97 protein-coding genes, 4 pseudogenes and 1 riboswitch (1 of these 102 running past the window's edge) are annotated in these 115,343 nt (G+C 71.1%); of the genes and pseudogenes, 66 read left to right on the forward strand and 35 right to left on the reverse strand.

The features are described 5' to 3' along the window. A partial coding sequence (locus ADK64_RS26790) for a maltotransferase domain-containing protein (protein ID WP_159046337.1) occupies window positions 1-641 on the reverse strand: 641 nt, incomplete at its 3' end. Window positions 642-969: 328 nt separating this feature from the next. Here ADK64_RS26790 and glgP point away from each other — a divergent pair. Further along, complete coding sequence (glgP, locus tag ADK64_RS26795; protein WP_053662850.1) at window positions 970-3,588, forward strand: alpha-glucan family phosphorylase; 2,619 nt, start codon at window positions 970-972, stop codon at window positions 3,586-3,588. Between the two features lie 313 nt (window positions 3,589-3,901). Here the strand turns inward: glgP and ADK64_RS26800 are convergent, their stop codons facing one another. Then, a complete protein-coding gene (locus ADK64_RS26800; RefSeq protein WP_053662853.1) occupies window positions 3,902-4,312 on the reverse strand; it encodes an ATP-binding protein in 411 nt (136 codons plus the stop codon). 204 nt (window positions 4,313-4,516) lie between these two features. Here ADK64_RS26800 and ADK64_RS26805 point away from each other — a divergent pair, with 204 nt between their 5' ends. Both ADK64_RS26805 and ADK64_RS26810 read left to right on the forward strand, forming a co-directional pair. After that, window positions 4,517-5,368 carry a helix-turn-helix domain-containing protein gene (locus tag ADK64_RS26805; protein WP_053662854.1) on the forward strand — a complete coding sequence of 284 codons (852 nt, stop codon included), beginning with the start codon at window positions 4,517-4,519 and terminating at the stop codon, window positions 5,366-5,368. Window positions 5,369-5,376: 8 nt separating this feature from the next. After that, window positions 5,377-5,571, forward strand: a complete 195-nt coding sequence (locus ADK64_RS26810) for a DUF397 domain-containing protein (RefSeq protein WP_053663040.1) — start codon at window positions 5,377-5,379, stop codon at window positions 5,569-5,571. A 132-nt stretch (window positions 5,572-5,703) separates the two neighbouring features. On the opposite strand, the gene ADK64_RS26815 is transcribed toward ADK64_RS26810, so the two are convergent. The 7 genes from ADK64_RS26815 to ADK64_RS26845 all read right to left on the reverse strand — a co-directional run bounded on the left by ADK64_RS26815 (window position 5,704) and on the right by ADK64_RS26845 (window position 16,492). Then, window positions 5,704-5,916 carry a bacteriocin immunity protein gene (locus tag ADK64_RS26815; protein ID WP_053662856.1) on the reverse strand — a complete coding sequence of 71 codons (213 nt, stop codon included), beginning with the start codon at window positions 5,914-5,916 and terminating at the stop codon, window positions 5,704-5,706. A 30-nt stretch (window positions 5,917-5,946) separates the two neighbouring features. Beyond that, window positions 5,947-10,686, reverse strand: coding sequence for a putative T7SS-secreted protein (locus ADK64_RS26820; RefSeq protein WP_078992849.1), 4,740 nt, complete (start codon window positions 10,684-10,686; stop codon window positions 5,947-5,949). Then, window positions 10,686-11,330 carry a hypothetical protein gene (locus tag ADK64_RS26825; RefSeq protein WP_053662858.1) on the reverse strand — a complete coding sequence of 215 codons (645 nt, stop codon included), beginning with the start codon at window positions 11,328-11,330 and terminating at the stop codon, window positions 10,686-10,688. The genes ADK64_RS26820 and ADK64_RS26825 overlap by 1 nt, the downstream gene beginning before the upstream one ends. Then, the gene (locus tag ADK64_RS26830; protein ID WP_053663042.1) at window positions 11,327-11,854 is read right to left on the reverse strand and encodes a hypothetical protein; all 528 of its coding nucleotides are present in this window, start codon (window positions 11,852-11,854) and stop codon (window positions 11,327-11,329) included. Before ADK64_RS26830 ends, ADK64_RS26825 begins: the two co-directional genes overlap by 4 nt. Before the next feature lie 95 nt (window positions 11,855-11,949). Then, window positions 11,950-12,471: a DUF1990 domain-containing protein gene (locus ADK64_RS26835; RefSeq protein WP_053662860.1), complete on the reverse strand. Its 522-nt coding sequence runs from the start codon at window positions 12,469-12,471 to the stop codon at window positions 11,950-11,952. A 71-nt stretch (window positions 12,472-12,542) separates the two neighbouring features. Continuing rightward, on the reverse strand, window positions 12,543-14,186 hold the full coding sequence (locus tag ADK64_RS26840; protein WP_053662862.1) for a M4 family metallopeptidase: 1,644 nt from the start codon (window positions 14,184-14,186) through the stop codon (window positions 12,543-12,545). A gap of 251 nt (window positions 14,187-14,437) precedes the next feature. Next, window positions 14,438-16,492 carry a M4 family metallopeptidase gene (locus tag ADK64_RS26845; RefSeq protein WP_053662864.1) on the reverse strand — a complete coding sequence of 685 codons (2,055 nt, stop codon included), beginning with the start codon at window positions 16,490-16,492 and terminating at the stop codon, window positions 14,438-14,440. Between the two features lie 316 nt (window positions 16,493-16,808). On the opposite strand from ADK64_RS26845, the gene ADK64_RS26850 reads away from it, so the two are divergent. Beyond that, window positions 16,809-17,408, forward strand: a complete 600-nt coding sequence (locus tag ADK64_RS26850; RefSeq protein WP_053662865.1) for a hypothetical protein — start codon at window positions 16,809-16,811, stop codon at window positions 17,406-17,408. Window positions 17,409-17,568: 160 nt separating this feature from the next. On the opposite strand, the gene ADK64_RS26855 is transcribed toward ADK64_RS26850, so the two are convergent. From ADK64_RS26855 to ADK64_RS26870, 4 genes are all read right to left on the reverse strand, one after another. After that, window positions 17,569-19,338, reverse strand: a complete 1,770-nt coding sequence (locus ADK64_RS26855) for an ABC transporter ATP-binding protein (protein WP_053662868.1) — start codon at window positions 19,336-19,338, stop codon at window positions 17,569-17,571. After that, a complete protein-coding gene (locus ADK64_RS26860) occupies window positions 19,335-21,077 on the reverse strand; it encodes an ABC transporter transmembrane domain-containing protein (RefSeq protein WP_053662871.1) in 1,743 nt (580 codons plus the stop codon). The genes ADK64_RS26855 and ADK64_RS26860 overlap by 4 nt, the downstream gene beginning before the upstream one ends. Before the next feature lie 105 nt (window positions 21,078-21,182). After that, on the reverse strand, window positions 21,183-23,045 hold the full coding sequence (locus tag ADK64_RS26865) for an ABC transporter ATP-binding protein (protein WP_053662873.1): 1,863 nt from the start codon (window positions 23,043-23,045) through the stop codon (window positions 21,183-21,185). Next, window positions 23,042-24,859, reverse strand: a complete 1,818-nt coding sequence (locus tag ADK64_RS26870; protein WP_053663044.1) for an ABC transporter ATP-binding protein — start codon at window positions 24,857-24,859, stop codon at window positions 23,042-23,044. Before ADK64_RS26870 ends, ADK64_RS26865 begins: the two co-directional genes overlap by 4 nt. Before the next feature lie 172 nt (window positions 24,860-25,031). Between ADK64_RS26870 and ADK64_RS26875 the strand changes: the two genes are divergently transcribed. From ADK64_RS26875 to ADK64_RS26890, 4 genes are all read left to right on the forward strand, one after another. Then, window positions 25,032-25,952, forward strand: a complete 921-nt coding sequence (locus ADK64_RS26875) for an ABC transporter ATP-binding protein (RefSeq protein WP_053662875.1) — start codon at window positions 25,032-25,034, stop codon at window positions 25,950-25,952. After that, on the forward strand, window positions 25,949-26,683 hold the full coding sequence (locus tag ADK64_RS26880) for an ABC transporter permease (protein WP_053662877.1): 735 nt from the start codon (window positions 25,949-25,951) through the stop codon (window positions 26,681-26,683). The genes ADK64_RS26875 and ADK64_RS26880 overlap by 4 nt, the downstream gene beginning before the upstream one ends. A gap of 62 nt (window positions 26,684-26,745) precedes the next feature. Next, a complete protein-coding gene (locus ADK64_RS26885; protein ID WP_053662880.1) occupies window positions 26,746-27,996 on the forward strand; it encodes a sensor histidine kinase in 1,251 nt (416 codons plus the stop codon). Then, complete coding sequence (locus ADK64_RS26890; protein ID WP_053662882.1) at window positions 27,986-28,630, forward strand: response regulator; 645 nt, start codon at window positions 27,986-27,988, stop codon at window positions 28,628-28,630. The genes ADK64_RS26885 and ADK64_RS26890 overlap by 11 nt, the downstream gene beginning before the upstream one ends. Before the next feature lie 15 nt (window positions 28,631-28,645). On the opposite strand, the gene ADK64_RS26895 is transcribed toward ADK64_RS26890, so the two are convergent. The 5 genes and pseudogenes from ADK64_RS26895 to glgX all read right to left on the reverse strand — a co-directional run bounded on the left by ADK64_RS26895 (window position 28,646) and on the right by glgX (window position 34,205). Continuing rightward, window positions 28,646-29,887, reverse strand: coding sequence for a glycosyltransferase family 39 protein (locus ADK64_RS26895; RefSeq protein WP_053662884.1), 1,242 nt, complete (start codon window positions 29,885-29,887; stop codon window positions 28,646-28,648). Window positions 29,888-29,916: 29 nt separating this feature from the next. After that, a pseudogene (locus ADK64_RS26900) lies at window positions 29,917-30,732 on the reverse strand (dolichyl-phosphate beta-glucosyltransferase); the annotation flags it as partial. A gap of 42 nt (window positions 30,733-30,774) precedes the next feature. After that, complete coding sequence (locus tag ADK64_RS26905) at window positions 30,775-31,305, reverse strand: hypothetical protein (protein ID WP_053662886.1); 531 nt, start codon at window positions 31,303-31,305, stop codon at window positions 30,775-30,777. A 10-nt stretch (window positions 31,306-31,315) separates the two neighbouring features. Then, entirely contained in the window at window positions 31,316-31,837 is a 522-nt protein-coding gene (locus ADK64_RS26910; protein ID WP_234384710.1) for a SigE family RNA polymerase sigma factor, read from the reverse strand. A 106-nt stretch (window positions 31,838-31,943) separates the two neighbouring features. Then, complete coding sequence (glgX, locus tag ADK64_RS26915; protein ID WP_063789953.1) at window positions 31,944-34,205, reverse strand: glycogen debranching protein GlgX; 2,262 nt, start codon at window positions 34,203-34,205, stop codon at window positions 31,944-31,946. Window positions 34,206-34,428: 223 nt separating this feature from the next. On the opposite strand from glgX, the gene ADK64_RS26920 reads away from it, so the two are divergent. The 6 genes from ADK64_RS26920 to ADK64_RS26945 all read left to right on the forward strand — a co-directional run bounded on the left by ADK64_RS26920 (window position 34,429) and on the right by ADK64_RS26945 (window position 40,783). Then, window positions 34,429-35,652 (forward strand): L,D-transpeptidase, encoded by a 1,224-nt coding sequence (locus ADK64_RS26920; RefSeq protein WP_078992851.1) that lies wholly within the window; start codon window positions 34,429-34,431, stop codon window positions 35,650-35,652. Window positions 35,653-35,814: 162 nt separating this feature from the next. After that, window positions 35,815-37,047: a L,D-transpeptidase gene (locus tag ADK64_RS26925; RefSeq protein ID WP_199829716.1), complete on the forward strand. Its 1,233-nt coding sequence runs from the start codon at window positions 35,815-35,817 to the stop codon at window positions 37,045-37,047. 80 nt (window positions 37,048-37,127) lie between these two features. Then, window positions 37,128-37,895 (forward strand): enoyl-CoA hydratase/isomerase family protein, encoded by a 768-nt coding sequence (locus ADK64_RS26930; RefSeq protein ID WP_053662892.1) that lies wholly within the window; start codon window positions 37,128-37,130, stop codon window positions 37,893-37,895. 299 nt (window positions 37,896-38,194) lie between these two features. Next, the gene (locus tag ADK64_RS26935) at window positions 38,195-38,698 is read left to right on the forward strand and encodes an ATP-binding protein (protein ID WP_053662894.1); all 504 of its coding nucleotides are present in this window, start codon (window positions 38,195-38,197) and stop codon (window positions 38,696-38,698) included. Between the two features lie 85 nt (window positions 38,699-38,783). After that, window positions 38,784-39,596 (forward strand): polysaccharide deacetylase family protein, encoded by an 813-nt coding sequence (locus ADK64_RS26940; RefSeq protein WP_053662896.1) that lies wholly within the window; start codon window positions 38,784-38,786, stop codon window positions 39,594-39,596. Further along, window positions 39,596-40,783: a beta-propeller fold lactonase family protein gene (locus ADK64_RS26945; RefSeq protein ID WP_053662898.1), complete on the forward strand. Its 1,188-nt coding sequence runs from the start codon at window positions 39,596-39,598 to the stop codon at window positions 40,781-40,783. Before ADK64_RS26940 ends, ADK64_RS26945 begins: the two co-directional genes overlap by 1 nt. A 15-nt stretch (window positions 40,784-40,798) precedes the next feature. Here the strand turns inward: ADK64_RS26945 and ADK64_RS26950 are convergent, their stop codons facing one another. Then, a complete protein-coding gene (locus ADK64_RS26950) occupies window positions 40,799-41,425 on the reverse strand; it encodes a GNAT family N-acetyltransferase (protein WP_053662900.1) in 627 nt (208 codons plus the stop codon). Window positions 41,426-41,473: 48 nt separating this feature from the next. Here ADK64_RS26950 and ADK64_RS26955 point away from each other — a divergent pair, with 48 nt between their 5' ends. The 3 genes from ADK64_RS26955 (at window position 41,474) to ADK64_RS26965 (ending at window position 43,588) form a co-directional block, all read left to right on the forward strand. Further along, window positions 41,474-42,385 carry a MerR family transcriptional regulator gene (locus tag ADK64_RS26955; protein ID WP_053662902.1) on the forward strand — a complete coding sequence of 304 codons (912 nt, stop codon included), beginning with the start codon at window positions 41,474-41,476 and terminating at the stop codon, window positions 42,383-42,385. A gap of 59 nt (window positions 42,386-42,444) precedes the next feature. Then, window positions 42,445-42,657 carry an EF-hand domain-containing protein gene (locus ADK64_RS26960; RefSeq protein WP_053662904.1) on the forward strand — a complete coding sequence of 71 codons (213 nt, stop codon included), beginning with the start codon at window positions 42,445-42,447 and terminating at the stop codon, window positions 42,655-42,657. A 268-nt stretch (window positions 42,658-42,925) separates the two neighbouring features. Next, the gene (locus ADK64_RS26965) at window positions 42,926-43,588 is read left to right on the forward strand and encodes an NADPH-dependent F420 reductase (protein WP_053662906.1); all 663 of its coding nucleotides are present in this window, start codon (window positions 42,926-42,928) and stop codon (window positions 43,586-43,588) included. Between the two features lie 11 nt (window positions 43,589-43,599). Here ADK64_RS26965 and ADK64_RS26970 read toward each other — a convergent pair whose 3' ends face one another. Together ADK64_RS26970 and ADK64_RS26975 are read right to left on the reverse strand one after the other, a co-directional pair. Then, window positions 43,600-44,154 (reverse strand): glycoside hydrolase family 25 protein, encoded by a 555-nt coding sequence (locus ADK64_RS26970; RefSeq protein ID WP_053662908.1) that lies wholly within the window; start codon window positions 44,152-44,154, stop codon window positions 43,600-43,602. A 94-nt stretch (window positions 44,155-44,248) separates the two neighbouring features. Further along, on the reverse strand, window positions 44,249-45,286 hold the full coding sequence (locus ADK64_RS26975; RefSeq protein WP_053662910.1) for a phosphatidylinositol-specific phospholipase C domain-containing protein: 1,038 nt from the start codon (window positions 45,284-45,286) through the stop codon (window positions 44,249-44,251). 460 nt (window positions 45,287-45,746) lie between these two features. On the opposite strand from ADK64_RS26975, the gene ADK64_RS26980 reads away from it, so the two are divergent. Continuing rightward, window positions 45,747-47,516 (forward strand): hypothetical protein, encoded by a 1,770-nt coding sequence (locus tag ADK64_RS26980; RefSeq protein WP_053662912.1) that lies wholly within the window; start codon window positions 45,747-45,749, stop codon window positions 47,514-47,516. A gap of 29 nt (window positions 47,517-47,545) precedes the next feature. After that, entirely contained in the window at window positions 47,546-49,519 is a 1,974-nt protein-coding gene (locus ADK64_RS26985; protein ID WP_234384711.1) for a phosphocholine-specific phospholipase C, read from the forward strand. 57 nt (window positions 49,520-49,576) lie between these two features. Here the strand turns inward: ADK64_RS26985 and ADK64_RS26990 are convergent, their stop codons facing one another. The 4 genes from ADK64_RS26990 to gcvT all read right to left on the reverse strand — a co-directional run bounded on the left by ADK64_RS26990 (window position 49,577) and on the right by gcvT (window position 53,959). Continuing rightward, window positions 49,577-50,944 carry an L-serine ammonia-lyase gene (locus ADK64_RS26990; protein ID WP_053662914.1) on the reverse strand — a complete coding sequence of 456 codons (1,368 nt, stop codon included), beginning with the start codon at window positions 50,942-50,944 and terminating at the stop codon, window positions 49,577-49,579. Between the two features lie 102 nt (window positions 50,945-51,046). Next, on the reverse strand, window positions 51,047-52,312 hold the full coding sequence (gene glyA / locus ADK64_RS26995) for a serine hydroxymethyltransferase (RefSeq protein ID WP_053662916.1): 1,266 nt from the start codon (window positions 52,310-52,312) through the stop codon (window positions 51,047-51,049). 4 nt (window positions 52,313-52,316) lie between these two features. After that, entirely contained in the window at window positions 52,317-52,703 is a 387-nt protein-coding gene (gcvH, locus tag ADK64_RS27000) for a glycine cleavage system protein GcvH (RefSeq protein WP_053662918.1), read from the reverse strand. Window positions 52,704-52,840: 137 nt separating this feature from the next. After that, window positions 52,841-53,959 (reverse strand): glycine cleavage system aminomethyltransferase GcvT, encoded by a 1,119-nt coding sequence (gcvT, locus tag ADK64_RS27005; RefSeq protein WP_053662920.1) that lies wholly within the window; start codon window positions 53,957-53,959, stop codon window positions 52,841-52,843. Window positions 53,960-54,115: 156 nt separating this feature from the next. Then, window positions 54,116-54,213, reverse strand: a riboswitch (glycine riboswitch). Between the two features lie 178 nt (window positions 54,214-54,391). Between gcvT and ADK64_RS27010 the strand changes: the two genes are divergently transcribed. The 3 genes from ADK64_RS27010 (at window position 54,392) to ADK64_RS27020 (ending at window position 56,846) form a co-directional block, all read left to right on the forward strand. Continuing rightward, window positions 54,392-55,084 carry an AAA family ATPase gene (locus ADK64_RS27010; protein ID WP_053662922.1) on the forward strand — a complete coding sequence of 231 codons (693 nt, stop codon included), beginning with the start codon at window positions 54,392-54,394 and terminating at the stop codon, window positions 55,082-55,084. Between the two features lie 42 nt (window positions 55,085-55,126). After that, window positions 55,127-55,918: an enhanced serine sensitivity protein SseB gene (locus ADK64_RS27015; protein WP_053662924.1), complete on the forward strand. Its 792-nt coding sequence runs from the start codon at window positions 55,127-55,129 to the stop codon at window positions 55,916-55,918. A 160-nt stretch (window positions 55,919-56,078) separates the two neighbouring features. Next, window positions 56,079-56,846, forward strand: coding sequence for an enhanced serine sensitivity protein SseB C-terminal domain-containing protein (locus tag ADK64_RS27020; protein WP_053662926.1), 768 nt, complete (start codon window positions 56,079-56,081; stop codon window positions 56,844-56,846). A gap of 49 nt (window positions 56,847-56,895) precedes the next feature. Here the strand turns inward: ADK64_RS27020 and ADK64_RS49115 are convergent. Further along, a pseudogene (locus tag ADK64_RS49115) lies at window positions 56,896-57,528 on the reverse strand (AfsR/SARP family transcriptional regulator); the annotation flags it as partial. A gap of 154 nt (window positions 57,529-57,682) precedes the next feature. On the opposite strand from ADK64_RS49115, the gene ADK64_RS27025 reads away from it, so the two are divergent. From ADK64_RS27025 to ADK64_RS27050, 6 genes are all read left to right on the forward strand, one after another. Further along, window positions 57,683-58,681, forward strand: coding sequence for an ABC transporter permease (locus tag ADK64_RS27025; RefSeq protein ID WP_053662927.1), 999 nt, complete (start codon window positions 57,683-57,685; stop codon window positions 58,679-58,681). Between the two features lie 34 nt (window positions 58,682-58,715). Then, entirely contained in the window at window positions 58,716-60,485 is a 1,770-nt protein-coding gene (locus ADK64_RS27030) for an ABC transporter substrate-binding protein (protein WP_053662929.1), read from the forward strand. Between the two features lie 71 nt (window positions 60,486-60,556). Further along, on the forward strand, window positions 60,557-61,564 hold the full coding sequence (locus tag ADK64_RS27035) for an ABC transporter permease (RefSeq protein WP_053662931.1): 1,008 nt from the start codon (window positions 60,557-60,559) through the stop codon (window positions 61,562-61,564). Next, complete coding sequence (locus tag ADK64_RS27040; RefSeq protein WP_053662933.1) at window positions 61,561-62,655, forward strand: ABC transporter ATP-binding protein; 1,095 nt, start codon at window positions 61,561-61,563, stop codon at window positions 62,653-62,655. Before ADK64_RS27035 ends, ADK64_RS27040 begins: the two co-directional genes overlap by 4 nt. Continuing rightward, entirely contained in the window at window positions 62,652-64,094 is a 1,443-nt protein-coding gene (locus tag ADK64_RS27045) for an ABC transporter ATP-binding protein (protein WP_053662935.1), read from the forward strand. The genes ADK64_RS27040 and ADK64_RS27045 overlap by 4 nt, the downstream gene beginning before the upstream one ends. Before the next feature lie 160 nt (window positions 64,095-64,254). Then, entirely contained in the window at window positions 64,255-64,911 is a 657-nt protein-coding gene (locus tag ADK64_RS27050) for a trimeric intracellular cation channel family protein (RefSeq protein ID WP_053662937.1), read from the forward strand. Here ADK64_RS27050 and ADK64_RS27055 read toward each other — a convergent pair. Beyond that, window positions 64,820-66,070, reverse strand: coding sequence for an alpha/beta hydrolase (locus ADK64_RS27055; RefSeq protein ID WP_053662939.1), 1,251 nt, complete (start codon window positions 66,068-66,070; stop codon window positions 64,820-64,822). The two genes, ADK64_RS27050 and ADK64_RS27055, sit on opposite strands and share 92 nt — an antisense overlap. A gap of 171 nt (window positions 66,071-66,241) precedes the next feature. Here ADK64_RS27055 and ADK64_RS27060 point away from each other — a divergent pair, with 171 nt between their 5' ends. Both ADK64_RS27060 and ADK64_RS27065 read left to right on the forward strand, forming a co-directional pair. Beyond that, window positions 66,242-67,102 carry a thioesterase family protein gene (locus ADK64_RS27060; RefSeq protein ID WP_053662940.1) on the forward strand — a complete coding sequence of 287 codons (861 nt, stop codon included), beginning with the start codon at window positions 66,242-66,244 and terminating at the stop codon, window positions 67,100-67,102. A gap of 123 nt (window positions 67,103-67,225) precedes the next feature. Continuing rightward, entirely contained in the window at window positions 67,226-67,582 is a 357-nt protein-coding gene (locus tag ADK64_RS27065) for a hypothetical protein (RefSeq protein WP_053662942.1), read from the forward strand. A gap of 224 nt (window positions 67,583-67,806) precedes the next feature. Here the strand turns inward: ADK64_RS27065 and ADK64_RS27070 are convergent. Further along, window positions 67,807-68,280, reverse strand: a pseudogene (locus ADK64_RS27070) (TetR family transcriptional regulator); the annotation flags it as partial. A gap of 159 nt (window positions 68,281-68,439) precedes the next feature. Here ADK64_RS27070 and ADK64_RS27075 point away from each other — a divergent pair. From ADK64_RS27075 to mnmA, 4 genes are all read left to right on the forward strand, one after another. After that, window positions 68,440-68,634: a hypothetical protein gene (locus ADK64_RS27075; protein WP_053662944.1), complete on the forward strand. Its 195-nt coding sequence runs from the start codon at window positions 68,440-68,442 to the stop codon at window positions 68,632-68,634. 5 nt (window positions 68,635-68,639) lie between these two features. Continuing rightward, window positions 68,640-68,918, forward strand: coding sequence for a hypothetical protein (locus tag ADK64_RS27080; RefSeq protein ID WP_053662946.1), 279 nt, complete (start codon window positions 68,640-68,642; stop codon window positions 68,916-68,918). Between the two features lie 156 nt (window positions 68,919-69,074). Beyond that, window positions 69,075-70,244: a cysteine desulfurase family protein gene (locus ADK64_RS27085; RefSeq protein ID WP_053662948.1), complete on the forward strand. Its 1,170-nt coding sequence runs from the start codon at window positions 69,075-69,077 to the stop codon at window positions 70,242-70,244. Window positions 70,245-70,585: 341 nt separating this feature from the next. Further along, complete coding sequence (gene mnmA / locus ADK64_RS27090; RefSeq protein ID WP_053662950.1) at window positions 70,586-71,710, forward strand: tRNA 2-thiouridine(34) synthase MnmA; 1,125 nt, start codon at window positions 70,586-70,588, stop codon at window positions 71,708-71,710. Between the two features lie 30 nt (window positions 71,711-71,740). Here mnmA and ADK64_RS27095 read toward each other — a convergent pair whose 3' ends face one another. Both ADK64_RS27095 and ADK64_RS27100 read right to left on the reverse strand, forming a co-directional pair. Then, complete coding sequence (locus ADK64_RS27095) at window positions 71,741-72,523, reverse strand: alpha/beta fold hydrolase (RefSeq protein WP_053662952.1); 783 nt, start codon at window positions 72,521-72,523, stop codon at window positions 71,741-71,743. 63 nt (window positions 72,524-72,586) lie between these two features. Beyond that, the gene (locus tag ADK64_RS27100; protein WP_053662955.1) at window positions 72,587-72,946 is read right to left on the reverse strand and encodes a DUF427 domain-containing protein; all 360 of its coding nucleotides are present in this window, start codon (window positions 72,944-72,946) and stop codon (window positions 72,587-72,589) included. A 51-nt stretch (window positions 72,947-72,997) separates the two neighbouring features. Here ADK64_RS27100 and ADK64_RS27105 point away from each other — a divergent pair, with 51 nt between their 5' ends. The 6 genes from ADK64_RS27105 (at window position 72,998) to ADK64_RS27130 (ending at window position 80,392) form a co-directional block, all read left to right on the forward strand. Continuing rightward, window positions 72,998-73,537 (forward strand): TIGR00730 family Rossman fold protein, encoded by a 540-nt coding sequence (locus ADK64_RS27105; protein ID WP_053662956.1) that lies wholly within the window; start codon window positions 72,998-73,000, stop codon window positions 73,535-73,537. 7 nt (window positions 73,538-73,544) lie between these two features. Beyond that, on the forward strand, window positions 73,545-74,243 hold the full coding sequence (locus tag ADK64_RS27110; RefSeq protein ID WP_053662958.1) for an SDR family oxidoreductase: 699 nt from the start codon (window positions 73,545-73,547) through the stop codon (window positions 74,241-74,243). Next, complete coding sequence (locus tag ADK64_RS27115; protein WP_053662960.1) at window positions 74,240-74,629, forward strand: hypothetical protein; 390 nt, start codon at window positions 74,240-74,242, stop codon at window positions 74,627-74,629. Before ADK64_RS27110 ends, ADK64_RS27115 begins: the two co-directional genes overlap by 4 nt. Before the next feature lie 38 nt (window positions 74,630-74,667). Beyond that, entirely contained in the window at window positions 74,668-75,675 is a 1,008-nt protein-coding gene (locus ADK64_RS27120) for a methionine synthase (RefSeq protein WP_078992853.1), read from the forward strand. Between the two features lie 15 nt (window positions 75,676-75,690). Further along, the gene (gene ligA / locus ADK64_RS27125) at window positions 75,691-77,889 is read left to right on the forward strand and encodes an NAD-dependent DNA ligase LigA (protein WP_053662964.1); all 2,199 of its coding nucleotides are present in this window, start codon (window positions 75,691-75,693) and stop codon (window positions 77,887-77,889) included. A 259-nt stretch (window positions 77,890-78,148) separates the two neighbouring features. Beyond that, window positions 78,149-80,392: a putative bifunctional diguanylate cyclase/phosphodiesterase gene (locus tag ADK64_RS27130; RefSeq protein ID WP_053662966.1), complete on the forward strand. Its 2,244-nt coding sequence runs from the start codon at window positions 78,149-78,151 to the stop codon at window positions 80,390-80,392. A gap of 30 nt (window positions 80,393-80,422) precedes the next feature. Here the strand turns inward: ADK64_RS27130 and ADK64_RS43465 are convergent. Continuing rightward, window positions 80,423-80,992, reverse strand: a pseudogene (locus ADK64_RS43465) (TetR/AcrR family transcriptional regulator); the annotation flags it as partial. 112 nt (window positions 80,993-81,104) lie between these two features. On the opposite strand from ADK64_RS43465, the gene ADK64_RS27135 reads away from it, so the two are divergent. The 13 genes from ADK64_RS27135 (at window position 81,105) to ADK64_RS27195 (ending at window position 93,452) form a co-directional block, all read left to right on the forward strand. After that, window positions 81,105-81,476, forward strand: a complete 372-nt coding sequence (locus tag ADK64_RS27135; RefSeq protein ID WP_053662968.1) for a DUF4267 domain-containing protein — start codon at window positions 81,105-81,107, stop codon at window positions 81,474-81,476. A 43-nt stretch (window positions 81,477-81,519) separates the two neighbouring features. After that, on the forward strand, window positions 81,520-82,011 hold the full coding sequence (locus ADK64_RS27140) for a cupin domain-containing protein (protein WP_053662970.1): 492 nt from the start codon (window positions 81,520-81,522) through the stop codon (window positions 82,009-82,011). Window positions 82,012-82,093: 82 nt separating this feature from the next. Next, window positions 82,094-82,390, forward strand: coding sequence for an Asp-tRNA(Asn)/Glu-tRNA(Gln) amidotransferase subunit GatC (gene gatC, locus ADK64_RS27145; RefSeq protein WP_018531282.1), 297 nt, complete (start codon window positions 82,094-82,096; stop codon window positions 82,388-82,390). A gap of 5 nt (window positions 82,391-82,395) precedes the next feature. Further along, window positions 82,396-83,895, forward strand: a complete 1,500-nt coding sequence (gatA, locus tag ADK64_RS27150; RefSeq protein ID WP_053662972.1) for an Asp-tRNA(Asn)/Glu-tRNA(Gln) amidotransferase subunit GatA — start codon at window positions 82,396-82,398, stop codon at window positions 83,893-83,895. Further along, window positions 83,892-84,131: a hypothetical protein gene (locus ADK64_RS27155; protein WP_053662973.1), complete on the forward strand. Its 240-nt coding sequence runs from the start codon at window positions 83,892-83,894 to the stop codon at window positions 84,129-84,131. The genes gatA and ADK64_RS27155 overlap by 4 nt, the downstream gene beginning before the upstream one ends. 16 nt (window positions 84,132-84,147) lie before the next feature. Then, window positions 84,148-85,662 carry an Asp-tRNA(Asn)/Glu-tRNA(Gln) amidotransferase subunit GatB gene (gene gatB / locus ADK64_RS27160; protein ID WP_053662975.1) on the forward strand — a complete coding sequence of 505 codons (1,515 nt, stop codon included), beginning with the start codon at window positions 84,148-84,150 and terminating at the stop codon, window positions 85,660-85,662. Between the two features lie 95 nt (window positions 85,663-85,757). Beyond that, window positions 85,758-86,111 (forward strand): hypothetical protein, encoded by a 354-nt coding sequence (locus ADK64_RS27165; RefSeq protein WP_053662977.1) that lies wholly within the window; start codon window positions 85,758-85,760, stop codon window positions 86,109-86,111. A 203-nt stretch (window positions 86,112-86,314) separates the two neighbouring features. Continuing rightward, window positions 86,315-88,543 carry an MMPL family transporter gene (locus tag ADK64_RS27170; protein ID WP_053662979.1) on the forward strand — a complete coding sequence of 743 codons (2,229 nt, stop codon included), beginning with the start codon at window positions 86,315-86,317 and terminating at the stop codon, window positions 88,541-88,543. After that, the gene (locus tag ADK64_RS27175; RefSeq protein ID WP_053662981.1) at window positions 88,521-89,096 is read left to right on the forward strand and encodes a GNAT family N-acetyltransferase; all 576 of its coding nucleotides are present in this window, start codon (window positions 88,521-88,523) and stop codon (window positions 89,094-89,096) included. The genes ADK64_RS27170 and ADK64_RS27175 overlap by 23 nt, the downstream gene beginning before the upstream one ends. Window positions 89,097-89,131: 35 nt before the next feature. Continuing rightward, complete coding sequence (locus ADK64_RS27180; RefSeq protein WP_053662983.1) at window positions 89,132-89,698, forward strand: hypothetical protein; 567 nt, start codon at window positions 89,132-89,134, stop codon at window positions 89,696-89,698. A gap of 198 nt (window positions 89,699-89,896) precedes the next feature. Next, complete coding sequence (locus ADK64_RS27185; protein WP_053662985.1) at window positions 89,897-90,088, forward strand: hypothetical protein; 192 nt, start codon at window positions 89,897-89,899, stop codon at window positions 90,086-90,088. A gap of 92 nt (window positions 90,089-90,180) precedes the next feature. Continuing rightward, window positions 90,181-93,219, forward strand: coding sequence for a helix-turn-helix transcriptional regulator (locus ADK64_RS27190; RefSeq protein WP_107093097.1), 3,039 nt, complete (start codon window positions 90,181-90,183; stop codon window positions 93,217-93,219). Window positions 93,220-93,254: 35 nt separating this feature from the next. Beyond that, complete coding sequence (locus tag ADK64_RS27195; RefSeq protein WP_053662987.1) at window positions 93,255-93,452, forward strand: DUF6191 domain-containing protein; 198 nt, start codon at window positions 93,255-93,257, stop codon at window positions 93,450-93,452. A 45-nt stretch (window positions 93,453-93,497) separates the two neighbouring features. Here ADK64_RS27195 and ADK64_RS27200 read toward each other — a convergent pair whose 3' ends face one another. Together ADK64_RS27200 and ADK64_RS27205 are read right to left on the reverse strand one after the other, a co-directional pair. Next, the gene (locus ADK64_RS27200) at window positions 93,498-94,652 is read right to left on the reverse strand and encodes a PQQ-dependent sugar dehydrogenase (RefSeq protein ID WP_053663055.1); all 1,155 of its coding nucleotides are present in this window, start codon (window positions 94,650-94,652) and stop codon (window positions 93,498-93,500) included. Window positions 94,653-94,779: 127 nt separating this feature from the next. Beyond that, window positions 94,780-95,778, reverse strand: coding sequence for an aldo/keto reductase (locus ADK64_RS27205; protein WP_053662989.1), 999 nt, complete (start codon window positions 95,776-95,778; stop codon window positions 94,780-94,782). A gap of 75 nt (window positions 95,779-95,853) precedes the next feature. Here ADK64_RS27205 and ADK64_RS27210 point away from each other — a divergent pair, with 75 nt between their 5' ends. From ADK64_RS27210 to serA, 6 genes are all read left to right on the forward strand, one after another. Then, window positions 95,854-96,795: a 2-hydroxyacid dehydrogenase gene (locus tag ADK64_RS27210; protein WP_107093098.1), complete on the forward strand. Its 942-nt coding sequence runs from the start codon at window positions 95,854-95,856 to the stop codon at window positions 96,793-96,795. A 386-nt stretch (window positions 96,796-97,181) separates the two neighbouring features. Continuing rightward, window positions 97,182-100,208, forward strand: coding sequence for a putative bifunctional diguanylate cyclase/phosphodiesterase (locus ADK64_RS27215; protein ID WP_234384712.1), 3,027 nt, complete (start codon window positions 97,182-97,184; stop codon window positions 100,206-100,208). A 350-nt stretch (window positions 100,209-100,558) separates the two neighbouring features. Next, on the forward strand, window positions 100,559-102,406 hold the full coding sequence (locus tag ADK64_RS27220; protein ID WP_199829717.1) for an acetolactate synthase large subunit: 1,848 nt from the start codon (window positions 100,559-100,561) through the stop codon (window positions 102,404-102,406). Between the two features lie 21 nt (window positions 102,407-102,427). Then, complete coding sequence (gene ilvN, locus ADK64_RS27225) at window positions 102,428-102,952, forward strand: acetolactate synthase small subunit (RefSeq protein ID WP_053662995.1); 525 nt, start codon at window positions 102,428-102,430, stop codon at window positions 102,950-102,952. A 131-nt stretch (window positions 102,953-103,083) separates the two neighbouring features. After that, on the forward strand, window positions 103,084-104,082 hold the full coding sequence (ilvC, locus tag ADK64_RS27230) for a ketol-acid reductoisomerase (RefSeq protein WP_053662997.1): 999 nt from the start codon (window positions 103,084-103,086) through the stop codon (window positions 104,080-104,082). Window positions 104,083-104,326: 244 nt separating this feature from the next. Beyond that, the gene (gene serA / locus ADK64_RS27235) at window positions 104,327-105,916 is read left to right on the forward strand and encodes a phosphoglycerate dehydrogenase (protein ID WP_053662999.1); all 1,590 of its coding nucleotides are present in this window, start codon (window positions 104,327-104,329) and stop codon (window positions 105,914-105,916) included. 77 nt (window positions 105,917-105,993) lie between these two features. On the opposite strand, the gene ADK64_RS27240 is transcribed toward serA, so the two are convergent. Then, complete coding sequence (locus tag ADK64_RS27240) at window positions 105,994-107,523, reverse strand: MFS transporter (RefSeq protein WP_053663001.1); 1,530 nt, start codon at window positions 107,521-107,523, stop codon at window positions 105,994-105,996. Between the two features lie 98 nt (window positions 107,524-107,621). Here ADK64_RS27240 and ADK64_RS27245 point away from each other — a divergent pair, with 98 nt between their 5' ends. Next, complete coding sequence (locus ADK64_RS27245) at window positions 107,622-108,200, forward strand: TetR/AcrR family transcriptional regulator (protein WP_053663003.1); 579 nt, start codon at window positions 107,622-107,624, stop codon at window positions 108,198-108,200. 265 nt (window positions 108,201-108,465) lie between these two features. Here ADK64_RS27245 and ADK64_RS27250 read toward each other — a convergent pair whose 3' ends face one another. Further along, window positions 108,466-109,770 (reverse strand): PucR family transcriptional regulator, encoded by a 1,305-nt coding sequence (locus ADK64_RS27250; protein WP_107093099.1) that lies wholly within the window; start codon window positions 109,768-109,770, stop codon window positions 108,466-108,468. Window positions 109,771-109,934: 164 nt separating this feature from the next. Here ADK64_RS27250 and ADK64_RS27255 point away from each other — a divergent pair, with 164 nt between their 5' ends. The 6 genes from ADK64_RS27255 to ADK64_RS27275 form a co-directional block, all read left to right on the forward strand. Next, window positions 109,935-110,861: a proline dehydrogenase family protein gene (locus tag ADK64_RS27255; protein WP_053663007.1), complete on the forward strand. Its 927-nt coding sequence runs from the start codon at window positions 109,935-109,937 to the stop codon at window positions 110,859-110,861. Between the two features lie 38 nt (window positions 110,862-110,899). Next, a complete protein-coding gene (pruA, locus tag ADK64_RS27260) occupies window positions 110,900-112,531 on the forward strand; it encodes an L-glutamate gamma-semialdehyde dehydrogenase (RefSeq protein ID WP_053663009.1) in 1,632 nt (543 codons plus the stop codon). A gap of 103 nt (window positions 112,532-112,634) precedes the next feature. Next, entirely contained in the window at window positions 112,635-113,174 is a 540-nt protein-coding gene (locus tag ADK64_RS27265) for a GNAT family N-acetyltransferase (protein ID WP_053663011.1), read from the forward strand. Window positions 113,175-113,459: 285 nt separating this feature from the next. Next, window positions 113,460-113,591 (forward strand): hypothetical protein, encoded by a 132-nt coding sequence (locus tag ADK64_RS48470; protein ID WP_107093100.1) that lies wholly within the window; start codon window positions 113,460-113,462, stop codon window positions 113,589-113,591. 70 nt (window positions 113,592-113,661) lie between these two features. Then, window positions 113,662-114,705, forward strand: a complete 1,044-nt coding sequence (locus ADK64_RS27270; protein WP_053663012.1) for a 3-isopropylmalate dehydrogenase — start codon at window positions 113,662-113,664, stop codon at window positions 114,703-114,705. Window positions 114,706-114,953: 248 nt separating this feature from the next. Beyond that, window positions 114,954-115,343: the start of a branched-chain amino acid aminotransferase gene (locus ADK64_RS27275; RefSeq protein ID WP_053663014.1), read on the forward strand. 699 nt of this gene lie beyond the right edge of the window; only the first 390 of its 1,089 coding nucleotides appear in the window; the start codon lies at window positions 114,954-114,956; its stop codon lies beyond the right edge, outside the window.

The raw sequence follows: 115,343 nt of genomic DNA on the forward strand, positions 1-115,343 counted from the left end.
CGGGCCACAAGCGCACCCACCTCGGCGGACAGGGCGGGCTCGAGGCGCTCGTGCACCGACAGGGAGTCGTCACCGAGGGCCCGCGCGGCGGCCAGGACGGCCGGGCGACGCGCCTTGGGGACCCCGTCGGCGGCACGCTCGTACAGCCGGGCGCCCTCCTCCAGGACCAGCTCGGTGTCGATGCCGGCCGGGATCTTGATGCGTGCGTGGCGGTGCCAGGTGGCCAGCGGATCGGACCAGGCCTCCACGGTGTACGTCCAGCGGCCGGGCGCGCCCGCGGTGACCGTGGCGCCCCAGCGGTCGGTGCCCGGGGCGAGTTCCCGCATCGGCGTCCACGGGCCTCGGCGGCCCTTCGGGCCACGCAGGACCACGTTCGCCGCGACGGCGTCGTGTCCCTCCCGGAAGACGGTGGCCGACACCTCGAACGACTCACCGGTCACCGCCTTGGCCGGCCTGCGCCCGTGCTGGACCACGGGGCGCACGTCGAGGACGGGGATTCGGCCGAAAGTGGTGGCCGGCCGAGGTGACGAACGCTTCCCGGCCTCGCCGGGCTTTACGGATTTCTTGCCCGTTGCCTTCTTGCCTGCTTCCGGGGTCCTGCTGTTTGTCGGGGGTGCTGACGAGTGGTGCGTGGCGGGCATGACCGCTCCTGTCCGCGTCAACGTGGGTGTGGGCGGATGGATGTGGGGAGGTGGGTCCTGCGAGGTGCTGGGGTGCGCCTGTGGAGTGTGTACCGCAGGAGCCTTCCCACCGTGTTCGGGTGGGCAATCCGGCACTTTGTTAACTACTCACGCGTATGTCCACCCACAAGACCGGTTGCCTTTCCGGATGCCCCGTGGCCGCCGTTCCATGCCCCGACACCCCGCCGGGACACGTCCCCACCGACCCCCCGGTAACCACTACCGTCGACAGTGACGACGAGACGTACAGCGCCGTACGTCTCACCCCGTAACGCGTCCGAGGTGGAATGTGAAGGCGATCCGTCGGTTCACCGTCCGTCCCGTTCTCCCCGAACCCCTCCGGCCGCTGAGCGACCTGGCGCGCAATCTGCGCTGGTCCTGGCATGCGGAAACGCGCGATCTGTTCCAGTCCGTCGACCCCGAGCGGTGGGCCGCCGCCGAGGGGGACCCGGTACGGCTGCTGGGCAGTGTGCGGCCGGCGCGGCTGGCCCAGCTGGCGGGGGACCGGCGGTTCCTGCGCCGGCTGACCGCCGTGGCCGACGACCTCGACGACTATCTGACCGGGGAGCGCTGGTACCAGGCACAGGCGGACGGGCTGCCCGCCGCCGTCGCCTACTTCTCCCCGGAGTTCGGCATCACGGCCGCGCTGCCCCAGTACTCCGGCGGCCTCGGCATCCTCGCCGGCGACCACCTCAAGGCCGCCAGCGACCTGGGCGTACCCCTGATCGGTGTCGGTCTCCTCTACCGGCACGGATACTTCCGGCAGACCCTGTCCCGCGACGGCTGGCAGCAGGAGCACTACCCGGTGCTCGACCCCAACGAGCTGCCCCTCACCCGGCTGAAGGAGCCCGACGGCACCCCCGCGCAGGTCTCGCTCGCCCTGCCCGGCGGCAAGGCGCTGCTCGCGCGGATCTGGCTGGCCCAGGTGGGCCGGGTGCCGCTGCTGCTGCTCGACTCGGACGTGGAGGAGAACGACCTCGGCGAGCGCGGGGTGACCGACCGGCTCTACGGCGGCGGCGGGGAGCACCGGCTGCTCCAGGAGATGCTGCTCGGAATAGGGGGTGTGCGGGCGGTGCGGACGTACTGCCGGCTCACCGGGCAACCGGAGCCGGAGGTGTTCCACACCAACGAGGGGCACGCGGGCTTCCTCGGCCTGGAGCGGATCGCCGAACTGTCCGCGGGCGGACTGGACTTCGACTCGGCACTGGAGTCCGTACGCGGCGGCACGGTCTTCACCACCCACACCCCCGTCCCGGCCGGCATCGACCGTTTCGACCGGGAGCTGGTCGGCCGCCACTTCGGGCCCGATGCCGAACTGCCCGGCATCGACGTCCAGCGGATCCTCGCCCTCGGCATGGAGACCTACCCGGGCGGTGAGGCCAACCTGTTCAACATGGCCGTGATGGGGCTCAGGCTGGCCCAGCGGGCCAACGGGGTGTCACTGCTGCACGGACAGGTCAGCCGGGAGATGTTCGCGGGGCTGTGGCCGGGATTCGACGCCGAGGAGGTGCCGATCACCTCCGTCACCAACGGGGTGCACGCGCCGACCTGGATGGCGCCCGAGGTGCTGCGGCTCGGGGCCCGGGAGGTCGGGGCCCAGCGGGCCGAGGACGCGCTGACCGTCGGCGGCTCCGAACGCTGGGACTCGGTCGCGGAGATCCCGGACGAGGAGGTCTGGGAGCTGCGCCGCACCCTGCGCGAACAGCTGGTGCTGGAGGTACGGGACCGGCTGCGCGCCTCCTGGCGTCAACGGGGGGCCGGAAACGCCGAGTTGGGCTGGATCGAGGGGGTGCTCGACCCGGACGTACTGACGATCGGCTTCGCCCGCCGGGTCCCGTCGTACAAACGCCTGACCCTGATGCTGCGCGACCGCGACCGTCTGATGGAGCTGCTCCTGCATCCCGAGCGCCCGGTGCAGATCGTCGTCGCGGGCAAGGCGCATCCGGCGGACGACGGCGGCAAGCGGCTCGTCCAGGAACTGGTCCGCTTCGCCGACGACCCGAGGGTCCGCCACCGGATCGTCTTCCTCCCCGACTACGGCATGGCGATGGCGCAGAAGCTCTACCCGGGCTGTGACATCTGGCTGAACAATCCGCTCAGGCCCCTGGAGGCCTGCGGCACGAGCGGAATGAAGGCGGCCCTCAACGGCTGTCTGAACCTCTCCGTCCTGGACGGCTGGTGGGACGAGTGGTTCCAGCCGGACTTCGGCTGGGCCATCCCGACGGCGGACGGCGCGGGCACGGACCCGGACCGGCGCGACGACATCGAGGCGGCGGCGTTGTACGACCTCCTCGAACAGCGGATCACCCCCCGCTTCTACGAACGCGGACGCGCCGGACTGCCCGACCGCTGGATCCAGATGGTCCGCCAGACCCTCACCCTGCTGGGCCCGAAGGTGCTGGCCGGGCGCATGGTCCGGGAGTACGTCGACCGGCTCTACGCCCCCGCCGCGCAGGCGCACCGCGCACTGACCCCGGACACCGCGCGCGTACTGGCCGAGTGGAAGACGCGGGTGCGGGCGGCCTGGCCCGGGGTGAGCGTCGACCACGTCGAGACGACCGCGACGACGGCCACGGCGGAACTGGGCACGACCGTGAGCCTGCGGGTGCGGGTCGCTCTGGGCGAGCTGAGTCCGGACGACGTGGAGGTCCAGGCGGTGTCGGGGCGGGTGGACGCGGAGGACCACATCACGGACGCGACGGTCGTTCCACTGAAGCCGACGGGAGCCCCGGACCTGGAGGGCCGGCTGCTGTACGAGGGCCCGCTCTCCCTGGACCGCACGGGCCCCTACGGCTACACGGTCCGCATCCTCCCGGCGCACCGGTTGCTCGCCTCGACCGCGGAGATGGGGCTGGTGGCGGTGCCGGTGGGGGATGTGGGGGAGGGGGTGGGGGTGTTGTTGCGGTAGGGGCCCTTTGTGGGGCGGCGGGGACCGGACGACTGCGCCTGCTGCTGTCTCTACGGCAGCAGCGGGCGCAGTCCCGAGCAGTCGTTCCCACCGGCCGGGTCCGGGGTGTACGGCCAGTAGACGGTCGCCAGCAGCACCAGCGCGAGCGGGACGGCCGGCACGGCGGACACCGCCGCGATTGCAGTTCCGGTACGAGTCGGAGCTGACGGCGAGGTGCGCGACGAGCAGAGCGGCGGTGACGGCCGTCAGCAGCGGGACGAGCGGCGCGCGTCGCGGCTGGGATGTGTGGGTGGGAGCGGTCGTGATCAACAAGCTAGGCCGGGGGAAATTGGCACCACACGAACTTGCCCCGATTTCCGAACCGGGTCGAGGGCTGCCAGCCCCAGTACTCCGCGCATGCGCTGACCAGGCCTAGCCCTCGCCCCTCCTCCGCCTCACCCACCCCGTCCATCGGCTGTGGCGGTTCCGGTGGCTCCGGGTCCGTGTCCCAGGCTCCGATCCAGACCATCCCCTCCGCCGACCGGCGAACTCTGAGGGCGGCGGGGCCCTTCGTATGGCGTACTGCGTTGGAGACCAACTCCGCGGCGAGGAGTTCGGCGGTGTCAACGAGCCCGATCAGCCCGTGCATGGTCAGGATCAGGCGCAGAGTGCGGCGGCAGATGGTGACGGCTCTGAGGTCATTGGGGATGCAGAGGGTGTAGTCCCAGGACTCGGATTCGGGCATGCGACAACTCCGTTCGGTAACCGGGGATTTCACGCATGGTGGCCTTGCCGCGGCCGTCGTGGCAGGGCGGAGCGGTGCACTTCCATTGCGTGTGCGTTACGTCACCGACGGTAGGGCGCAATGTTGGCCCCATGCAAGTGGCTGCCGTAATCTTGCCCTCGAACGAGGTGCTGTCCCAGGGCAGTTGTGCTCAAGGAGGAAGCCATGCCGCGCAGGCAACGGGCCACTGCACGTCAGGAGCGTCTGGGGATTGAGCTGCGCAAGCTCCGTGAGGCTTCAGGCCTCAGGGGGCGTGAGGCCGCGGCACTGCTCGGGACCGACGCCGCACGGGTGAGTCAGATCGAGAGCGGGCTGGCGGGCGTGAGTGAGGCGCGCGTGCGGCAGCTTGCGGCTCACTACTCCTGCACGGACGATGAGTTGATCACCGCGCTGGTAGCCATGGCGGCCGACCGGACGCGCGGCTGGTGGGAGGAGTATCTGGGCCTGCTGCCGACTTCGTTCCTGGATCTGGCCGAGTTGGAGTATCACGCTACGTACCGACTCGATGTGGAGTTCTTGCACGTGCCGGGTCTCTTCCAGACGGAGGACTACGCCCGGGCCATCTTCTCGTACCGCGTTCCCGAACTGCCCCCGGACGACCTGGAGCTGCGCGTTCGGCACCGGTTGCAGCGCAGGGTGATCATTGAGGGGTCCCCGCTCACCCCGTATGAGGCTGTGATCCACGAAGCTGCACTGCGCATCATGGTCGGCAGCCGCGGCACGGCGCGGGCTCAGCTCACCCGCATCCTCGAACTGGCCGAAGCCGACCACATCACCGTACGTGTCATCCCCTTCGATCTGGAGGGCTTCGCCGGAGCCACGAACGCGATGATGTACGTGGGTGGTGCCGTACCCAAGCTGGACACAGCCGTCCGTGACGCGCCCCAGGGCGCGGGCTTCATCGATTCCGAGGCCCAACTCGGCGCCTTTCGTACGCTCTTCCGTAAAGTGGAGGCTGTGTCACTCGCCCCTGAGCGGTCGCGTGACTTCATCCACAGGCTGGCGAAGGAGCTGTGAGGCGCGCCGTGACCACCCTCGACAACTGGCAGAAGTCGTCCTACTCGGGCAGTGGTGACGGCAACAACTGCATCGAGATCGCCCACCGGGGCAATTGCATAGCTGTCCGCGACTCCAAGGCCCCGGCCTGGGTAACTCTCACCTTCCCTGTCGGCGCCTTTGCCCCTTTCGTCTCGGCCCTGAAGACCTCCTCCATGCGCTGAGTGGCTGCGTGTGAACCTCGCCGGCAAGACTCTCGGTCACAACTCCGACTACACAGACCCGGGTGCCCCGAGTCCCACCCAGTCATCTTCGAGGCATAAATGCCATGCTTGGGGCGGGAAATTCGGTACCGTCTAGAGGTCGATTGGGCGGTAGGCAAGTGCCTGGTTCACTACTTCTTCCGCTGTCAATGGAGGGTCGGAGAAGTAGATCAGGTCCGAAACTCGCGGATGGAGAACACTCGCCCTCAGCTCTTCCAGGAGGCGATCCTCCTCTTCTTCCGGCAGTCTGGCATCGATGAGCTGCTGAACGATATGAACGAGTTCCTCGCGCTCCTTCTGCGGCATGACTTTCGATCCTCCAGTTCGAAGCTACTGTCACTTTCCGAAATGATAACTGCCATCCAGTATCTCTTTATGGTAGCGCGGTGTGACAACAATGATGTTATCTAGGTCGTAAACCCCTCCGCCACGCTGGATGGGCTGAACATGGTGAAGCTCGTATCTTCCCCTGCCGCCTGTCCACTGTCCTGTTACCGTAAACGGCGCCTTACCTTCCGACATGGCGGTTTGGCCTGACGGGGAGAACTGCCTGGCCAATTCTGGATTCTTCGAAACCTCTTCCCAGAAAGCTGAACGGAATTCGTTGAAGTTATTGAACTGCCTTCCTTTCAGTGATCTAGCTACCTGTCCGGGAATTCTTCCCACGTTTCCTTCGGACCCCTTCAGCCATGCACCGTCGACATCTCGCAGTGAGTGTCCTCCAGTCGCGGATCCTGGAGATTTTCTAAGCTCTTCGGCGCTCTTCCGGGCCCCAAAGCATGGTGTCAGACCCAGCGGGTCGATCCACGCATGGGGATTGTCCACGTACGCAGAAGGATTGGGTGCGGGGGTCAGGCCCATGGGGTCCGGGGTGACGTACCGCGCGGCTTCGGGGTCGTAATGGCGGAAGTAGTTGTAGTGGAGGCTGGTTTCCGGGTCGTAGTACTGGCCTGGGAAGCGTAGAGGTGTGTAGGTCGTGCTGTTTACTGTCCACGCCGTGGTTCCCCACAGGGTGCTTCGGGTACGCCAGGCGATGTCGCCCTGTTCGTCGATGAGTTCGTTCGGGGTGCCGACGAGGTCGGTGACGATGGCGAAGAAGCGGGAGTCGATGTCCTGCTGCGGGGCGTCGGCCTCCGTGATGCGCTCCGTCTGGGCGAGGGGGCGTAGTCCCTGGTGGTCCCAGGTGAGGGTGACCGGGTTGGGGAGGCCGGAGGAAGTTGTTGTCTGTTCGCAGAGCGTGGTGCCGTCCCAAGTGAAATCCACCCTTTCCAGCACCGTTTCAGCGTTATCCGCCAGGCGGAGTTTGGCCGTGCGGCGGCCCAGCGGGTCGTAGGTGTAGCGCCAGCGGGTGCCGTCCGGGGTGGTCACCGAGGTGAGGTGGTCCTCGGCGTCCCACTCGTAGCGCCAGGTATCAGGCTTCCTCGACAGGCGGGTCTTCTGGCGGAGGGTGATGCGGCCGAGCGCGTCGTGTTCGTAGCGGACGTTGCCCGCTCGGGTGATGCGGGTGCCCGCATAGGTACGCGAGCCCGTTGCCTCGGCACCAGGATGCGTCGCCGGCCAGTCGGCCTGTGTCTGGTTGCCCGCCTCGTCGTAGGCGTACCGCTCCGTCCAGCCGGCCGCGTGGACCGCCGTCACCCGGCCCGTCGCGTCCAGGTCGAAGCGGCGGGTGCCGGACAGGTGGTCCTCGATGCCGATCACGTTGCCGTCGGCCCGGTACGAGTACGCCCGGTGCTGGACCCTTCGGCCCTCGGCGCCGGTCACCGACTGGGTCGTCAGGCGCCCCAGTGGGTCGAAGGTGTGCTCCAGCAGCACCGACTCACCGACCTGCCGGGTCAGTTCACGGCCCGCCTCGTCGTACGTGAAGTCGATGGGCCGGCCCGATGCCACCATGCCCGTACGGCGGCCTGCCGCGTCGTACGACCAGGTCGAGACGGCGCCTGTCGGTGTGGTGCGGCCCGTGCGGCGGCCCAGCGCGTCGTAGGTGTACTTCAGCGTACGGCCGTCGACCGTCTCCGAGTGCAGGCGGCCGTGGCGGTCGCGCAGCAGTGTCAGTGCGGTGCCGTCGGGGCCGACCGCTTGGGCCAGTTGGTCCGTGAAGTCGTAGGCGTACGTCGTGACCTGTCCCGCCGCGTTCTTGCGGAGCACCTGGCCCAGTTCGTTCCGCTCGAAGGACACGACCTGGCCGAGTGTGTTCCGCCGCGACACCAGGCGTCCTGCCGCGTCATACGCGTACGTCAGCGTTCGGTCGTCGAAGTCCGTCTCCGACTTGAGGCGTCCTGCCGGGTCGTACTCGTACTCCCATGTCAGGCCCTGTGGGTTCGTGACCCTCGTCAGGCGCAGTTCCGTGTCGTGGGCGAATTCGTAGCGGACGCCGTCCGGGCCCGTACGGGCGGTCAGCAGGTCGAAGTCGGTGTACTCGAAACGGGAGATGCCGCCGAGGGCGTCGGTGTGGCTCGTGCAGTTGCCCTCGCCGTCGTATGTCCACGACTCGGTCGTACCGTCGGGAGACGTCAGACGGGTCAAGTGGCCTTCGATCGTCCACGCCAGCAGTGTCGTGGCGCCGGTCGCGTCCGTGATCGCGGTGGGGTGGCCCAAAGCGTCCCGTTGGTATCGGGTCACCGCCCCCAGCGGGCCCGCCACCTCTGTCGGCAGGCCCGCGCGGTCACAGACCACTGTCGTCGTGGTTCCCAGTGGATCGGTCACGGACGCCAGGTGGCCGGCCTCGTTGTACGTGAACCGGGTCGTCTGGCCCGCCGGATCCATCACCGACGTGCGGTTGCCCCGTTCGTCGTACGTCTGGCGGATCACCGTGCCGTCCGGGTTCACCACCTTCACCGGCAGACCCAGGGCGTTGTACTCCGCCCTCGACTCGCGGCCGTCCGGGCGGATGACGCGGGTGGGATTGCCCGCCTCGTCGTACTCGCACGCCGTCGTGTGCCCCAGGGGGTCCGTCGCGGAGAGAAGGCGGTTGTAGCGGTCGCGGACGTATCGTGTGGTCGCGCCCACGGCGTCCGTCTCGGCGGTCACCTGGCAGCGGCTGTTGATCAGGTAACGGGTGGTGTGGCCTTGTGAGTCGGTGACGGTCGTGGTGTGTTCGCCGGTGGCGGGGTCCGTCGGCCCGTAGGCGAAGGCTGAACGCAGGTGGCCGGCGGCGCCGGACTGACGGATGCAGCGGTCCCGGTCGTCGTAGGCGTAGGTGAAGTGGCGGTCGTTGGTGTCCGTCCAGGATGTGATGCGGCCTTGGTCGTCGTAGCTGAAGGCGGTGGGACGGCCAGAGGAGTTGAAGACCTCGGTGAGGTGCCCGTCGGTGTAGCCGTAGCGGATCAGCTCCTGGTCGGCGCCGTCGGCTGCCGCGCCCGACAGGTGCAATGCGGTGATTCGGCTGTCGGCGGTCGACAACAGCAGACGGTAGCCGCCGCTGTGCGAGAGGGCACAAGGCGTGCCCTCGGTGTCGTACTCGAAGGTGATCCAGTTGCCGTTGCGGTCATCTACTTGTTCCAGTACTGCCAGCTCTGCGTCCCGGTCCGCGAAGTGCCGTACTTGGCCGGATTCCGGGTCTGCCAGGGTGTAGCCGTCGTCCACCCGGTCCAGCGGCCAGCGCGGACCGTGGGTGGGCAGAGTCGGCACGCCCGGGGCCGGGTGTGGGTAGGCGAGCGTCAGGCCGTCCTCGCCGACGAAGACGACGCCCTCTTGGTCGATCTCCAGGCGTTGGTCGAGGGTGGAGGACCAGGTCGGACCGAACCAGCCACCGTGCCGATACGACGACTCGAACTGGCGCTTGACGGTCAAGGGCAGCAGGCCCGGAAGAGAGACGTCGGTCTGCGACAGCACCATCCGGCCGGTCGCGACGTCGACGGGATCCTTCTCACAGACCTTCTCGGGCGGCCGGCGTGAGACGTCCTGCGCGCCGTGCTCCACAGCGTCCCGTGCGGTCTTGCGCAGCCCCTGCTCAGCGAACCCCTCCGCCGCGTCCCGCGCCAGCCCGAGTTCCATTCCGGCGCCGTCGCCGACGGGGAGCTGGGAGATGACGCGGCCTTCGAACTCGGCGGGGTCCTTGCGGAACTGGGTCCACATGTCCTTCAGGGCCCGGTCGGGGTGCATGTCCGCGGAGACGAGACCGGACAGCGTCATGCTGAGGCCCTGGAGGTACTCGGCCGGATGCGTGACGTTGTACGGGTCGGTGGGGTCCAGGCTGCGGACGAAGCCGACCAGGCCGGCCGCACCCTTGACCAGGCCGCCGCCGAAGTGGACGGCTTCGGTGGTGTCGGCCAGCAGGAGGTCGCCGAAGTCGTTCTTCAGGCGTTGCAGTGGCGGGGGCTCGGCGGGTGCGTGGGCGAGGGCCGCCTTGACCTTGCCCTGGGCTTCGGCGGCGGCGGTGTTGCGCTGCTTGCGGGCCGCGGCGAGTTTGTGGACCGCCGCGGTGATGTCGGCCTTGCCGGGGTCGTGGAACGGGCCGGGCCTGGGGCCCGGGTCCTGACCGGCTTTCACCTTGGCGTTGTAGGCGTCGGCTTTCTTGTTGTAGGCGTCGGTGCCGTCCTTGGACGCCTTCACGCCCTTGCCGTAGAGGGCGATGGCCTCCTTGGCCTGGCCCTGGGCCCACTGGACGGTGCCGGCGTACGACTCCAGGGCGGTCTGCGCCGCGTGGCAGGCCTCGGCCGCCTGTGCCCACTTGGCGGGGTGGACGCCGAACTTCTTGCGGAAGGCGTCGCCGCCCTCGCCCTGCCAGCCGGAGGAGTCGACCTTCCTCAGCCCCTGGCCGACCTTGTCGAAGGCGTCGTGGAAGTCCCGCAGGTGCTTGGCGCTCTCGCGGATGCTGTGGGGGTCGCCGTGGAGGAGGTCCTTGGCCTCGTCGCTCTGGCCGAGTTGTTTCTCGCCCGGGGTGGCGCCCAGGTCGGAGGCGAGTCCGTCGCCCCAGTCCTCGACCGCGTTCGCCCAGTCGTGCAGTCCGACGTGGTCCAGGCCCCTGCCGACCTCGTCGGTGACGTAGTCGACGCCCTCGCCGACCTTCTTCTTGCCTTGGTCGTAGAGATGTTCGGCACCGCCCACGACCGCGTTGGTGATCTTGCCCCACCCCATCAGCTCCCACCGCCCTGCGGCCCGCCGTCCTGGGCACGAGCTTGCGGAGAGACAGGGAAGACTGTGTCGACGTACGTCTTCCAGTCGGCGTCCGAGACACCGGCGGGCCGGATGCCCAGGTTCTTGGCGGCCGGGGAGTTCATGAAGTCGTGCCCGTTGGCCATCCAGGCCTGCCTGCTGTTGTCCCACGCCTTGTCGAAGGACTTCTCGCTGTAGTCGGGGTGGGTGTAGGAGTCCACGGTGCTGTCGGCCCACTGGCCCCAGCTCATCTTCTCCACGTCCTCCTCGGAGGCGTGCGGGTTGCCCACCAGCGAGTTCGCACCGACCCTCAACGCGCCGCCGACGTACTGGTCGGTCTCGTAGTAGGTGCCGGCCGCAAGCCCCGTGTCGTGAGCGAAGTCGTTGCCCTCGATGACCAGCGCCCGCACGCCCCACTCCCAGCGGTCGCAGAACGACTGGAACTCGCCGGTCAGCCCCTCGTGCCCCAACTCCAGCCCGGACAGGGCGATCTCGTTGAACCCACGCCCGGCGCCGGCTTCGCCGATCATGCCGATGTCCTTCAACTCCGCCAGGGCATCGGTCAGGCCCTTGGCGATCAACGCCAGACCTTCCGTTTTCAGGTCCTTGCCGCGAGCGTCGGTCACCGCACGTCCCCCGTCGCTGTCGCCCGTGTCCCGACGTCCACCGCCACCGCGTCCGGCACGATCCCGCGCACCGGCGGGAACAGCGCGCCCTCACCCTCGGTGCCCACATCCAGCGCCACCCCGCACGGCACCCCCACCGCCGGCACTGCGACGTCCAGCAGTCGCGCCCCGAGCCACCGCTGGTAGGCCCACTCCCGTTCGCTCCCGCCGCGTGCGAGCGCGAAGTGGGCCAGGGCGTGTTCGTGGGAGAAGGCGTAGATCCAGCGGACCCCGCCGACATCGCCCGTCAGCGGTGCCGCGTCCGCATCCGTCGGCACGAGCACCGCGCTACGCCGGAACAGGCCCAGCAGCACGGCGAACTCACGATGCCTGCGCTCAGCCTCGTCGAGGCAGGGGGCAACCGGAGCCGGCTCGAACCCCTGATGGTCGTCTCTGGCCACGTCCACGTAGTCGTAAAGCCGTGACCTGCGTATATGCCCTGCCGATTCGGAGGCGCCCCCATGCTCAGACATGCTTCGGATCATCACACCGCACCCTCGGCGAGGACAAAGCGATACGCGCTCCGTTGAACAGATTGGCGGGATTCCCACCCCGCCGCACACGAGCCGCGCTCGTCAGCTCACTCCTCCGACAACCCCGCGCACAGCCTCTTCAGCACCGCCCCGCACCGCCGGGCGTACGCGTGCTGCAAGCCCCGGGCCGCCGGGCCGCCCGCCTTCGCGTACCACTTGGCGCCCTTGCTGAAGGCGGCCACCGTCAGCCAGACCGTGCCGTCGCCCGTGCGGTCGACCAGGAAGGCCTCCTCGCCGCATTCGGGGTGGCCTTCGAGGGTGCCGTAGGCCCAGCCGGTGCGGCGGGGTTCGTCGGTGGTCCAGATGATGCGGCAGGGGGCCTTCAGCAGGCCGGCCAGGGTGACCGTGACGTCCACGCCGGGGGCGGCGCGGTCGGCCGTGGCGTCGATGCCGACGCCCATCGCGCGGTGCATCTCCCAGGTCAGGACCGCATCGGCGGCCCGGTGGAAGAGTTTTTGGCCCTCGCCGAGGCGGGTGCGTACGAAGAGGGGGTGGAAGCCGGGCGGGCAGTACGTCAGGTCGTCGCGGGTCGCGCCGACGGGCTCGTAGGTGAAGGGCGCCGAGGACATGGGTCACAAGGGTAGGGCGGTACCCGGGATGCCTTCCGCCCGGGTACCGCCCGTTGTCGAAGCCCTTGCGGTCAGCTGACGTTGACCGCCGACCAGGCCGCGGCGACCGCGTTGTACTCGGTGCTGCCGGAGCCGTACAGGTCCTTGGCCGCGCTGAGGGTGCCGGTGCGGGCGGACTTGTAGTTGGTCGTCGACGTGAAGTACGTCGTCAGCGCCTTGTACCAGATCTGCAGCGCCTTGTCCCGGCCGATGCCGGTGACCTTGGAGCCGTTGGACGTCGGCGAGTCGTAGCTCACGCCGTTGATCGTCTTCGCGCCGCTGCCCTCCGAGAGGAGGTAGAAGAAGTGGTTCGCGACGCCGGACGAGTAGTGGACGTCCAGGTTGCCGACGGAGGAGGACCAGTTGTCCGCCGAGCTGCCGTCCTTGCTGGGCTTGTCCATGTAGCGCAGCGGGGTGCCGTCGCCGTTGATGTTGATCTTCTCGCCGATGAGGTAGTCACCCTTGTCGGACGAGTTGTTGGCGAAGAACTCCACGCCGGTGCCCATGATGTCGCTGGTGGCCTCGTTCAGGCCGCCGGACTCACCGCTGTAGTCGAGGCCCGCGGTGTTGGCGGTGACGCCGTGGCTCATCTCGTGGCCGGCCACGTCCAGCGAGGTCAGCGGGTCCTTGTTGCCCTCGCCGTCGCCGTAGGTCATGCAGAAGCAGCTGTCGTCCCAGAAGGCGTTGACGTAGCTGCTGCCGTAGTGGACGCGGGAGTAGGCGCCGACACCGTCGTTCTTGATGCCGCTGCGGCCGAAGGTGGTCTTGTAGAAGTCCCAGGTCTCCTGGGCGCCGTAGGCGGCGTCGGCGGCGGCCGTCTGGTCGCTGGACGAGGTGGAGGCGGTGCCGGTGCCGAAGGTGTTGGTCGAGTTGGAGACCAGGGTGCCCTTGCCGGACGTCTTGCGGGCCAGGTTGTAGGTCTTGTGACCGCCACGCGTGGCGTCGGTCAGGTTGTACGACGAGCCCGACTGGGTGGTGCTGAGGCTGACGGTGCCCGAGTACAGCGTCTTGCCGGTGCCGGTCGCGTTCTCGATGCCCTGGTAGGAGAAGAGCTTCTTGCCGGTCGCGGCGTCGGTGATGACGTGCAGCTGGTTCGGGGTGCCGTCGTCCTGGAGGCCGCCGACGATCGTCTCGTAGGCGAGGACGGGCTTGCCGGAGCCGGCCCAGATCACCTTGCGCGCGCCGTCCGAGGTGGACTTGGCGGAGCCGAGGGTCTTGGCGGCGGACACCGCCTGCTTCTCGGCCTTGGCGGCGGTGATCTGCGGCGTGAGCGAGGCCACCTTGATGGTCGCGTCGGTCGCCTTGGTGACGCCCTCGGTCCTGCCCGACCCGGCGGTGTGGACGACCAGGTCGCCGCCGAGCACCGGCAGGCCCGCGTAGGTGCGCTCGTAGCGGGTGTGGACGGTGCCGTCGACGTCCTTGACGACGTCCTTGACTATCAGCTTCTCCTTGGCGCCGAGGCCTATGTGCTGCGCGGTGGAGGCCGCGTCGGCCTGGGCCTGCTGGATCAGGGAGATGTGGGCGGCGGCGGAGAGCGCGGCCGGGGCGGCGGCGAGGGGCTTGGGGGCCTGCGCCGAGGCGGTGGTGGTCAGACCGGTGGAAAGCAGGGCTCCGGCGGCGACAGCGGTGGCGATGGCCAGAGTGGTGCGCTTGTGACGCGCGTAGAGGGGGCTCACTCAAAGCTCCTTCATATGGGGAGTCCGGGCGGCGTGGGGTTACCGGCCCGGCTGTGTGGGGTTGTGAAGTTGCTGTGCTGCTGCGGCGGGTGGAGAGAGAGTGACATCAAGGGCGCGTACATGTCATGACCCTGAAGTGATGTTGGCTGAAAATCGACAGAAGGAGAAACATTGCGGGGGTGTGAACCCGGGCCGCCCGAGGATGTCGGACCCTCGGACGGCCCTGTGGTGCCCGGTCCGCGACGTGCGGTTTACGGGAAGGTCAGCTTCCAGTCGTTGAGCGTGCCGGTGTCCTGACTGGCCTGATCCTGCACCCTCAATTTCCAGGTCCCGTTGGACTGTTCGGCGGCCGCGTTGACGGTGTAGGTCGCCTTGACGTTGTCCGCCGAGTCGGAGGAGCTGAAGTTCTTCAGCCGATAGGCCTTGCCGGACGGGCCGAGGAGGTCGATCACCAGGTCACCGCGCCAGGTGTGCGTGATGTCGACGCTCACCTGAAGGTTGCCGGGCGCGTTCCCGCTGCGGTCGGAGACGGTGATGGCCGAGGTGATGGCGGGCCCGTTGTCCGGGATCGCCATCTGGGTGTTGTTGTCGTACGTCGAGCCGGTGCCGCCTCCGCCGCCGGAACGCGAACCGACGTTGACGGCCGCCCAGGCGTTCTGCACCGCCGCGTACTCGGCGCTGGAGGTGCCGTACAGCTCGCCCGCCGCCGCGAGGGTGCCGGTGCGGGCGTCCGCGTAGTTCGTGGTGGAGGTGAACTTGGTGGTCAGCGCCTTGTACCAGATCTGCAGCGCCTTGTCCCGGCCGATGCCGGTGACCGGGAGCCCGTCCGAGGTCGGCGAGTCGTAGCTGACGCCGTTGATGACCTTGGCTCCGCTGCCCTCGCTCAGCAGGTAGAAGAAGTGGTTGGCGATGCCCGAGGAGTAGTGCACGTCGAGGTTGCCGACGCCCGAGTACCAGGAGTCGGCGGAGCTGCCGTCCTTGCTGGGCTTGTCCATGTAGCGCAGCGGGGTGCCGTCGCCGTTGATGTTGATCTTCTCGCCGATGAGGTAGTCACCGGGGTCGGAGCTGTTGTTGGCGTAGAACTCCACGCCGGTGCCCATGATGTCGCTGGTGGCCTCGTTCAGGCCGCCGGACTCGTCGCTGTAGTCCAGGCCCGCGGTGTTGGACGTGACGCCGTGGCTCATCTCGTGCCCGGCGACGTCGAGGGCGGTCAGCGGGTCCTGGTTGTTGGAGCCGTCGCCGTAGGTCATGCAGAAGCAGCTGTCGTCCCAGAAGGCGTTCACGTACGAGTTGCCGTAGTGGACGCGCGAGTAGGCGCCGACACCGTCGTTGCGGATACCGCTGCGGCCGAAGGTGTTCTTGTAGAAGTCCCAGGTCTCCTGCGCCCCGTAGTGCGCGTCGGCGCCCGCGGTGGCGGCGTTGGAGGTGGTGCCGTTGCCCCAGGTGTCGTTGCTCTGCGAGAACAGGGTGCCGGTGCCCGAGCTGCCGTGGTTCAGGTTGTACGTCTTGTGGCCGCCGCGCGCCCCGTCGGTCAGCGTGTACGTCGAGCCCGACTGGGTCGTGGTCAGGGTGACCTGCCCGCTGTACTGGGTGTTGCCGATGCCCGTCTCGATGCCCTGGTACTCGTAGAGCTTCTTGCCGGTGGCGGCGTCGGTGATGACGTGCAGCTGGTTCGGGGTGCCGTCGTCCTGGAGGCCGCCGACGATCGTCTCGTACGCCAGCACGGGCTTGCCGGTCGCCGCCCAGATGACCTTGCGGATGCCGCTCGCGGCCGACTTGCTGCCACCGCGGGCCTTCGCCCGCTGCACGGCCTGCTTCTCGGCCGCGGCCTTCGACACCTTCGGGGTGAGACCGGCGACCTTCACCGTGGCGCCGGTGGCCCGGATGACGTCCATGGTCTTGCCGGACTTGGTGTCCACGACCAGGTCACCGCCGAGCACCGGCAGTCCGGCGTACGTCCGCTCGTAACGGGTGTGGAGCGTTCCGTCGGCGTCCTTGACGACGTCCTTGACGACCAGCTTCTCCTGGCTGCCGAGGCCGATCGACCGCGCCGTGGCGGCCGTCGTGGCGTCGGCGCCGCGGATCAGCTCGGCGCGCTGCGAGGGCGTGAGCTTCATCGCCACGTGCGCCGGGTTCATCTTGCCGGCCTGCGGCTTCGCCGCCGGTGCGGCGCTGGCTGCGCCCGACTGGACGGCCGCGGCGATCAGCGCGGCGACCCCGGCGAGGGCGACGGTGGCGGTGCGGAGGTGCGCGGTGCGGTGCTGCGGGCTGTGGGAGGTGCGTCCGCGAGAGGGGATGCGTCTCAACACTGACTCCTTCTGCGTGGCCGCGGGTCGTGCGGCCAGGGGAGACCGGACGGTGGGTTGAGCCGTCCGGGCAGAACAGGACGGTGCGCGGAACCACGTGCGAGCCGCTCACGAAAAGACACGTGCAGTTGTGGGGTTGCTGTGAGTCGGCTTGGGAAGAGTGGCAGGGGATCGGCACACCTGTCAGGACCGCGTCACAAACTTGGCCTGAAAGCGGTCCGTTGACCGGATGTTCATGTTCGGTATGCGAACCGTTCGGGGAGGGGCGGGCGCTGGGCGGGGTGGCCCGGAACGGCGTGGCGTGAACGGGGGGCGTATGGGCGGATCAGGCACGTTGGGGCGCGGGCTGCGCGTCGGCATCCTGGTGGCGGGCCTGCCGGCGTTGCCCTGGGCCGCCCTCTGTCCGCCGGTCGCCGTGGTCGAGTCGGTCAAGGGGACCGGCACCGCGATGGCCGTGACCGATCTGCGGTTCTTGGGGTTCCTCGTCGGCGGCGGTGCGCACGTCGGTGTCCTGACGGGGCTGGTGCTCGCGGGCGGGCTGTCCCTCGCGGCCCGAGTGTTCACCGGGACCGGGCCACTCGCGGTGGCGGGGGCGCTGCTGGCCGGACTGGTCTTCCCGGCCGACATCGTGGCCGTCGGCGCGGCCACGGACGGGGGTCCCGGGGAGATCGCGGCGACCTTCCTGCTGTGGCCCGTGATGGCGGTGGTTGCAGGCGCACACAGCGCCGACACCGTGGGCCGCACTCGCAAACGCCGCTGGCTGTGGCCCCCGACACCGGCCCTGGCACTCCGCCGCGGCCGGGACCGGGCCGGCCTTCGGGGGACTGTCGGTGACGAGGGCGCGGGTTTGGACGAGGGCGCCGTGTCCGACGAGGGCGCGGGTTTGGACCAAGGCGCCGTGTCCGACCAGGGCTAGGGTTTCGACCAGGGTGCCGTGTCCGGCTGGTTCGCCGTTCTCGACCAGGGCGCCGCTCCTTGCCCGCCTCGGTCCCGAACGCCCGCGCCGCCGCGTCCCCGAGCGGCCCCGACCGCCAACACCTTCGCCACCGCACACCTGTGCAGCCGGCCCCGTCCGTTCACGCCCCCTCGGCCGCGTCCCCGTGCCACGTCCGCCAAAGTGCCGCATACGCTCCGTCGGCCGTCACCAGTTCCTCGTGTGTCCCCAGTTCGGTCAGGTGGCCGTCCTCCATGACCGCCACCCGGTCGGCGTCGTGGGCCGTGTGGAGGCGGTGGGCGATGGCGATGACCGTGCGGCCCTCCAGGACGGCGGCGAGGGCGCGTTCGGTGTGGCGGGCCGTGGTGGGGTCCAGCAGGGCCGTCGCCTCGTCCAGGATGAGCGTGTGCGGGTCGGCCAACACCACCCGGGCCAGGGCGAGTTGCTGGGCCTGGGAGCCGTCGGTGGGGTGTCCGCCCGTGCCCAGGCGGGTGTCCAGGGCCGCCGGCAGGTCACGGACCCAGTCGTCGGCGCCCACCGCGGTGAGCGCCGTCCACAAGTCGCCGTCCGTGGCCTCCGGTTCGGCGATCAGGAGATTGTCGCGGACCGTGCCGAGGAACACATGGTGCTCCTGCGTGACCAGCACCACCTGGCGGCGCAGCAGCTCCGGCTCCAGTTCGGCGACCGGCACCCCGCCCACCGTCACCGCGCCGGACCCGGGCCGGTCGATGCCCGCGAGCAGCCGGCTGAGCGTCGTCTTGCCGGCGCCGGAGGGCCCCACCACCGCGAGCCGCTCTCCGGGCCGTACCGTCAGGTCCACCCCGCGCAGCACCTCGCCGCCGCGCTCATAGGCGTACCGCACCTCGCGCACGTCGATCCGGTCGTCCGCCGGGACCGGGGAGCCGGCCGCGCCGCCCCCGCGAGGCGCCTGCGCCAGCCCCTCCACGCGCGCGAACGACGCGCCGCTGTTCTGCAGTTGCTCCACGCGCATCAGGATCTGGTCCAGCGGCTCGGTGAACTGCCGCAGATACAGCGCCGCGGCCACCACCGCGCCCACCCCGACCGCGCCCCGCTCGTGCAGCCACCCGCCGAGCAGCAGCACGCCCGCCACGGGCACGGTGTACGTCACCTCGACCGCGGGGAAGAACACCGTCCGCAGGAACAGCGTGTAGAAACGCGTACGGCGGGACGTCTCCAGCGCGTCCCGGCTCGCCGCGATCCGCCGGTCCCGCAGCCGGAACGCCTCGACGGTCCGGGCACCCGCAGCCGTGGCGGCGACGATCTCCGCGATCTCGGACGTCGCCGCGCCCTCGGCGAGATAGCCGTCCCGGGCCCGTCGCAGATACCAGCGCAACGCCAGCCAGATCGGTGCAAGACCGAGCACCCCGAACGCCCCGAGCAGCGGGTCCAGCGCGAACACCGCGCCCAGCACGAACAGCGCCTGCACGGAGTTGACCAGCAGATCCGGGCCCACGTCGCGCAGCGTGGTGCCGACCGTCGCCACGTCCGCCGTGCCGCGCGCCGTCAGATCGCCGGTGCCGGCCCGCTCCACCACGGACGCGGGCAGCGCCAGCACCCGCTCGACGTACTCCTCGCGCACCCGGGCCAGCGTCCGCTCCCCGAACCGGTACCCCACGTACCGTGCCCAGCGGGCCAGCAGCACCTGCGCCAGCGAACACAGCAGGATCCACAGCGCCAGCCGGTCCACCGCGCCCACCCCGCGCCCGGCGCGCACCTCGTCGACGATGCGCCCGACCAGCCACGGTCCGACCAGCCCCGCCCCCGCCGCCAGCGCGTTCAGCAGCAGGGCGGCCGTGAACGCCCGCCCGTCGGCCCGCACCAGCCGCAGCGCGGCCCGCCGCACCCGGGCCCGGTCCGCGACCGGCAGCAGCCCCTCGCCCGTCGTCGTCACCGTACGACCCCCTCGGCGTCAGCCTCGGTATCGGCCTCGGTATCGGCCTCCGCATCGCGGGCGACGAGGGCCCGATAGCCCGGTTCCTCCGCCAGCAGCCGCCGGTGCGGGCCGCACGCCGCCACCTTGCCGCCGGCCAGGAACACGACCGTGTCCGCACGGTCCAGCACCAGCGGCGAGGTGGACGTCACCACCGTCGTACGGCCCTCCCGCGCCGCCCGCAGCCGTCCGGCGACCGTCGCCTCCGTGTGCGCGTCCAGCGCCGACGTCGGCTCCACGGCCAGCAGCACCTCGGGGTCGGCGAGCAACGCCCGCACCAGCCGCATCCGTTGCCGCTGCCCGCCCGAGAGGCTGCGGCCCTGCCCGGCGACGGCCGAGTCGGCCCCGTCCGGCAGCCCGCGCACGACATCCTCGGCGGCGGCCGCGTACAGCGCGCGGTCGAGCGCGCCCTCGCCCGCGGCGTGCGCGGCGGCCACGACCTCCCGCAACGGTCCCGCGAACAGATCGGCCTCGTTGTCCGCGACGAGCACGCGCGCGCGTACGTCCGCCAGCGGCATCGCGTCCAGCCGTACCCCGCCCCAGGTGGCGTCGGTCGGCCCGAAGCGGCCGAGCCGGTCGACCACGGCGGCCGCCTCGGCGGGCCGGGCGGCGGCCAGTGCCGTCAGCCGTCCCGGCGCGATCCGCACCCCGGACGCGGGATCGTGCAGCTCGGCAGGCTCCTCGGGTGCGGGCCGCGTGCCCTCGTCCGGCTCCGGCGCCAGCCGCAGCAGCCGTACGACCCGGCGCGCGGCCACCACGCCACGGTTCAGCTCGTAGGCCATCTCCACCATGAACGCCACCGGCCCGATCAGCACCGCGACGTAGCCGTACACGGCCACCAACTGGCCGACGCTGATCTCCCCCTGGGCCGCGAGCCGGGCGGCGAGCCAGGTGACCACGGCCAGGAACAGGGTCGGCAGGCCCACGCCGAGCGCCTGCACCCAGCTGGCCACCGCGCCCACCCGGTACCCCTGCGCGCGCAGCGCCTGCGAGTCCGTCCGGAAGCCGTCGGCGAACAACGACTTCCCGCCCAGCCCGTTGAGGACGCGCAGGCCGCCCGCGAGGTCCCCGATGCGTGCCGTCAGCACCCCCTGCCGCTCCCGGTACTCGCTCTCCGCGCCCTGCAGCCGCAGCGTCAGCGGCCCGGTGACCAGCGCCAATACCGGAAGTCCGAGCAGCACGACGGCGGCCAGCGGCGTCGAGACGGCCAGCAGCAGCCCGGCGACCACCGCGTACACCACGACCGAGCCGACGCCCGGCCCGACCGCCGTCAGCGCCTGCGCGAGGACCTGTACGTCGCCGACCCCGATGGTCACGACCTCGCCGGCCCCCGCCCGGCGCGGCAGCGCGGCCCCGAGCCGCACCACATGGCCCACGACGACCTTCACCGTGCGGAAGTTGGCGTCCATCCGCACCCGGGTCATCATGCGGTGCCGCATGATGCTCAGCCAGGCGTTCACCGCCCCGACCAGGAACATCGTCCCGGTCCACGCGGCCAGCACCCCCAGCCGCCCGGGCACCAGCCCGTCGTCCACGGCCCGCGCCATCATGTACGGCTGCGCGGCCATCAGCACCATCCACACGCTGCCCAGCACCGCCGCGGCCACCGACCGCCCCGGCTGGCGCCACACCAACCACCACAGATACCGCCACCCGCCCCGGGTGTCGGGCATACCGGGATCCTCGTAGGCGTCGATCATCCGTCCCCCGCTCCCTCGGCCCGCTGCGAAACGTCGAACGTATCGGGGGCGGGGACGCCCGCTCCATCGAATAACGGACGGACCGCCGGCGCACGAGCGGCGGGATCAGGCGAGACTGTCCCGCCACGCCCGGTGCAGGTCCGCGAAGCGGCCCGTGCCCGCGACGAGTTCGGCCGGGGGGCCGTCCTCGACGACGCGGCCGTGTTCCATCACCAGGACCCGGTCCGCGATCTCGACCGTGGACAGGCGGTGGGCGATCACCACCGCCGTGCGGCCCTTCAGTACCGTCGACATCGCCCGCTGCACGGCCCGCTCGCCCGGGATGTCCAGGGAGCTGGTCGCCTCGTCCAGGATGAGGACCGCGGGATCGGCGAGCAACGCCCGTGCGAAGGCGACCAGTTGGCGCTGCCCGGCGGAGATGCGGCCGCCGCGCTTGCGGACGTCGGTGTCGTAGCCGTCGGGCAGGGCGCTGATGAACTCGTGCGCGCCGATCGCCTTGGCCGCCCGCTCGATCTCCTCGCGGGAGGCGTCGGGCCGGCCGATGGCGATGTTGTCCGCGACCGTGCCGGAGAACAGGAACGCCTCCTGGGTCACCATGACGACTCCGCGCCGCAGTTCCGGCACGGACAGCTCGCGCAGGTCCGTCCCGTCCAGCAGCACGCGCCCCGCCGAGGGGTCGTAGAAGCGGGCGAGGAGCTTGGCGAGGGTGGACTTGCCCGCGCCCGTGGAGCCGACCACGGCGACCGTCTGCCCGGCCGGGAGGGTCAGATCGAAACGGGGCAGCACCTCGCCGCCGGTGCGGTAGGCGAAGCGGACGCCGTCGAAGACGACCTCGCGGCCCGGCGACTCGCCTTTCAACGGCGGCAGTTCGCGCGGCGCCGACGACTCGGGCACGGATGGGGCCTGCGCCAGCAGACCGGCGATCTTCTCCAGGGAGGCGGCGGCCGACTGGTAGGCGTTCAGGAACATGCCGAGCCGGTCGATCGGGTCGTAGAGCCGGCGTAGATAGAGCACGGCCGCCGCCAGCACGCCCAGCTCCAGGGAGCCGGACGCCACCCGGTAGGCGCCCCACAGCACGATCCCCGCGACCGCCGTGTTGGCCACCAGCCGGGAGCCGACCACGTAACGGGCCATCTCCAGCAGCACGTCCCCGTTCGTCCGCTCGTGCCGCCGGTTCAGCACCGCGAACTCGGCGTCGTTCACGGCCTCCCGGCGGAACGCGCGCACCGGGCGGATGCCGTTCATCGTCTCCACGAACTTCACGATCACCGCCGCGATCGCCGTGGACCGCGCCCGGTACACCCGCCCCGCCCGTCGCTGGTAGCCACGCACCAGCAGGTACAGCGGCACGAAGGAGACCACCGCGACCGTGCCCAGGCCGAGGTCCAGCCACAGCAGCAGCGCGGAGATGTAGACGAAGGACAGCACGACGGTCACCAGCTCCTGGAGCCCGTCGTTCAGCAGCTCGCGCAGCGACTCGACGTCCGTCGTGGAGCGGGATATCAGCCGGCCCGAGGTGTAGCGCTCGTGGAAGTCGATGCTCAGCGCCTGCGCGTGCCGGAAGATCCGGCCCCGCAGGTCCAGCAGCACGTCCTGGCTGACCCGGGCGGAGGTCTCGATGAACGCGAACTGCAACCCGCCGGAGAGCAGCGCGCACAGCAGATAGCCGACGGCCACCGCGATCAGCGGGCCGTGCCGGTGGTCGCGGAACGCGGGCACGGCGCTGTCGATGGCGTACGCCACCAGCAGCGGGCCCGCCTGTACGGCCGCCTGCTGGAACAGCAGGACGAGTGTGGTGAACGCGGCCCGGCCCTTCAGGGGCGCGAGCAGCGAGCGCAGCAGGGCGGCCGTGGCGCCGGGCGCGGTGGGCAGGACGTCCCGGTCGAAGGCGTCGTCCTGGCCGTCCCGCGGGGGACCGGGCAGTTCGTCGTCCTCGGCGGCGGGGGTGGAGGCGGTCGTGGTGGTCAACGGGATTCCTCCTGTTCCCCGGGGGCCGCGTCCGGCGTCAGCCCCGACATCAGATGCGCGTACTCGGCGTTGGTGCGCAGCAGTTCGTGGTGGGTGCCCACGGCGGCTATCCGGCCGTCCGAGAGCAGGGCGACCCGGTCGGCGAGCAGCACCGTGGACGGGCGGTGGGCCACGATCAGCGCGGTGGTGTCGGCGAGGACCTGGCGCAGCGCGGCCTCCACGGCCGCCTCCGTGTGCACGTCCAGGGCGGACAGCGGGTCGTCCAGCACCAGGAACTCCGGTCTGCCGACCACCGCGCGGGCCAGCGCGAGGCGCTGCCGCTGGCCGCCGGAGAGGCTGAGGCCCTGCTCGCCGACGCGGGTGTCGGTGCCGTGGGGGAGCGTGTGCGCGAAGCCGGCCTGCGCGACGGCGAGCGCCCGGTCCAGCTCCGCCGCTCCGGCGCCGTCCGCCGCCCCCATGAGCACGTTCTCGCCGACGCTCGCCGAGAAGAGGGTGGGTTCCTCGAAGGCGACGGCGACCTTGGCGCGCAGTTCCTCGCGGGGCATCTCGGCGATGTCCACGCCGTTGAGGGTGATCCGGCCGGAGGTGAGCTCGTGCAGACGCGGCACGAGCGCGGTGAGCGTCGTCTTCCCGCTGCCGGTCGCTCCGACGAGGGCCATGGACTCGCCGGGGCGTATGTGGAGGTCGATGTGGTGCAGGAGGGGCGGGGAGCCGGGGGGTGCGTCGGGGTAGCGGAACCGGACGTCCTCGAAGCGGAGTCCGGCGCCGGCACCGGTGACGGCGGACGCCTCGGCCGTACGGCTGCCCGTGGCCGACTCGGCCTCCGGCACCTCGTCCATCACCTCGAAGTACCGCTCGGTCGCCGTCGCCGCCTCCTGGCTCATCGCCAGCAGGAACCCGATCGAGTCCACCGGCCAGCGCAGCGCGAGGGCCGTACTCAGAAAGGCGACCAGCGTCCCCGCCGACAGGCCGCCGTCGGCCACCCGCACCGCGCCCAGCACCAGCGCCGCCCCGATCGCCAGCTCGGGCAGCGTCACGATGACGCCCCAGATGACGGCCAGCAGCCGCGCCTTGCGCAGTTCGGTGCCGCGCAGGCCGACCGCCAGTTCACGAAACGCCCGCGCCTGGCTGCGGTGGCGGCCGAAGCCCTTGATGACGCGGATGCCGAGCACGCTCTCCTCGACCAGCGTCGTCAGGTCGCCGACCTGGTCCTGCGACCTCCGCGCCACCGTGGCGTACCGCCGCTCGAAGACCGCGCAGGTCCACATCACGGGGATGGTGGGACCGAGGATGACCAGCCCCAGCACCCAGTCCTGCAGCAGCATGATCACCACCCCGACCAGGATGGTCACGCTGTTGACCAGCAGGAACGTCAGCGGGAAGGCGAGGAACTGGCGCAGCAGCATCAGATCGGTGGTGCCCCGGGAGAGCAGTTGGCCCGACGCCCAGCGGTCGTGGAAGGACACTGGCAGCCGTTGCAGACGCCGGTACAGCGCCGCCCGCATCCGAGCCTCCACGTGCGACAGCGGCCGGGCCACCAGCCACCGGCGCAGGCCGAACAGCAGCGCCTCGGCGATGCCCAGCAGGAGCAGATACAGGGCGCCGAGCCACACCCCGCCCGGGTCGTGGTCGGCGACCGGCCCGTCGACCATCCACTTGAGCACGAGCGGGATCACCAGCCCCGTACAGGAGGCCACGACGGCGATGAACGCGGCGGTGAACAGCCGCGCGCGCACGGGGCGTACGTACGGCCACAGTCGCAGGAGCGTGCGTACGGCGGACCGCTTCTCGGTGGTTGCACGTGTCGTGGGCATCACCGCGAGCGTACGGACCGGCACTGACATCGCCCACCGAGTTTCGGTCGGACCGTCCGTCAGGTCGTAGCGCGGCATCAGCCGATCGGGCGCCGCATCAACCGATCGGCTGATGCGGCTTCGAGCGGGCCGGCCGATGTGCCGGACCCCGCCCGCCCGGGATTCTCGAACCATGCCATCCGTCATCGAAGTCACCGATCTGCGCAAGTCGTACGGCGGCCGGGCCGCCGTCGACGGTGTCTCCTTCGCCGTCGAGGAGGGCGAGATCTTCGGGATCCTCGGCCCGAACGGCGCCGGCAAGACCACCACCGTCGAGTGCGTCGAGGGCCTGCGGGTCCCCGACGGCGGCCGGGTCCGGGTCACCGGGTACGACCCCGTCGCCGACCACGAGAAGGTCGCACGGGTGCTCGGCGCCCAGCTCCAGCAGAGCGAACTCCAGGCCAAGTTCACCGTGCGGGAGGCGCTGGAGCTGTACGCCGCGTTCTACCCGAGCCCCGCCGACTGGCGGACGCTCGCCGAACGCCTCGGTCTGACCGACCGGCTCGGCACCCGGTTCGGCAAGCTGTCCGGCGGCCAGCAGCAGCGGCTGTCCATCGCGCTGGCGCTCGTCGGCAATCCACGGGTCGTGGTGTTGGACGAGCTGACCACCGGCCTGGATCCGCGCGCCCGGCGCGACACCTGGCAGCTGATCGAGGACGTCCGCGCGAGCGGGGTCACCGTGCTGCTCGTCACCCACTTCATGGAGGAGGCGCAGCGGCTGTGCGACCGGATCGCCGTCATCGACAAGGGCCGGATCGCCGCGCTGGACACGCCCTCCGGGCTCATCCGCCGCTCGTCGGCCGCGACCGTCATCAGCTTCACCCCGTCGGCACCGCTGGACGAGCATGACCTCGCCGCGCTGCCCGCGCTCGCCTCGATCGAGTACAAGGACGGCCGGGTCACCCTCTCCGGCACCGACGAGACCGTGAACGCCGTCATCACCCTGCTTGCCCGTCACCACGTCACCGCCCACCAGCTGCGTGTCCTCGACGCCACTCTGGACGACGCGTTCCTGGACCTGACCGAGGGCTCCACCGAGGAGGACGCCGCGTGAACACCGCCGTACTGCGTACCGAGTTCCGGCTCTTCCGCCGCGAACCGGCCGCCGTTTTCTGGATCTTCCTGTTCCCCACGCTGCTGCTGGTGATCCTCGGGTCCATCCCGTCGTTCCGGGAGGCCGACAAGTCGATGGGCGGGCTGCGGCCGGTCGACGCCTACGTACCCATCGCCGTACTGATCGCCCTGATCATGTCCGGGGTGCAGGGGCTGCCGCAGGTCCTCACCGGTTACCGGGAGCGGGGCATCCTGCGCCGCATGTCCGTCACGCCGGTCCGTCCCTCGGCCCTGCTGGCGGCACAGATGGTCGTGACGGGTGCGGTCGCGCTGGCCTCGGCGGTGCTCGCGCTCGTGGTCGGCCGCGTGGCCTTCGACGTGAAGCTGCCCGGGCAGCCGGCCGGCTATCTGCTGGCCCTGCTGCTCGCGGTCGCGGCCGCGCTCGCCCTCGGCAGTGTCGTCTCGGCGTTGTCCCGGACCACGAAGATCGCGAGTGCGATCGGCTCGGCGGTGTTCTTCCCGATGATGTTCTGCGCGGGCGTGTGGCTCCCGGTGCGGTCCATGCCGCACGCGCTGGCCCGGGTGGTCGAGCTGACCCCGTTCGGCGCGGCGGCCCGAGCCCTGGACCAGGCTGCCGCAGGGAACTGGCCGTCCTGGGCGCACCTGGGCGTGCTCGCGGTGTGGACGGTGCTGCTCACGGCGGCCGCCGCGCGCTGGTTCCGTTGGGAGTGAGCGGGCACCGCGCCTCGGTGACCGGGTGGGAAGGAGCCGGAGCCGTGCCGGACACTGTGGGGATGACGGACACCGTGGAACTGCCGCGCAGGGTCGGCTTCGACTCCTGGGGGCCCTACGCGCTGCTCGCCGTGGGCGTCCTGACGGCGGCGGGCGCGGCCCACGCGGTCGGCATGACACGGGGCGAGCTCTACGCGTCCGGCCTGCTGGTGGCCGCCGCCGTGCCGCTTCAGCTGTACCTGGGGCGGGCGCGGCGGAACGTACCGGCACCGGGCGGTACGACCGCGGCGCTGTACTTCGTGCGCTGGGCCTTCGGCTTCGTCCTCACCTGGCTGAACCCGTTCTTCGCCTTCTACGCCGTCGCCGGCTACTACAGCGCCGACCGGCATCTGCCCCGCCGGCTGGTCATGCCGGGGCTCGTCCTGACCGCGATCACCATGGCCGGCAGCGAGATAGGCGGTATGCCGCCGCATGGTCTGGTCGCGTGGATGGGCTTCGTCGTGGTGTTCGGGGCCAACCTCGGCATGGTCGCCCTGTTCACCCGGTTCGGCCGGCAGGAGCAGGCCCTCACCCGGGCCCAGGCCGGAACGATCGCCGAACTGGAGCGCACCAACACGGCGTTGCAGCAGGCCCTGGACGAGAACGCGGCCCTGCACGCCCAACTCCTCGTCCAGGCCCGGGAGGCGGGGGTCGCCGACGAGCGGCGCCGGCTCGCCGCCGAGATCCACGACACCATCGCCCAGGGCCTGACCGGGATCATCGCCCAGCTCCAGGTCGTCGCGAACGCCCCCGACCTGACCACCGCCCACACCCATCTGGAGCGCGCCTGCGCCCTCGCCCGGCACAGCCTCGGCGAGGCCCGCCGCTCGGTGCACAACCTGGCGCCGGTGGCGCTCGAGGCCGCCGGTCTGCCCGAGGCGCTGAAGGAGACGGTCGCGGAATGGGGCGAACGTACCGGCGTGCGAGCCGAGTTCACGGTCACCGGCACCGCCGAGCACCTGCACGACGAGGTCTCGGCGACGCTGCTGCGCATCGCCCAGGAGGCCCTGTCCAACACCTCCCGGCACGCCCGGGCCACCCGCGTCGGGGTCACGCTCTCCTTCATGGGCGACGAGGTCACGCTGGACGTCCGCGACGACGGCACGGGCTTCGAGCCGGCCGCCGTACCGCCCCGCACCCGCACCGGCGGGTTCGGTCTGGACGGCATGCGGGCCCGCGCCGAGCGCATCGCGGGCACCTTGACGCTGGAGTCCGAGCCGGGCCACGGTACGGCGGTGTCGGCTCGCGTACCCTTGGTCGGCGATGACCGCTGAACCCTCCGTCACCCTCCTGATCGTCGACGACCACCCGGTGGTCCGCGACGGCCTGCGCGGCATGTTCGAGTCCGCGCCGGGCTTCACCGTGCTCGGGGAGGCCACGAACGGCGTCGAGGCGGTGGCCCGCGCCACGGCCCTGGACCCGGACGTGATCCTGATGGACCTGCGGATGCCGGGCGGCCCGGGCGTCGACGCGATCCGCGAACTGACCGGCCGGGGCGCCCGCGCCAAGGTGCTGGTCCTCACCACCTACGACACCGACTCCGACACCCTCCCCGCGATCGAGGCGGGCGCGACCGGCTATCTGCTGAAGGACGCCCCGCGCGACGAGCTGTTCACCGCCGTACGGGCCGCCGCCGAGGGCCGTACGGTCCTCTCCCCGGCGGTGGCCTCCCGCCTCGTCCACGCGGTCCGCGCCCCCCGCGCCCCGGCGAGCGAACCGCTCTCCGCCCGCGAACGCGAGGTCCTGACCCTGGTCGCCAGGGGCACCTCGAACCGCGAGATCGCCCGCGAGCTGTTCATCAGCGAGGCCACGGTGAAGACCCACCTCACCCACCTCTACGCCAAGCTGGGCGTCAACGACCGGGCGGCGGCGGTAGCGGTGGGGTACGACCGGGGAATCCTGGGCTGAGCCCCTCCGCCGGGATCACGGCACCCCCAGCTCGAACAGGGCGTAGCCCGCGTACGACCCGGAGGCCAGGGCGGCGATGCCGAGCAGGGTGCACTGCATGGGCAGGGTCAGCCGGCGCAGCGCGAGCGCGAGGGGCAGGAACAGGGGGAAGCAGGGCAGCAGGTAGCGGGAGACGTTCGCGAAGATCTGCTGGCTGCCCAGGACCAGTGCGAGCGTGAGCACCGTGTGCACGACCAGGATCGCCGGTGGCCGCAGCCGCAGGAGCAGGGGCAGCAGCGCGAACGCCAGCAGGACGACCCCGACGCCGATCACGTCCGCGAAGGGGTAGCCGAACAGATAGCCGCCGAAGTGGCCGACCGGTACGGACGTCAGCACGTCCAGGGTCTGCTTGCCGTAGTCGAACTCGTGCGCCCAGGCGCCCGACTGGAGCTTGAAGTAGCCGCCCAGGTCGCCCATCCGGTTGCCGACCCACAGGAGGTAGCCGAACAGGCCCAGCGGGGCGAGGGCCGCCGCCAGCAGGGGGCGGGCCACCCCGTCCTCCTGGCGGCGCAGGGACAGCAGCGCGGCCACTCCGAGCCCGGCGATCAGGGCCGCCGCCGTGGGCCGGTTGAGGCCGGCCGCGAAGGCGAGGACGCCGGCGGTGAGCCAGTGGCGGGTCATGACCGCGTAGCAGGTCCAGGCGGCCAGGGCCACGTAGAGGGAGTCGGAGTAGACGGCCCACTCCACGCCCGAGCCCGGCCACACCGCCCACAGTCCGGCGGCGGCGAGTCCGGCCCGTCGGCCTCCGATGCGCTCGGCGATCGCGTAGATGCCGAGCGCGGCGGCGAACGAGGCGACGATCGACACCAGCATGCCCGCGCCGTACGGGCCGAGGCCGGTGACCGACATGACCATCCGCATCAGGGCCGGGTACAGCGGGAAGAACGCCGCCGAGTTGCCCTCCAGCGTGATCAGACCGGTGGCGCCGGGGACCGGAACGAGCTTCGGGTCGTAGCCGTGCAGGGCGATCTGCTGGTACCACCAGCCGTCCCAGGTGGCCAGCACGTCCCAGGCGTGCGCTCCGCCGCCGAACCGGGGGTCCTTGGCGCGGTAGTCCCCGGCCGAGGACAGCAGATACATGAAGGACAGGAAGCCCGTCAGCTTCAGTGCGCCGAACAGCGCGAGCACCGGGCCCTGCCGGCGGGCGGCGGTCCGCAGCCGGGAGCCGGGCCGCGGTTCGGCGTCCGTGATGTCCGTGCGGGGCAGTGTCGTGGTCATGCGGGCACCCGTCCGGTACGGGGACGGCGGCGGGCCAGGGTGCGGCGCATCCGTGCGATGCCCCGCAGGTCGGCCAGTGCGGTGGCGAGGATGTCGACGCTGCTGTCGGGGTCGTCGACCCAGTCCACCGGGACCTCGTGGATCCTCAGCCCGGCCCGCTCGGCGAGTACCAGCAGCTCGGTGTCGAAGAACCACTCCCCGTCCCGCACCAGCGGCAGCAGCCGCTCGGCGGCCTCGCGCCGCACCGCCTTGAAACCGCACTGTGCGTCGGAGAAGCCCACGGCGAGCGTGCAGCGCAGCAGGACGTTGTAGCAGCGGGAGATGACCTCGCGCTTGGGGCCGCGCACCACCCGGGCGCCGGGCGCGAGCCGGGTGCCGATGGCCAGGTCGGAATGGCCCGAGATGAGCGGTGCGACCAGCGGCAGCAGCGCGGCGAGTCCGGTGGACAGGTCCACGTCGAGGTACGCCAGCACGGGCGCCGGGGACGCCGACCAGGCCGCCCGCAGGGCCCGGCCCCGGCCCTTCTCGGGCAGCCGCAGCGAGATCACCTCGGGCAGCTCGTCGGCGAGCCGGGCGGCGATGCCCGGGGTGGCGTCGGTGCTCGCGTTGTCGGCGACGGTGATCCGGAACGGGTACGGGAAGGTGTCCCGCAGATGCGCGTGCAGCCGCCGGACGTTCGGCTCCAGGTCCTTCTCCTCGTTGAACACCGGTACGACCACGTCCAGGACGGGCTCCTCGGCCTGCGTCGGCAGGGGGGTGTGCCGGGGCAGCGGGGCTGTGGCCGATGACCGGCCCGGTCGGATGTTTATCACGTACGTCCCTGTTTGTTCTCGGTCGGCGGGCATGCCGAAGGAAGGGGAGGAGAAGGGGAGGAGTGCGGCCGGGAGTCAGTCGGTCGAACTGATCACCGATGACAGGTAGTCGGAGGGCGTGGCCGGGGCGGTGCTCACCGGTGTCGTGGGCGGCGGGGTGGTGTCCGGGTTCCGGGACGTCGTGGCGGACGGTGGTGGCTGCTGTCCGTACGTCGCCGAACTTCCGCCCGACTGCGGTGGGTTGGAGGTGGTCGCGCTCGGATCAGGGGGCGGGGAGTCGGTCGTCACGGGCGGCGACTGCGGCTCGCTCGGGGTCGCGGAGGTGCTCGGCGGGGTGGTCGGGACGGGCGTGGGGCTCGTCGCCGGCCGGGGATGCGGTGCGCTGGGCCGGTCGTCGAGATGGCCGTGCGGCCACAGGAACAGACCGAGGCCGAGCCCCGCCACCGCCAGCACCGAACCGGCCGCCCGGCGCGCCGCGCGCACCCGGCGCCGGGCCCGTACGCCCGCGCGCAGCCGGTCCCGGTGCCCGGTGTCGAAGGGCGTCTGCTCACGGGTGTTGTGCATGAGCTGCGTCAACTGCCGCTCGAAGTGATCCCTGTGCTCCATGGGTCCTCTCTCACCCCACCGGCTCGATGACGTCGGCCAGCAGCCGGCGCAGCCGGGCCACCCCGCGCGCGGCGTGGGACCGGGCGGTGCCCACCGGGCAGCCCAGCACCTCCGCGACCTGCCGGTCGGGCAGGTCCTGGTAGTAGCGCAGGACGACCGCGGCCCGCTGCTGCGGGCTCAGCTGGGCGAGCGCCGCCTCCAGACGGGAGCGCTCGGCCACGGTCGCCGACATGTCGCCGGCCGCCGCCACCTCGGGCAGCTCCTCCACGGGCCGCTCGCCCCACCAGCGCCGGCGGGCCGAGCGGGCCGCGGCCCGTGCGAGCACCTTGCGGACGTAGGCCTCCGGTGCCTCTTCGGCGACCTTCGGCCAGACGAACCACAGCTTGACCAGGGACTCCTGCAACAGGTCCTCGGCCCGGTGCCGGTCCCCTCCGGTGAGCAGACGGGCCAGGTGGAACAGCACCGACCAGCGGGCCGCCACGAACGCGTCGTACTCACCGGCCCGAGCCTGCTCCGTCCTCTCCACCCTCACGGTCCCCGTTCTCGCCGGCTGTCTTCACAAGGAGAAAGACCCTGGAGCACCTGGAACGCTGCACCCGGCGAGCGTGATCCGCGTCACGCACAGGTCTCACACAGGCTCAGACCACCCGCAGCAGCAGCACCGCGCGACCGGGCACCGTGATCTCGGTCCCCGCCGGACACACCGTGCCCGGCGGCTCCGCCTGGTCCTCCCGGGAGGTGTCCACGACCAGCTCGTACCGCTCGGCCCACGGCGGCCCCGGCAGGGCGAAGGCCGTCGGGGCGTCGCCGGCGTGCAGCACCGCGAGGAAGCTGTCGTCCACGATCGGCGCGCCCCGCTCGTCCCGGCCCGGGATGTCCCGGCCGGAGAGGTACATGCCGAGCGTGGCCGCGGGGGCGTACCAGTCGGCCTCGGTCATCTCCGTGCCCCGCGGGGTGAACCAGGCCAGGTCGCGCAGGCCGTCCGCGGAGTGCGCGCGGCCGGAGAAGAAGGCGCGGCGGTGCAGCACCGGGTGGCGGTGGCGCAGGGCGATCAGCCGGCAGGTCAGGTCGAACAGGGGGCGCCAGTCCGGGTCGTCCAGCAGCGACCAGTCCAGCCAGCTGATCTCGTTGTCCTGGCAGTAGGCGTTGTTGTTGCCGCCCTGGGTGCGGCCCAGCTCGTCGCCGGCCACCAGCATGGGCACGCCGGTGGACAGCAGGAGGGTCGTCAGCAGATTCCGCAGCTGACGGCGGCGCAGGGCCCCCACCCGCTCGTCGTCGCTCTCGCCCTCCACCCCGCAGTTCCAGGAGCGGTTGTCGTCGGTGCCGTCACGGTTGTCCTCGCCGTTGGCCTCGTTGTGCTTGCGCTGGTACGACACCAGGTCGCGCAGGGTGAACCCGTCGTGCGCGGTGACGAAGTTGACCGAGGCGTACGGGCGCCGGCCGCCCCAGGCGTACAGGTCGCTGGAACCGGACAGGCGGTAGCCCATCTCGCGCACGTCGGGCAGCGCGTGCCGCCAGAAGTCGCGGACCGCGTCGCGATAGCGGTCGTTCCACTCGGTCCACAGCGGAGGAAAGGCACCGACCTGGTAGCCGCCCGAGCCGATGTCCCACGGCTCGGCGATCAGCTTCACCCGGCGCAGCACCGGGTCCTGGGCGATGACGGCCAGGAAGGGGGAGAGCATGTCGACGTCGTGCATCGAGCGGGCCAGCGCCGCCGCGAGGTCGAAGCGGAAGCCGTCGACGCCCATCTCGGTCACCCAGTAGCGCAGCGAGTCCGTGATCAGCCGCAGCACCTGTGGCTGGACGACGTGCAGGGTGTTGCCGCAGCCGGTGTAGTCGGCGTAGCGGCGGGCGTCGTCCTGGAGGCGGTAGTAGCCGCGGTTGTCGATGCCCTTCAGGGAGAGCGTGGGGCCCAGCTCGCCCGCCTCCGCCGTGTGGTTGTAGACGACGTCGAGGATGACCTCGATGCCGGCCGCGTGCAGCGCGCGGACCATCCGCTTGAACTCGCCGACCTGCTGGCCCGTGGTGCCCGAGGCCGCGTAGGCGGCGTGCGGGGCGAAGTAGCCGATGGAGTTGTAGCCCCAGTAGTTGCGCAGCCCCCGGCGCAGCAGGTGGTCCTCGTGCGCGAACTGGTGGACGGGGAGCAGTTCGACGGCCGTGACGCCCAGCCTGAGCAGGTGCTCGACGGCGGCCGGGTGGGCCAGCCCCGCGTAGGTGCCGCGGAGTTCCTCCGGAATGCCCGGGTGCAGCCGGGTGAAGCCGCGCACGTGCAGCTCGTAGATGACGGAGTCGGCCCACGGGGTCTTCGGCCGCCGGTCGTCCTCCCAGTCGTCGTCATCGTCGACGACGACCCCCTTCGGCACGTACGGCGCCGAGTCCCGGTCGTCGCGCACGGTGTCGGCCACGTACTGCTCCGGCCAGTCGCGGACGTGCCCGTACACCTCCGGCGGCAGCGCGCTGTAATCATTTCCCCTGGCTCCGTCCACCGCGCGCGCGTACGGGTCCAGCAGCAGCTTGGCCGGGTTCCAGCGGGCGCCGGTCCACGGGTCCCAGCGGCCGTCCACCCGGTAGCCGTAGCGCTGGCCCGGCATCACGCCCGGCACGAAGCCGTGCCAGATCTCGTGCGTCAGCTCGGTCAGCGGGACGCGGGTCTCGCGGCCGCCCTCGTCGAACAGGCACACCCGGACCGCCTCCGCCCCGGCCGCCCACAGCGCGAAGTTGGTGCCCGCGACCCCCTCCGGGCCGACCCGGAACCGGGCCCCCAGTGGGGTCGGCGCGCCCGGCCAGACCATCGGGGCCGGCGGCACGGCGTGCCGGACGCCGTTCTTCACGGCCGCCGGCTGCCCGGCCCCGGCGGTCGGCTCCCCGGCCGGTGCCCGCTGCTCCGCTGCGCTCGTCACCTGTCGGCCCCTCTTTCAGTGGCTCGGCCCGGGGGCGGCGCAGTCGGCCGCACCGGATGGCCGAGCAGGCCGGCAGGCACCCTCGGCGATCCGGTACGGCCGCGCCCCGACGGCTCCGACGCGGGCGCGGCGGCTCCCCAACGTGTCGTCCTTCCCTGTCTTCTGCCCAGTGCGTGCGTCGCACTCACGTTTCCCCCGAGCGTGCCCGGTCGTTGAGCCCCGCGTGAGGCACGTACAAGGACGCGCGCGGCGCGCGGGCGCCGCGCTGGCCGCGGTACTGACATGGGCGGCACTACTGGCGGGCTGTTCCCCGGGGGGCTCCGGACCGTTCGGGCTGGACGGGGCGTTCGGCAAGGCCCCGGCACCGCAGGACGTCATCCACGTCAGCCCCGACGACGGCGGCAAAGGCGTCCGCCCCGATCAGCCGCTGCGCATCCGGGTGCCGCACGGGCGGCTGGAGAAGGTGCGCGTCGTCAGGTCGCAGGACGCGCAGGACGCCCCGGTACCGGGACGGATCAGCGCCGACGGACGGAGCTGGCGGCCCGACGACGATCGGCTCGCGCTCGCCGCCCAGTACACCGTCGACGTGGTGGCGCGGGACTCCGACGACCGCCGCTCGGCCCGGCACACCACCTTCACCACGCTCGTCCCCGCCCAGCGGTTCATCGCCTACGTCACCCCCGAGAACCGCGCGGTCGTCGGCACCGGCATGATCGTCTCCCTCGCCTTCAGCCGGGAGATCGCCGACCGTGCCGCCGTCGAGCAGGCCGTGCGGGTCAGCGCGCGGCCGCCCGTCGAGATCCGTCCGCACTGGTTCGGCAAGGACCGTCTGGACTTCCGCCCCGAGCAGTACTGGAAACCCGGGACCCAGGTCACCGTCGACCTGAACCTGCGGGACGTCCCGGGGGCGCCCGGCGTCTACGGGTTGCAGGACAAGACCTTCGCCTTCACCGTCGGCCGCAGCCAGGTCTCCCTGGTGGACGCGGCGAAGCACACCATGGAGGTACGGCGCGACGGCCGGCTGCTCGCCACCGTGCCGATCACCTCGGGCTCCCCGGAGAACCCGACGTACAACGGCAAGATGGTGGTGATGGACATGCAGGACATCACCCGGATGAACAGCCGCACGGTCGGCTTCGGCGGCGAGTACGACATCCCCGACGTCCCGCACGCCATGAAGCTCACCAACTCCGGGACCTATCTGCACGGCAACTACTGGTCGCCGGACGCCCCCGGGCACGTCAACGTCAGTCATGGCTGCGTGGGGCTGCGGGACGTCAGGGGCGGCAGTTCGGGCACTCCCGCGGGCTGGTTCTTCGACCGCAGCCTCATCGGTGACGTCGTCGAAGTCGTCCACAGCATCGACACGACGGTCGCCCCCGACAACGGCCTCGGCGGCTGGAACATGGCCTGGGAGGAGTGGAACGCGGGCAGTGCGGTGAAGTAACCCGGTGAGGGGCCGGGGTTGGGGCGGCGGCGCCAGGCGGAAGTTGCGACGGAACGGTGACATTCGCCTGACACCCCGCTCAAAACCAGGCGGTTAATATGCGCGCACCAGTGTGGTGGGGAGCGGGCCTGACCAGGTCGGGTCCGGCGAGGGGAGTGCGACTTGAACGAGCGGCCAATATCGGGGGCGTCGGCGGCGGGGCGGCGGGGCCGTACAGGGTGGGCGCTGATAACCGGCGCCCTGGTGCTGTCCCTCGCGGCGTGCGGCGGGGGCGGCGGCAAGGGGTCCGGCGCGGGCGACGGCAAGGGCGGCAGTACCCAGCAGGGCAAGCAGCAGTCCACGGCGGCGGTCACCATATCGCCCAAGTCCGGTGCCACCGGCGTCGACACGAGCGGCGCGCTCAAGGTCGACGTCGCCAAGGGCAAGCTGACCGAGGTCACCGTCAAGGACGCCAAGGGTGCGAAGGTCGACGGCACCCTCACCGGCGGGGGCGCGTCCTGGACGCCGTCGACCCATCTGGCCGCCGCCACCCGGTACACGGTGCACGCGGTCGCGAAGGACTCCGACGGGCGTGAGTCCGCCGAGGACTCCACCTTCACCACGCTCACCCCGAAGAACACCTTCCTCGGCACCTTCACCCCCGAGGACGGCTCCACCGTCGGTGTGGGCATGCCGTTCTCGGTCAACTTCACCCGGGGCATCACGAATCCGCAGGCCGTCGAGAAGGCCATCAAGATCACGACGCAGCCCGCGGTGGACGTCGAGGGCCACTGGTTCGGCAACGACCGGCTCGACTTGCGCCCCGAGAAGTACTGGAAGGAAGGCACGAAGGTCACCGTCGACCTCGACCTCGACGGCGTCGAGGGCCGCGCCGGCGTCTACGGCAAGCAGCACAAGACCGTGAAGTTCACGATCGGCCGCAACCAGGTCTCCGTCGTGGACGCCAAGAAGCACACGATGAAGATCACCCAGGACGGCAAGGTCATCAAGACCCTCCCGGTCACCACCGGCAAGGCCGGTTACGACACCTGGAACGGCCAGATGGTCATCAGCGAGAAGCTCTCGGTGACCCGCATGAACGGCGAGACGGTCGGCTACGGCGGCGAGTACGACATCAAGGACGTCCCGCACGCCATGCGCCTGACCACTTCCGGGACCTTCATCCACGGCAACTACTGGGGCGGCGACGCCTTCGGCAACTACAACGCCAGCCACGGCTGCGTCGGCCTGCGCGACGTGCGCGGCGGCTACGACAGCTCCGTCCCGGCGGCCTGGTTCTTCAACCACTCCCTGATCGGTGACGTGGTCGTCGTCCAGCACTCGAACGACCACACGGTGGACCCGTCCAACGGGCTCAACGGCTGGAACATGTCGTGGGCGGACTGGAAGAAGTGATTTTTCACTGACGAAGGGGCCCGGTGCTGTGACGGACGGCACCGGGCCCGTTGTCGTTAGTGGCCGTTAACCTGCATCCCATGACCGTGAATCTCGAAGTCGCCGAAGGCGTCGGCACCCTGCGCCTCGACCGTCCGCCGATGAACGCGCTGGACGTCGCCACCCAGGACCGGCTGAAGGAGCTCGCCGAGGAGGTCACACGGCGCGACGACGTGCGTGCCGTGGTGATCTACGGCGGTGAGCGGGTGTTCGCGGCGGGCGCGGACATCAAGGAGATGCAGAACATGGATCACACCGCGATGATCCTGCGCTCCCGCGGCCTGCAGGACGCCTTCACGGCCGTGGCCCGCATCCCCAAGCCCGTCGTCGCGGCCGTCACCGGCTACGCCCTCGGCGGCGGCTGCGAACTGGCCCTGTGCGCCGACTTCCGCATCGCTGCCGACAACGCCAAGCTCGGCCAGCCCGAGATCCTGCTCGGCCTGATCCCGGGCGCCGGCGGCACCCAGCGCCTGCCCCGGCTGATCGGCCCCTCCAAGGCCAAGGACCTCGTCTTCACGGGCCGTCAGGTCAGGGCCGACGAGGCGCTCGCGATCGGCCTGGTGGACCGGGTCGTCCCGGCCGCCGAGGTGTACGAGCAGGCGCACGCCTGGGCCGCGAAGCTCGCCCAGGGCCCCGCGATCGCCCTGCGCGCGGCGAAGGAGTCGATCGACACCGGGCTGGAGGCCGACATCGACACCGGGCTCGCCGTCGAACGGAACTGGTTCGCGGGGCTGTTCGCGACCGAGGACCGCGAGATCGGCATGCGCAGCTTCGTGGAGGAGGGGCCCGGCAAGGCCAAGTTCCGCTGACCGTCGGCGGTGTGAACTTCCCGGCAACTCCGGTTGGTCGCCTTGTAATTGACGCGTCGTCTCATCCGGGTCCCTCGATGGGGCGGATTATGGGAGCCTTAAGGCAACCTTAAGCCTGCTCTGTCGAGGGAGCCTGACGATTGCCCGGAAGTGAGCCGTTCGCGCAGGTCAACCGGGCCGCATCGGACGTCGACGTGCCGTCGGCATATGCCGCGCGCAGGAGTGAGGGCGGGGGCGTGCGGGGGGCGTATTCCTGCGGAACGGCCCCCAACGCGGCTCAGGGCGGCCATCATGGGGGCATGGCGGGGCTGGAGGGCATCGAACAGCCGCGGGGACACAGTCGTGCGGCCGCGGCACGCTGGTCGCCCGGGGTCGAGGACGAACAGGCGCTCAAGGCGCTCGAACTGTTCGGCAACCCGACGGAGGCGGAGGTCCCGCTGCCGTCCCGCCCGGAATCCGCTGCCACCGCCCGCCGGCTCGCCCAGGTCGTCGTCCTGCGCACCTGGCGGCTGAACCCCAAGCTCACCGAGGACGCCGTCCTGCTCGTGTCGGAACTCGTCGGCAACGCCGTACGGCACACCGGCGCCCGTGTCTTCGGCCTCAGGATGCGCCGCCGCCCCGGCTGGATCCGGGTGGAGGTCCGTGACCCCTCACGGGGGCTGCCCTGTCTGATGCCGGTTCAGGAGCTGGACGTCAGCGGTCGCGGACTGTTCCTCGTGGACAAGCTCTCCGATCGCTGGGGCGTGGACCTGCTGCCGCGCGGCAAGACCACATGGTTCGAGATGCGGGTGGCCGACCGGTAGCGCAGGAGTGGAATCGGCGCTGCCGCGACCCGAAATCATCCCTCAATCGGGCTAATCGGTGGTTTTCTTACCAATCACCCCTTAAATGGTGCGGGTGACCACGACCAACCGACGCGGGGTGCTGCGCGCGGGCGCCGGACTCGTCGCCGGCGGCGCGCTCGCCGCCGGTTGCGGTGCGGGCCGGACCGACCCGACCACCACCCCGCACTCTCCGTCGTCCTCCCCGTCCGCCGCCCGCGCCGCCGGCCACTCCGCGGCCAGTGCCCGCACGGCCCCCGCTCCCCGCGCCTATCCCGGCCAACCCGCCCAGATCACCCACGGCCCGCGCACCCGCCCCCAGGTCGCCCTCACCTTCCACGGTCAGGGCGACCCCGCGATCGCCCACTCCCTGCTCGACACGGCGGAGAAGCACGGCTCCCGCCTCACGGTGCTCGCCGTCGGCACGTGGCTGGACGAACACCCCGACGTCGCCCGCCGGATCCTCGACGGCGGCCACGACCTCGGCAACCACACCCAGCGGCACGTCTCCGTCAATCAGATGGCCGAGGCGGACGCCCGCAAGGAGATCACCGACTGCGCGGACCGGCTGAAGCGGCTCACCGGATCCATCGGCACCTGGTTCCGCCCCTCCCGGTCGCCGACCGCCTCCCCGCTGGTCGCCCGGCTCGCCCGCGACGCCGGGTACCCGCATGTGCTGTCGTACGACGTCGATTCGCTCGACTACACCCGTCCGGGCGCCGCCGCCGTCACCCGCAAGGTTCTCGCCGAAGTGCGGAACGGGTCGGTGGTGAGCATGCACTTCGGGTATCCGGACACCGTCGCCGCCCTGCCCGACGTCCTCCACGAACTCGACCGCCGCGCACTGCGCGCGGTCACCACCACGGAGCTGCTGAGCTGATGCGAACCACGAAAGCCGCGCGGCTGCTGGCCGCCGGCGCCGCCCTCACCGCCCTGACGCTGCTGTCCGCGTGCAGTTCCGGCTCGCAGACGCAACGGAACGAGGCCCTCGGCAGCAAGGCCGCCGTCCAGCCGCGGGTGAACCAGCAGCGGGTGAACGTGCTGCCCGGGATGCCGCCGGTCGAGGACCCCGCCGACCTCTACTCGGCCGACCGCCCGGACCAGCTCTCGCCGGTCGTCAAGGACTTCCCGTCCCGGGTGTACGTCCCCAACACCAACTCCAACACCGTCAGCGTCATCGACCCGCAGACGTACAAGGTCATCGAGACCATCCCGGTCTCCCGCCAGCCCCAGCACGTCGTGCCGTCCTGGGACCTGAAGACCCTCTGGGTCAACAACGACCTCGGCAACAGCCTCACGCCCATCGACCCGAGGACGGGCCGGGCCGGCCGGGCGGTCGCCGTGCACGACCCGTACAACCTGTACTTCACGCCCGACGGCAAGTACGCCGTCGTCATGGCCTCCATGGACCGCCAGCTGGTCTTCCGCGACGCACACACCATGAAGGTCGTCAAGGCCTTGCCGGTCAGCTGCTACGGCGTCAACCACGCCGACTTCTCGCCCGACGGCCGTTACTTCATCGTCTCCTGCGAGTTCAGCGGCGAACTCCTCAAGGTCGACACCGCGAGGATGGAGGTCATCGACCACCGCAAGCTGCCGTTCCGCGGCGCGATGCCGCAGGACGTCAAGATCTCCCCGGACGGCAGGCTGTTCTACATCGCCGACATGGTGGCCAACGGCCTCTGGATCCTCGACGGCGACAAGTTCACCCGGCCCCGCTTCCTCGCCACCGGCAAGGGCGCCCACGGCCTCTACATCAGCCGCGACTCCCGTGAGATGTACATCTCCAACCGGGGCGAAGGCTCCATCTCCGTCTTCGACTTCGCCCGGAACAAGCTCACCAAGAAGTGGCGGCTGCCCGGCGGCGGCAGCCCCGACATGGGCGGTGTCTCGGCCGACGGCAAGGTGCTGTGGCTGTCCGGCCGCTACAACTCCGAGGTGTACGCCATCGACACCGAGACCGGCCGGCAACTGGCCCGCATCAAGGTCGGCAGCGGACCGCACGGCCTCGCCGTCTATCCCCAGCCCGGCCGCTACTCGCTCGGCCACACGGGCATCTTCCGCTGAGCCCGGCGGGCGCCGCTACAGCAGCAGCGCCTCCGCGCCCACCGCGCGGTAGCCGGCCGCCTGGAACGCCCGCACACTGCGGGCGTTCCCCGGCGATACCTGCGCCCACAGCGGCTCGCCGGCGAGGTGCCGGGCGGCCGTCACCAGCAGCCGCCCCAGGCCCCGGTGCCGTACGCGCTCGTCCACTTCGACCGACACCTCCAGCCGCCCGGCGACCCCGCGTCCCAGCACCAGCACCCCGCCCCCGGCCGACCAGGCACGCACGTCGTCGCGCCGGACCCGCGCGTACGCGACCCGGGAATGGGCGGGGTCCTCGATCTCCTTCAGCGCGAGCGGCGGCTCCCCGGACAGCGGGCCGGCCACCAGCAGCGCGTCGACGACCTCACACGCACGGCCCGTACGGTCCATGAGGGCGGTCAGGAAGCGCGGGCTCGTCGCCGCCGACAGGGGATCGAGGTCCAGGGTGCGCAGCGCGTCGTGCACCCAGGCCGGATCCTCGTCCGTGAAGACGACCGCGTGGGCCGTGAACGACAGCACGCCCGCGTCCCGGGGCGACGGCTGCGGTACGACCACCGTACGGCCGTCGGCCGGCGGGAAGACGCCCAGGGCCGCCGCATCCAGGATGTCCCGCAACGTCGCCAACGCCCGCTCCTTGAGTCTCCACCCACTGGAAGGCCCAGACTCCCAGACATGACCGACGACGGCACCGGACTCCTCACCATCGGCGAGCTGGCCCGGGCCACCGGGCTGAGCGCGCGCACCATCCGCTACTGGTCCGACGAGGGCGTGCTCGCCCCGGTGACCCGCTCCTCGGGCGGCTACCGGCTCTACGACACCGCCGGCGTCGCCCGCCTGGAGCTGATCCGCACGCTGCGCGAGCTGGGGCTCGGCCTGGACGACGTGCGCGTGGTGCTGGCCGGGGAGCGTTCGGTGGCCGAGGTGGCGGCCGCCCACGTGGCGGCACTGGACGCGCAGATCAGGGCGCTGAAGGTGACCCGGGCCGTGCTGTCGACGGTCGCCCGGCGAGGCTCGACCGCAGAGGAGACGACGCTGATGAACAAATTGGCCCGACTGTCGGCCGCGGAGCGGCAGCGGATCGTGGACGACTTCGTGGAGGAGATCTTCCACGGGCTCGACACGGCCGACCCCTGGATCCGCGAGCGCACCCGTACCATCGGCGTGCAACTGCCGGACGATCCGACCCCGGAGCAGGTCGACGCCTGGGTGGAGCTGGCGGAGCTGCTGCAGAACCCGGACTTCCGGGCCATGATGCGCAGGAGGATGGAGTTCAACGCCGCCGACCGCACCCCCGACACCCCGGCCGGATCCTCCGCGGCGTTCCTCAAGCGGTTGATCGAGTTGGCCGGCGCGGCCCGGGAGCGGGGCGTGGCGCCCGGGTCGGCCGAGGCGGACGCGGTCCTGACCGAACTGTTCGGCGCGAGCGCCGACCGCACGGCCGTGCTGCGCGGTCTCGACCTCGGCGACCAGGTCGCCCGCTACCGCGAGTTGGCGGCGCTCATCAAGGGCGAGCAGGAGCCCCCGAGGTTCCAGGAGGAGTTCGGCTGGGTGGTCGCGGCGCTGAAGGCCTGGCCGGGCCGTTAATCTGACCAGCGTCAGTACGCCAGCACGGCACGAGAAACACGAACAAAAGGGGCGGATCGGTGGCGGACATCGAGGAAGCACGCAAGCAGTTCCAGCGGATCGACGCGGACGGAGACGGATTCATCACCGCCGCAGAGTTCAAGTCCGCCCTGGCTCAGGCCGGCGACTGGAACGTCACGGAGACGGTCGCCGCGGCCATCATCAAGCAGCGGGACCTCAACGGCGACCAGGTTCTGTCGTTCGACGAGTTCTGGGCCTACCTGAGCAAGTGACCCGCCCGTAGGGGGTGCGCCGGCCGTACGGGCCGGTGCACCCCCTACGTCATGCGCCGCGCCGGATCCGCACGCTCCGGCGGCCCTCGTGCCGCTCCGGCGTCCGCGGCAGGCCGAAGCACCTGCCGACGGTGATCGCCGGGGTCTTCGTGGACCCCGGACACGATTCACCCGATCGCCGGTGGTCAGGAATAGGCCCGGTGCGGAAGGAGTTGTCGCGGACGACAGAACGCATGCACATGCATGAATCGACTCCGGAAGGCCTGTCATGAAGATCGGCATCATCGGCGCGGGCAACATCGGCGGCAACCTGACCCGCAGGCTCACCGCTCTCGGCCACGAGGTCTCCGTGGCGAACTCGCGCGGCCCCGAGACGCTCAGGGAACTGGCCGAGGAGACCGGCGCGAGCGCGGTCCGGGCCGAGGAGGCGGCCAAGGGTGCCGAGGTGGTGGTCGTCACCATCCCGCTGAAGGCGATCCCGGACCTCCCCTCCGGCCTGCTGGACGGCGTGGCCGAGGACGCGGCGGTGATCGACACCGGCAACTACTACCCGCAGCAGCGGGACGGCCGGATCGCGGCCATCGAGGACGAGGGCCTGACCGAGAGCCGCTGGACCGAGCAGCACCTCGGCCACCCGGTCGTCAAGGCCTTCAACGGCACCTACGCCCAGGACATCCTGGACCGTCCCCGCCCCGCGGGCGCCCCGGACCGCATGGCCCTCCCGGTGGCCGGCGACGACGAGGCGGCCAAGGCCAAGGTCCGCACGCTGATCGACGAACTCGGCTTCGACACGGTCGACGCGGGCGGCATCGACGACTCCTGGCGCCAGCAGCCGGACACCCCGGTCTACGGCCTCCAGGCGGGAGCGGAGGCCGTCAAGAAGGCACTCACCGAGGCCTCCCCGGAACGCCCGGAGGCTTTCCGGGGCTGACCGCCCCGTCCCTACGGCGTAGCCCAGTCCGCCAGCGAGGCCTTGCTCGAGAAGTCGGCCACGTCCTTGTCGTAGGGGTCGCTGGTGTACTGGTGGAAGCGCCACTTCGCCTTGATGCGCGGGTGGCCCGCGCTCACGTAGTCGGCGATCCACAGGCCGTCGCCCGCGTAGGACGTACCGTCGATGTTCAGCCAGAAATCGCGGTTGCAGTAGAGGATGACCCGATGAGTCGGCCGCAGGGACTTCACCTTCTTGAGGAAGGCGTCCTTCTCGGCGTTGCTCGCGTGGGTGCCGTCGCCGGTGGTCTCCCAGTCGACGGCGAGGATGTCACCCGCCCTCGACGGGGCGGCGGTCACGAAGTGCTCTGCCTGGGCGGTGAGATTGCCGGGCCACAGGAAGTGGTAGAAGCCCACGACCAGGTCGGCGTCTCGGGCGGTCTTCGCCTGGGCGGTGGCGTGGGGGTTGACGTACGAATGGCCCTCCGTCGCCTTGATGAAGGCGAAGGAGAGGCCGCTCGTGTCGTACGAGGACGACTGGTACGCGCTGACGTCGATACCGCGGAGCATGTGGGGACTCCTCGAAGTGCCGGTGGGGGAAGGCAGTTGCTGGTTGAGTGATGCCCCAAGATGGCACGCCCGATCCGTCCCGCACGCATGAACGTCAGCTTCGGCCGGCCACCGAGCCGAGGACCGACGCCGACTTCGCCGACCAGTCGGAGGTGATGATGCTCGCGTGGTCCTTGGCCAGCAGTGCCAGCCGGGCCGCGACCTCGGCGTCGGTCGGGGCGGTGGAGGAGATCGCCGGGGAGACGTTGTAGGCGTCGGTCATGATCGAGATGTAGTGGTTCGTGGAGTAGAACGACGTGTCGTAGTCGTTGTTCACGTAGGTGGCCGCGTCGCCGTCGAAGAACACGAACCAGGGGCGGATCGAGGTGTCGGAGGTCCAGCGGCTCGCCCGCGGGTCGCCGCCCGCCGCGCCCAGCACCGCGGGGAAGGCCTCGGCCCGCGCGATGTTCCCGGCCGCGTACAGGTCGCGCAGATGGTCGCCGTACTCCTGGTCCGTCCAGTAGTGGTCGAACGGGTTGTTCATCTCCACGGTGCCGGGGATCACCTCGAAGAGGAACTTGCCCTTGAGGGAGTCGCGGCCCGGCCAGGCGTTCGCCTTCGCCGCCGCGTCCAGCGTGGAGTACGACGAACCCAGCAGGTCGGACGGCTTGTAGACGCTGCTGCCGAGCTTCTGGCCGATCAGCGTGTCGAACTCGTCCGGGCCGAGGCCGACGTCGTTGTTGAAGCCGACCTTCATCTCTATCTTGAAGACGATCGGCGCGTGGTCGGGGTGGAGCTGGTTCCAGGCCGCGATGTTGTCCAGGCAGCTGCCGAAGTCCTGGTCGCGGTCCTTGCTGTACAGCTCGCCCGGGGTCTTCGCGTCCTCGCAGTTGTTGTCGTCGCCGAGCGGGTTGCTGTGGCTGACCCGCCAGCGCCTGCTCAGGCTGTCCGCGTAGATGTCGATCTCCAGCAGCGAGGCACCCGAGTCCAGCGCCTGGGCGAAGTACGTGTACTTGGACTTGTCGTACGCGTTGTGCGTCCCGATCGCCGTCGTCTCCGAGAACTTCGCCGACGCCGCGTGCGCGTTGCCCGGCACCACCACCAGCAGTGCGGCCGCCCCCACGAGTGCCGCCAGTCGTCTGATCGCCCGCATGTCCGAACTCCCTTTCGTCGCAGTCGAGTTGGCGGCAGCGTAGGGGGAAGCGGTTACTGAGGGGTAGCTCGTGGCGGAACATCAGCCGTCCCACGCCGTCTACTTGTGTCCGCCACACCCCTCTGCTGTGCACAGTGCGGTTGTCGGCGGCCGAGGCGTGCACGGTGTCGTGCCCCTGGGACGACGATCTGGCCGACCGGGCCCCAGATGCTCTCGGGGTGGCGTAACGGAAGCTGGCAATCGAGAGAAAGTGCAGGTCACATGTGTTTCTTCGGTCTGGCGTCGGTCTTTCGGCCCGTGCGGGAAGCTTTGAGATTTCCCTCTGTGCCCCGGGCGGCGGCAATCTCGTGTTCACGGGGGCGTTGCCGAAGGACGGCTTCCTGAGGGCGAAGTTATATAGACAACTTTGCTCACCTGGGTGCCGTCACGGCGGTGCCCGGGGCGGAGAGGACCCAACACCGTGTCATCCCTCTCGCAGGCCGCCGGCTCCGGGAGCACCATCGCTCTCGGCTCCACGACGCCCCCGCAGCGCGGCGACAGACTGGCCTTCACCTGGACGACCGACGCCCCCGACCCCAAGAACTGGCTCGGCGTCTACCCCGCCGACCGACTGCCCGCCACCGGCAGCAGCTCGCTGGTGTGGACGTACGTGCCCGGCACGTCCGGGCAGAACACCCTGGACACCTCCGGTCTGAGCGGCGGCCCGTACGTCGCGTATCTGCTGGCCAAGGACGGCTACGGCGTCCTCGCCAAGACCGGGCCGTTCAGCTTCGCGGACGGCACCCCCGTCGGCGACTCGGTCGAGCTGGAGACCCCCGCCCCGCACGAGGGCGACAAGCTCTCCTTCCACTGGACGACGGACACACCCGACGCCAAGAACTGGATCGGTGTGTACGACGGCGACCGGCAGCCGGGGCACGGCTCCTCGCTCGCCTGGCAGTACACCCCCGGCGTCACCGGCGACGTCACCATCGACACCTCGGGCCTGAGCGGCGGCCCGTACACCGCCTACCTGCTGGCCAAGGACGGCTACGGCATCCTGGCCAGGACGGTCCCGTTCAGCTTCCTGGTCCGTCCGGTGATCCCGCGTCCGCACGCGGTCGTGGACGCGCTCACCACCGAACCGCAGACCGCGGGCGAGGACTTCGCCGTCCGGCTCGGCGGTCTGTGGATCCGGCCCGAGGGCAACGCCGCGGGCAGCGCGACCTTCCGGCGGGTCGGGGGCGACCGCTGGCTGTCGGTGGCCCCCGACGGCACGGTCAGCGGCAAGGCCCCGCTCTTCGCGCCCCGCAGGCCCGGCCGGCTGGTGGCCGCCGTCACCGACAGCGCCGTGGGCAGCGACACCGTCACCGTCCAGGTGCCCGTGCGTGCCTCCCGGGACCGGCTGCGGCTGAAGGTCGCCACGCTCAACCTCTGGGACGCCGGCAGCCACGTCGGCGGATTCCTGGAGAAGCAGCTGCGGCTGGTGTGCACCCAGGGCCTGGACGCCGTCGCGCTCCAGGAATGCGGTGACAAGGGGGCCGAGAACCTCGCCGCAGCGCTGGGCTGGCACGTCCACCAGGCCGGCGGTCTCGGCATCGTGAGCCGCTATCCGCTCACCGACGTCACCGCCCCGACCTCGGCACTCCCGGCCGCGGCGGCGACGCTGCAGCTGCCCGGCGCCCGCACCGTACGCCTGTGGACGGCCCAGCTGGACGAGGCCGACTACGGGCCGTACGCGCTGGCGGCGGGGCGGACACCCGCGCAGGTCGAGACGGCGGAGCGGGGCACGGTCCGCTACCGGCAGGCGCAGGCGCTGCTGGCCGCCCTGCGGCCGGACCTCGACTCCCGCACCCCCGTCGTGCTGGGTGCCGGACTCGCCTCGCCCTCCCACCACGACTGGACGAGCCGGACGGCGTCCGCGCACGGAGGGGCGGGCCGGGTCCGCTGGCCCGTGACGGAGGCGCTGGAGAAGGGGGGCCTCGTCGACGCCTTCCGCGACGTCCACCCCAGCCCGGTCAAGGAGCCCGGCAACACCTGGTCCCCCGTCAGAGCGCAGCGCGAGGGCGGCGACGGGGCGGAACCGCAGGACCGGATCGACCAGATCCAGTTCGCCGGGCGGCTCAAGGTCCAGGAGGCACACAGCCTCTTCACCGGCTGGCCCCGCCCGGTGCCGGACACCACCGACAACGGCTGGCCCTCCGACCACGCCGCCGCCGTCGTCACCTTCTCCCTGCCCGCCCGCGGCTGACCCCCGACGAACCGAAGGACCTCTCTCCCATGACCCCCCTGCCCGAGATCAGCCGCCGCTCCTTCATCGGCACCGCCGCGGCCGGAGCCGCCCTCGCCGCCGGCATACCCGGCACCGCGGAGGCCGCGGGCGCCCGGCACGGCAGCATCGCCGACGTCAAGCACGTCGTCATCCTGATGCAGGAGAACCGCAGCTTCGACCACTACTTCGGCACCCTGAACGGCGTCCGCGGCTTCGACGACCGCCAGGCGACGGTCCTCTCGAACGGCGACTCGGTGTTCCGCCAGCCGGACCGCGGCCGCGAGGAGGGCTACCTCCTGCCCTTCCGCATGGACACCACCAAGTACAACGCGCAGAACGCGGCCGGCCTCCCGCACGACTGGGACACCGGTCACACGGCTGTCAACGGCGGCGCCATGGACAAGTGGGTGCAGGCCAAGGGCGAGCACACCATGGGCTACTTCACCCGCGACGACATCCCCTACCAGTACGCCCTCGCCGACGCCTTCACCCTGTGCGACGGCTACCACTGCTCCCTGAACGGCCCCACCGACCCCAACCGCCTCTACCTGTGGACCGGCACCGCCGGCCCCGGCGTCGACGGCACGACCGGCCCCTGGACCGACAACACGCCGGTCACGAACAACCCGGTGGCCGACTGGACGACGTACGCCGAGCGCCTGGAGAAGGCCGGCATCACCTGGCGCGTCTACCACAACCCCGACGGCTCGGACGACCGCAACGGCGACTACGACGACAACGCGCTGTCGTACTTCAAGCAGTTCCACGAGTTCCCCAAGGACGACCCGCGGTACGTCAACGCGATGACCAAGTGGGACCTCACGGCCTTCGACCAGCACTGCAAGGACGGCACTTTGCCCACCGTCTCCTGGCTGGTGGCGCCGTACCTGTTCTGCGAGCACCCCAACGCCAGCCCCGACTACGGCGCCCACTGGGTCGACACCGCGCTGCAGTCGCTGTTCTCCAACCCCGACGTGTGGAAGCACACCGTCTTCCTGCTCATGTACGACGAGAACGACGGCTACTTCGACCACGTCATCCCGCCGTACCCGGAGCCGGGCACCAAGGACGAGTTCGCGAACGGCAAGCCCATCGGCCTGGGCAGCCGGGTGCCGCTGTGGGTCGTGTCGCCGTGGTCGCGCGGCGGCTGGGTCAACTCCCAGGTCTTCGACCACACCTCGGTACTGCGCTTCCTGGAGCGCGTCACCGGCGTGCAGGAGCCCAACATCTCCGACTGGCGGCGCACCGTCTGCGGCGACCTCACCAGCTGCTTCGACTTCGCCCAGCCCGACTACAGCATCCCCCGGCTGCCCGACACGGTCGCCCTGATGGCCAAGGCCGACGCCGGCGACAAGCTGCCTGCGGTCCCGGTCCCGGACCAGCAGTCCATGCCCGAGCAGGAGAAGGGCGCCCGCCCGCACCGCGCCCTGCCGTACCGCCCGTGGGCCGACGTGCGGGTCGACCGGGCCACCGGCAAGGTCACCTGCACCCTCACCAACGGCGGCAGCGCCGGCTACCACTTCACCGTGCTGCCGAACCTCGCCCTGCCCTTCACCGGCACCCCGTTCACGGTCCCGGCACACTCGTCCCGCGCCTACGTCTGGGACGCCGCCGCCACCGACGGCCGCTACGACTTCTCCGTGTACGGCGCCGACGGCTTCGTCCGCCGCTTCTCCGGCACGGTCGTCCGCGCCGGGCAGGACGATGTGGCGGTGCCGTCGGTCGAGGCCACCCTCCGGTCCCCGGGACGCCCCGAGCACGCCACGGTGGAACTGGAGCTGCGCAACGCCGGCGGCACGCAGACGGCGTTCACCATCACGCCGAACGACTTCGCCGGCGAGGAGCGGACCGTGTGGCTCGGCCCCGGCGACCACACCCGCCTGACCTGGGACACCGACGAGGGCCGCTACGACTTCACGGTCACCGCGGGCACCGGCACCCGGTTCGCCCAGCGCTACGCGGGAACCGTGCACACGGGCTGAGACAGCGCCGGGCGGGATCGGGCGGTCGTCTTCGCCCGGGCCCGCCCGTGGCTGCCGTCAGCACTCGATGATGTTCACCGCCAGCCCGCCGCGGGCCGTCTCCTTGTACTTCACGCTCATGTCCGCGCCCGTGTCCTTCATGGTCTTGATGACCTTGTCCAGGGACACCTTGTGGGAGCCGTCGCCGCGCATCGCCATCTTGGCCGCCGTGACCGCCTTCACCGCGGCCATGCCGTTGCGTTCGATGCAGGGGATCTGGACCAGGCCGCCGACGGGGTCGCAGGTGAGGCCGAGGTTGTGTTCCATGCCGATCTCGGCGGCGTTCTCGACCTGCTCCGGGGAGCCGCCGAGGACCTCCGCCAGCGCGCCCGCGGCCATGGAGCAGGCGGAGCCGACCTCGCCCTGGCAGCCGACCTCGGCGCCGGAGATGGAGGCGTTCTCCTTGAAGAGCATGCCGATCGCGCCGGCGGCGAGAAGGAACCTCACCACGCCGTCCTCGTCCGCGCCGGGCACGAAGTTGATGTAGTAGTGCAGGACCGCAGGGATGATGCCGGCCGCGCCGTTGGTCGGGGCCGTCACCACGCGGCCCCCGGCCGCGTTCTCCTCGTTCACGGCCATCGCGTAGAGCGTGATCCACTCCATGGCGTGGGCCAGCGGGTCGCCCTCGGCGCGCAGCTGGCGGGCCGAGACGGCCGCGCGGCGGCGGACCTTCAGACCGCCGGGGAGGATGCCCTCGCGGGACATGCCGCGCTGCACGCACGCGCCCATCACCCGCCAGATCTCCAGCAGGCCCGCGCGGATCTCCTCCTCCGTGCGCCAGGCCCGCTCGTTCTCCAGCATCAGGGAGGAGATCGACAGACCGGTCTCCTTGGTGAGGCGCAGCAGCTCGTCGCCCGTGCGGAAGGGGTACTTCAGGACCGTGTCGTCGAGCACGATGCGGTCCGCGCCGACCGCGTCCTCGTCCACGACGAAGCCGCCGCCGACCGAGTAGTAGGTCTTCGAGAGCAGCTCGGCGCCCTCGGCGTCGTACGCCCAGACGGTCATGCCGTTGGCGTGGTACGGCAGGGCCTTGCGGCGGTGCAGGATCAGGTCGTCGTCGAAGGAGAACGGGATCTCGTGCTCGCCCAGCACCCGCAGACGGCCCGCCGCCTTGATCGCCGCCACCCGCTCGTCGGCCGACTCCACGTCCACCGTGCGCGGCGAGGCGCCCTCCAGGCCGAGCAGCACCGCCTTCGGGGTGCCGTGGCCGTGGCCGGTCGCGCCGAGGGAGCCGTACAGCTCGCAGCGCAGCGATGCCACCGAGGGCAGCAGGTCCTCGTTGCGCAGGCGGCGGGCGAACATGCGCGCCGCGCGCATCGGGCCGACCGTGTGGGAGCTGGACGGGCCGATGCCGATCGAGAACAGGTCGAAGACCGAGATGGCCACGGACGACTCCTCAAGAGGGGGTGATGCGAAAAAGGTGGTACAGGGTGCGGGCACCGCGCACTCCGGTACTCCCAGTGTGCGCGGTGCCCCGTGAAACGTGTCCTACTTGTTCAGAACCGGGTACAGCGGGTGCTTCCCGGCCAGGGTCTTCACCCGGGCCTTGAGGGCCTCCGCGTCGTACGACGGCTTGAGCGCCTCGGCGATCACGTCCGCGACCTCGGCGAAGTCCTCGGCCGTGAAGCCCCGGGTGGCCAGGGCGGGTGTGCCGATCCGCAGGCCCGAGGTGACCATCGGGGGGCGCGGGTCGTTCGGGACGGCGTTGCGGTTGACCGTGATGCCGACCTCGTGCAGACGGTCCTCGGCCTGCTGGCCGTCCAGCTCGGACGCACGCAGGTCGACCAGGATCAGGTGGACGTCCGTGCCCCCGGACAGGACGTTCACGCCGGCCTCGCGGGCGTCCGCCGCCGTCAGGCGCTCGGCGAGGATGCGCGCACCCTCCACCGTACGGCGCTGGCGCTCCTTGAAGTCCTCGCTCGCCGCGACCTTGAAGGAGACCGCCTTGGCCGCGATCACGTGCTCCAGGGGGCCGCCCTGGAAGCCCGGGAAGACGGAGGAGTTCAGCTTCTTCGCGAAGGCCTGCTTGGCGAGGATGATGCCGCCGCGCGGGCCGCCGAGGGTCTTGTGGGTCGTGGAGGTCACCACGTCCGCGTGCTCGACCGGGTTCGGGTGGAGCCCCGCGGCGACCAGGCCCGCGAAGTGCGCCATGTCGACCCACAGGTACGCCTCGACCTCGTCGGCGATCCGGCGGAACTCGGCGAAGTCCAGCTTGCGCGGGTACGCCGACCAGCCGGCGATGATCACCTTCGGGCGGTGCTCCTTGGCGAGCTTCTCGACCTCGGCCATGTCGACCAGGCCGGTCTCGGCGTCCACGTGGTAGGCGACCACGTTGAACTGCTTGCCGGAGAAGTTCAGCCGCATCCCGTGGGTCAGGTGGCCGCCGTGGGCGAGGTCCAGGCCGAGGATGGTGTCCCCGGGCTGGGCCAGCGCGAACAGGGCCGCCTGGTTGGCGGAGGCGCCGGAGTGGGGCTGGACGTTGGCGTACTCGGCGCCGAACAGCTCCTTGATCCGGTCGATGGCGATCTGCTCGGCGACGTCGACGTGCTCGCAGCCGCCGTAGTAGCGCCGGCCCGGGTAGCCCTCGGCGTACTTGTTGGTGAGGACCGAGCCCTGGGCCTCCATCACCGCGAGCGGCGCGAAGTTCTCGGAGGCGATCATCTCCAGCGTGGACTGCTGGCGGAGCAGCTCGGCGTCGACCGCGGCGGCGATCTCCGGGTCCAGCTCGTGCAGGGGCGTGTTCAGGACGGTCATGGGGCTACGCCTCCTCGCCGGTGGTGAAGGCGGTGTACTCGTCGGCGGTGAGCAGACCGGCCGGCTCGCCCGCGACGCGCACCTTGAACAGCCAGCCGCCCTCGAAGGGGGCGGAGTTCACCAGCGACGGGTCGTCGACGACGTCCTCGTTGACCTCGGTGATCTCACCGGTGACCGGCGAGTACAGGTCGGAGACCGACTTGGTCGACTCCAGCTCGCCGCAGTCCTCGCCCGCGGTCACCGTGGAGCCGACCTCGGGGAGCTGGACGAAGACCACGTCGCCGAGCGCGTTGGCCGCGTGCTCCGTGATGCCGACCGTCGACACGCCGTCCTCGGCGGCCGACAGCCACTCGTGCTCCTTGCTGTAGCGCAGCTGCTGGGGGTTGTTCATGGCCTGAATTCTCCTGTACGCGCGGGAGTGCTGATGAAGGGGGGACTGCGGAAACCGCTGGTGAGCGGGCAGATGTGCGCAGGGTCACGTACTCGCTGCGGGACCGGCCCCGTGCGGGACGTGATCGCGCCCAGTCTCTACTTCTGGCGCTTGTAGAAAGGCAGTGCCACGACCTCGTACGGCTCGTGGCTGCCTCGGATGTCCACGCCGACGCCCTCGGTGCCGGGCGCAGCGTGCGCCGCGTCGACGTAGGCCATGGCGATCGGCTTGCCCAGGGTGGGGGAGGGGGCGCCGGAGGTGACCTCGCCGATCACCGCGCCGCCCGCGACGACGGCGTACCCGGCGCGCGGCACCCGGCGGCCCTCGGCGATCAGCCCGACGAGCACCCGCGGCGGCTCGGAAGCGGCGCGCTCGGCGGCCTGCTCGAGCGCCTCGCGCCCGACGAAGTCGCCCTCCTTCTCGAACTTCACCACGCGGCCGAGGCCGGCGTCGAAGGGGGTGAGGGAGGTGGTCAGCTCGTGCCCGTACAGCGGCATGCCCGCCTCCAGGCGCAGGGTGTCGCGGCAGGACAGGCCGCACGGCACCAGGCCGACGCCCTCGCCGGCCTCGGTCAGCGCCTGCCACAGCTGCACGGCGTGCTCGGGCTTCACGAACAGCTCGAAGCCGTCCTCGCCGGTGTAGCCGGTGCGGGCGATCAGCGCCGGGACGCCGGCGACGGTGCCGGGCAGGCCGGCGTAGTACTTCAGCCCGTCCAGGTCGGCGTCGGTGAGGGACTTCAGGATGCCGGGGGACTCGGGGCCCTGGACGGCGATCAGCGCGTAGGCGTCCCGGTCGTCGCGCACCTCGGCGTCGAAGCCGGCGGAACGCTCGGTGAGCGCGTCCAGCACCACCTGGGCGTTGGAGGCGTTGGCGACCACCATGTACTCGGCCTCGGCGAGCCGGTAGACGATCAGGTCGTCCAGGATGCCGCCGTCGGCCCGGCAGATCATGGTGTAGCGGGCACGGCCGACGCCGACGGAGCCGATGTTGCCGACCAGGGCGTGGTTGAGCAGGGCGGCCGCCTCGGCGCCGGTCACCGTGATCTCGCCCATGTGGGAGAGGTCGAACAGACCGGCCCGGGTCCGCACCGCGACGTGCTCGTCGCGCTCGGAGCCGTAGCGCAGGGGCATGTCCCAGCCGGCGAAGTCGGTCATCGTCGCACCGAGCGAGCGATGCAGCGCGTCGAGTGCGGTATGGCGGAGTTCGGTACTGCTCATCGGTCGGTCGTCTCCCAGGAAAGGCAGGACAGGCGAGGAACGTTCCTCCCCATCTGTCATCGGAACCTGAGAGGTTCGCCACGACCGCCACGGGGACGGTCACGGCTTGCACCTTGGGTGGAGCCACTGTCGCAGCGGCCCGCTTTTCAGATGTGCCTCGCCCGCGCGGTAACGGGGCCTGAGAGATTCAAGGGAGGGACTTGCTCCTTCGGCGCCCCAGCGAAGGCTGCTGGGGACTCTCCCGCGCGGATTCAAACGGCCGGTATGCAGTTGGCGGGCACATCATTGCACGCCGCACCCCCGCCCGTCAGGGCCGCATCTGTAACCGACCTGTGGCAGTACGCGCACCCCACTGCAAGACAGTGCACATTACCTTCTCTTTACATGAAACGGGCATGGAGATTACCTGGCCCACAGGGGAGGACGATCACGGTGAACAGGACCACGGCGTACGCCGCCACCACCGGCATCGCGGTGCCGAAGCAGCCCTGCGCCCCGGCGCGCGAGCGCTGCGCCGACCGCCCCGCCCCGGTCGTCCGCGATCTGCGCGACCGGGCCGGCCGCAGCCCCCGCGCCCTGCTCTTCGGCCCGCAGGACCTGGTGGTGATCACCGGCCTGCCGGGCAGCGGCAAGTCCACCCTGATGCGGCGCGCGGTGCGGGGCCGTCGCGTCGACTCCCAGGACGCCCGCGACCGCTGGGCCGCCCGCATGCCCCGCCTCGTCCCCTACGCGCTCTACCGCCCCCTGGTCCGCCTCGCCCACTACGCCGGCCTGCGCCGCGTCCTGCGCACCGGCGAGGGCGTCGTCGTGCACGACTGCGGCACCCAGGGCTGGGTGCGCGGCTGGCTCGCCCGCGAGGCCCGCCGCCGGGGCGGCACCCTGCATCTGGTGCTGCTCGACGTCACCCCCGAGACCGCCCGCGCGGGCCAGCGCGAGCGCGGCCGGGGCGTCTCCCGCTACGCCTTCGTCCGCCACCGCCGTACGACCGCCCGGCTGCTCGACGCGGTCGAGCGGGGCGCACTGCCCGCCGGCTGCGACGCGGCGCTGCTCCTGGACCGGGCCGCGGCGGACGTCCTGCACCGGATCGTGTTCACGGGGGGCGGTGTTGTCACAGCCACCCGCTAGCCTTCATGGTCACAGCAGTGGTTCCCAGCAGGCGGTAGGCAGATGGACTTCCCGGCGGACATTCCCGCGGACTTCCCGGCACAGGCGCACCCCCACCCGCACGGCGGTTGGCCCGGCAACGAGCTGGAGGAGGTGCTCTCGGCCTCCCTCGGCATACCCGCGGCGGCCGGCCGGATCATCGAGGTCCTCGGCCGCAGCTTCCTGTGGATCCCGTTGCCCAACGGCGGCGGCCCCGGCAGCGGCCCGCTCGACCTGCCCACGCTGGACATCGAAGGCCAGGTACACGTCCCGGTGTTCAGCTCGGAGGAGCAGCTGCGCCAGGCGGCCGGCTCCCACATGGCGTACACCATCGCCCCCGCCGTCGAGTTCGCCCGCGGCCTGCCCCCACAGGTCGGCATCGCGGTGAACCCGGACGCGCTGGTCGGCATCCCGCTCCCGCCGGCCGCGGTGGCCGAGCTGTGCCGCGCGGGCCGCACCCCCCTCGACGGCCCGAACACCGGCGGCCGGGTCCGCCTCTTCGAGCCCGACTGGCAGGACGACCCGGTCGACTTCCTCTCCGCCGCGTCCGCCGAGTTCGCCGAGACCGGCGTGGTCCGCAGTGCCCGCCGCTGCCTGGCCGCCATCGAGACGGACGAACCGGTCATGTTCGTCGGCGTGGAACTCGCCCAGTGGGAAGGCGACCTGCGCACCCGCCCCATGGACGCCCTGGGCCGGGCCCTGGGCAAGGTCCCGGTCATCTGGCCGGTCAGCCTGGTCCTCCTGGACGTGACGGACGACCCGGTGGCGGAATGGCTGAAGGCGAACGTCCGGCCCTTCTACCAATACGGTCACTGAATCCGCCCGCGGGGCGCGGGGCCGTGCTCGACGTGCGGCTCCGCCGCGCGGGCGCGACCGGTCACGAACGATCCGCACCCGCGCCCGAACCCGGGGCAGCTCCCCCGCAGACGCTTAAGCTGTCTTTGAACGCAGGGCACTGAAGAGAAGGGCACGACAGGTGAGCGCGAGCCACAGCGGCAGCGTCGAGCACACGCTGCGCCAGGTCACGCCCGGACGCTACGACGCCTACGAGGCCCTGCTGCGTGCCCTCGCCACCCCGTCCTCCGGCCAGATCTGGATGCTGCTGTGGCACGGCCAGTCCGGCTCCCCGGACGCCCAGTACGGGAACATGGAGGTCGACGGCTTCCACTACGCCCCCTGCGTGACCTCCGCCCAGGAGCTCTCGGCCAGCGGCTGGAACCGGTCGTACGAGGTCGTCGACGGCCTCGACGTGGCCCGCACCCTGTACCCGGACCACTACGGCCTCTGGCTCAACCCGCACGCTCGGGGCGGTGGCGTCGGCATCCCCTGGCTGGACCTGCGGCGCATCGCCACCGGCCTGGACCGCCAGCCCGCCGGACCCCTCCGGCTCACCGAACCCGGCATCGAGATCCCGCAGTTCTACGCCCTGCTCGCGCAGAACGCCCACCGCACCCCGGCCCTGCGCTCCCTGCGCCGCGCCTGGGTGCAGCCCGCGCTCGGGGCGCCGTACCTCGCGATCGGCCTCGACGTGTACGACGCCTCCCCGGCCGCGGTCGACTCGGTGCGCGCGATGATGCAGCAGTCCGTCGGCGCCGTCCCCGAGGGCCTGCCGGTGTCGACGGTCACGATGACCGACGACTACGACCCGGTCGTGATGTGGATGCGGGCCGGCGCCCGTCCGTTCTACGACCGCGAGGCCTACGCGGCCGTCCCCGACCGGGTTCCCGGCTACGAGTACCCATAACCGGCGAGGTCATCCGTCGGGCTTGCCCCCGCCGACGGACACACGTCGCCCGAAGCCGTTCGTTACAGGGGTGGTCCCGGACCGACTGGGCCAATTCCTCCAGCACGCCATCATGCTGACCGAGTGTCAGCCGGGCCTCGGCCCGCAGGGCGAGCGCGGACAGGTACATCTCGTCCGGCCCGGTGCTCAGCCGCTGCACCAGTTCCGGTGACGCGTCGCCGGCCAGGACCGATCCCTGCCAGTTCTCCAGCGCGCGGTCGAGCAGTACGGCGCACGCGCCGGGGCTGGACACCCGGTCGGCCTGGCGGACGAGCGCCTGGAAGCGGCGGACGTCCACGGACTCGGGGTCCACACGCAGCGCGCATCCCGCACCGTCGGAGGAGACGACCGACATCTCTCGCTGCGCGGCCTCTCCCTGCAACGAGCGGCGGAGCCGGGAAACGTGGGCGTGCAGACTGGCACGAGCGCTGCTCGGCACGGTCTCGCCGGCCCACAGGAGCATGCGGCGATCATGAGTCAGGCAGCAAAACCCCGCAAGTACATTGACGATCTGCGGGAAAAGCCGCGAGAGCTGCCCAGATGGGGTGCTCTGCGGGCCCCAGTGACTCTCCTCGTCCCGTTCGGCAGGGGCCCTGCCCTGTTCGGATAACGGAACACCTCGTACTGCATCACGGTTGCGCATACTTTCGCCGTCAGGCCTGGCGGGTGATCGCAACGACGCTGAAGACTCCCCACTCAGACATGAGGCCGAGACCTCGTGATCGATGGCAAGTCGACAAAGCCGCAATCCGCGGCAGGCGCAGGCCGGTTACCACCGGCGAGAGGGGTCGCTCACCGTGACCGCACCGATCGAGACCACCGGGGCGGCAGCCGACGCGCAGCCGGAGGCTGTGCTGGCGGGTGCCGAGAAGGGGCAGATCGAGGGTCGTTCCCTGGGGCAGATCGCCTGGTCCCGGTTCAAGCGGGACAGAGTCGCCGTCGCCGGCGGCGTCATCGTGATCCTGCTGATCGCCCTGGCGATCCTCTCGCGCCCCATCCAGGCCATGTTCGGCCTCGACCCCAACGCCTTCCACCAGAACCTGATCGTCCCCGACACCTCGCTGCCCAAGGGCGGTTGGGGCGGCATGAGCCTGGACCACCCGCTCGGCGTGGACCCCAAGTTCGGCCGGGACATCGCGACCCGCATCCTCGAGGGCTCCTGGGTCTCGCTGGTCGTCGCCTTCGGCGCCACGATCCTGTCCAATGTGCTCGGCGCCGTCATGGGTGTCGTCGCGGGCTACTACGGCGGCCGGGTCGACTCGATCATCAGCCGCCTGATGGACATCTTCCTCGCCTTCCCCCTGCTGCTGTTCGCCATCGCCATCTCCGCCACCCTCCAGGGCGGCGCCTTCGGCCTCAACGGACTGCCGCTGCACCTGAGCGTGCTCATCTTCGTGATCGGCTTCTTCAACTGGCCCTACCTGGGCCGGATCGTGCGCGGTCAGACCCTCGCCCTGCGGGAGCGCGAGTTCGTCGACGCCGCCCGCGGCATGGGCGCCAAGGGCCCGTACATCCTCTTCCGTGAGCTGATGCCCAACCTGGTCGGCCCGATCATCGTCTACTCGACGCTGCTCATCCCGACCAACATTCTCTTCGAGGCGTCCCTGAGCTTCCTGGGCGTCGGCATCCAGCCCCCGCAGGCCTCCTGGGGCGGCATGCTCCGGGAAGCGGTCACCTACTACCAGGTCGATCCCCAGTACATGATCGTGCCCGGCCTCGCCATCTTCATCACCGTCCTGGCGTTCAACCTGCTCGGCGACGGTCTCCGCGACGCTCTCGACCCCCGCAGCCGCTAGGCAGCACCCGAGAGCCCCATCAAGTTTCCGATCAATGGAGGGGAAGCAGACCATCATGCGAAGGTCAGCGCTGGCCGCGGTCGCGGCCATCGGCTCCGTAAGCCTGTTGCTCGCAGGCTGCAGCAAGGCCGATGACAACAAGGACAACCCGAAGGCGGCCGGCGCCAACGCGGCGACCAAGGGTGTCGTCAACGCGTCCGACAAGAAGGGTGGCACGGTCACCTACGAGATGTCGGACGTGCCGGACTCGTTCGACCCGGGCAACACCTACTACGCGTACATGTACAACTTCAGCCGGCTGTACGCGCGCCCGCTGATGACGTTCGCGCCCGGCCCGGGCCAGCAGGGCAACAAGCTCGTCCCGGACCTCGCCGAGAGCAAGGGCGTGTCCAGCGAGGGCGGCAAGACCTGGACGTACAAGCTGCGTTCGGGCCTGAAGTACCAGGACGGCACGCCGATCACCTCGAAGGACGTCAAGTACGCCGTCGAGCGGTCCAACTTCGCGCGTGACGTGCTCTCGCTCGGCCCGAACTACTTCCAGCAGTTCATGAAGGACGGCGACAAGTACAAGGGTCCGTACAAGGACAAGAGCGCCAAGGGCCTGTCCTCGATCGAGACGCCGAACGACACCACGATCGTCTTCCATCTGAACCGCGCGTTCCAGGAGTTCGACTACCTGGTCTCGGCGCCGCAGACGGCCCCGGTGCCGCAGTCCAAGGACGACGGCGTCGACTACGTCAAGCACATCGTGTCCTCCGGCTCCTACCAGTTCCAGAGCTACCAGGAGGGCAAGCAGGTCGTCCTGGTGCCCAACAAGAACTGGGACCCGAAGACCGACCCGCTGCGCAAGCAGATGGCCAGCAAGATCGTCGTCAACCTGAAGGTCAACCCGGACACGATCGACAAGGACCTGCAGTCCGGCGACGCCACCGTCGACCTCGCGGGCTCCGGCGTCCAGGCCTCCACCCAGGCGCAGCTGCTCAACTCCGCCGACGGCAAGGCCAGCACCGACAACACCTACGGTGGCCGCCTGGTCTACATGGCGATCAACACCAAGGTGAAGCCGTTCGACAACGTGGCCTGCCGCAAGGCGGTCCAGTACGCCATCGACAAGGTCTCGGTGCAGACCGCCGAGGGCGGCCCGATCCGCGGTGAGATCGCCTCCACCGTCCTGCCGCCGGACATCACCGGCTACCAGAAGGCGGACGCCTACGCGACCGCGGACAGCCACGGTGACATCGCCAAGGCCAAGGACCAGCTGAAGGCCTGTGGCAAGACCGCGATCAACACCAACATCACGGCGCGCTCCGACCGCCCGCAGGAGGTCGACGCGGCCACGGCGATCATCAGCTCGCTGAAGAAGGTCGGCATCAACGCCACCCTGAAGCAGTACCCGCAGGGCAAGTACTTCACCGACTACGCGGGCGTGCCGAAGTTCACCGAGCAGCAGAACATCGGCCTCATGATGATGCAGTGGGGTGCCGACTGGCCGTCCGGCTACGGCTTCCTGCAGCAGATCCTGAACGGCAAGGCGATCAGCCAGTCCGGCAACACCAACCTGTCGCAGTACGACAACAGCAAGGTGAACGACCTGCTCGGCCAGGCGATCGCCGAGCCGGACACGGCCAAGCGCAACGCCCTGTACGCGCAGATCGACCAGCAGACGATGAACGACGCCGTTCTGGTCCCGCTGACCTACTTCAAGGTCCTGCTGTACCGCTCGCCGTACGCCACCAACGTGGTCTCCACGGCCGCCTTCAGCGGTGAGTACGACTACCTCAACCTCGGCACCACGAAGAAGTAGCAGCCCCGGAAGGCAGGTGAAGGCATTGGTGTCCGCGGGCCAGCCGCCCGCGGGCACCAGCGCCGGCTCCCGTGATCTCGTACATCCTCCGCCGGACGTTCGCGGCAGTGATCCTGCTGCTGGTCGTCACCGCGGTCACCTTCGCCATCTTCTTCCTGCTGCCGCGACTCGCCGGCCAGACGGCGGACCAGCTGGCGCAGCAGTACCTCGGCAAGAGTCCCTCGCAGGCGGACATCGCCGCGGTCAAGCACAATCTCGGTCTGGACCAGCCCGTCTACGTCCAGTACTGGCACTTCGTCAAGGGGATCGTGGCCGGTGCCGACTACAACATCGGTCCCACCACGGTGCACTGCGACGCACCCTGCTTCGGCTACTCGTTCAAGACCCATGAGGCGGTCTGGCCGCAGCTCACCTCCCGCCTCCCGGTGACCGTCTCGCTGGCCGCGGGCGCCGCCGTGCTGTGGCTGGTCTCGGGCGTCCTCGTCGGCGTCATATCGGCCCTCAAGCCGCGCTCGATCTTCGACCGCACCTTCATGGGTGTCGCGCTCGCCGGTGTCTCGCTGCCCATGTTCTTCACGGGCAACCTGGCGATCCTGCTCTTCACCTACCAGTGGCCGATCTTCGGCCGCACCTACGTGCCGCTCACCGAGAGTCCCTCGGAGTGGGCCAACACCCTCTTCCCCGCGTGGTGTTCGCTCGCCCTGCTGTACTCCGCCATCTACGCCCGGCTCACCCGCTCGGGCATGCTGGAGACGATGAGCGAGGACTTCATCCGCACGGCGCGGGCGAAGGGCCTCAGAGAGAGTGTCGTCGTCAGGAGGCACGGTCTGCGCGCCGCCCTCACCCCGATCATCACCGTCTTCGGCATGGACCTCGGCCTGCTGCTCGGCGGTGCGGTGATCACCGAGACCGTGTTCTCGCTGCACGGCATCGGGCAGTACGCGGTGCAGGCCATCGACGACAACGACCTGCCCCCCATCCTCGGCGTGACCCTGCTCGCCGCCCTCTTCGTCGTCATCGCAAATCTCGTGGTGGACGTGCTCTACGCCGCCGCCGACCCGCGGGTGAGGCTCTCGTGACCGAACTCTCCAAGACGGGCGCCGCCGTGGGCGAGCCCACCTCCGCCGGAACGGCGCCCGACGCCTTCCTCGAGGTCCGCGACCTCAAGGTGCACTTCCCGACGGACGACGGCCTGGTCAAATCCGTCGACGGGCTGTCCTTCTCGCTGGAGAAGGGCAAGACCCTCGCCATCGTCGGCGAGTCGGGCTCCGGCAAGTCGGTCACCTCGCTCGCCGTCATGGGCCTGCACCGGCTCGGCGCGCGCGGCAAGAACGTGCAGATGTCCGGCGAGATCTGGCTCGACGGCCAGGAACTGGTCTCCGCCTCGCCGGACGAGGTGCGCAAGCTCCGCGGCCGCCAGATGGCGATGATCTTCCAGGACCCGCTGTCCGCGATGCACCCCTACTACAAGGTCGGCGACCAGATCGTCGAGGCGTACCGGGTGCACCACAAGGTCAGCAAGAAGGCCGCCCGCCGGCGGGCGATCGAGATGCTCGACCGGGTCGGCATCCCCGAGCCGGCCAAGCGTGTCGACAGCTATCCGCACGAGTTCTCCGGCGGTATGCGCCAGCGTGCCATGATCGCCATGGCGCTGGTCAACAACCCCGAACTGCTCATCGCGGACGAGCCGACCACCGCCCTCGACGTGACGGTCCAGGCGCAGATCCTGGACCTGATCCGCGATCTGCAGAAGGAGTTCGGCTCCGCGGTCGTCATGATCACCCACGATCTGGGCGTGGTCGCCGAGATCGCCGACGACGTCCTCGTGATGTACGGCGGCCGGTGCGTGGAGCGCGGCCGGGCGGACGAGGTCTTCGAGAAGCCGCAGCACCCCTACACCTGGGGCCTGCTCGGCTCGATGCCCCGCATCGACCGCGAGACCTCCGAACGGCTCATCCCGGTCAAGGGCCAGCCGCCGAGCCTCATCAACGTCCCCTCTGGCTGCGCCTTCCACCCGCGCTGCCCGTACGCGGACATCCCCAAGGGGAACGTCACCCGCACGGTGCGCCCCGAGCTGGAGCAGGTGGGCACCGGGCACTTCTCCGCCTGCCACCTCTCGGCCGAGGACCGCGAGCGGATCTGGACCGAAGAGATTGCGCCGAAGCTGTGAGTGAGACGAAGAAGACGGACACCGCCGCCGAAGCCCCGGTCCCGAAGCAGGCGCCGGCCCAGGAGGAGCGGGAGGTGCTGCTCAAGGTCGAGAACCTGACCAAGCACTTCCCGATCAAGAAGGGCATCCTGCAGCGCCAGGTCGGCGCCGTGAAGGCCGTCGACGGCATCGACTTCGAGGTGCGCAAGGGCGAGACCCTCGGCGTGGTCGGCGAGTCGGGCTGCGGCAAGTCGACCATGGGCCGGGTCATCACCCGCCTGCAGGACCCGACCGGCGGCACGATCACCTTCGAGGGCCAGGACATCACGCGGATGTCCACCGGGCAGATGCGTCCGCTGCGCCGCGACATCCAGATGATCTTCCAGGACCCGTACGGTTCCCTGAACCCCCGCCACACCATCGGCTCCATCGTCTCGGCGCCCTTCCGGCTGCAGGGCGTGGAGCCCGAGGGCGGGGTGAAGAAGGAGGTCCAGCGGCTCCTGCAGCTGGTCGGTCTGAGCCCGGAGCACTACAACCGCTACCCGCACGAGTTCTCCGGCGGTCAGCGCCAGCGCATCGGCATCGCCCGCGCGCTCGCCCTGAAGCCGAAGCTGGTCGTCGCCGACGAGCCCGTCTCGGCGCTGGACGTGTCGATCCAGGCGCAGGTCGTGAACCTCATGGACGACCTCCAGGAGGAGCTCGGCCTCACCTACGTGATCATCGCGCACGACCTCTCGGTCGTCCGGCACGTCTCGGACCGCATCGCGGTGATGTACCTCGGCAAGATCGTCGAACTCGCCGACCGGGACTCGCTGTACAAGGCGCCGATGCACCCGTACACCAAGGCGCTGATGTCGGCGGTGCCGGTCCCGGACCCGAAGCGCAAGAGCACCAAGAGCGAGCGCATCCTGCTCAGGGGCGACGTGCCCTCCCCGATCGCGCCGCCGAGCGGCTGCCGCTTCCACACCCGCTGCTGGAAGGCGACGGAGATCTGCCGCACCACGGAGCCGGTGCTCAAGGAGCTGAGGCCGGGTCAGCGGGTGGCCTGTCACCACCCGGAGAACTTCGCCGACCAGGCCCCGCAGGACACGGTCCTGCTGTCGGCGGCGAAGGAGGCGACCCAGCTGGTGGCCGACGAGGTCCTGGCGGAGTCCGCCCAGACCTCGAAGGCACTGGCCACGGCGGTGGCCGAGGGAGAGGTGGGCTCCGAGGAGGCCACGGCCGGCGAGGCGTCCGAGGAGGCCCCGGCAGCCGAGGCGCCCGAGGTTTCCGAGAAGGCTGCGGCTTCCGAGGAGACGGAGACCTCGGAGGGGACGGAGAGCGCCGAAGAGGCCGAGGCTTCGGAGGAGACGGAGAGCGCCGAGGAGGCTGCCGTTTCCGAAGAGGCCGAGGCTGCGGAGGAGACAGAGGCCTCCGAAGAGCCGCCGGCCGCCGAGAAACCCTCGGCCTCCAAGGACTGACGACGCCCCGGACCACCGGGTGATGCCCCGCTCTCCGTGCCGTACGGAGGGCGGGGCATCGGTGTGTCGGCGGCTACTCCCTGGTGGAGTGCGTCCTGTGTACAGGCCGTCCGAAAGAGCCGTCCGAAGGAAACGGACCGTCGCTGAGTAACAATGTGGGGTGCTTCAGCCTCTCTTCACCCCCTCCGTGCAGCACACGCTCGATGTCATCGGCATCTTCGTGTTCGCGATCTCCGGCGCGCTGCTCGCCGTCCGGAAGAACTTCGACGTCTTCGGCATCGCCGTCCTCGCCGAGGTCACCGCGCTGGGCGGAGGGCTGTTCCGCGACCTGGTCATCGGGGCCGTACCACCGGCCGCCTTCACCGACCTCGGGTACTTCGTCACCCCGCTGTTCGCCACGCTCGTCGTCTTCTTCCTGCATCCGCACGTGGAGCGGATCCAGGCGGCGGTGCTCGTCTTCGACGCGGCCGGCCTCGGCCTGTTCTGTGTCAGCGGTACGACGAAGGCGTACAGCTACGGCCTCGGCCTCACCGCGTCGGCGACGCTGGGCCTCGCGACCGCCGTCGGCGGCGGTGTGCTCCGGGACGTGCTCGCCAACGAGGTGCCGTCACTGCTGCGCTGGGACCGCGATCTGTACGCGGTCCCAGCGATCGTCGGCGCCACGATGGTGGTGGTGTGCATTCGCTACGACGCCCTGACCCCGTTCACCAGCGGGCTCGCGGTCGTCACGGCTTTCGCACTCCGCCTGCTCGCGATGCGTTTCCACTGGCGAGCTCCGCGCGCGTGGAACCGCCGGTCGACGGTGACCGAGGACTGAGCGGGGTCGACGTGTGGGTGTGCCGGGCGGGGGTGCCGTGTCCCGTCATCTGCGCGGTCAGCCACTCGAACACGGCCGGCACCTGCGGCTTCCACAGCGCCATCGAGTGCCCGCCCGCGCTGCGCGGCAGGAACACCACCCGTACGGACGTCGGCGGCTTCGCGATCTGCTCCAGCGCCACACCGGCCTGATAGCCGTCACCGTTCTCGCCGGAGAGGTACAGCGCGACCTTCGGCGGGGTGCGGTAGTTCTTCAGGATGTAGTACGGGTTGTTGGCCCGCCGCAGCTCGACGCTCCCCGCGGCCAGCGAGTTGCGCTCGCCGATCGGGTCGTTGTAGCCGGAGAGGCTGATGGCGGCCCGGTAGCGGTCGGGGTGCGCGACGGCGAGCTTGGCCGCGCAGTGGGCGCCGGCCGAGTAGCCGGCCGCGGCCCAGCCGTCCGGCGCGGACTCCGCCCGGAAATTGTCCGTGATCATCTTCGGCACGTCGATGCTCAGCCAGCTGTCCGCGTTCACCGTGCCGGGGATGTTGGCGCACCCGGTGTCGATCTTGGCGATCAGGTTGGTCCGCGGGGACACCAGGATGAACGGGGCGACCTGGCCGCTCTTCATGAGCGGCTCCAGCTGCTCGTGCACCTTCATGGAACCGAACCAGGCCTTCGCGGAGCCGGGGTAGCCCGAGAACAGCTCCACGACCGGGAACTTCTTGTTCTTGTAGGCCGGCTCGTTGTACTGCGGCGGCAGCCAGACGTAGACCTCGGCGTTCACGCCCGACACCCGGCCCTTGAGCTGGGTGACCTTGACCCCGCCGGCCGCGTGCATACCGGGACCGTCGGCCTGGGTGAACTTCTGCTGCACCTTGGGCAGCCGCTTGTACGCGATGCCGCCGGTGCCGTCGGCGCCGAGGTTGGCGGCCTGCTGCACATGGTTGCCGGTGCCGAGCAGGTCGGCCCAGTTGTCGTAGAGGTTGTTGGAGTTGTTGACCAACACGAAGATCAGCGTGACGGCGGTGCCCTGGGCGAACAGCAGCATCAGCACCCGCGCCACGACACGCAGGGCCTTGGGCCCGCGCACCCGCGACCACACGGCGAGCGGCAGTATCAGTGCGACCACGGCCAACACGATCGTGGTGTAGAGGAACGGAGTCCCGGTGAGGCTCATGTCCCCATAGAGGGGAATCAGTGGCCCGAGGTTGTGGACGTGTCCGGGCACTTACTTAGAAATTGCCGGATCCTCACCCGGACGGGCGATCCGGGCGGGACCCGAAGGAGAGCCTCCAGGGTCCGGGCGGAAAAGCTACCGCTTAGTAGTTTCCTGTTGTACCGTTCATCCATGCCAGAAGCAGCTTCCGCACCCGCCGCGCCGGCCCTGACCGGCGACAGCGAGTTCGACCGCGACACCGCGGTCACCCGGCGCGAGCCCGGCGTCTACGACATCGACCTCTCGGCCGGCTGGACCATCATCAGCGCCGTGAACGGCGGCTATCTGCTGGCCGTGCTGGGCCGGGCCCTCGCGGACACGCTCCCGCACCCGGATCCCTTCACCGTCTCCGCGCACTACCTCACCGCGTCCCACCCCGGCCCCGCGGTCATCCGCACCGAGACGGTCCGCACCGGCCGCACCCTCTCCACCGGCCAGGCCTCCCTCTTCCAGTACGACGACGAGGGCAACGAGGTCGAACGCATCCGCGTCCTCGCCTCCTACGGCGACCTCGCCACGCTCCCCGACGACGTCCGTACGACCGCGCAGCCGCCCGCGATCCCCCCGCTGGAGCACTGCTTCGGCCCCGAGGACGGCCCCGCCCCGGTCGAGGGCAGCTCGGCGATCGCCGACCGGCTGATGCTGAAGCTGGACCCGTCGACCCTCGGCTGGGCGCTCGGCGCGCCCTCCGGCAGGGGCGAGATGCGCGCCTGGTTCGGCCTGGCCGACGGCCGTGACGCGGATCCCCTCTCGCTGCTGCTGGCGGTGGACGCCCTGCCGCCCACGGCCTTCGAGATCGGTCTCAAGGGCTGGGTCCCCACGGTGGAACTCACGGTCCACGTCCGCCACCGCCCGGCCCCCGGCCCGCTGCGGGTGTCCATCACCACCCGCAATCTGGCCGGCGGCTTCCTGGAGGAGGACGCCGAGGTCTGGGACACCGACGACCGTCTGGTCGCCCAGTCCCGCCAACTCGCCCGCGTCAGGCTGGGCTGACGACGGCGCACGGCCTGATCCGGAATTGACAGCCGACGGACAGCAGGCGCCCAAGTGCCCCCCAGACGGCGTTGGTTGAGTGCGGCCCTCAGGACTTCCTCATCCTCACCGGAGCTGACTCCCATGAAGCGTGCACGACTCGCCCCCGCCGTCGCCCTGCTGGCACTCTCCCCGCTGCTCCTCGCCGCGTGCGGCTCCGGCGACTCGTCCTCCTCCGGCAGCGGCAACTCCGGTCGGCAGCAGGCCTGCAAGGCGCCGTCCGGCATGCCCGCCGGCGGCGCCTCCCGCCGGCCGGGCGGGGCGCCGTCCGGTATGCCGTCGGGGGCGTCCACGGTGAAGCCGACCGGTACGCCCAGCGGGATGCCGTCGGGCATGCCGAGCGGTGCGCCGGGAGGTCAGGGCGGATCCGGCGGCGGCTGTGGTGGGCCGGGCGGCGGCCAGGAAGCGGGCCGGAACGGGGGCCAGGCCCAGCAGGGCTGAGCGAAGGGCCGGCGGTCCCGCGACGGCGGGGGGGGGGGCGGCCCCCGGGGGCGGCCCCCCCCCCCCCCCCCCCCCGCGGGCGGGGCCCGCCCGGCCGAGGGCCCGCGCCACCGGCTTCTGCAAACTCCTCCCCCGGGCCGGCGGGGGGGGGGGGGGGCCCCGCGGGGGGGGCCCCCCCCCCCGCCGTCGCGGGACCGCCGGCCCTTCGCTCAGCCCTGCTGGGCCATCAGCAGGTCGTCGTCGTTCCAGCCGGCGGCCTGCGGGTCCTTGGCCAGCTCGGCCTTCACCTCCTCGGCGAACCGGACCAGTTGGGCCCGGATGGCCTCCCGCACCGGCTGCACCCCGCCGTGCCGCTCGCGCGCGATGAAGCGGACGTGGGCGGGGAAGGCGTCCACGTGATCGGCGATCAACCCGATGGCGCGCGTGATGCGTTCCTCGCTGCCGCCCGCCGTCGACACCGTCGTCCGCACCATCGGGTGCAGGCTGCCCAGCGCCTCGTCGACCAGTGCCACGCCGAGGTCGGCGGTCGAGCGGAAGTGCCGGTAGAAGGCGGTCGGGGCGACGCCGACGGCCCGGGTGACCTCGCGCAGACCCAGGCTGCTCAGGCTCTGCTCCTCCAACAGCGCGAGCGCGGCGTCGAGGAACGCCTGCCGGGTCTTCTGCTTCTGCGCCTGCCGGATGCCGAGGGTGTGACTCATGTCATCCAGTTAACAACTGTTCTCTGGAATTGAAAAGCCGTGGGGCGCGCTAGACTCTAAGTCAGTGAACAACTGTTACTACAACTGTTCACCCAAACTTCACACCGGCCCGATACGAGTCATCTCGTACGTGGCATCTCGGAGGGGGGATCTGATCCCATGCTGTTCCTCGTCGCCGCACTCATGCTGCTCGGAGTCGTGCTGGGCACCGTCGCCCACGCGCCGCTGACCGTCACCGGCCTCATCGCCGCCGTCATCGTCGTCTGGCTCGGCGTCTTCGCGGCCCGCGAGTACCTCGGTCGCCGGCGCCGTACGCCGGCCGACCGTCCGTCCGTCACGACTTCCAGGAGCTGAGCACCATGCATCTCACCGCACCGGTCACGGGCGGCACCGACACCCGGACGCGCACCCGGGACGCCGACGGCATGGCCGTGGCGTCCTTCATCCTCGGCCTGCTCGGCCTGCTCGTCCTCAATATCTGCCTCGGCCCGATCGCCATCGTCCTGGCCGCGGTCGCCCTCGGGCGAGGCACCGCACGCCGGGGCCGGGCCTGGCTGGGACTGGCCCTGGGTGTGGCGGATCTGGCGGTCCTGGTCATCGCGATGCAGGTGTCGAACACGATCTCCTGGAGCCTGTGAGGCAGGACGACCGCCACAGCCGTCACTGCCGTCGGCAGTGGTCGCGCCGGGCGGGGGAGGTTCTCGGGTGTCAGGCCGCCGAGCTCCGGCGTAAGTCGGCCAAGGCGCATCCGGGGCCGAGGCCGGCCGCGAGGGGCCCGTAGAATCGGCGTCACCATGGCTTACCTCGACCACGCCGCGACAACCCCCATGCTCCCGGAGGCGGCAGAGGCATTCACTGCCCAGCTGAGCATCACGGGCAACGCCTCCTCCCTCCACGCAGCCGGCCGCCGGGCCCGCCGCACCGTCGAGGAGTCCCGCGAAACCCTCGCGGAAGCGCTGGGCGCCCGCCCCAGCGAGGTCGTCCTCACCTCGGGCGGCACCGAGGCCGACAACCTCGCCGTCAAGGGCCTGTACTGGTCCCGCCGCGCCGCCGACCCGGCCCGTACCCGGGTGCTGGCCAGCCCCGTCGAGCACCACGCCGTTCTCGACGCCGTCCACTGGCTCGGCGAGCACGAGGGCGCGACGGTCGAGTACCTCCCCGTCGACTCCTACGGCCGCGTCCACCCCGACGCCCTGCGCGAGGCCGTCGCCCGCGACCCCGACGACGTCGCCCTGGTCACCGTGATGTGGGCCAACAACGAGATCGGCACGATCCAGCCGGTCCGTGAACTCGCCGACATCACCGCGGAGTTCGGGATCCCGCTGCACGCCGACGCGGTCCAGGCCTTCGGCCAGCTCCCGGTCGACTTCGCCGCCTCCGGCCTCGCCGCGATGACCGTCTCCGGCCACAAGATCGGCGGCCCGTACGGCATCGGCGCCCTGCTGCTCGGCCGTGAGTACGCCCCCGTCCCCGTCCTGCACGGCGGCGGCCAGGAGCGGCACGTCCGCTCCGGCACCCTCGACGTCCCCGCGATCGCCTCCTTCGCCGTCGCCGGCCGGCTCGCCGCCGAGGGGCGCGAGCGGTTCGCGCGTGAGATCGGCGCACTGCGGGACCAGTTGGCCGACGCCGTCCGCGCCGCCGTACCGGACGCGATCCTCGGTGGTGACCCGGCGCCCGGCGGGCGTCTGCCGGCCAACGCCCACTTCACCTTCCCCGGCTGCGAGGGCGACTCGCTGCTGCTCCTGCTGGACGCCCAGGGCATCGAGTGCTCCACCGGCTCCGCCTGTACCGCGGGTGTCGCCCAGCCCAGCCATGTGCTGCTCGCCACCGGCATCGACCCGGAGCTGGCCCGCGGCACCCTGCGCTTCTCGCTCGGCCACACCTCCACCCAGGCGGACGTGGAGGCCGTCGCGAAGGCGATCGGTCCGGTGGTGGAGCGCGCCCGGGCGGCGGGGCTCAGCTGAGCGGCGGCGAGGCGGCACGGGCCGGGACGTGAAGCGACCTACGAGGCGGGTTCCCTTCGCCGGCATGGTCCGGATCAGGTAGCTGGGGGTCGCCTTCCGGTCCAGTCCTTGCGACCTTCCGGCCTCTCAGCCCGAGCGTCGACGTCGGCACCAGCGGAGATCTCGTACCTCTCGGTGAAGGGAGATCCTGTATCTCGCGCTGCAGTCGGCTACTCCGCTTGGACTCCCTCACTCGTCTCGCAGGTCTTCCATTAGCATAAATCCCCCCTTATCGGACAGGAAGGGGGTGGGCCTTGATTTTTTTCGGAGCCGGTTCCCAGGGCCCGTACCCTGGAAGGGCTATGACTGAGACCCCGCAGCGCCCCCTCCGCGTCCTCGCCGCCATGTCCGGTGGAGTCGACTCCGCCGTAGCCGCCGCGCGCGCCGCGGAAGCCGGCCACGACGTCACCGGCGTCCACCTCGCGCTCTCCGCGAACCCGCAGTCCTTCCGCACCGGCGCGCGGGGCTGTTGCACCATCGAGGACTCCCGCGACGCCCGCCGCGCGGCCGACGTCATCGGCATCCCCTTCTACGTCTGGGACCTCGCCGACCGCTTCCGCGAGGACGTGGTCGAGGACTTCGTCGCCGAGTACGAGGCCGGCCGCACCCCCAACCCCTGCCTGCGCTGCAACGAGAAGATCAAGTTCGCCGCGCTGCTCGACAAGGCGCTCGCCCTCGGCTTCGACGCCGTCTGCACCGGGCACTACGCGCAGGTGATCGTGGGCGAGGACGGCACCCGCGAGCTGCACCGCGCCTCCGACATGGCCAAGGACCAGTCGTACGTCCTCGGGGTGCTGGACGACCAGCAGCTCGCCCACGCCCTGTTCCCGCTCGGCGACACGGTCACCACCAAGCAGGAGATCCGCGCCGAGGCCGAGCGCCGGGGCCTGGCCGTCGCCAAGAAGCCCGACTCGCACGACATCTGCTTCATCGCCGACGGCGACACCCAGGGCTTCCTGGCCCAGCGGCTCGGCAAGGCGGAGGGCGACATCGTCGACGAGTCCGGCACCAGGCTGGGCACGCACGAGGGCGCGTACGGCTTCACCATCGGCCAGCGCAAGGGCCTCAGGATCGGCACCCCGGCTCCCGACGGCAAGCCGCGCTACGTCCTCGACATCTCCCCGGTGACCAACACCGTCACCGTCGGACCCGCCGCCGCCCTGGACGTGACCGCCCTGACCGCGATCAAGCCCCGCTGGTGCGGCACCGCCCCCGCCGGCCCCGGAACCTACACCGCCCAGCTGCGCGCCCACGGCGGCGAGACCGAGGTCACCGCGGAACCGGTCGACGGCGGACTGCGCGTCACCTTCACCGAGCCGGTCCGCGGCGTCGCCCCCGGGCAGGCGATCGTCCTGTACGACGGCACGCGCGTGGTGGGCTCGGCGACGATCGCGACGACCACGCGCGCGAAGACCGCGACGGTGTAGCGCTCCAGGACCATCGCCGGGACCGCGGGCCTACGCCGTGAAGTAGTCCGCCAGCACCGGCCCCAGCACCTCCGGCTCCACCACGTGCGTCTGCCCTTGCAGGACCCGGTACGTGCCCTGGGGCACGGTGTCCGCGACCGCGCGGGACGCCTCGCGCATCCACTGGGGGCTCGCCCCGCCCGCGACCGACAGAACCGGCACGGAGACCGCCGCGAGCCGGTCCCGGGGGAGCAGGCCGTCGCCCATGACCGTGTCGTCGTAGGCCAGGCTGGGCGCGACGGCCTCCATGCCGGCCCACATCGGCGACCGGCGGGCGCCCTGGATCATCTCCTCGGCGAGGCCGGTCAGCCGCAGGAACAGCTCCACCGCCTCCCCGCGCCGGCCGGCCGCGAGCGCCTCGGTCAGGGCCTCCTTGTACGCGGCCTCCCGCTCGGCGCCGCCCGCCAGTCCGTCGGCGTACGGCACCTCGTACACGGCCACCCGCCGCAGCGGCAGCCCGCTCGCCGCCGCCCGGAGCACCAGCGCACCGCCCGAGGAGACGCCGAACAGCGAGGCGTCGCCGCCCACCGCGTCGACCAGCGCGGCCAGGTCCTCGACCTCGCGCGCGACCTCGTACGGCGCCGTGTCGCCGCTCGCGCCACGGCCCCGGCGGTCGTACACGACGGCCGTGCAGCGGTCCGCGAGCCGCTCGGCCAGGGGCGCCACGGTGCCGCCGGTGGACATCGCGCCGCACACCAGGATCACCGCGGGCCCCCGGCCGCTCACTTCGTACGCGAGGGCGGTGCCGTCGCGCGAAGTCGTCATCTTGTCCATGCCGGTGCAGACTGCCCTACCGGCCCGGACTCATCGCCCGCGACACGTCGTGCCGCAATGAGGTCATGACACTTCGGCCTCTTCGGCCTCTGCGGCATCTTCGCTCTCTTCGACCTCGTAGAAGCAGTAGTGGTCCTTGATCCGGGCCACGTCCGGCTTCGGGTCCGGGTAACCCCAGACCAGGTCCGGCGCGTCCGGCAGGGACCAGTAGGACGCCGTGCCCTTGAAGGGGCAGACGGTGTGCGTGTCGGAGGGGGTCAGCAGGTCGAGGCGTACGTCCTCGGCGGGGATGTAGTACCGCGCGGGACAGCCCGTCTCGCGCAGCACCAGGGGTCGTCCGGTCTCCGCGAGCACCAGGTCCCCGTGCACCACGCGCACGTGCCGCTCGCCCTGTTCGATGGTGATGGTGTGTCCTTCGGTCATGTCTGGACAGCACTGCCGGGCGCACGGTTCTTCCCGCGTACGGTAGGGGCCATGAACATCTGCGTCTTCCTCTCCGCCGCCGACCTCGACGAGCGTTACACGCGCCCCGCGCGCGAGTTCGCGGAACTGCTCGGCAAGGCCGGTCACACGCTGGTCTGGGGCGGCTCCGACGCCGGACTGATGAAGGTCGTCGCCGACGGGGTGCAGGAGGCGGGCGGCAGGCTGCTGGGCGTCTCCGTGGAGTTCCTCGCCAACAAGGCGCGACCCGGCGCCGACGAGATGGTGATCGCCGCCGACCTCGCCGAACGCAAGAAGCTGCTGCTGGACAAGGCCGACGCCGTGGTCATCATGGTGGGCGGCACCGGCACGCTGGACGAGGCCACCGAGATCCTGGAGCTGAAGAAGCACGGCCGCACCGACAAGCCGGTCGTCCTGCTGAACACCGCGGGCTTCTACGACGGTCTGGAGCAGCAGTTCCGGCGCATGGAGGAGGAGGGCTTCCTGCCGCGTCCGCTGTCCGAGCTGATGTTCTTCGCCAAGGAGCCGGTGGGCGCGCTGGCCCACCTCGAGGAGACCCTGTCCGGCCGCTGATGCGAGCATGGCGGGCATGGCTACTCATGTGATCACCGGTGCCGGCTCCGGCATCGGCGCCGCCGTCGCCCGTCGGCTCCACGCGCGCGGGGACGAACTCATCCTCCACGCGCGCGACGCGGGCCGCGCGAAGGAGCTGGCGGCCGAGTTCCCCGGCGCCCGCACCCTGGTGGGCGACCTGGCCGACCCGGAGAAACTCTCCTGGGCGTTCTCCCACCAGACGCTCCCGGACCGCGTGGACTCCTTGCTGCACATCGCCGGGGTCGTGGACCTGGGCGAGGTCGGCGACCTGACCCCCAAGTCCTGGCGCCACCAGCTGAACGTCAACCTGATCGCCCCGGCCGAGCTGACCCGGCACTTCCTGCCGCAGCTGCGGGCCGCCCGCGGCCACGTGATCTTCGTCAACTCCGGCGCCGGCCTCAACGCCCACGCCGGCTGGTCCGCGTACGCCGCCTCGAAGCACGGCCTGAAGGCACTGGCGGACTCCCTGCGCGAGGAGGAACACGCGGGCGGTGTCCGTGTCACCTCGGTCTACCCCGGCCGCACGGCCAGCCCCATGCAGGCGAAGGTCCACCAGCAGGAGGGCAAGGACTACGACGCCGCGCGGTGGATCGACCCCGAGTCGGTCGCCACGACGATCCTCATGGCCCTGGACCTGCCCAGGGACGCCGAGGTCAACGACCTGACCGTCCGACCGGGACGATGAGCTCCGAGAGCACGGACGCCGCCACGATCCGGCAGTGGCTGGCCGAGGCCTGGTCCCGGACCGCGGCGGCCGTGCTGCTGGGCGGCCCGGATCTGCGCGCTCCGCTCGCCGAACGCCCGGTCGTGGGCGAGATCTTCGACCCGGCCGCCCTGGCCCGGCTGCGTGACCTCACCACCACCGGCGAGTTCACCGGCGACATCTGCCGCTGCCCGGGCAGCCCCACGGTGGCCCTGCTCGACACGGACGCCGAGTTCATCGCCGCGGGCAGCCTCCACGGCGACCGCGACATGTCCTGGGAACGCGCCCGCTTCCACAACAACCTCACGGTGGCCGACCCGGAGGCCCTGTACACCTTCCTGAACACCCACCGCTCACACGGATCCTGACCACCGCCCGTGGGCTGGGTACGGCATACCCTGCCGGAGTGAGTGAGAACAGCGAGTTCAGGTTCCCGGGGGCCACCGGTGTCGGGTCCATGCCCGGCGGCGACGCCCGGGAGGCCGCCAAGACAGTGACCGGCAGTTTCGAGGACTTCCCGTTCCTGCCGGAGCTGCCCGCCCGAGGGCCCGGCGCCGACATGATCGGCCGTACCGCCGGGATGCTGGTCGAGCTCTACGCGCGCGTGGAGCCCAGCGGCTGGCGGATCGGGGACCGGCCCGGCCGGGACACCAGGCGGGCGCGGTCCTGGCTGGGACAGGACCTGGACGCCCTGGAGGAGTTCACGCAAGGGTACGAAGGCGATCTCAAGGTCCAGGTGGTCGGCCCGTGGACCCTCGCCGCCGCCCTGGAGCTGAAGAACGGCGAGGCCGCCCTCTCCGACCCCGGCGCCTGCCGCGACCTCGCCGCCTCCCTCACCGAGGGCCTGCGGCTGCACCTCGCCGAGGTCCGGCGCCGTATCCCCGGCGCCCGGCTCGTCCTCCAGCTCGACGAGCCCTCCCTCACCGCCGTACTGCGCGGACAGGTCCGTACCGCCAGCGGCTACCGCACGCACCGCGCCGCCGACCGGCAGGTCGTGGAGGCCACCTTGCGGGATGTGATCGCGGTCCATGACGGCGGGCCCGTGGCCGTGCACTCCTGCGCGCCCGACGTGCCGTTCGCCCTGCTGCGGCGGAGCGGCGCCGACGCCGTCTCCTTCGACTTCTCGCTCCTCACCGAGCGTGACGACGACGCCATCGGCGAGGCCGTCGAGGGCGGCACGCGGCTGTTCGCCGGTGTCGTGCCGGGCACGGACGGCCCATTGTCAGACCCTGCCGGTAGCGTCATGGGTGTCAGGACGCTGTGGCGCAGGCTGGGGCTGCAACCAGGGCTGCTCGCCCAGGCCGTCACGGTGACCCCGGCGTGCGGTCTGGCGGGCGCTTCCCCCGCCTACGCACGCCAGGCGCTCGCCCACTGCGTCCGGGCGGCGAGATCCCTCGCGGACAACCCAGAGTAACGGGAGGACAATACGGTGGCCGGCGACAAGCAGCAGGCGGAGACGGCAGTGCCCGCCGAGGCACGGGAGAAGCACGCGCGGCTCGCTGAGCAGATCGAGGAGCACCGCTTCCGGTACTACGTGAAGGACGCGCCCGTCATCAGCGACGCGGACTTCGACAGGCTCCTGAAGACGCTGGAGGCGCTGGAGGAGCGGTACCCGGAGCTGCGCACCCCGGACTCGCCGACCCAGAAGGTCGCGGGGTCGTACGAGACGGAGTTCACGGCCGTCGAGCACCGCCAGCGGATGCTCTCGCTCGACAACACCTTCAACGACGAGGAGCTGGCCGCCTGGGCCGACCGCATCGCGCGCGAACTCGGCGACCAGGAGTACCACTTCCTGTGCGAGCTGAAGGTCGACGGCCTCGCGGTCAACCTCACCTACGAACACGGCCGTCTCACGCGCGCGGCCACCCGCGGCGACGGCCGCACCGGCGAGGACATTACGCCCAACGTCCGCACGATCGCCGAGATCCCGGACCGGCTGCACGGTGACGACGTCCCGGACCTCGTGGAGATCCGCGGCGAGGTCTACTTCCCGATGGAGAAGTTCCTGGAGCTGAACGAACGCCTGGTCGCCGCCGGTGACAAGCCATTCGCCAACCCCCGCAACGCCGCCGCGGGTTCGCTGCGCCAGAAGGACCCGCGCGTCACGGCCACCCGGCCGCTGCACATGGTCGTCCACGGCATCGGCGCACTGGAGGGCTTCACGGGCATGACCCGGCTGTCCCAGGCGTACGACCTGCTCAAGACCTGGGGCCTGCCCACCTCCTCGCACAACCGGGTGGTCGACGACCTCGACGGCGTAAGGGAGTTCATCGCCCGCTACGACGGCGAGATGCGCCACTCCGTGGAGCACGAGATCGACGGGGCCGTCATCAAGCTGGACGAGATCCGGCTCCAGGGCCGCCTCGGCTCCACCGCGCGGGCGCCCCGCTGGGCGATCGCCTACAAGTACGCGCCGGAAGAGGTCAACACCAAGCTCATCGACATCAAGGTGGGTGTCGGCCGCACCGGCCGCGTCACGCCGTACGCCCAGGTGGAGCCGGTCACGGTCGCGGGCAGCGAGGTCGAGTTCGCCACCCTGCACAACCAGGAGGTCGTCAAGGCCAAGGGCGTGCTCATCGGGGACACGGTCGTCATCCGCAAGGCCGGTGACGTCATCCCGGAGATCCTCGGCCCGGTGGTCGACCTGCGCGACGGCACCGAGCAGGAGTTCGTGATGCCGGTCGAGTGCCCCGAGTGCGGCACGCCGCTCCGGCCCATGAAGGAGGGCGACATCGACCTCCGCTGCCCCAACGCCCGTGCGTGCCCGGCCCAGTTGCGCGAGCGGGTCTCCTACCTCGCGGGCCGCGAATGCCTGGACATCGAGGGCTTCGGCGCGGTGGCCGCCGCCGCGCTCACCCGCCCGCTGGAGCCGGCCGAGCCGCCGCTGGTGGACGAGGGCGACCTGTTCGACCTCACGGTGGAGAAGCTGCTGCCCATCAAGGCCTATGTCCTCGACCCCGACAGCGGCCTGCCCAAGCGGGACCCGAAGACGGGCGAGGAGAAGGTCGTCACGGTCTTCGCCAACCAGAAGGGCGAGCCGAAGAAGAACACGCTCGCCCTGCTGGAGAACATCGAGGCGGCCAAGCAGCGCCCGCTCGCGAGATTCCTCAACGGACTGTCCATCCGGCACGTCGGACCGGTGGCCGCGCAGGCCCTCGCCCGCGAGTTCCGCTCCCTCGACCGCATCGAACAAGCCACCGAGGAGGAGCTGGCGGCCACCGACGGCGTCGGCCCGATCATCGCCGCCGCGCTGGGGGAATGGTTCGCCGAGGAGTGGCACCGCGAGATCGTCCGCAAGTGGAAGGCCGCCGGTGTCCCGCTGGAGGACGCCTCGACCGGCGAGGACGAGGGGCCGCGCCCGCTGGAGGGGCTCACCGTCGTCGTCACCGGCACGCTGGAGAAGTTCACCCGGGACGGCGCCAAGGAGGCGCTGCAGAGCCGGGGCGCGAAGGTGACCGGATCGGTTTCGAAAAAGACTTCGTTCGTCGTTGTGGGTGACAACCCGGGATCGAAGTACGACAAGGCCATGCAATTGAAGGTCCCGGTCCTGAACGAGGACGGTTTCGCTGTCCTCTTGGAGCAGGGCCCCGACGCTGCGGTCGAAGTCGCGCTTCCGACCGAGGAGTAGCGGTTGAAGGCCACCCGATCGGCGCATATCAGATGCATACGGGTGGCCCGGGCGCATTCGGGCAACCGTCGACGACCGGTGCCCGTGGAAGCCTTCAGCGGCCTACTGTTGAGACGTGCGCCTGCCGTGCCCAGCTGCGGTCGGGGCATCCCCGTGCGCTCCAAGGGCGCGGGGAACGTTTCTTCGACGCGGAGCCGCTGATGGGTGTCGTACATCGGGCCGCGTGGCGTGGGCACCGCCGGGTGTGAGAGGGACGGGAATGAAACCGACCGAGAGTGTCACCCCGGATTCACGGCTGCGCCTGCGCGCTCGCGCGTGCGCCTGGCGCGGGACCCGGTGGGCGGTGAGGGACATCGGGCGCCCGGGAGGCCGGGCCCGCCCGGTCCGGCCCGGCGCCGTCCCCGACGCCCACCCGCCGATACCCCTCGCCGCCATCGAGCCCGCCCCCGGCCTGCCGGGCGCCGACACCGACCGGCACCCGTCCTGGCCCGCACTGCCCGCGGCCCTCGTGGCCGCCGCCGGCCTCGTCCTGGCCGCCGGCTTCTACCGCGCCTTCACCGGCCACCACGCCCTCTTCCCGGGCGGCACCGTCGGCTGGTCGCTGGCCCTGCTCACCGGCGTCATCGTCGGCCACCTCGTCATGCTGGGCCGCGCCCGCTGGTGGGGCGGCACCGGCTCCGGCGCCGCCCTCACCCTCGCCGTCCTGCTGCTGTACGGCTGGGTGGCCGCCGGCATGGTCAGCCTCACCGTCGTCGTCCTGGTCGGCATCGCCCGGCGCCACCGCTGGCGGCAAGGCGTCCTGCACGGCGCGGTGGACATCATCGGCATCGGCGTGGGCGCCCTGCTGCTCCGCGCGTTCGGCCGCGTCCCGAGCGTCGAGACGCCCTGGCGGCCCCACAACTGGAGCGTCGCCACCGCCCCCGAGGTCGTCCTCGTCGCCGTCGCCTATCTCGCGGTCAGCCGTGGCCTGTTGTGGTACCTGCAGGCACCGCGCGGCGGCAGGATGCCCGCCGTGGACCGCGCCGCCCTGGTCAGGCAGGGCCTGGTCGCCGTCGCGCTGCTCGGCATCGCGCCCCTGCTGTGTGTCGTCGCCGACGCCGAGCCCATCCTGCTGCCGCTGTTCGCCATCCCGCTCGTCGCCCTCGACTCGGCCCTGTGGATGGCCCGCGCGCGTGCCGAGGAGCAGCTGCGCGACCCGCTGACCGGGCTGCCCAACCGGCAATGGCTGCTGGAGCGGATCTGGACCGCCCTCGACGACGCCGAGCGCATCGGCGCCCGCTCCGCCCTCATGCTGATCGACCTCGACCGCTTCCGGTCGGTGAACGACACCCTCGGTCATCTCGCCGGTGACCGGCTGCTGCTCCAGATAGCCGAGCGGCTGCGGCTCGCGCTGCCGCGCGGAGCGGAGGCCGCGCGGCTCGGCGGGGACGAGTTCGCGGTCTTACTGCCCGTCGCCGACTCCACCACGTCGGCCACCCGCGTCGCCCGCGCCCTCGTCGCCGACCTCAGCTCCCCGCTCGACCTCGACGGGCTCACCCTGGTCCTGGAGGCCAGCGCGGGCGTCGCCGTCTTCCCCGACCACGCCGTGGACGCCGAAGGGCTGCTGCGGCGGGCGGACGTGGCGATGTACCAGGCGAAGCGGGACCGTACGGGCGTCGAGGTCTACGAGTCCAAGCGGGACTCCAACACCCCCGACCGGCTCGGCCTGCTGGGCGATCTGCGCCGCGCGCTGGACGCGCACGAGGTGCAGCTGCACTACCAGCCCAAGGTCCGCTTCGACGGCCAGGTCGCCGGCCTGGAGGCGCTGGTGCGCTGGGTGCATCCCGAGCGCGGGAAGGTGCCGCCGGACGAGTTCATAGCGATCGCCGAGTCCTCCGGGCTGATGCCCCACCTCACCGAGTACGTGCTGGAGACCGCGCTCGCCCAGGTCGCCCGCTGGCGTGCGCAGGGGCTGCGGGTGCCGGTGGCGGTCAACGTCTCGCCGCGCGACGTGCACACGCCCGGGTTCGCCGGATCGGTCGCCGCGCGGCTGGCCCGGCACGGGGTCCCGGCCGGGGCGCTCCAGCTGGAGATCACCGAACACGTCCTGCTGGAGGACCCGCAGCGGGCCGCCGACACCCTCGCCGGGCTCACCGGGCACGGGGTGAAGATGTCGCTGGACGACTTCGGCACCGGGTACTCGTCCCTGGTCCATCTACGGCGGCTGCCGGTGAGCGAGCTGAAGATCGACCGCTCCTTCGTGGCCCGGCTGGCCGTCGACACCGAGGACTCGGAGATCGTGCGCTGCACCGTCGACCTGGCGCACTCGCTGGGCCTCCTCGTCGTCGCCGAGGGCGTGGAGGACGACGAGACGTGGGAGCGGCTGCGGGACATGGGCTGTGACGCGGTGCAGGGGTGGCTGGTGGCCGCGGCGATGCCGCCCGAGGAGACGACGGCGTGGCTGCTGGCGCGGGGGTCGCGGGGCTGGCAACGGCCGCGTGCCGCGCTGCCTGCCGCCGAGTAGCCCTCCCCTCCGCAGGTCGCTCAGCCCCCCCGCGAAGTGGCCGATCAGCAGCGCCAGCCGTCGTTCGTGTCCCTCCTGCGGCAACCGCCCGCTGCGCGTCAGCGTCGCCAGGCCGTGCAGCGCCGCCCAGAAGGTCTCCGTGAGCAGGCCGGGGTCGTCGTCCCCGGTCGCGGTCGGCGTCACCACGAGACGGAGCTGCTCGAACGCCTCCCGCAGAGCCGCCGGAGCCTCGGGCGTCGCGAACGGCAGGTCCACCGGGCGGGTGAACATCGCGTCGTAGAGGGCGGGCCGGCGCCGTGCGAAGGACGTGTACGTCCGCGCCACCGCCGCCAGCGCCTCCCGCGTGCCCCGTACCCCGGTCCGCGCCTGCCGTAGCCCGGCCGCCAGATCGGCGCACCCCTGCACCGCGACCGCCGCAATGATCGCGTCCTTGCCCTTGAAGTGGCTGTAGAGGACGGGCTGGCTGTACTCGATCTCGGCGGCCAGCCGGCGCGTGGTCACGGCGTCCCAGCCCTCGGCCTCCGCGAGTTCCCGCGCGGCCGTCACGATCAGCCGCTCGCGCTCCGCTCGTTCGCGCTCCCGGCGCGTCTGGATCGTCACGAGTCTCGATTCTAGCATCGCTAGTATTTCTTTCCATGCTCTGCTAGCTTCGCTCCCGTACCTAGCATCGCTAGCAAATGAAGCGTTCGAGAAGAGTCCAAGGAGTGCCGGCATGACTGTCACCGCGTACACGCTCGCCGTCCTGCTCGACCTGTTCTGCGTGTTCCTCGGCTACCGGTTCCTGTTCCGGCCCGGTCCCGCCGCGGCCGGCTACGGGGTTCCGGCCGACCCGCGCGGCGACGCCCGCGCCTATCTGTCGGTCAAGGGGCTCAGAGACGGCACCTTCGGGCTGCTGGGCCTGGCCCTGCTCGCCTTCACCGGCGCCCGGGCGGAGGCGTGGTTCATGGTCGCCGTGGCGCTCGTGCCCCTCGGCGACACCCTGATAGTCCTGCGCAACGGCGGCACGAAAGCCGTCGCCTTCGGGATCCACTTCGCCACCGCGATCGTTGTAATGATCAGTGCCGGACTGCTCTTCGCGGTCTGACGACACCGCACATCTGACGACACCGCACAGGGGGAGATCCACCATGTCGCTGTTCGTGCCGAAGTTCGACGACACCGTCCTGGTCCGGGACGCGGAGGCCGAGGTCGTCGGTCAGGCGCCCACCACCCTCAAGCTGCTCGCCGACAGCAGTGCCAGCGGCGGCGCGCTGTCCACCGTGCGGGTCACGCTCGCGGAAGGGGCCGACGGCGCCCGGCCGCACGTGCACCACCGCTCCGCCGAGATGTTCTTCCTGCTCGACGGCGAGGCGGAGCTGCTCTCCGGTGACGACGTCGTCACCGCCCGGCGCGGAGACCTGGTGATCGTGCCGCCGGACCGGCCGCACGCCTTCGCCGCCGCCCCCGGCAGCCCGGCCGACCTGCTCATCGTCATCGCCCCGGGCGTCGAGCGCTTCGACTACTTCCGCCACCTCCAGCGCATCCGTCTGGGCGAGGTCACCCAGGAGAGCCTGCTGGAGGTGCAGGAGCTGTACGACAACCACTTCCTGAAGAGCGCCGTCTGGGACGCTCGCCGGTGACGCAGGCAAACCGTTTCACGGGCACCCTGCCCCGCCCCATAGGATTGGGGAACCACACACACTCACCCCAGAGGATCGCTGCATGCCTGGCATCACGCGCGAGGAGGTCGCCCACCTCGCCCGGCTGGCGCGTCTGGAGCTGAAGCCCGAAGAACTCGACCACTTCGCGGGACAGCTGGACGACATCATCGGCGCGGTCGCCCGCGTCAGCGAGGTCGCCGACCAAGACGTACCGCCGACCTCCCACCCGCTGCCGCTGACGAACGTCATGCGTGCGGACGAGGTCCGTCCCTCGCTCACCCCCGAGCAGGCGCTCTCCGGCGCCCCGGCCCAGGAGCAGCAGCGTTTCAAGGTGCCGCAGATCCTGGGGGAGGACTAACCGTCATGACGGACAGCAACATCATCAAGCTCACCGCGGCCGAGATCGCCGGGAAGATCGCCTCCGGCGAACTGACGGCCGTCGAGGTCGCCGAGGCGCACCTCGCCCGGATCGACGCGGTCGACGAGAAGGTGCACGCCTTCCTGTACGTCGACCGTGAGGGAGCACTCGCCCAGGCGCGCGCCGTGGACGAGAAGCGGGCCCGCGGCGAGAAGCTCGGCCCGCTGGCCGGCGTCCCGATCGCGCTCAAGGACATCTTCACCACCGAGGGCGTGCCCACGACCGTCGGCTCGAAGATCCTCGAAGGCTGGATCCCGCCGTACGACGCGACGGTCACCAAGCGGCTGAAGGACGCCGACGTCGTCATCCTCGGCAAGACCAACATGGACGAGTTCGCCATGGGGTCGTCGACGGAGAACAGCGCCTACGGCCCGACCGGCAACCCCTGGGACCTCACCAAGATCCCCGGCGGCTCCGGCGGCGGTTCGAGCGCCTCCCTCGCCGCCTTCCAGGCCCCGCTCGCCATCGGCACCGACACCGGCGGCTCCATCCGCCAGCCGGCCGCCGTCACCGGCACGGTCGGCGTGAAGCCGACGTACGGCGCGGTGTCCCGCTTCGGCATGGTCGCCTTCTCGTCCTCCCTGGACCAGGGCGGCCCCTGCGCCCGTACGGTCCTGGACGCCGCCCTGCTGCACGAGGTGATCGCCGGGCACGACCCGCTCGACTCCACCTCCGTCGACGTCCCGGTCCCGCCGGTCGTCGAGGCCGCCCGCAACGGCAGCGTCGAGGGCATGCGCGTCGGCGTGGTCAAGCAGTTCCGCGGCGAGGGCTACCAGGCCGGTGTCATCCAGCGCTTCGACGAGTCCGTCGCGCTGCTGAAGGAGCTGGGCGCCGAGATCGTCGAGCTGGACTGCCCGTCCTTCGACCTCGCGCTGTCGGCGTACTACCTGATCGCCCCCTCCGAGTGCTCCTCCAACCTCGCCCGCTTCGACGGCCTGCGCTACGGCCTGCGTACGGGCGACGACGGCGGCCACTCGGCCGAGGAGGTCACCTCCCTCACCCGTGAGGCGGGCTTCGGCCCGGAGGTCAAGCGCCGCGTCATGCTCGGCACGTACGCCCTGTCGAGCGGCTACTACGACGCCTACTACGGCTCCGCCCAGAAGGTCCGCACGCTCATCACGCGGGACTTCGAGAAGGCCTTCGAGCAGGTCGACGTCATCGTCTCGCCGACGACCCCGACCACCGCCTTCCCGATCGGCGAGCGTGCCGACGACCCGATGGCGATGTACCTCGCGGACCTGTGCACCATCCCGACCAACCTGGCGGGCAACGCGGCCATGTCCCTGCCCTGCGGTCTCGCCCCGGAGGACAACCTCCCGGTGGGTCTGCAGATCATCGCCCCGGCGCTCAAGGACGACCGGCTGTACAAGGTGGGCGCGGCCGTCGAGGCCGCCTTCGTGGAAAAGTGGGGACACCCGCTGCTGGAGGAGGCTCCGTCGCTGTGAGCAAGCTGTCCAAGGCCAAGGACTTCAAGAAGTCCAAGTCCGGTACGTATCTGTCGATGGCCACCACCGCGTTCGGCGCGATCGGTGTCACCAAGCAGATCAAGAAGGCCCGTGCCGAGCACGACACGCTGCGCCTCATCGACGCCACTGTGTCCGCCGTCGCGATCGTCACCGGCCTCGCCATCCTCTACCGCGAGCTGAAGCGGCTGGGCGACGACGACGTCCTGCTGGGCTGAGAGGGAAGTTTTCACCGTGACCACCACGACCGACCTGGTGTCGTACGAGGACGCGCTGGCGTCGTACGACCCCGTCATGGGCCTCGAGGTCCATGTCGAACTCGGCACCAGGACCAAGATGTTCTGCGGCTGTTCGACCGAGCTGGGCGCCGAGCCCAACTCGCAGACCTGCCCGACCTGCCTCGGCCTGCCCGGCGCCCTCCCGGTCGTCAACGCGACCGGCGTCGAGTCCGCGATCAAGATCGGCCTCGCGCTGAACTGCGAGATCGCCGAGTGGTGCCGCTTCGCCCGGAAGAACTACTTCTATCCGGACATGCCGAAGAACTTCCAGACCTCCCAGTACGACGAGCCGATCGCCTTCAACGGCTACCTCGACGTACAGCTGGAGGACGGCGAGACCTTCCGCGTGGAGATCGAGCGCGCCCACATGGAGGAGGACACCGGCAAGTCGACGCACGTCGGCGGCGCCACCGGCCGTATCCACGGCGCGTCCCACTCCCTGCTGGACTACAACCGCGCCGGCATCCCGCTCATCGAGATCGTCACCAAGCCCATCGTCGGCGCCGGCGAGCGTGCCCCCGAGGTGGCGAAGGCGTACGTCCGTGAGCTGCGCGAGGTCATCCGGGCCCTCGGTGTGTCCGAGGCCCGCATGGAGATGGGCCAGATGCGCTGCGACGTGAACCTGTCGCTGCGCCCGCACGGCCGGGAGAAGTTCGGCACCCGGTCCGAGACCAAGAACGTGAACTCGCTGCGGTCCGTGGAGCGCGCGGCCCGCTACGAGATCATGCGCCACGCCGCCGTGCTCGGCGGTGGCGGCACGATCATCCAGGAAACCCGCCACTTCCACGAGGACACCGGGTCCACCACCTCGGGCCGCGTGAAGGAGGAGGCCGAGGACTACCGGTACTTCCCGGAGCCCGACCTCGTCCCCGTGGCGCCCGCGCGCGAGTGGGTCGAGGAGATCCGCACCGCGCTGCCGGAGATGCCGCTGGCCCGCCGCACCCGGCTGCTCGCCGAATGGGGCATCTCGGCCACCGATATGCAGGCGATCCTCAACGCCGGTGCGCTGGACCCGATCGTCGCCACGATCGACGCCGGTGCCGACGCGGCCTCCGCCCGCAAGTGGTGGATGGGCGAACTGGCGCGCAGCGCCAACGAGTCCGGCACGTCCCTGGACGAGCTGGCCATCACGCCGCAGCAGGTGGCCCGGGTCACCGAGCTGGTCACGAAGGGCGACCTGAACGACAAGCTGGCCCGTCAGGTCATCGAGGGCGTCCTCGCGGGCGAAGGCACGCCGGACGAGGTCGTCGACAAGCGCGGTCTGAAGGTCGTCTCCGACGAGGGCGCGCTGACCACCGCCGTCGAGGAGGCCATCGCCGGCAACCCCGGCATCGCGGACAAGATCCGCGGTGGCAAGGTGGCCGCGGCCGGTGCCCTGGTCGGCGCCGTCATGAAGGCCACCCGGGGGCAGGCCGACGCGGCCCGCGTCAAGGAGCTGATCCTTCAGCAGCTGGGCGTCAGCGAGGGCTGAGCCGCCGTCAGCAGCAGACACGGGGGGACGCGCCGAGCCCGGCGCGTCCCCCCGTGTCGTAGGCCCCTCACCCGCAGGCACTACGCTCGCCCGCCATGAGTGGACGCACCGATACCGACACCCGGCCCGCGATAACCGACGACGCCGACGACGCGGAGGAAGCCGCGGAGGAAGTCCTGGACGAAGACGCCGAGGAGCAGGTCGAGGGTGCGCGCCGGGCACGCTGGGCCGCCGCCGGTACCGGCGTGCTGCTGACCCTCGCCGGGCTCGCCGCCGCCCTGCTCCGGCTGGCCGCTTCCGCCCCCGCCCGCGTCCCCGCCGCCTACGCCCTCGGTGCCGCCGTGTGCGCCCTCGCCGCGCTGCTCGGTGCCAGGGGCCGTACCCGCAGGGCCCTGTGGCTGCTGATCGCCGGGACGATGGTCATGGCGCTGGGGGACCAGTTCGACTGAAGTGCCCAGGGGCGCGACAGAGTTCGCCGAAGTGTCCTGTGACCTCACTCGCACTCTTGTGAAGAAGCCCACGATCATGGCAAACGATCACTTTTGCCTGCAAGAGTGTCCTGCGATTGCTCATCCTTTCTTTGCGGGCAGTTCAGTCCATGGACGATTGTTCCCGGCCAAAGATCCATAAATCGTTCCCTGGGAGCACGTCCGTGGCAGAACTCGCCCGTTGGTGTGTCCGGCACCGGCTGATCGCCGTGCTGCTGTGGCTTCTCGCCTTCGGCGGGGTGAGCGCGGCCGCCGCCGTGGCCGGTACGTCGTACTCGAACGACTACGAGGTGCCGGGCACCGAGTCCGGCCGGGCCACGCAGCTGCTCCAGGAGGGTTTTCCGGGCCTGGGCGGGGACAGCGACACCGTCGTCTGGCACACCACCGGCGGCAGCGTCCGCGCCGCCGACGTCGAGCAGGACATGACCCGCACCCTCGACCGGATCGCCGCACTGCCCGGTGTCGCCTCGGTGTCCGGACCGTACGGCGGCCAGGGCACGCACCGGATCAGCGCGGACGGCCGTACGGCCTACGCCACCGTCACCTTCACCCGGCCCTCCGAGGAGATCGGCAAGGCCGAGGCACAGGCCGTGGTGCGCACCGCCAAGGCCGCCGAGGGCGACGGGCTCCAAGTGGAGCTGGGCGGCGACGCGATCGCGCTCACCGCGTCCCCGCGCGAACACACCGCCGAGCTGGTCGGCGTGCTCGTCGCGGCCGTCGTGCTGTTCCTCGCCTTCGGCTCGCTCGCCGCCTCGGCCCTGCCCATCGCCACCGCGCTGGTCGGCGTCGGCACCGCCTACGCCGGCATCGGGCTGCTCGGACACGCCATGACGGTCGCCGACTTCGCGCCCATGCTCGGCATGCTGATCGGGCTCGGCGTCGGCATCGACTACGCGCTGTTCATAGTGACCAGACACCGGCGCGGACTGAAACGCGGCCTGAGTGTCACCGAGGCCGCGGTGAGTGCCGTGGCCACCACCGGACGCGCCGTCGTCTTCGCGGGTGCGACGGTGTGCATCGCCCTGCTCGGGATGCTGATACTGCGGCTGGGCTTCCTCAACGGGGTCGCCGTGGCGGCCTCGTTGACGGTCGTGCTCACCGTCGCGGCCTCGGTCACCCTGCTGCCCGCCCTGCTGTCGTACCTCGGCCCGCGCGCCCTCAGCCGCCGCGAGCGGCGCCGGCTCGCCGCGCACGGGCCGCGCCCGGAGCTGCCCACGGGCCTCGCCGCCCGCTGGTCGGCGCTGGTCGAACGCCACCCCAAGCTGCTCGGCGCGCTCGCGCTCGCCGTCGTCGCCGTGCTCGCCCTGCCGACCCTCTCGCTGCACCTCGGCACCTCCGACCAGGGCAACGACCCGCGCACCTCCACCACCCGCAAGGCCTACGACCTGCTCGCCGCGGGCTTCGGCCCCGGGGTGAACGGGCCGCTCACCCTGGTGACACGGGTGGAAGGAGCCGCCGACAAGCTCGCCCTGGACAACCTCGGCACGACGCTGCGCGACACCCAGGGCGTCGCCTCCGTCACCCCGGTCGCGTACGACACCGGCGGCGACACCGCCTACCTCACGGTCGTCCCCGACTCCGCGCCCCAGTCGCAGGACACCAGTGCCCTCGTGGACCGGCTGCGCACCGAGGTCCTGCCGCGCGCACAGACCGGCACCTCCCTCGACGTCCAGGTCGGCGGAGTGACGGCCGGCTACGACGACTTCGCGGATGTGATCGTCGGCAAACTGCCGCTGTTCGTCGGCTCGGTCGTCGGACTCGGCTGCCTCCTGCTGCTGGTCGCCTTCCGTTCGCTCGGCATCCCGGCGAAGGCCGCCGCCATGAACATCGCCGCCGTGGCCGCCGCGTTCGGCGTCGTCGTCGCCGTCTTCCAGTGGGGCTGGGGCAGCGAACTGCTCGGCCTCGGGCGGGCCGGGCCCATCGAGCCCTTCCTGCCCGTGATCATGGTCTCGGTGCTCTTCGGCCTCTCCATGGACTACCAGGTCTTCCTGGTCAGCCGGATGTACGAGGAGTGGCTGGAGACCGGCGACAACCGGCGAGCCGTCCGCGTGGGCCTCGCCGAGACCAGCCGGGTCATCAACTCCGCCGCGGTCATCATGATCTCGGTCTTCCTCGCCTTCGTGCTCAGCGGCGACCGGGTCATCGCCATGTTCGGCATAGCGCTGGCCTCGGCCGTAGCCCTCGACGCCTTCGTGCTGCGCACCCTGCTCGTGCCAGCGCTGATGCATCTGCTCGGCCCCGCCAACTGGTGGCTGCCCGCCTGGCTGGAACGCCGCCTGCCCCGCATCAGCATCGAGCCGCCCGAGTGCCGTACCGCCCATGAGAGGCTCGGCACGGTCCCGGTGGCGCACTTGCGAGAGGAACAGCACGATGTACGCGATATCCCTGGGTGACGACGGGGCCGAACTGCGGCCGCTGGAGGTGTGGCACGCCGAGGAGGTGCTCGCCACCGTCGACCGGGGACGCGAGTTCATCGGCCGGCACGTCGGGCTGCCGGACGTGGTGTCCGACCTGGACGGCGCCCGCGCGTGGCTGAAGTCCTACGCCGACCGGCGCGCCGTCGACGGCGGGAGTCTGCACGGCATCTGGCTGGACGGAAAGCTGGTCGGCGGGCTGCTGTTCCGCGTGTGGGACACCCCGAGCGGGGTGTGCGAGGCCGGCTGCTGGCTGGAGCCGGCGGCGGCCGGGCGCGGACTGGTCACGCGCGGCATGCGGATACTGCTGGACTGGGCCTTCGAGGAGCGCGGCATGCACCGCGTGGAGTGGCAGGTCTCCTCGGCCAACGAGCCCAGCATCAACGTGGCCCGGCGGCTCGGCATGACGCGCGAGGGCGTGCTCCGCGAGAACTACCCGCACCGGGGCGTGCGCACCAGCACCGAGATCTGGGCGGTGCTCGCCCCCGAGTGGCGTACGGCACGCGCGCGTAGCGGGCAGAACGATCATTAATAGACCTCTCAGACAGCCTCCGTACGGTGCCAGGCATGGCAACGAAGACAGAGGCCGGCGCAGAGGCGCGAAACGACGACGAGACAGCGGTGGAGACCGTCACCGCCGAGGAGGAGGCCGCGCAGGCGGAGGCCGGTGACCAGAGCCCGGAGCTCGAGGAGAACCCGGAACCCGACGAGGAGGCCGCCGAGCCGGAGGCCAAGGTGCCTTCCGGGGTCGGCCAGGGCGCCGGTGCCGTCGTCTCCGCCGTGCTGGGCCTGGTCTCGCTCAGCGGCGGCTGGATCGGCACCATCGCCGGCGCCCGCGAACAGCTCGTCGGGCAGCTGCGCACCTCCTCCACCGCGAGCGTCGCCACGCAGATCAAGGAGGTCTACGGCGACGCCTGGCACAGCACCGCCCTGTGGGCTGGCCTGTTCGCGCTGGCCGCGCTGCTCACCGGCGTGGTCGTGCTCGCCCGGCCCGCTTTCGGCGTTCCCGGCCGCCCGCAGGCCCCGTGGATCAAGTCGGTCGCCTGGGCGGGTGTCTCGCTCGGTGTCATCGGCCTGGTCCTGGCCGTCCTGAAGTACTCCGACGCGCTGCTGGGCCTGCCCTCGGCGAGCTGAGAAACCGCAGGTCCCAGGGGCCTTAGGGAATCCGTGAGCACCTTACGGACTCCCTGAGGCCCCTTACGCGCGCGCGTGCGGCCCGCGGGCGGCGCGAAGATGCGGAACTCTCCCGATGCGGCACACCCCCCTCGCGGACGAAGGTGGAGGCATCGCAGAACGCGAGGCTTTTCACCGACTCCCTTCGAAGGAAACGCCGTGATCGAGATCGAGTACCACAGGATGCGTGCCGCCCAGCTGATCCGCGAGGCCGAGCAGGAGCGGCTGGCCCGCTCTCTCACCCGGGCCCGCCGCGCCGCCCGCCGCGCGGAGCCTGCCGACCACGACCGCACGGGTGCCGAGTCCCATACCGACCGGCCCGGCCGGCGCCGGCTTCCGCGCACCGCGTGAACACCGGGCCGGCTGGCCCCCTCCCGGCCGTAAGTACGACCATCTCACCGGTCCTGTGGAAAACGAGTGCCCCGCCGCCCGGGCCCCGTGCGATGCTCGGGCCCGTGGAGACCAAGTCCGTCAGTCCCGTGTTCGTCGGCCGTAGCGACGAACTGGACACGTTGAACGACGCGCTCGCCCGCGCCCGCGCGGGCGAGCCGCAGGCACTGCTGCTCGGCGGCGAGGCCGGGGTCGGCAAGACCCGCCTCGTCGAGGAGTTCGCCGCGGCCGCCGCCCGGCACGCGGTCGTCGCCGTCGGCGGCTGCGTCGAGATCGGCGCCGACGGGCTGCCGTTCGCCCCCTTCTCCACCGCCCTGCGCGCCCTGCGCGATGCCCTGCCCGAGCAGTTCGCCACCGCCGCGAGCGGGCAGGAGGAGGAGCTGGCCCGGCTCCTGCCCGACCTGGGCGAGGCTGGCGCCGGCCGCCACGACGAGCAGGGCATGGCCCGCCTGTTCGAGCTGACGGCCCGGCTGCTGGAGCGGGTCGCGGGCGAGCGGCCGGTCGTGTTCGTCCTGGAGGACCTGCACTGGGCCGACGCCTCCACCCGGCACCTCCTGGCCTACCTCTTCCGAACCCTGCGCGCCGGCCGGCTCCTCGTCCTCGCCAGCTACCGCTCCGACGACATCCACCGCCGCCACCCCCTGCGCCCCCTGCTCGCCGAACTCGACCGGCTGCGCACCGTCCGCCGTATCGAACTCGCCCGCTTCACGCGCGAGGAGGTCGGCCGCCAGATCGCCGGCATCCTCGCCGCCGAACCCGACCCCGCCCGGGTGGACGAGATCTTCCGACGCTCCGACGGCAACGCCTTCTTCGTCGAGGAACTGGCCGTCACCGACTGCGACCGGCAGTGCTCCGGCCTCACCGACTCCCTGCGCGACCTGCTCCTGGTCCGGGTCGAGACGCTGCCGGAGAGCGCCCAGCGGGTCGCCCGGATCGTCGCCGAGGGCGGCTCCACCGTGGAGTACCGGCTGATCGCCGCCGTCGCCCGGCTCACCGAGGACGACCTCATCGAAGCGCTGCGGGCCGCCGTCGGCATCAACATCCTCGCCGTCACCCCGGCCGGCGACGGCTACCGCTTCCGGCACTCCCTGGTCCGCGAGGCCGTCGCCGACGACCTGCTGCCCGGCGAACGCTCCCGGCTCAACCGCCGCTACGCCGAAGCCCTGGAGGCCGACCCCACGCTCGTGCCGGCCGACGCGCGCGTGATGCGCCTGGCCAGTTACTGGTACCACGCGCACGACGCCGCCAAGGCCCTGCCCGCCGTCCTGGACGCCTCCGTGGTGGCCCGCCGCCGGCATGCCTACACCGAGCAACTGGGGCTGCTGGAGCGGGCGATGGAGCTGTGGGACAACGTCCCCGCAGAGGTCCGCTCCGCCCTGCGCCCGGTCGACTACACCGAGGTCTACCCTCCGTGCGGCTGCGACCCGGCCACCCCCCTGCGCTATCTCGACCTGATGGCCGAGGCCGCCGTAGCGGGCCGCTTCGGCGGCGAACGCGAACGCGCGCTGAAGATCACCAAGCGGGCGCTGCGCCTCCTGGAGGACGAGCCGGACTCCCTGCGCGCCGCCTGGTTCTGGATCCAGCGCTCCCGCCTGGTCCAGTCCCAGGCCCGCGGCGACGGCTGGCGGGAACTGGCCACCGCCCAGGACCTGGTGCGCGGCCTGCCGCCCTCGGAGGTGCACGCCGAGGTCCTGGCCCTGGTCGCCAACTGGTCCATGCTGCACCGGCCCGGACCCGAGGCCTGCGCCGCCGCCGAGCGGGCCGTCGAGTACGCGCGCATGGTGGGCGCCCGCGACATCGAACTGCACGCGCGCCTCACCCTCGGCTGTCTCAAGGTGGACTCCGGCGACTGCGAGGCCGGTCTGGCGGAGCTGCGGCAGGTGCTGCACGACACCCTGGCCGAGGGGGTGCACCAGGTCGCGGGCCGCGCCTATGTGAACCTGCCGTCCGAACTGCAGGGCGTCGGCCGTGACCGGGAGGCCGCCCCCCTGCTGCGCGAGGGCATCGCCTTCGCCCGCGCCCATGGCCTGCCGGACTCCGAGGCCTGGATGCGGGGCAATCTGTCCGACGCGCTCTACGCACTCGGCCAGTGGCCGGAGGCGGCCGAGTCCGCCACCCACGCGACCCGGGTCGGCCACAGCGCCAAACCCCGCGGCGCGGGCGCCCTGCGCCTGGCGCACCTCGCCCTGGCCCACGGCGACCTCGCCGAGGCGGACCGGCACCTCGCGGCCGCCCGCGCCCATTACGGCACCCACGACCCCATGCCCCAGCAGTCCCTGCCGCTGGCCCGCATCGCCCTCGGTGTCGCGGCGGGACAGGACCGGATCGCCGACGCGCGCGCCGAACTGCGCCAGGCCCTGGACGCCGGGTTCCCGCCCGGCACCCACCGCTACGGCTGGCCACTGCTGCTGGCCGCCGCCACCGCCGAGGCCGACGCCCGTACCCTGCCCGCGGCCCAGCCCGGCCGCGAAGAGATCCTCGACCGCCTCCACGAGGCCGTCCGCGAACTCACCACCGGCGCCCCGCTCTGGCAGGCCTACGACCAGTGGACCCGGGCCGAACTGCTGCGCGCGCGAGGCACGGACCTGGTCGACACCTGGTCGCCGCTGGTCGCCGCCTTCGAGTGCCTGGACCGTCCCTACGACCTCGCCCGGATCCGCCACCGCCTCGCCGGAGCCCTTCTCATGGACGGCGGCGACGACGAACGCGACCGTGCGGTGGAACTGCTCCGGCTCTCCGCGGCGGTCGCAGCCCACCTCGGCGCACGGCCCCTCGCCGACGCCGTCACCCGGCTCGCCCAGCGCGCCCGCCTCACCCTCACTCGCGCCCCACGACAGGCCCCGACGCCCGCCGACCCGGCCGCCGCCCTCGGCCTGACCAGCCGGGAGCGGGACGTGCTGCGCCTGGTCACGGCCGGCCGCACCAACCGCCAGATAGCCGAGGTGCTGTTCATCTCCCCGAAGACGGCGAGCGTCCACGTCTCCAACATCCTGAGCAAGCTCGGCGTCGCGGGCAGGGGAGAGGCGGCGGCCGTGGCCCACCGGCTGGGACTGTTTCCGGCCGAGACCGCCACTGCGCCTACGGCGGGCTGACTCGTACGCTGGAGGAAACCGGCAAGGGAGAGGCCGTGTTCAACGCTTTCGAGGAACTGTTCACGCCCGGCCGCAAACACACCCACGACGAGCAGAAACGGCTGGAGCTGACCCGGGAGGACGTCGGGGACACCGACCCCGGCCGCGGGCCGATAGACCTCGCCTCGGGAAAGGTCGTCGTACGCCTGCCCACGCCGCCGCCCGACGGAGCGCACGCCACGGAGGACGACTAGCGGACACCATGGACGACGACCAGGGAAGGACGCCGGCCGCGCCTCTCACCTCACTTGCGCCTCCAGCACCCGGTCGTCCCCCTGCTTCGGCCTGCCCCGGCCGTCCGTGTTGCTCGTCACCAGCCAGACCTTGTCGCCGGCCGCCGCGACCACCGTGCGCAGGCGGCCGTAGGTGCCGGTGAGGAAGGCCTGCGGGGCGGCCGCCGCCTGCGTGCCCTTCAGCGGGATGCGCCACAGACGCTGTCCCTTCAGGCCCGCCATCCAGATCACGCCGCCCACGCAGGCGATGCCGCTGGGGGAGGCGTCGTCGGTGTGCCACTGGGCCAGCGGGTTCTGGAAGGCGGCGTCGGAGGACCTGCCCTCGGCGACCGGCCAGCCGTAGTCGCCGCCGGGCTTGATCGCGTTCAGCTCGTCCCAGGTGTCCTGCCCGAACTCCGATGCGTACAGCCGCTGTTGGCCGTCCCAGGCCAGGCCCTGGACGTTGCGGTGGCCGTACGAGTACACCGGCGAGCCCGGGAAGGGGTTGCCCGGTGCCGGTTCGCCGTCCGGGGTCAGGCGCAGGATCTTGCCGCCCAGGGACTTCCTGTCCTGGGCCGCCCCCCGTTCGCCGCTCTCGCCGGTGCCCGCGTACAGCATGCCGTCGGGGCCGAACGCGATACGGCCGCCGTTGTGCACGGAGCCCTTGGGGATGCCCTTGAACACCGTGTCCGGAGCGCCCAGTTGCTCACCGGGCGGTTTCCGCTCGTCGTAGAGCAGGCGGGCGATGCGGTTGTCGGAGGCGGTCGTGAAGTAGGCGTAGATCATGTGGTCCGAGGCGAAGCCGGGGGAGAGGGCGATGCCGAGCAGGCCGCCCTCGCCGGCCGGGGAGACTCCGGAGACCTGGCCCAACTCGGTCTTCGCGCCGGTCTTTTCGTCCACCCGGATGATCGTCCCGTCGTCACGGGAGGACACCAGCAGACCGCCGCCGGGCAGCGGGGCCAGTCCCCACGGGGTCTTCAGCCCCTCGGTCACGGTGCGCAGCACCTTCACCGAGCCCTTGGCGGGCGCGGCGGACCCGGTGGCCCGCGCGGAGCCGCCCGGCGCCGTACCGCCCGGCGTCGCGGGGCCGTCGCCCGGCGATCCCGCGCTGCCCGCGGAGCAGCCCGCCGCCAGCAGGAGGGCGGCCGCGGCCAGCACGGCCGGTACAGCTCGACGTCGCACGATGACGATCCCTTCGAGACAGCGGTTCACCGCGGGGCCGACGGCCCGCCGCCGCCTCCCCTCTCCCGCACCGCCCATCCCACCCGGACGCCCGATCCCGCGCAACCCGGGCCGGACAGATGCCAGTTCAGTCCCACGACCCCTGCGCCGCAGGCAGCCGGGACACCTCCGCCGCGTCCTGTCCGGTCAGGCGCAGACCGGCCGCCGCCGCGTTCTCCGCGGCCCAGCGCTCCCGCTTCGTGCCCGGGAGGGCGATCACATGGTGCCCCTGGGCCAGCACCCAGGCCAGCGCCACCTGGGCCGGGGTGACGGCCTCGCCGTGCCGGCGGGCGACGCGGCGCAGGCCCGCGACGATCGGCTGGTTGGCCGCCATCATCTCGGCGGTGAACCGGGGGTGCCGGGCGCGCAGGTCGTCCGGTTCGAAGCCCTCGCCCGGGGTCAGCGTGCCGGTCAGGAAGCCGTTGCCCAGCGGCATCGCCGCGAGGAAACCCACACCCCGCGCCTCGCACCACGGCAGCAGCCCCTCGAGTGCCTCCGGCGACCACACCGACAACTCCGCCTGCACCGCGGCCACCGGGAACACCTGCTGCACCCGCCGCAACTGGCGCAGGGTTCCGTCGTACAGCCCGCCGCCCGAGCGCCGCCCGCCGCGCGCCCCGACCGCGCACAGGCCCAGCGCCCGTACCTTGCCGGCCCGCACCAGCTCCGCCATCGCGCCCCACGTCTCCTCGATCGGGATCTCCGGGTCGGCGCGGTGCAGCTGGTAGAGGTCGATCACATCCGTCTGGAGGCGGCGCAGGGAGGCGTCGCAGGCGCGTCTGACGTATCCCGGGCGGCCGTTGGCCACGATGTGCTGCTCACCCACCAGCAGCCCCGCCTTCGTGGACACGAACGCGTCCCCGCGCCGCTCCTTCAGCACCCGGCCGAGCAGCAGCTCATTGGTGAACGGGCCGTACATGTCCGCCGTGTCCAGGAGGTTCGAGCCCAGGTCCAGCGCTCGGTGCACCGTTCTGAGCGACTCCTCACCCCGCTGCCGCGACCCGCTGTACGCCCAGCTCATCGGCATGCATCCGAGTCCGACGGCCCCCACCGCGAGCGCCCCCGCGCCGATCGTCCTGCGCTCCACCTGCTCGTGAACCTCCCTCTCCTGGCTCCCAACCTAACCTCTGCGATCTCACCCCCCTGACATAGCCTCCTTGGTATGAGTGCTGACGTGTGGCTTTCCATCCCGCCGGAGGAGATCGAGGGGCTTCCCGAGGGGCCCCGGTACCTGTTCTGGGACGGGGGCGAGGAGTTCCCCGGCGACCCGGGTGGCTGTGCCTTCTACGTCGTGCCCTACATGAAGCCGCCCACGGCGGTCCTGCGCCCGCTGCCCGGCATGGCAGCCGTCCAGGTCGTACAGACGCTGTCGGCCGGGACCGACCAGCTCGATCCGGGTCTGCGCCACCTGCCCGCCGGCGTGCGGCTGTGCAACGCGCGCGGGGTGCACGAGGCCAGCACCGCCGAGCTGGCGCTGACCCTCGTCCTCGCCTCGCTGCGCGGCGTCCCCGACTTCGTGCGGGCCCAGGACCGCGGGCAGTGGCGTGGCGGATTCCGGCCCGCTCTGGCCGACAAGACCGTCCTCATCGTCGGCTACGGCTCGATAGGCGCCGCCATCGAGGACCGGCTCGCACCGTTCGAACTTGCGCGGGTGGCGCGCGTCGCGCGCTCCGAGCGCACCACGGCGCGCGGTCCCGTGCATCCGCTCACCTCTTTGCCCTCTTTGCTTCCACACGCCGATGTCGTGATCCTCTCCACTCCCTTGACGGCACAGACGAAGGGGCTGGCCAGCGCGGACTTCCTCGCCGGGATGAAGGACGGCGCGCTGCTCGTCAACGTCGCACGCGGCCCCGTCGTGGACACCGACGCGCTCCTCGCGGAGCTGAAGACCGGCCGGATCACCGCGGCCCTCGACGTCACCGACCCCGAGCCGCTGCCGCCCGGACACCCCTTGTGGCAGGCGCCGGGCGTGCTCATCAGCCCGCACGTCGGCGGGCCCACCTCGGCTTTCCTGCCCCGCGCCAAGCGGCTGCTCGTCGACCAGCTGACCCGGTTCGTGAACCGGGAGCCGCTGCGGAACGTGATCCTCACCACGGGGGCGTAATCCGGTTCCGGTACCCTCCGCAGCCTTACGGACGCGGGGGGTACACGCATATCCGCTGGTCGTCACGGAGCGTAGAGAAGCTATGTCCCTGAGTGACGATCCTGGTGTATCGTCCCGACAGGGGCTGCGCCGCTGACTGTTTCGGCGCCGGGGATGGACATTTCAGATTTGTGAGGGGGGCGACGGGCGATGCACGGCCTATGGACGAACGATCCGACGCGGCGGAGCCGCCGACGGCGACCCTGGCGCACGGCCACGCGCAGGCGCGGCCACCACACCGGCCATCACAGTCACCACCCGCGCAGGCCGGGCGGCCGCAGGAGGCATGCGCACCCAACGCACCGGGACCGGCGGGACGCGGGAACTGCGCGGACCGGGAGGCCCCGGTGACTGCGCCGCCCGCTGTGACGACCGCGCTCGACGGCGCGGTGCGCGCACCGCATCCGCAGGAGGTACCGCCGCCCCGCCGGCCGGCCGCCGGCGAGCGCGCGCGCGTGACGGAACAGCTCGTCCTCGCCCTGGTCTGCGCGACCTACGCCGTCGGGGCCGCGTTCGACTGGGGTACCCGCACAGTGGCTCTGGTCATGGGCGACTTCGGACTGAGCGCGGCGGCGGGCACCGCCGCCGTCTCCTGCTTCCTCTACGCCCGCAGCCCGCGCGTCCGCTTCCGGTCGGCCTGGCTGCTGTTCGCCCTGTCGTCGACGATGGCGTCCCTGGGCAACGCGGTCTGGGGGTGGTACGAGGTGGTCCTCGGCCGGCCCGTGCCCACGCCCAGCTACGCCGACATGTTCTTCCTGTGCTTCGCCCCGCCCGCCATCGTGGGCCTGCTGGTGCTGGCCAAACGGCCGGTGACCAGGGCCGGCTGGATCTGTCTGGGGCTGGACGCCTGGCTGATCGGCGGCTCACTGCTGACGCTGTCGTGGAGCCTCGCGCTCGCCCAGGCGGCCCGCTTCGACGGACCGAGCGTGGCGCACACCGCGCTGTCGCTGGCGTACCCGCTGCTCGACATCGCGCTCGTCAGCATGGTGCTCGCGCTGCACTTCCGCCGCACCCCGGGCAGCCGTACGGCGGTGAACACCGCGATCGGCGCGCTCGCGCTGACCGTCATGTGCGACGCGCTGTTCACCTCCCCGCTGCTGCACAGCAGTTACCGCTCCGGACAGCTGCTGGACGCCGGCTGGTTCGCCGGTTCGCTGCTGCTCGCCTACGCCCCCTGGGCCGCACCCCGGCACGGAGGAGCACCGAAGGCGCACGTACCGGACGGGCACACGCGCGTGGTCCACGAGCACGTGCCCGGACAGCGCGGCACGGGCCACCACCCGGCGCCCGCGTCCGCTCCGGGCGGCGACCACGGCCGCTACCCGGCCGGTCGCCCGCTCACCGGCTCCCTCGCCGCGCTCACCCCGTACCTCGCCGCCGCCGTGTGCACCCTGGGCATCCTGTACAACGTCCTCAACGGCCGCCGGCCCGACCACGTCGTGCTGATCACGGCGGGCGCGGTCGTGCTCGCGCTCGTGATCCGGCAGGGCATCATGCTGCTGGACAACATCACCCTCACCCAGGAACTGGCGCAGAAGGAGAACCACTTCCGCTCCCTGGTGCAGGGCTCCAGCGACGTCATCATGATCGCGGCACCCAACGGCATGCTCCGGTACGTCTCCCCGGCCGCCGCAGGGGTCTACGGCCGCCCCGCCGAGGATCTGGTGGGCACCGAGCTGGCCGCGCTCATCCATCCGGAGGACCTGGGCTGCGTGGTGCACGAGGTGCGGCGCTTCCTCGTCGCCAGCCCGCTGGAGGAGCCGACCACCCGTATCGAGTGCCGCTTCCGCTCCGGCGAGGGCGGCTGGCTCAACGTCGAGTCGACCGTCAACCGCCACCACGGCGGGCTGATCTTCAACAGCCGGGACGTGACCGAAAGAGTGCGTCTGCAAGCGCAGTTGCAGCACAACGCCGAACACGACCCGCTGACCGACCTGCCCAACCGCGCGCTGTTCACCCGGCGCGTCCAGCAGGCCCTGTCCGGCCGGCGCGCCACCGACCGGGGCGCCGCCCTGCGGGGTACGGCCGTGCTCTTCATCGACCTGGACGGCTTCAAGGCCGTCAACGACACGATCGGGCACCAGGCCGGGGACGCGCTGCTCGTCCAGGCGGCCCGCAGGCTCCAGGACGCGGTCCGGCAGGGGGACACCGCCTCCAGGCTCGGCGGCGACGAGTTCGCGGCCCTGATCGTCGGGGACGGCACCCGCGACCGTGCCGCCCGGGAGCGCAACATCGTGGAGCTCGCCGACCGTCTCAGGATGACCCTCTCCCAGCCCTACGCCATCGACGGCAACGATGTCCGGGTCAACGCGTCCATCGGCGTCGCCTTCGCCGAACAGGGGCTTGGCGCGGGCGAGTTGCTGCGCAACGCCGACCTCGCGATGTACCGCGCGAAATCGGCCGGGAAGGGCCGGGTCGAGCTGTACAAGCCGCAGATGCAGCAAGATGTCGTACGCAAGGCGGAGCTGGCCACGCGGCTGCGTGCCGCGCTGCACGACGGCGAGTTCGCGCTGCTGCACCAGCCGGTGGTGTGCCTGGACAGCGGCCGCATCACCGCGGTCTCCGCACAGGCGCGCTGGCGCTCCTCGCAGGGGGTGCTGTTCACCCCGGCCGAGTTCCTGCGGGTGACCGATGACGGCGACAAGACCGCCGAGCTGGACCGCTGGATCCTGCAGGAGGCCGTCGGGCAGGCGGCCGAGCGGGCCGCGACCGGGCTCGTCATGCCGGTGACCGTCCGGATGAGCGGCCGCAGGCTGCTGGACCGCTCCATGCCGCTCGGCTCGGTGGAGGCGCTGCTGACCCGGCACGGGCTGCCGCCCGGCGCGCTGGTCGTGGAGCTGTCCGACACCGACCCGCGTATCTCCCTGGAGGAGCTGGAGCGGCGGCTGACCGCGCTCAGCCGGCTCGGGGTGCGGATCGCGCTGGACGGCTTCGGCAGCGGCTACGCGGCCATCACGGCCCTCAGAAGGCTCCCGGTCGACATCCTGAAACTCGACCGCAGCCTGGTCGAGGGCGTCGTGGAGTCCGCGCGGCTGCACAAGATCACCAGCGGTCTGCTGCGGATCGCGGGCGATCTCGGGCTGCAGTCCGTGGCCGAGGGCGTGGACCTTCCGGAGCAGGTCGTCGCGCTGCGCGCGATGGGCTGCACACACGGGCAGGGCATGGCGTTCGCGGGGCCCGTGGACGAGTACCGGCTGCGCCGGGCGCTCGGATCCGGCCACTACCCGGTGCCGCACCCGCCGGCCGAACCGGCGTTCGCGGGCGGGGTGCGCGAGCCACAAGGGCGCGTCGGGGTCGACGGCCCGGCCGCGCGCAGGCCCGAGGGGCTGAGCACGGTGGTGGCCCCGGCGCCGACGGGTGCGCCCCGGAGATGAACGAGCCAAGGTGGGTCACGGGGGTGTAGACAGGGGGTGTTCCCGCTGTCCACGGAGGCGGCAGTGCCCTTCGCTCACATTCTGAGACTCCCGTCCCACCCACTTGACACGTGGTGCGCGTCAGAGGGAGGGTCAGTGCCATGCGCACCCGAATTCTCGTACTTGGACAGCGCGTCGGCTGAGCTGGGACCCACCGGAGGACGATCCGGAATCCCCAGCGACCTCACCGGCGCGCTCCCCTCGCTTGCCTTACGGCACGAGGGGTTTTTTGTTGCACGAGCACCGATCGTGCAGCGCTTGAACTCCGTACAAACCTCGCAAAAACCCTCAGCATCGAGAAGAGAATGCCGATGACCGAGCAGGCCACCGGGGCCCATCCGCAGCCGCGGCCCCGATCCGGAGGACAGCAGTCCGCCCCCGTCGAGCACGTCACGGGTGCGAAGTCCCTCATCCGCTCCCTCGAGGAGGTCGGCGCGGACACGGTATTCGGCATTCCCGGCGGTGCGATCCTTCCGGCCTACGACCCGTTGATGGACTCGACGCGGGTCCGGCACGTGCTGGTCCGTCACGAACAGGGTGCCGGTCACGCGGCCACCGGCTACGCGCAGGCCACCGGCAAGGTCGGCGTCTGCATGGCGACCTCCGGTCCCGGCGCCACCAACCTGGTGACCCCGATCGCCGACGCGCACATGGACTCGGTGCCGCTCGTGGCGATCACCGGGCAGGTCGCGTCCAAGGCGATCGGTACGGACGCCTTCCAGGAGGCGGACATCGTCGGCATCACGATGCCGATCACCAAGCACAACTTCCTCGTCACCAAGGCCGAGGACATCCCGCGGGTCATCGCGCAGGCGTTCCACATCGCCTCCACCGGCCGCCCGGGCCCCGTCCTGGTCGACATCTCCAAGGACGCCCTCCAGGCGAAGACGACCTTCTCCTGGCCGCCCACCATGGACCTGCCCGGCTACCGCCCGGTGACCAAGCCGCACGCCAAGCAGATCCGCGAGGCGGCCAAGCTGATCACCGCCGCCCGGAAGCCCGTCCTCTACGTCGGCGGCGGCGTCCTCAAGGCGCACGCCACCGCCGAGCTGAAGGTCCTCGCCGAACTCACCGGAGCGCCCGTCACCACCACCCTGATGGCGCTCGGCGCGTTCCCCGACAGCCACCCGCTGCACGTGGGAATGCCGGGCATGCACGGTGCGGTCACCGCTGTCACCGCGCTGCAGAAGGCCGACCTGATCGTCGCCCTCGGAGCCCGCTTCGACGACCGCGTCACCGGCAAGCTGGACAGCTTCGCCCCGTACGCCAAGATCGTCCACGCCGACATCGACCCGGCCGAGATCGGCAAGAACCGCGAGGCCGACGTGCCGATCGTCGGCGACGCCCGCGAGGTCATCGCCGACCTGGTCCAGGCCGTGCAGAAGGAGCACAGCGAGGGTCACAAGGGCGACTACACCGCCTGGTGGAGCGATCTGAACCGCTGGCGCGAGACCTACCCGCTCGGCTACGACGAGCCCGGAGACGGCTCCCTGTCCCCGCAGGCCGTCATCGAGCGCATCGGGCAGCTCGCCCCCGAGGGCACGATCTTCGCCGCGGGCGTCGGCCAGCACCAGATGTGGGCCGCGCACTTCATCCAGTACGACAAGCCCGCCACCTGGCTCAACTCCGGCGGCGCCGGGACGATGGGCTACTCGGTCCCGGCCGCGATGGGCGCCAAGGCCGGACAGCCCGGTGAGACGGTCTGGGCGATCGACGGCGACGGCTGCTTCCAGATGACCAATCAGGAACTGACCACCTGTGCGCTGAACAACATCCCGATCAAGGTCGCCATCATCAACAACGGCGCCCTCGGCATGGTCCGCCAGTGGCAGACCCTCTTCTACAACCAGCGCTACTCCAACACCGTGCTGCACAGCGGCCCCGAGGACATCAACCCCGAGGCCAGGGGCACGCGCGTGCCGGACTTCGTGAAGCTGTCCGAGGCGATGGGCTGCGTGGGTCTGCGCTGCGAGCGCCCGGAGGACCTGGACAAGGTCATCGCGGAGGCGAACTCCATCAACGACCGCCCGGTCGTCGTCGACTTCATCGTCCACGAGGACGCGATGGTCTGGCCGATGGTCGCCGCCGGCACTTCCAACGACGAGATCATGGCCGCCCGGGACGTCCGCCCCGACTTCGGCGACAACGAAGACGACTGAGCGAGAGAGACGTAAAAGATCATGTCCAAGCACACGCTCTCCGTCCTGGTGGAGAACACGCCGGGCATCCTGGCCCGGATCGCCGCCCTGTTCTCGCGCCGCGGCTTCAACATCGACTCCCTCGCGGTCGGCGTCACCGAGCACCCCGACATCTCCCGCATCACCATCGTGGTGGGCGTCGAGGACCTCCCGCTGGAGCAGGTGACCAAGCAGCTCAACAAGCTCGTCAACGTGCTGAAGATCGTCGAGCTGGAACCCGGTCAGGCCGTTCAGCGCGAACTCGTTCTGGTGAAGGTGCGCGCCGACAACGAGACCCGCTCCCAGATCGTGGAGATCGTCCAGCTGTTCCGCGCCAAGACCGTCGACGTCTCCCCGGACGCCGTCACCATCGAGGCCACCGGATCCGGCGAGAAGCTGTCCGCGATGCTCAAGATGCTGGAGCCGTTCGGCATCAAGGAGCTGGTCCAGTCCGGCACGATCGCGATCGGCCGTGGCGCCCGTTCGATCACGGACCGTTCGCTGCGCGCTCTGGACCGATCCGCGTAAAGCTGGAGTACGGCTGAAAACGGGCGGCCGGTCACGGGCCGGCCGCCCGTATCCCGAGACCCCGAAACTTCCCTTCCGCTCACCGGCATACGGTGGGACGCACCATCTGCACACCAAGGAGAGAACCCAAAGTGGCCGAGCTGTTCTACGACGCTGACGCCGACCTGTCCATCATCCAGGGCCGCAAGGTCGCGGTCATCGGCTACGGCAGCCAGGGCCACGCCCATGCGCTGTCGCTGCGCGACTCCGGTGTCGACGTGCGTGTCGGTCTGCACAAGGGCTCCAAGTCCCAGGCGAAGGCCGAGGAGCAGGGCCTGCGCGTGGTGACCCCGGCCGAGGCCGCCGCCGAGGCCGACGTCATCATGATCCTCGTCCCGGACCCGATCCAGGCCCAGGTCTACGAGGAGTCCATCAAGGACAACCTCAAGGACGGCGACGCCCTGTTCTTCGGCCACGGCCTGAACATCCGCTACGGCTTCATCAAGCCCCCGGCCGGCGTGGACGTCTGCATGGTCGCCCCGAAGGGCCCGGGCCACCTGGTCCGCCGTCAGTACGAGGAGGGCCGCGGCGTTCCCTGCATCGCCGCCGTCGAGCAGGACGCCACCGGCAACGCCTTCGCGCTCGCCCTGTCGTACGCCAAGGGCATCGGCGGCACCCGCGCCGGCGTCATCAAGACGACCTTCACCGAGGAGACCGAGACCGACCTCTTCGGCGAGCAGGCCGTCCTGTGCGGCGGTACGGCCGCGCTGGTCAAGGCGGGCTTCGAGACCCTGACCGAGGCCGGCTACCAGCCGGAGATCGCCTACTTCGAGTGCCTGCACGAGCTGAAGCTGATCGTGGACCTCATGTACGAGGGCGGCCTGGAGAAGATGCGCTGGTCCATCTCCGAGACCGCCGAGTGGGGCGACTACGTCACCGGCCCGCGGATCATCACGGACGCCACCAAGGCCGAGATGAAGAAGGTCCTCGCCGAGATCCAGGACGGCACGTTCGCCAAGAACTGGATGGACGAGTACCACGGCGGTCTGAAGAAGTACAACGAGTACAAGCAGCAGGACTCCGAGCACCTGCTGGAGACCACCGGCAAGCAGCTGCGCAAGCTGATGAGCTGGGTGGACGAGGAGGCGTAAGCCTCACGTCAGGGGGCCGGGGCAGACTGCTCCGGCCCCCTGCGTCCATCTGTTGTCCACCCCGTCCAGCACCGGACGGGTGATCTCTCCGCAGAGGCGCAAGACGACCCACGCCGCGCCACTACACTGCTGCACAACACGCGTCAGGCCCACAGCGTCGTGCGTCTTCCGCGGCTAGCCCCCCTCCTGAGCCTGCGGCCGTCGGGACGGCCGTCCGCATGCATTGGACTAGTGAGGACCTCACGTGAGCTCGAAACCTGTCGTACTCATCGCTGAAGAGCTGTCGCCCGCGACCGTGGACGCACTCGGCCCGGACTTCGAGATCCGGCACACCAACGGAGCGGACCGAGCCGAACTGCTCCCCGCCATCGCCGATGTCGACGCGATCCTGATCCGCTCCGCCACCAAGGTCGACGCCGAGGCCATCGCCGCGGCGAAGAAGCTCAAGGTCGTCGCCCGCGCCGGCGTCGGTCTCGACAACGTCGACGTCTCCGCCGCCACCAAGGCCGGCGTGATGGTCGTCAACGCCCCGACCTCCAACATCGTGACCGCCGCCGAGCTGGCCTGTGGTCTGCTCCTCGCCACCGCCCGCAACATCCCGCAGGCCAACGGCGCGCTGAAGAACGGCGAGTGGAAGCGCAGCAAGTACACCGGCGTCGAGCTCGCGGAGAAGACCCTCGGTGTCGTCGGCCTCGGCCGCATCGGTGCCCTCGTCGCGCAGCGCATGTCCGCCTTCGGCATGAAGGTCGTCGCCTACGACCCCTACGTGCAGCCCGCCCGGGCCGCGCAGATGGGCGTCAAGGTGCTGTCCCTGGACGAGCTGCTGGAGGTCTCCGACTTCATCACCGTCCACCTGCCCAAGACCCCCGAGACCCTCGGTCTGATCGGCGACGAGGCGCTGCGCAAGGTCAAGCCGAGCGTGCGCGTCGTCAACGCCGCGCGCGGCGGCATCGTCGACGAGGAGGCGCTGTACGCGGCGCTGAAGGAGGGCCGCGTCGCCGGCGCCGGCCTCGACGTGTACGCCCAGGAGCCGTGCACCGACTCGCCGCTGTTCGAGCTGGACCAGGTCGTGTGCACCCCGCACCTCGGTGCCTCGACGGACGAGGCGCAGGAGAAGGCGGGCATCGCGGTCGCCAAGTCCGTGCGCCTGGCGCTCGCCGGCGAGCTGGTCCCGGACGCGGTGAACGTCCAGGGCGGGGTCATCGCCGAGGACGTCAAGCCCGGCCTGCCGCTCGCCGAGCGCCTCGGCCGCATCTTCACCGCGCTCGCCGGCGAGGTCGCGCACCGCCTCGACGTCGAGGTCTACGGCGAGATCACCCAGCACGACGTGAAGGTGCTGGAGCTGTCCGCGCTCAAGGGCGTCTTCGAGGATGTCGTCGCCGAGACGGTGTCGTACGTCAACGCCCCGCTGTTCGCGCAGGAGCGCGGCGTCGAGGTCCGGCTGACCACCAGCTCCGAGGCGAACGAGCACCGCAACGTCGTCACCGTGCGCGGCACCCTCGCGGACGGCGAGGAGGTCTCGGTCTCCGGCACGCTGGCCGGCCCCAAGCACCTCCAGAAGATCGTCGCGGTCGGCGAGTACGACGTCGACCTCGCGCTCGCCGACCACATGGTCGTCCTGCGCTACGAGGACCGTCCCGGTGTCGTCGGCACCGTCGGCCGCATCCTCGGCGAGGCGGGCATCAACATCGCCGGCATGCAGGTCGCGCGGGCGGCGGTCGGCGGCGAGGCGCTGGCGGTGCTCACCGTGGACGACACGGTGGCCGCCGGTGTGCTGGCCGAGGTCGCGGCGGAGATCGGGGCCACGTCGGCCCGCTCGGTGAACCTGGTCTGAGGCAATCCTCGAACGCCGGACGGGCTGAGATCCCTCTCAGCCCGTCCGGCGTTTTCTCGTGCCCTACTTCTCGTGCCCTACTTCTCGTTGCTGACGTCGATCCTCCGCAGCGTCACCGCCGCCCCCACCGATGCCAGCGCCACCACCACCGCTCCGGCGATCGCCGCGCCCTGGAAGCCGTCGGTGAACGCCTGGCGGGCGGTGGCGAGGAGGGACGCACCGGCCCCGCCGGGGAGATGTGCGGCCGTGGCGAGGGCGTCGCCCACGGATTCGCGGGCCCCGGCCGGGGCGGAGGCCGGCATCTCGTGGCGGTAGATCGCCGTACCGATGGAGCCGAGGAGGGCCATGCCGAGCGCGCCGCCGAACTCGGTGCCGGTCTCCAGCAGTGAGGAGGCCGTGCCCGTCCGCTCCAGCGGGGCGCTGCGCATGGCCAGGTCGAACAGCTGGGACGTGATCGCGACCATCCCGCAGGCGAGGACGCCGGCCCCGGCGAGCGCCAGCCACAGCGAGTCGGTGCCGAGGAAGGCCAGCATCGAGAAACCGGCCGTCATGGCCGCGAAGCCGCCGGCGACGACGTAACCCCGGTTGACGCCCCGCTGGACGAGCAGTGCGGTGAGCGGACCGGCCAGCCCGATGAACACCGAGGGCAGCAGGCTCCACAGGGCCGCTGACAGCGGGCTCTTGCCGAGGACCGACTGCAGGTACTGCGTGGTGAAGATGGCCGAGCCCAGCATGGCGAAGGCGGCGACGAGGTTCAGGACCAGCGCCGGGGTGAAGCCGCGGCCCTTCAGCAGGGCCGGCGGGATCAGCGGCGAGGCGCTCGTGCGCTGCCGGTGGACGAACAGGGCCGCGAAGACCAGGCCGGTGGTGACGGAGACGACGTACAGCGGGTGCCAGCCCTCGGAGGGGATCTCCTTGAGACCGTAGATCACGGGGAGCACGGCGGCCATCGACAGCGGGACGCTCACCCAGTCGAAACGGCCCGGGTCCGGGTTCTTGGACTCCGGCAGCAGCACCGGGCCGAGGAGCAGCAGGAGCAGCATCGCGGGCAGGTTGACCAGGAAGACCGAGCCCCACCAGAAGTGCTCGACCAGGATGCCGCTCATCACCGAGCCGAGCGCGATACCGCCGGTCATCACTCCGGACCACAGGCCGATCGCCTTCGCCCGCTGGCCGGGGTCGGTGAACATCGTGCGCAGCAGCGCCATGGTGGACGGCATCAGGGTCGCGCCGCCGATGCCGAGGACCGCGCGGGCCGCGATCAGGGTCTCGGCGCTGTTGGCGTAGGCCGCGAGGAGCGAGGCGGTGCCGAAGGCGGCGGCGCCCATGAGGAGCAGCTTGCGGCGGCCGACGCGGTCGCCGAGGGAGCCCATCGTCATCAGCAGGCCGGCCAGGACGAAGCCGTAGACATCGAAGATCCACAGCTGCTGGGTGCCGCTCGGGTGCAGGTCCGCGCTGATCGCGGGCGTCGCGAAGTACAGGACGGAGACGTCCATCGAGACCAGCAGCAGCGGCAGCATCAGCACGCCCAGAGCGGTCCACTCACGGCGTCCGGCGCGGGCGCCCCGGGCGCCGGCGGTGGGGGTGGTGCTCGTCAGGTTCGTCATGCCCAGAAATGTACGCGCGTATTAAACGCTTGTCTAGAACGCATGTATAAATCATGCGTCTAGGACGTCTGTATGGATCGCGGAGTAGGGTGATCCGCATGGGACACCGTGAGGATCTGCTCGAAGGCGCCAAGCGCTGCCTGCTGGAGAAGGGGTTCGCGCGCACCACCGCACGCGACATCGTCAAGGCCTCGGGGACCAACCTGGCCTCCATCGGCTACCACTACGGCTCGAAGGACGCGCTTCTCGCGCAGGCCTACATCGCGCTCGTGGAGAACATGTCCGGCATCTTCGGCGGGGGTGACGGCGCCGTGGTGGACGGCGCGCCCGGCTCGCTGGAGCGCTTCCGGTGGGTGTGGTCGAACATCGTCGGCACCATGCGGGAGCCGGACTCGATGTGGCGGCTCAGCATGGAGGTCATGACCATCGACATGCCCGAGGTGCGCGAGCACCTCTCCCAGGCGCAGATCGAGGGCGGGCGCGGACTCGTGGCCGTACTCCAGGGCGTGCCCGAGGAGGAGGTCTCCGACGAGACGGCCGACACCCTCGGCCGCTTCTACATGACCCTGATGACCGGGCTCATCGCGCAGTGGACGTTCGACGCGAAGACCGCCCCGGACGGGGACGTGCTCACCGAGGGTCTCCGGCAGATCATCGAAGCGACCCGGACGGACTGACGGGTCCGCGAAGTGCCTCACGGTGGCCGGGTGGCGGCAGGTGAACGGCTGGCCGGGGCCCGGCTCGTCCAGTGCGCCCGCACGCGCGGCGCACGCGGCGCGTGCTCGGTCACGCCGGTCAACTCCCGCCTCTCCGGGTGGACTTGGTCCACGGTCGCCGCCGGACCGTACCGGACGACCGGATCCCGCACATCGGGCGGAGGTCCACGAGCCCGCCCCGCGGAAGCCCTCACCGCTCGCACCGGCGCATGACCCGCCGAGCCGGCTACAGCCGCGCCCGCTTCAACGCCATGTGCAGCAGCAGCCGGTCCTCCCCGTTGTCCAGGTCCAGGCCCGTCAGCTGCTCCACCCGGGACAGCCGGTAGTACAGGGTCTGCCGGTGGATGCCCAGTTCCGCCGCCGTGCGGCCCGCCTGGCCGGCGCGGTCCAGATAGACCTCGGCGGTGCGGGCCAGCTCCCGGTGGGCGGGGGAGAGGAGGGGGCCGGCGACGGGGTCGTGCGCGGCGTGCGGCGGCAGCGCGGTCAGCAGCCGGTACGGCCCGATGCGCGCCCACTCGGCGACCGGCCCGAACCGCGGCTCGGCCAGCGCCGCACGCGCCGCGGCCACGGCCTCCTGCCACAGGTCCGCCAGGTCGCCCAGACCGACACGGGGATCGCCGACCCCGGCGGCGCAGCCGACGCCGGTGGCGGCCCGGGCCGCCGCGGTGAATCCGGCGGCGGCCGCCGCGGCCACCTGGGCCCCGGCCCCGCGCGCCGCGCCCCCCGGCGCCCCGCGCGCCGCCTCGGCCTCCTTCAGCAGCCGCCCGGCCGCCGCCAGCGCGGAACTGCTCCCCTCCGTGGTCCGCAGCCGCACCAGCAACGCGAGACTCTGCCCCGACTCCCCCCACGGAAGCGTGCACAGGGCCGCGGCATGGGGGATCGTACGGGCGGCCGGGGCGTCGTCCGGGTCGGCCGACGGCCACGGGGCGACGCACACCAGGGTGAGCGGGCCGTCCGCGCGGGCGCCGAGGGCGGTGCGCAGCTCGGCCACCGCCATGTCCCGCTGCCAGCCGCGCTCCGCGCTGAGCACCGCCCGCAGCTCCCGGCTCAGTCCGGCCCCGGCCTCCGCCTCGCCCGCGAGCAGCGCCCCGATCCGGCCCGCCACCCCCATCGCGGCGGTCAGCTGCGCGTCGGTCGGCCCGGGATCGCTGTCCAGCAGCCAGACGTAGCCGAGGACGACACCCCGATGGCGGGCCGGCAGACAGATCCGCCCGCGGTACACACCGGCCTCCGGGGTCGGCGGGATCCGCACCGGACCGGTCGCACGGGTGATGCCGAAGCCCTCGAACCAGGACCGGACCGTCGCCGTGGAGCGCCGGGTCAGGATCGAGCGGGTGCGCACCGGGTCCAGCGCGGACGGATCCAGCTCGTCGTCACTGTCGTACGCGCCGAAGGCGATCAGCTCGAAGTCGCGGTTCTCCAGGGTCGCGGGGACGCCCAGCAGCTCCGAGATCTCGTCGACCAGCTCCTGGTAGTCACCCCTGCGGTTAAAAGATCCAGTATCCGCCGCCACTCGGGCATTCTCCCTCATTTCCCGGCCGCCTTCATACAACTGTCTGAGATCCAGTGCACGGATGCGTGACAGCTGTCGATGGCTCAGGATCGGAGAGATCCTTAGGTTTCACGGTGGTTCTCCGTGCCGTACCCGAATCGTCGGGTTGCGGCCTTTTCGGTGCTTGTCTGTGGAGGTGCCCCGTGCTGGGTCCCGTGATTCTCGCCGCGTCGCGCAGCGACCGGATGCGACGCCTGATCTCGGCGGCCCCGGTGACCAAGCAGGTCGTCGACCGCTTCATCCCCGGCGAGGCCGTGGACGACATCGTCCCGATCATCAAGGACCTGACGGACAAGGGCCTTGAGCTGACGATGGACGTCGTCGGCGAGGACATCACCACCCCCGAGCAGGCCGCCGCCGCCCGGGACGCCTATCTGCTGCTGATCGACCGGCTGCGCGAGCTGGAGCTGGGCGAGAAGGTCGAGATGTCGGTCAAGCTGTCCATGTTCGGCCAGGCGCTTCCCGGCGGCCACGAGCTGGCGCTCGCCAACGTCCGCCCGGTCGTCGAGGCCGCCGCCGCCATCGGTACGACCGTGACGCTGGACGCCGAGGACCACACCACCCTCGACTCGATGTTCGCCATCCACGAGGAGCTGCGGAAGGACTTCCCGCAGACCGGCTGCGTCATCCAGGCCTACCTCTTCCGCACCGAGGCCGACGCCCGCCGCCTCGCCGCGGCCGGCAGCCGCGTCCGCCTGGTCAAGGGGGCCTACAAGGAGCCCGCCGAGGTCGCGTACCAGCAGAAGCACGAGATCGACAAGGCCTACGTGCGCATCCTGAAGACGCTGATGGAGGGCGGGGGCTACCCGATGATCGGGTCCCACGACCCGCGCCTGATAGCCATCGCCCAGGAGCTGGCCCACCAGGCCGGGCGCAAACTGGACGAGTACGAGTTCCAGATGCTCTACGGCATCCGCGGTGAGGAGCACCTGCGACTGGCCGCCGAGGGCCACCGCATGCGCGTCTACACCGCCTACGGCACCGACTGGTACGGCTACTTCATGCGCCGTCTCGCGGAGAAGCCGGCGAACCTGCGCTTCTTCCTCCGCTCGATGGTCAGCAAGGGCTAACCCGAACACCCGCTCACGTACAAGGAGTCAAGGATCTCATGGACGCTGTGACCCAGGTCCCCACCCCCGTCAACGAGCCGGTGCACGGCTACGCCCCCGGCTCGCCCGAGCGTGCCCGGCTGGAGGTCAAGCTCAAGGAGCTGGCCGAGAACCCGATCGAGCTGCCGATGACCATCGGCGGCGAGAAGCGGATGGGCGGCGGCGAAGCCTTCCAGGTCGTCCAGCCGCACAACCACAAGGCCGTCATCGGCACGGGCCGCAACGCCACCCAGCAGGACGCCCAGGACGCCGTCGACGCGGCCCTGGCCGCCGCGCCGGCCTGGCGCGCGATGTCCTTCGACGACCGCGCCGCGATCATCCTGCGCGCCGCCGAGCTGCTCGCCGGTCCCTGGCGCGAGACGATCGCCGCCTCCACCATGCTCGGCCAGTCCAAGACCGCCCAGCAGGCCGAGATCGACAGCCCCTGCGAGCTGGTCGACTTCTGGCGCTTCAACGTCCACTACGCGCGCCAGATCCTCGCCGAGCAGCCCCCGGCGAACTCCCCGGGCGTGTGGAACCGCCTGGACCACCGCCCGCTCGAGGGCTTCGTCTACGCGATCACGCCGTTCAACTTCTCGGCCATCGCGGCGAACCTGCCCACCGCGCCCGCGCTGATGGGCAACGTGGTGGTCTGGAAGCCGTCCCCGACCCAGACGCACGCCGCCGTGCTGCTCATGCAGCTGCTGGAGGAGGCGGGCCTGCCCAAGGGCGTCATCAACCTCGTGACCGGTGACGGCATCGAGGTCTCCAAGGTCGCCCTTGAGCACCGCGACCTGGCCGGCATCCACTTCACCGGTTCGACCAAGACCTTCCAGTACCTGTGGAAGACGGTCGGCACCAACATCGAGAAGTACCGCTCCTACCCGCGTCTGGTCGGCGAGACCGGTGGCAAGGACTTCCTGGTCGCCCACCCGAGCGCCGACCGCGCGGTCCTGAAGACGGCCCTCACCCGGGGCGCCTTCGAGTACCAGGGCCAGAAGTGCAGCGCCACCTCCCGCGCGTACATCCCGGCCTCCATCTGGAACTCGGGCTTCAAGGAGGAGTTCGCGGCCGAGGTCGACTACCTGACCATGGGTGACGTCACCGACCTGTCGAACTTCATCGGTGCCGTGATCGACGACCGTTCCTTCGCCAAGAACAAGGCCGCGATCGACCGCGCCAAGCAGGACCCGACCTGCACGATCGTCGCGGGCGGCTCCTACGACGACTCGGTCGGCTACTTCGTCCGCCCGACCGTCATCGAGTCCACCGACCCGGAGAACGAGATCTTCCGGACGGAGTACTTCGGCCCGGTCCTCGGCGTCTACGTCTACGAGGACGACAAGTACGACGAGATGCTGGAGCAGATGGAGTCGGTCTCCGACTACGCCCTGACCGGCTCGGTCATCTCCAACGACCGCGCGGCGGCCGCCTACACGATGGAGAAGCTCCGCTTCGCCGCGGGCAACTTCTACATCAACGACAAGTCGACCGGCGCCGTCGTCGGCCAGCAGCCCTTCGGCGGCGGCCGCGCCTCCGGCACCAACGACAAGGCCGGCGCCCCGCAGAACCTGCTGCGTTGGACCCTGACCCGCGCCATCAAGGAGACGCTGGTCGCGCCGACCGACTACGCCTACCCGCACATGGGCTGATCAGCCCCGCGAACCCGGGCCGGGAGGACTGCCTCAGGAGCAGTCCTCCCGGCCCGTTTCCATTTCCCGCCGTTCAGGGAGCGGGGCAGGCGATAGTGGAGCCATGACCACCCGAGTGCGCCTCGTCCACACCGCCGACGCCGACCCCGCCGAACTCGGCGCAGCCCGTGCCCTGTTGGACGCCGCGTTCGACGGCGGCTTCTCCGCCGAGGACTGGGATCACGGGCTCGGCGGCCTGCACGTCCTCGTGCACGACGACGCCGGGCTGGCCGCGCACGGCTCGGTCGTGCAGCGCCGGGTGCGGCATCGGGGGCGGTGGCTGCGCACCGGATACGTCGAGGCCGTCGCCGTACGTCCCGACGCGCGGCGCGGCGGGCTCGGCGGGCGGGTGATGGCGGAGCTGGAGCGGGTGATCGAGCGGGCCTACGACCTCGGTGCGCTCTCGGCGAGCCCGGCGGGGGCCCCGCTGTACACCGCCCGGGGCTGGCAGCGCTGGAACGGGCAGGTACACGCCCTCTCGCCGGGCGGCATCGTGCGGCTGCCGCAGGAGGAGGGCGCCATGTACGTCCGGCCCGCGCTCGCCGGGGCGCTCGACCCCGCCCGGGAGCTCGTCCTCGACTGGCGCGACGGGGACGTCGCCTGACGGGTCCCGGACGGCGCCCGTATGGGCTCCCTCGAACGCACGAAAGCCCAGCTCAGAGAGGTGTGGTCGGGGTCGCCGTCTCAGATAGTAGGAAGTCCGAGTAATTGTGCAGACAGATGCGGGGCGCTCGCTTAGCTTTGTAGGAGCCGAACGCATCGCTCGATCGAGCGAATGGCGGTCGTGAGCCGGGCCCGTGCAGGTAACCCCTGTGGCCCGCCGCTCCCCGCCCACCGGCGTCTCGAAATCCCTTTGTGTGCTTCGCGTTTGCCGAAGGAGTCGATTTCCATGGCCGAGACGACCGTCCGCCGCCGCGTCCGCCACGCGTCCCGCACGAGCGAGACCGACCGCAAGAACGCTGCCGCCGCCCTCCAGCGCGCCCTCGACCGCCGCGACAACGGCGGCGAGACCGGCCACTGACGGCGCCGACGCGGTGTCCGCATGGCGGACATCGCGTGTCATCACCTGGGACGAGGAGTAGGGTGCCCGCATGTCTCGCAGCATCAATCTCGCAGTGATCCCCGGTGACGGAATCGGCCAGGAGGTCGTGTCCGAGGGTCTGAAGGTCCTCTCCGCCGTGCTTCCGCAGGATGTGAAGCTGGAGACGAAGGAGTACGACTTCGGGGCCCAGCGCTACCACGCCACCGGTGAGACCCTCACCGACGCCGACCTCGACGCGCTGAAGAAGCACGACGCCATCCTGCTCGGCGCCATCGGCGACCCGTCGGTGCCGTCCGGCGTCCTGGAGCGCGGCTTCCTGCTCAAGCTCCGCTTCGCCTTCGACCACCACGTCAACCTGCGCCCGAGCAAGCTGCTCCCCGGCGTGGCGACCCCGCTCGCCGGTCAGCCGGAGATCGACTTCGTCGTCGTCCGCGAGGGCACCGAGGGGCTGTACACCGGCAACGGCGGCACCATCCGCAAGGGCACCGCGCACGAGGTCGCCACCGAGGTCTCCGTCAACACCGCCTACGGAGTCGAGCGCGTCGTCCGCGACGCCTTCGCCCGCGCCCAGGCCCGCCCGCGCAAGAAGCTCACTCTGGTCCACAAGAACAACGTGCTGACCTTCGCCGGCCACCTGTGGACGAACGTCTTCAACCAGGTGGCCAAGGAGTTCCCCGAGGTCACCACCGACTACATCCACGTCGACGCGGCCACGATCTACCTGGTCACCGACCCGGCCCGATTCGACGTGATCGTCACCGACAACCTCTTCGGCGACATCATCACCGACCTCGCCGCGGCCGTCTCCGGCGGCATCGGCGTGGCCGCCTCCGGCAACATCAACCCCAGCCGCGAGTTCCCGTCCATGTTCGAGCCGGTCCACGGCTCGGCCCCGGACATCGCCGGCCAGGGCAAGGCCGACCCGACCGCCACGGTCCTGTCCGTCGCCCTGCTGCTGCGCCACCTCGGCCACGACGCCGAGGCCGACCGCATCGACGCGGCCGTCACCGCGGACCTGACCGAGCGCTCCTCCCTGGGCGCCCGCAGCACCGCGCAGATCGGCGACGCGCTCGCCGCGCGAGTAGCCGGCTGACCCGGCCGCTCCACCACGAGAAGCCGCCGGGTCGCAAGGCCACCCGGCGGCTTCCGCATGTCCCCGCCGGGTGCCACCATCAACCCTTGGGTCGCCTTCACCCCGGTTCCGTCTGCCGCAGCCTCCGCGCGATAATCGAACGCGGAGCCGCGATATGAGGGAATGCTCGGACGTCCTAGCACTGGCTGGTCGCAGTCGGCGGGCGTGAACGCGGCCCCGTCACTACAACCGGTGAAGGACAACCACTCATGACGACGCCCACGATCGAGCTCAAGCCCTCCGCCAGCCCCCTCGCCGCCGCCGAGCGTGAGGCGATCCTGGTCAATCCGGGATTCGGCCGCCACTTCACCGACCACATGGTGACGATCAAGTGGACGGAGGGCCGCGGCTGGCACGACGGCCAGCTCGTTCCGTACGCGCCGATCCCGCTCGACCCGGCGACCAACGTCCTGCACTACGCCCAGGAGATCTTCGAGGGCCTGAAGGCCTACCGCCAGCCCGACGGCACGGTCGCCACCTTCCGCCCGGACCAGAACGCCAAGCGCTTCCAGCGCTCCGCCAAGCGGCTCGCCATGCCCGAGCTGCCGGTCGAGACGTTCATCGAGGCCTGTGACCTCCTGGTCCAGCAGGACAAGGAC

The sequence above is a fragment of the Streptomyces sp. MMG1121 genome, from assembly GCF_001280015.1.
In the GTDB taxonomy this organism is placed as follows: Bacteria; Actinomycetota; Actinomycetes; order Streptomycetales; family Streptomycetaceae; genus Streptomyces.

What these genes read in the sequence shown, in the direction of transcription:
- ADK64_RS27210 (WP_107093098.1), top strand. Translation starts at nt 95,854, where the DNA reads ATGAGTGCTGACGTGTGGCTTTCCATCCCGCCGGAGGAGATCGAGGGG.
- ADK64_RS27080 (WP_053662946.1), top strand. Translation starts at nt 68,640, where the DNA reads ATGCATCTCACCGCACCGGTCACGGGCGGCACCGACACCCGGACGCGC.
- ADK64_RS27105 (WP_053662956.1), top strand. Translation starts at nt 72,998, where the DNA reads ATGAACATCTGCGTCTTCCTCTCCGCCGCCGACCTCGACGAGCGTTAC.
- gatA (WP_053662972.1), top strand. Translation starts at nt 82,396, where the DNA reads ATGACGGACAGCAACATCATCAAGCTCACCGCGGCCGAGATCGCCGGG.
- ADK64_RS27065 (WP_053662942.1), top strand. Translation starts at nt 67,226, where the DNA reads ATGAAGCGTGCACGACTCGCCCCCGCCGTCGCCCTGCTGGCACTCTCC.
- ADK64_RS26800 (WP_053662853.1), bottom strand. Translation starts at nt 4,312, where the DNA reads ATGCCCGAATCCGAGTCCTGGGACTACACCCTCTGCATCCCCAATGAC.
- ADK64_RS26965 (WP_053662906.1), top strand. Translation starts at nt 42,926, where the DNA reads ATGAAGATCGGCATCATCGGCGCGGGCAACATCGGCGGCAACCTGACC.
- ADK64_RS27130 (WP_053662966.1), top strand. Translation starts at nt 78,149, where the DNA reads ATGAAACCGACCGAGAGTGTCACCCCGGATTCACGGCTGCGCCTGCGC.
- ADK64_RS27075 (WP_053662944.1), top strand. Translation starts at nt 68,440, where the DNA reads ATGCTGTTCCTCGTCGCCGCACTCATGCTGCTCGGAGTCGTGCTGGGC.
- ADK64_RS27140 (WP_053662970.1), top strand. Translation starts at nt 81,520, where the DNA reads ATGTCGCTGTTCGTGCCGAAGTTCGACGACACCGTCCTGGTCCGGGAC.
- mnmA (WP_053662950.1), top strand. Translation starts at nt 70,586, where the DNA reads ATGACTGAGACCCCGCAGCGCCCCCTCCGCGTCCTCGCCGCCATGTCC.
- ADK64_RS27245 (WP_053663003.1), top strand. Translation starts at nt 107,622, where the DNA reads ATGGGACACCGTGAGGATCTGCTCGAAGGCGCCAAGCGCTGCCTGCTG.
- ADK64_RS26970 (WP_053662908.1), bottom strand. Translation starts at nt 44,154, where the DNA reads ATGCTCCGCGGTATCGACGTCAGCGCGTACCAGTCGTCCTCGTACGAC.
- ADK64_RS26820 (WP_078992849.1), bottom strand. Translation starts at nt 10,686, where the DNA reads ATGGGGTGGGGCAAGATCACCAACGCGGTCGTGGGCGGTGCCGAACAT.
- ADK64_RS26905 (WP_053662886.1), bottom strand. Translation starts at nt 31,305, where the DNA reads ATGGAGCACAGGGATCACTTCGAGCGGCAGTTGACGCAGCTCATGCAC.
- ADK64_RS26890 (WP_053662882.1), top strand. Translation starts at nt 27,986, where the DNA reads ATGACCGCTGAACCCTCCGTCACCCTCCTGATCGTCGACGACCACCCG.
- ADK64_RS26830 (WP_053663042.1), bottom strand. Translation starts at nt 11,854, where the DNA reads ATGATCCGAAGCATGTCTGAGCATGGGGGCGCCTCCGAATCGGCAGGG.
- ADK64_RS27165 (WP_053662977.1), top strand. Translation starts at nt 85,758, where the DNA reads ATGAGTGGACGCACCGATACCGACACCCGGCCCGCGATAACCGACGAC.
- ADK64_RS26945 (WP_053662898.1), top strand. Translation starts at nt 39,596, where the DNA reads ATGCGAACCACGAAAGCCGCGCGGCTGCTGGCCGCCGGCGCCGCCCTC.
- ADK64_RS27095 (WP_053662952.1), bottom strand. Translation starts at nt 72,523, where the DNA reads ATGGACAAGATGACGACTTCGCGCGACGGCACCGCCCTCGCGTACGAA.
- ADK64_RS27175 (WP_053662981.1), top strand. Translation starts at nt 88,521, where the DNA reads ATGTACGCGATATCCCTGGGTGACGACGGGGCCGAACTGCGGCCGCTG.
- ADK64_RS27100 (WP_053662955.1), bottom strand. Translation starts at nt 72,946, where the DNA reads ATGACCGAAGGACACACCATCACCATCGAACAGGGCGAGCGGCACGTG.
- ADK64_RS27060 (WP_053662940.1), top strand. Translation starts at nt 66,242, where the DNA reads ATGCCAGAAGCAGCTTCCGCACCCGCCGCGCCGGCCCTGACCGGCGAC.
- ADK64_RS26985 (WP_234384711.1), top strand. Translation starts at nt 47,546, where the DNA reads ATGACCCCCCTGCCCGAGATCAGCCGCCGCTCCTTCATCGGCACCGCC.
- ADK64_RS26860 (WP_053662871.1), bottom strand. Translation starts at nt 21,077, where the DNA reads ATGATCGACGCCTACGAGGATCCCGGTATGCCCGACACCCGGGGCGGG.
- ADK64_RS27240 (WP_053663001.1), bottom strand. Translation starts at nt 107,523, where the DNA reads ATGACGAACCTGACGAGCACCACCCCCACCGCCGGCGCCCGGGGCGCC.
- ADK64_RS27055 (WP_053662939.1), bottom strand. Translation starts at nt 66,070, where the DNA reads ATGAGCCTCACCGGGACTCCGTTCCTCTACACCACGATCGTGTTGGCC.
- ADK64_RS27015 (WP_053662924.1), top strand. Translation starts at nt 55,127, where the DNA reads ATGGACTTCCCGGCGGACATTCCCGCGGACTTCCCGGCACAGGCGCAC.
- ADK64_RS26940 (WP_053662896.1), top strand. Translation starts at nt 38,784, where the DNA reads ATGGTGCGGGTGACCACGACCAACCGACGCGGGGTGCTGCGCGCGGGC.
- ADK64_RS26870 (WP_053663044.1), bottom strand. Translation starts at nt 24,859, where the DNA reads ATGCCCACGACACGTGCAACCACCGAGAAGCGGTCCGCCGTACGCACG.
- ADK64_RS27115 (WP_053662960.1), top strand. Translation starts at nt 74,240, where the DNA reads ATGAGCTCCGAGAGCACGGACGCCGCCACGATCCGGCAGTGGCTGGCC.
- gcvH (WP_053662918.1), bottom strand. Translation starts at nt 52,703, where the DNA reads ATGAACAACCCCCAGCAGCTGCGCTACAGCAAGGAGCACGAGTGGCTG.
- ADK64_RS27265 (WP_053663011.1), top strand. Translation starts at nt 112,635, where the DNA reads ATGACCACCCGAGTGCGCCTCGTCCACACCGCCGACGCCGACCCCGCC.
- ADK64_RS27135 (WP_053662968.1), top strand. Translation starts at nt 81,105, where the DNA reads ATGACTGTCACCGCGTACACGCTCGCCGTCCTGCTCGACCTGTTCTGC.
- gatC (WP_018531282.1), top strand. Translation starts at nt 82,094, where the DNA reads ATGCCTGGCATCACGCGCGAGGAGGTCGCCCACCTCGCCCGGCTGGCG.
- ADK64_RS26885 (WP_053662880.1), top strand. Translation starts at nt 26,746, where the DNA reads ATGACGGACACCGTGGAACTGCCGCGCAGGGTCGGCTTCGACTCCTGG.
- gcvT (WP_053662920.1), bottom strand. Translation starts at nt 53,959, where the DNA reads ATGAGCAGTACCGAACTCCGCCATACCGCACTCGACGCGCTGCATCGC.
- ADK64_RS26955 (WP_053662902.1), top strand. Translation starts at nt 41,474, where the DNA reads ATGACCGACGACGGCACCGGACTCCTCACCATCGGCGAGCTGGCCCGG.
- ADK64_RS27250 (WP_107093099.1), bottom strand. Translation starts at nt 109,770, where the DNA reads ATGAGGGAGAATGCCCGAGTGGCGGCGGATACTGGATCTTTTAACCGC.
- ADK64_RS27270 (WP_053663012.1), top strand. Translation starts at nt 113,662, where the DNA reads ATGTCTCGCAGCATCAATCTCGCAGTGATCCCCGGTGACGGAATCGGC.
- ADK64_RS27220 (WP_199829717.1), top strand. Translation starts at nt 100,559, where the DNA reads ATGACCGAGCAGGCCACCGGGGCCCATCCGCAGCCGCGGCCCCGATCC.
- ADK64_RS26805 (WP_053662854.1), top strand. Translation starts at nt 4,517, where the DNA reads ATGCCGCGCAGGCAACGGGCCACTGCACGTCAGGAGCGTCTGGGGATT.
- ADK64_RS27085 (WP_053662948.1), top strand. Translation starts at nt 69,075, where the DNA reads ATGGCTTACCTCGACCACGCCGCGACAACCCCCATGCTCCCGGAGGCG.
- glyA (WP_053662916.1), bottom strand. Translation starts at nt 52,312, where the DNA reads ATGACCGTCCTGAACACGCCCCTGCACGAGCTGGACCCGGAGATCGCC.
- ADK64_RS26850 (WP_053662865.1), top strand. Translation starts at nt 16,809, where the DNA reads ATGGGCGGATCAGGCACGTTGGGGCGCGGGCTGCGCGTCGGCATCCTG.
- ADK64_RS26930 (WP_053662892.1), top strand. Translation starts at nt 37,128, where the DNA reads ATGACCGTGAATCTCGAAGTCGCCGAAGGCGTCGGCACCCTGCGCCTC.
- ADK64_RS26935 (WP_053662894.1), top strand. Translation starts at nt 38,195, where the DNA reads ATGGCGGGGCTGGAGGGCATCGAACAGCCGCGGGGACACAGTCGTGCG.
- ADK64_RS26815 (WP_053662856.1), bottom strand. Translation starts at nt 5,916, where the DNA reads ATGCCGCAGAAGGAGCGCGAGGAACTCGTTCATATCGTTCAGCAGCTC.
- ADK64_RS26895 (WP_053662884.1), bottom strand. Translation starts at nt 29,887, where the DNA reads ATGACCACGACACTGCCCCGCACGGACATCACGGACGCCGAACCGCGG.
- ADK64_RS26875 (WP_053662875.1), top strand. Translation starts at nt 25,032, where the DNA reads ATGCCATCCGTCATCGAAGTCACCGATCTGCGCAAGTCGTACGGCGGC.
- ADK64_RS27030 (WP_053662929.1), top strand. Translation starts at nt 58,716, where the DNA reads ATGGAGGGGAAGCAGACCATCATGCGAAGGTCAGCGCTGGCCGCGGTC.
- ilvN (WP_053662995.1), top strand. Translation starts at nt 102,428, where the DNA reads ATGTCCAAGCACACGCTCTCCGTCCTGGTGGAGAACACGCCGGGCATC.
- ADK64_RS26835 (WP_053662860.1), bottom strand. Translation starts at nt 12,471, where the DNA reads ATGTCCTCGGCGCCCTTCACCTACGAGCCCGTCGGCGCGACCCGCGAC.
- ADK64_RS48470 (WP_107093100.1), top strand. Translation starts at nt 113,460, where the DNA reads ATGGCCGAGACGACCGTCCGCCGCCGCGTCCGCCACGCGTCCCGCACG.
- ADK64_RS27180 (WP_053662983.1), top strand. Translation starts at nt 89,132, where the DNA reads ATGGCAACGAAGACAGAGGCCGGCGCAGAGGCGCGAAACGACGACGAG.
- ADK64_RS26975 (WP_053662910.1), bottom strand. Translation starts at nt 45,286, where the DNA reads ATGCGGGCGATCAGACGACTGGCGGCACTCGTGGGGGCGGCCGCACTG.
- ADK64_RS27190 (WP_107093097.1), top strand. Translation starts at nt 90,181, where the DNA reads ATGCTCGGGCCCGTGGAGACCAAGTCCGTCAGTCCCGTGTTCGTCGGC.
- ADK64_RS27110 (WP_053662958.1), top strand. Translation starts at nt 73,545, where the DNA reads ATGGCGGGCATGGCTACTCATGTGATCACCGGTGCCGGCTCCGGCATC.
- pruA (WP_053663009.1), top strand. Translation starts at nt 110,900, where the DNA reads ATGGACGCTGTGACCCAGGTCCCCACCCCCGTCAACGAGCCGGTGCAC.